The organism is Halopseudomonas aestusnigri, assembly GCF_002197985.1.
Taxonomy (GTDB): domain Bacteria; phylum Pseudomonadota; class Gammaproteobacteria; order Pseudomonadales; family Pseudomonadaceae; genus Halopseudomonas; species Halopseudomonas aestusnigri.
On the sequence record NZ_NBYK01000010.1, the window covers coordinates 1 to 114,599 of the forward strand.

105 protein-coding genes (1 of these 105 running past the window's edge) are annotated in these 114,599 nt (G+C 61.2%); 41 read left to right on the plus strand and 64 right to left on the minus strand.

Translation table 11 applies throughout. From position 1 onward, the window contains the following. Positions 1–33: 33 nt before the first annotated feature. The 8 genes from murB to B7O88_RS13185 all read right to left on the minus strand — a co-directional run bounded on the left by murB (position 34) and on the right by B7O88_RS13185 (position 6,931). Positions 34–1,056, minus strand: a complete 1,023-nt coding sequence (gene murB, locus B7O88_RS13150; protein WP_088276457.1) for a UDP-N-acetylmuramate dehydrogenase — start codon at positions 1,054–1,056, stop codon at positions 34–36. Then, positions 1,050–1,517, minus strand: coding sequence for a low molecular weight protein-tyrosine-phosphatase (locus B7O88_RS13155; RefSeq protein ID WP_088276458.1), 468 nt, complete (start codon positions 1,515–1,517; stop codon positions 1,050–1,052). The genes murB and B7O88_RS13155 overlap by 7 nt, the downstream gene beginning before the upstream one ends. Further along, complete coding sequence (gene kdsB / locus B7O88_RS13160) at positions 1,514–2,272, minus strand: 3-deoxy-manno-octulosonate cytidylyltransferase (protein WP_088276459.1); 759 nt, start codon at positions 2,270–2,272, stop codon at positions 1,514–1,516. The genes B7O88_RS13155 and kdsB overlap by 4 nt, the downstream gene beginning before the upstream one ends. A gap of 2 nt (positions 2,273–2,274) precedes the next feature. Then, positions 2,275–2,460: a Trm112 family protein gene (locus B7O88_RS13165; RefSeq protein WP_088276460.1), complete on the minus strand. Its 186-nt coding sequence runs from the start codon at positions 2,458–2,460 to the stop codon at positions 2,275–2,277. Between the two features lie 3 nt (positions 2,461–2,463). Continuing rightward, entirely contained in the window at positions 2,464–3,486 is a 1,023-nt protein-coding gene (gene lpxK, locus B7O88_RS13170; RefSeq protein WP_235005798.1) for a tetraacyldisaccharide 4'-kinase, read from the minus strand. Next, positions 3,483–3,917, minus strand: a complete 435-nt coding sequence (locus B7O88_RS13175; RefSeq protein ID WP_088276463.1) for an ExbD/TolR family protein — start codon at positions 3,915–3,917, stop codon at positions 3,483–3,485. The genes lpxK and B7O88_RS13175 overlap by 4 nt, the downstream gene beginning before the upstream one ends. 2 nt (positions 3,918–3,919) lie before the next feature. Further along, a complete protein-coding gene (locus B7O88_RS13180) occupies positions 3,920–4,603 on the minus strand; it encodes a MotA/TolQ/ExbB proton channel family protein (RefSeq protein ID WP_088276464.1) in 684 nt (227 codons plus the stop codon). 84 nt (positions 4,604–4,687) lie between these two features. Next, positions 4,688–6,931, minus strand: coding sequence for a DNA internalization-related competence protein ComEC/Rec2 (locus tag B7O88_RS13185; RefSeq protein ID WP_235005801.1), 2,244 nt, complete (start codon positions 6,929–6,931; stop codon positions 4,688–4,690). 102 nt (positions 6,932–7,033) lie between these two features. Between B7O88_RS13185 and B7O88_RS13190 the strand changes: the two genes are divergently transcribed. Further along, positions 7,034–7,564 carry a DUF2062 domain-containing protein gene (locus B7O88_RS13190; RefSeq protein WP_088276617.1) on the plus strand — a complete coding sequence of 177 codons (531 nt, stop codon included), beginning with the start codon at positions 7,034–7,036 and terminating at the stop codon, positions 7,562–7,564. Positions 7,565–7,568: 4 nt separating this feature from the next. Here B7O88_RS13190 and lolD read toward each other — a convergent pair whose 3' ends face one another. Further along, on the minus strand, positions 7,569–8,249 hold the full coding sequence (gene lolD, locus B7O88_RS13195; RefSeq protein ID WP_088276466.1) for a lipoprotein-releasing ABC transporter ATP-binding protein LolD: 681 nt from the start codon (positions 8,247–8,249) through the stop codon (positions 7,569–7,571). After that, on the minus strand, positions 8,242–9,486 hold the full coding sequence (locus tag B7O88_RS13200) for a lipoprotein-releasing ABC transporter permease subunit (protein WP_088276468.1): 1,245 nt from the start codon (positions 9,484–9,486) through the stop codon (positions 8,242–8,244). The genes lolD and B7O88_RS13200 overlap by 8 nt, the downstream gene beginning before the upstream one ends. Positions 9,487–9,598: 112 nt before the next feature. Between B7O88_RS13200 and B7O88_RS13205 the strand changes: the two genes are divergently transcribed. From B7O88_RS13205 to B7O88_RS13215, 3 genes are read left to right on the plus strand one after another with little or no spacing between them, the layout of a single operon-like run. After that, positions 9,599–10,159, plus strand: a complete 561-nt coding sequence (locus B7O88_RS13205) for a PilZ domain-containing protein (RefSeq protein WP_088276470.1) — start codon at positions 9,599–9,601, stop codon at positions 10,157–10,159. Positions 10,160–10,172: 13 nt separating this feature from the next. Continuing rightward, positions 10,173–10,466: a phosphodiesterase gene (locus tag B7O88_RS13210; RefSeq protein ID WP_088276472.1), complete on the plus strand. Its 294-nt coding sequence runs from the start codon at positions 10,173–10,175 to the stop codon at positions 10,464–10,466. 6 nt (positions 10,467–10,472) lie between these two features. Next, a complete protein-coding gene (locus B7O88_RS13215) occupies positions 10,473–11,204 on the plus strand; it encodes a glycerophosphodiester phosphodiesterase (RefSeq protein WP_088276474.1) in 732 nt (243 codons plus the stop codon). Positions 11,205–11,216: 12 nt separating this feature from the next. Here the strand turns inward: B7O88_RS13215 and sthA are convergent, their stop codons facing one another. Genes sthA through B7O88_RS13260 form a run of 9 tightly spaced genes read right to left on the minus strand, consistent with a single transcriptional unit; the run spans position 11,217 to position 19,790 of the window. Then, a complete protein-coding gene (gene sthA / locus B7O88_RS13220) occupies positions 11,217–12,614 on the minus strand; it encodes a Si-specific NAD(P)(+) transhydrogenase (RefSeq protein WP_088276476.1) in 1,398 nt (465 codons plus the stop codon). 55 nt (positions 12,615–12,669) lie between these two features. Further along, positions 12,670–12,912: a (Na+)-NQR maturation NqrM gene (gene nqrM, locus B7O88_RS13225; RefSeq protein ID WP_088276478.1), complete on the minus strand. Its 243-nt coding sequence runs from the start codon at positions 12,910–12,912 to the stop codon at positions 12,670–12,672. A gap of 3 nt (positions 12,913–12,915) precedes the next feature. Next, a complete protein-coding gene (locus B7O88_RS13230; protein WP_088276480.1) occupies positions 12,916–13,938 on the minus strand; it encodes an FAD:protein FMN transferase in 1,023 nt (340 codons plus the stop codon). Position 13,939: 1 nt separating this feature from the next. Beyond that, positions 13,940–15,163, minus strand: a complete 1,224-nt coding sequence (gene nqrF / locus B7O88_RS13235; RefSeq protein ID WP_088276482.1) for an NADH:ubiquinone reductase (Na(+)-transporting) subunit F — start codon at positions 15,161–15,163, stop codon at positions 13,940–13,942. A gap of 15 nt (positions 15,164–15,178) precedes the next feature. Continuing rightward, positions 15,179–15,787, minus strand: a complete 609-nt coding sequence (nqrE, locus tag B7O88_RS13240; RefSeq protein WP_083726043.1) for an NADH:ubiquinone reductase (Na(+)-transporting) subunit E — start codon at positions 15,785–15,787, stop codon at positions 15,179–15,181. A 6-nt stretch (positions 15,788–15,793) separates the two neighbouring features. Beyond that, positions 15,794–16,465: an NADH:ubiquinone reductase (Na(+)-transporting) subunit D gene (locus tag B7O88_RS13245; protein ID WP_088276484.1), complete on the minus strand. Its 672-nt coding sequence runs from the start codon at positions 16,463–16,465 to the stop codon at positions 15,794–15,796. A 2-nt stretch (positions 16,466–16,467) separates the two neighbouring features. Further along, positions 16,468–17,247, minus strand: coding sequence for a Na(+)-translocating NADH-quinone reductase subunit C (locus B7O88_RS13250; RefSeq protein WP_088276486.1), 780 nt, complete (start codon positions 17,245–17,247; stop codon positions 16,468–16,470). Next, complete coding sequence (locus tag B7O88_RS13255; RefSeq protein WP_088276488.1) at positions 17,237–18,451, minus strand: NADH:ubiquinone reductase (Na(+)-transporting) subunit B; 1,215 nt, start codon at positions 18,449–18,451, stop codon at positions 17,237–17,239. The genes B7O88_RS13250 and B7O88_RS13255 overlap by 11 nt, the downstream gene beginning before the upstream one ends. 1 nt (position 18,452) lies before the next feature. Beyond that, the gene (locus tag B7O88_RS13260) at positions 18,453–19,790 is read right to left on the minus strand and encodes a Na(+)-translocating NADH-quinone reductase subunit A (RefSeq protein ID WP_088276490.1); all 1,338 of its coding nucleotides are present in this window, start codon (positions 19,788–19,790) and stop codon (positions 18,453–18,455) included. Between the two features lie 352 nt (positions 19,791–20,142). On the opposite strand from B7O88_RS13260, the gene B7O88_RS13265 reads away from it, so the two are divergent. Then, positions 20,143–20,658: a chalcone isomerase family protein gene (locus tag B7O88_RS13265; RefSeq protein ID WP_088276492.1), complete on the plus strand. Its 516-nt coding sequence runs from the start codon at positions 20,143–20,145 to the stop codon at positions 20,656–20,658. Between the two features lie 75 nt (positions 20,659–20,733). Here the strand turns inward: B7O88_RS13265 and B7O88_RS13270 are convergent, their stop codons facing one another. Further along, complete coding sequence (locus B7O88_RS13270; RefSeq protein WP_088276494.1) at positions 20,734–22,173, minus strand: glyceraldehyde-3-phosphate dehydrogenase; 1,440 nt, start codon at positions 22,171–22,173, stop codon at positions 20,734–20,736. A gap of 184 nt (positions 22,174–22,357) precedes the next feature. On the opposite strand from B7O88_RS13270, the gene mfd reads away from it, so the two are divergent. Then, a complete protein-coding gene (gene mfd / locus B7O88_RS13275; RefSeq protein ID WP_088276496.1) occupies positions 22,358–25,843 on the plus strand; it encodes a transcription-repair coupling factor in 3,486 nt (1,161 codons plus the stop codon). After that, complete coding sequence (locus tag B7O88_RS13280) at positions 25,840–26,406, plus strand: CsiV family protein (protein WP_088276498.1); 567 nt, start codon at positions 25,840–25,842, stop codon at positions 26,404–26,406. Before mfd ends, B7O88_RS13280 begins: the two co-directional genes overlap by 4 nt. Before the next feature lie 21 nt (positions 26,407–26,427). Here B7O88_RS13280 and B7O88_RS13285 read toward each other — a convergent pair whose 3' ends face one another. The 5 genes from B7O88_RS13285 to B7O88_RS13305 are packed head-to-tail and all read right to left on the minus strand — an operon-like array spanning position 26,428 to position 30,586. After that, the gene (locus B7O88_RS13285) at positions 26,428–27,180 is read right to left on the minus strand and encodes an S-methyl-5'-thioinosine phosphorylase (RefSeq protein ID WP_235005796.1); all 753 of its coding nucleotides are present in this window, start codon (positions 27,178–27,180) and stop codon (positions 26,428–26,430) included. Beyond that, positions 27,177–28,340: a mechanosensitive ion channel family protein gene (locus tag B7O88_RS13290; RefSeq protein ID WP_172409671.1), complete on the minus strand. Its 1,164-nt coding sequence runs from the start codon at positions 28,338–28,340 to the stop codon at positions 27,177–27,179. Before B7O88_RS13290 ends, B7O88_RS13285 begins: the two co-directional genes overlap by 4 nt. Continuing rightward, the gene (gene nagZ, locus B7O88_RS13295; RefSeq protein ID WP_235005800.1) at positions 28,337–29,323 is read right to left on the minus strand and encodes a beta-N-acetylhexosaminidase; all 987 of its coding nucleotides are present in this window, start codon (positions 29,321–29,323) and stop codon (positions 28,337–28,339) included. The genes B7O88_RS13290 and nagZ overlap by 4 nt, the downstream gene beginning before the upstream one ends. A gap of 49 nt (positions 29,324–29,372) precedes the next feature. Continuing rightward, on the minus strand, positions 29,373–29,861 hold the full coding sequence (locus tag B7O88_RS13300) for a L,D-transpeptidase (RefSeq protein WP_088276502.1): 489 nt from the start codon (positions 29,859–29,861) through the stop codon (positions 29,373–29,375). Positions 29,862–29,917: 56 nt separating this feature from the next. Further along, entirely contained in the window at positions 29,918–30,586 is a 669-nt protein-coding gene (locus B7O88_RS13305; RefSeq protein WP_088276504.1) for a TetR/AcrR family transcriptional regulator, read from the minus strand. A 203-nt stretch (positions 30,587–30,789) separates the two neighbouring features. Here B7O88_RS13305 and lexA point away from each other — a divergent pair, with 203 nt between their 5' ends. Both lexA and sulA read left to right on the plus strand, forming a co-directional pair. Continuing rightward, complete coding sequence (lexA, locus tag B7O88_RS13310; protein ID WP_088276506.1) at positions 30,790–31,398, plus strand: transcriptional repressor LexA; 609 nt, start codon at positions 30,790–30,792, stop codon at positions 31,396–31,398. A gap of 10 nt (positions 31,399–31,408) precedes the next feature. Then, positions 31,409–31,897: an SOS-induced cell division inhibitor SulA gene (gene sulA, locus B7O88_RS13315; protein ID WP_088276507.1), complete on the plus strand. Its 489-nt coding sequence runs from the start codon at positions 31,409–31,411 to the stop codon at positions 31,895–31,897. A gap of 56 nt (positions 31,898–31,953) precedes the next feature. Here the strand turns inward: sulA and B7O88_RS13320 are convergent, their stop codons facing one another. The 6 genes from B7O88_RS13320 to fadB form a co-directional block, all read right to left on the minus strand. Continuing rightward, positions 31,954–32,196 carry a hypothetical protein gene (locus B7O88_RS13320; RefSeq protein WP_088276508.1) on the minus strand — a complete coding sequence of 81 codons (243 nt, stop codon included), beginning with the start codon at positions 32,194–32,196 and terminating at the stop codon, positions 31,954–31,956. Positions 32,197–32,268: 72 nt separating this feature from the next. Beyond that, positions 32,269–32,769, minus strand: a complete 501-nt coding sequence (locus tag B7O88_RS13325) for a DUF6586 family protein (protein WP_088276509.1) — start codon at positions 32,767–32,769, stop codon at positions 32,269–32,271. A gap of 11 nt (positions 32,770–32,780) precedes the next feature. Then, complete coding sequence (gene topA / locus B7O88_RS13330; protein ID WP_088276510.1) at positions 32,781–35,402, minus strand: type I DNA topoisomerase; 2,622 nt, start codon at positions 35,400–35,402, stop codon at positions 32,781–32,783. Positions 35,403–35,495: 93 nt separating this feature from the next. Next, positions 35,496–35,708: a DUF1653 domain-containing protein gene (locus B7O88_RS13335; protein WP_088276511.1), complete on the minus strand. Its 213-nt coding sequence runs from the start codon at positions 35,706–35,708 to the stop codon at positions 35,496–35,498. An 83-nt stretch (positions 35,709–35,791) separates the two neighbouring features. Then, entirely contained in the window at positions 35,792–36,967 is a 1,176-nt protein-coding gene (gene fadA / locus B7O88_RS13340; RefSeq protein ID WP_088276513.1) for an acetyl-CoA C-acyltransferase FadA, read from the minus strand. A 30-nt stretch (positions 36,968–36,997) separates the two neighbouring features. Continuing rightward, on the minus strand, positions 36,998–39,145 hold the full coding sequence (gene fadB, locus B7O88_RS13345) for a fatty acid oxidation complex subunit alpha FadB (RefSeq protein ID WP_088276514.1): 2,148 nt from the start codon (positions 39,143–39,145) through the stop codon (positions 36,998–37,000). A gap of 527 nt (positions 39,146–39,672) precedes the next feature. On the opposite strand from fadB, the gene B7O88_RS13350 reads away from it, so the two are divergent. Further along, positions 39,673–40,110: a universal stress protein gene (locus B7O88_RS13350; RefSeq protein ID WP_088276515.1), complete on the plus strand. Its 438-nt coding sequence runs from the start codon at positions 39,673–39,675 to the stop codon at positions 40,108–40,110. Between the two features lie 125 nt (positions 40,111–40,235). Here the strand turns inward: B7O88_RS13350 and B7O88_RS13355 are convergent, their stop codons facing one another. After that, the gene (locus tag B7O88_RS13355; RefSeq protein WP_088276516.1) at positions 40,236–42,158 is read right to left on the minus strand and encodes an ATP-binding cassette domain-containing protein; all 1,923 of its coding nucleotides are present in this window, start codon (positions 42,156–42,158) and stop codon (positions 40,236–40,238) included. A 255-nt stretch (positions 42,159–42,413) separates the two neighbouring features. Here B7O88_RS13355 and B7O88_RS13360 point away from each other — a divergent pair, with 255 nt between their 5' ends. Then, entirely contained in the window at positions 42,414–44,351 is a 1,938-nt protein-coding gene (locus B7O88_RS13360) for a transglycosylase SLT domain-containing protein (protein ID WP_160003187.1), read from the plus strand. 137 nt (positions 44,352–44,488) lie between these two features. Here the strand turns inward: B7O88_RS13360 and B7O88_RS13365 are convergent, their stop codons facing one another. After that, a complete protein-coding gene (locus B7O88_RS13365; RefSeq protein WP_088276518.1) occupies positions 44,489–45,421 on the minus strand; it encodes a chemotaxis protein CheV in 933 nt (310 codons plus the stop codon). Between the two features lie 96 nt (positions 45,422–45,517). After that, positions 45,518–46,102, minus strand: a complete 585-nt coding sequence (gene nfuA, locus B7O88_RS13370; RefSeq protein WP_088276519.1) for a Fe-S biogenesis protein NfuA — start codon at positions 46,100–46,102, stop codon at positions 45,518–45,520. Positions 46,103–46,230: 128 nt separating this feature from the next. On the opposite strand from nfuA, the gene metH reads away from it, so the two are divergent. The 5 genes from metH (at position 46,231) to B7O88_RS13395 (ending at position 54,062) form a co-directional block, all read left to right on the plus strand. Continuing rightward, entirely contained in the window at positions 46,231–49,962 is a 3,732-nt protein-coding gene (gene metH / locus B7O88_RS13375) for a methionine synthase (protein WP_235005795.1), read from the plus strand. Between the two features lie 4 nt (positions 49,963–49,966). Then, positions 49,967–51,301: an MATE family efflux transporter gene (locus tag B7O88_RS13380; protein ID WP_235005794.1), complete on the plus strand. Its 1,335-nt coding sequence runs from the start codon at positions 49,967–49,969 to the stop codon at positions 51,299–51,301. Positions 51,302–51,358: 57 nt separating this feature from the next. Then, on the plus strand, positions 51,359–51,589 hold the full coding sequence (locus B7O88_RS13385) for a DUF2970 domain-containing protein (RefSeq protein WP_088276522.1): 231 nt from the start codon (positions 51,359–51,361) through the stop codon (positions 51,587–51,589). Positions 51,590–51,922: 333 nt separating this feature from the next. Next, positions 51,923–53,581 carry a nitrite/sulfite reductase gene (locus tag B7O88_RS13390; protein ID WP_088276523.1) on the plus strand — a complete coding sequence of 553 codons (1,659 nt, stop codon included), beginning with the start codon at positions 51,923–51,925 and terminating at the stop codon, positions 53,579–53,581. After that, the gene (locus B7O88_RS13395) at positions 53,565–54,062 is read left to right on the plus strand and encodes a DUF934 domain-containing protein (protein ID WP_088276524.1); all 498 of its coding nucleotides are present in this window, start codon (positions 53,565–53,567) and stop codon (positions 54,060–54,062) included. Before B7O88_RS13390 ends, B7O88_RS13395 begins: the two co-directional genes overlap by 17 nt. Positions 54,063–54,122: 60 nt before the next feature. Here B7O88_RS13395 and B7O88_RS13400 read toward each other — a convergent pair whose 3' ends face one another. Together B7O88_RS13400 and sohB are read right to left on the minus strand one after the other, a co-directional pair. Next, positions 54,123–55,109: a YhdH/YhfP family quinone oxidoreductase gene (locus B7O88_RS13400; protein WP_088276525.1), complete on the minus strand. Its 987-nt coding sequence runs from the start codon at positions 55,107–55,109 to the stop codon at positions 54,123–54,125. A gap of 8 nt (positions 55,110–55,117) precedes the next feature. Then, positions 55,118–56,143, minus strand: a complete 1,026-nt coding sequence (sohB, locus tag B7O88_RS13405; RefSeq protein WP_088276526.1) for a protease SohB — start codon at positions 56,141–56,143, stop codon at positions 55,118–55,120. 170 nt (positions 56,144–56,313) lie between these two features. Here sohB and B7O88_RS13410 point away from each other — a divergent pair, with 170 nt between their 5' ends. From B7O88_RS13410 to B7O88_RS13430, 5 genes are all read left to right on the plus strand, one after another. Next, on the plus strand, positions 56,314–57,018 hold the full coding sequence (locus B7O88_RS13410; RefSeq protein WP_088276527.1) for a histidine phosphatase family protein: 705 nt from the start codon (positions 56,314–56,316) through the stop codon (positions 57,016–57,018). Positions 57,019–57,067: 49 nt separating this feature from the next. Then, positions 57,068–57,382 carry an SCP2 sterol-binding domain-containing protein gene (locus tag B7O88_RS13415; protein ID WP_088276529.1) on the plus strand — a complete coding sequence of 105 codons (315 nt, stop codon included), beginning with the start codon at positions 57,068–57,070 and terminating at the stop codon, positions 57,380–57,382. 223 nt (positions 57,383–57,605) lie between these two features. Further along, positions 57,606–59,408 carry an allophanate hydrolase gene (gene atzF, locus B7O88_RS13420; protein ID WP_088276530.1) on the plus strand — a complete coding sequence of 601 codons (1,803 nt, stop codon included), beginning with the start codon at positions 57,606–57,608 and terminating at the stop codon, positions 59,406–59,408. Between the two features lie 12 nt (positions 59,409–59,420). Then, positions 59,421–60,188, plus strand: a complete 768-nt coding sequence (locus tag B7O88_RS13425; RefSeq protein ID WP_088276531.1) for a GntR family transcriptional regulator — start codon at positions 59,421–59,423, stop codon at positions 60,186–60,188. Between the two features lie 177 nt (positions 60,189–60,365). Continuing rightward, on the plus strand, positions 60,366–61,133 hold the full coding sequence (locus tag B7O88_RS13430) for an SDR family oxidoreductase (protein ID WP_088276532.1): 768 nt from the start codon (positions 60,366–60,368) through the stop codon (positions 61,131–61,133). Between the two features lie 60 nt (positions 61,134–61,193). Here the strand turns inward: B7O88_RS13430 and B7O88_RS13435 are convergent, their stop codons facing one another. Genes B7O88_RS13435 through B7O88_RS13450 form a run of 4 tightly spaced genes read right to left on the minus strand, consistent with a single transcriptional unit; the run spans position 61,194 to position 65,224 of the window. Beyond that, the gene (locus B7O88_RS13435) at positions 61,194–61,844 is read right to left on the minus strand and encodes a hypothetical protein (RefSeq protein WP_088276533.1); all 651 of its coding nucleotides are present in this window, start codon (positions 61,842–61,844) and stop codon (positions 61,194–61,196) included. A gap of 18 nt (positions 61,845–61,862) precedes the next feature. Beyond that, the gene (nudC, locus tag B7O88_RS13440) at positions 61,863–62,702 is read right to left on the minus strand and encodes an NAD(+) diphosphatase (protein ID WP_088276534.1); all 840 of its coding nucleotides are present in this window, start codon (positions 62,700–62,702) and stop codon (positions 61,863–61,865) included. Then, complete coding sequence (locus B7O88_RS13445) at positions 62,699–64,369, minus strand: ferrous iron transporter B (protein ID WP_088276536.1); 1,671 nt, start codon at positions 64,367–64,369, stop codon at positions 62,699–62,701. Before B7O88_RS13445 ends, nudC begins: the two co-directional genes overlap by 4 nt. A gap of 42 nt (positions 64,370–64,411) precedes the next feature. Next, entirely contained in the window at positions 64,412–65,224 is an 813-nt protein-coding gene (locus B7O88_RS13450) for a crotonase/enoyl-CoA hydratase family protein (protein WP_088276537.1), read from the minus strand. 349 nt (positions 65,225–65,573) lie between these two features. Between B7O88_RS13450 and nhaB the strand changes: the two genes are divergently transcribed. Then, the gene (nhaB, locus tag B7O88_RS13455) at positions 65,574–67,067 is read left to right on the plus strand and encodes a sodium/proton antiporter NhaB (protein WP_088276538.1); all 1,494 of its coding nucleotides are present in this window, start codon (positions 65,574–65,576) and stop codon (positions 67,065–67,067) included. A gap of 59 nt (positions 67,068–67,126) precedes the next feature. Here nhaB and dnaQ read toward each other — a convergent pair whose 3' ends face one another. Genes dnaQ through B7O88_RS13470 form a run of 3 tightly spaced genes read right to left on the minus strand, consistent with a single transcriptional unit; the run spans position 67,127 to position 69,077 of the window. Next, entirely contained in the window at positions 67,127–67,852 is a 726-nt protein-coding gene (gene dnaQ / locus B7O88_RS13460) for a DNA polymerase III subunit epsilon (RefSeq protein ID WP_088276539.1), read from the minus strand. 2 nt (positions 67,853–67,854) lie between these two features. Then, positions 67,855–68,307, minus strand: a complete 453-nt coding sequence (gene rnhA / locus B7O88_RS13465) for a ribonuclease HI (RefSeq protein ID WP_088276540.1) — start codon at positions 68,305–68,307, stop codon at positions 67,855–67,857. Further along, positions 68,304–69,077 (minus strand): class I SAM-dependent methyltransferase, encoded by a 774-nt coding sequence (locus B7O88_RS13470; RefSeq protein WP_088276541.1) that lies wholly within the window; start codon positions 69,075–69,077, stop codon positions 68,304–68,306. The genes rnhA and B7O88_RS13470 overlap by 4 nt, the downstream gene beginning before the upstream one ends. A gap of 71 nt (positions 69,078–69,148) precedes the next feature. Here B7O88_RS13470 and gloB point away from each other — a divergent pair, with 71 nt between their 5' ends. From gloB to fabI, 8 genes are all read left to right on the plus strand, one after another. Beyond that, positions 69,149–69,928 (plus strand): hydroxyacylglutathione hydrolase, encoded by a 780-nt coding sequence (gene gloB / locus B7O88_RS13475; RefSeq protein WP_088276542.1) that lies wholly within the window; start codon positions 69,149–69,151, stop codon positions 69,926–69,928. A 63-nt stretch (positions 69,929–69,991) separates the two neighbouring features. Next, positions 69,992–71,554, plus strand: coding sequence for a lytic transglycosylase (locus tag B7O88_RS13480; RefSeq protein WP_088276544.1), 1,563 nt, complete (start codon positions 69,992–69,994; stop codon positions 71,552–71,554). A 117-nt stretch (positions 71,555–71,671) separates the two neighbouring features. After that, positions 71,672–73,504: an extracellular solute-binding protein gene (locus tag B7O88_RS13485; RefSeq protein ID WP_088276545.1), complete on the plus strand. Its 1,833-nt coding sequence runs from the start codon at positions 71,672–71,674 to the stop codon at positions 73,502–73,504. Positions 73,505–73,521: 17 nt separating this feature from the next. Continuing rightward, on the plus strand, positions 73,522–75,393 hold the full coding sequence (locus B7O88_RS13490; protein WP_088276546.1) for an extracellular solute-binding protein: 1,872 nt from the start codon (positions 73,522–73,524) through the stop codon (positions 75,391–75,393). A 2-nt stretch (positions 75,394–75,395) separates the two neighbouring features. Then, a complete protein-coding gene (locus tag B7O88_RS13495) occupies positions 75,396–76,469 on the plus strand; it encodes a microcin C ABC transporter permease YejB (protein ID WP_088276547.1) in 1,074 nt (357 codons plus the stop codon). A gap of 1 nt (position 76,470) precedes the next feature. After that, the gene (locus tag B7O88_RS13500) at positions 76,471–77,502 is read left to right on the plus strand and encodes an ABC transporter permease (protein ID WP_088276548.1); all 1,032 of its coding nucleotides are present in this window, start codon (positions 76,471–76,473) and stop codon (positions 77,500–77,502) included. Between the two features lies 1 nt (position 77,503). Continuing rightward, complete coding sequence (locus B7O88_RS13505; protein WP_088276549.1) at positions 77,504–79,138, plus strand: ABC transporter ATP-binding protein; 1,635 nt, start codon at positions 77,504–77,506, stop codon at positions 79,136–79,138. A gap of 13 nt (positions 79,139–79,151) precedes the next feature. Beyond that, the gene (gene fabI / locus B7O88_RS13510; RefSeq protein ID WP_088276550.1) at positions 79,152–79,946 is read left to right on the plus strand and encodes an enoyl-ACP reductase FabI; all 795 of its coding nucleotides are present in this window, start codon (positions 79,152–79,154) and stop codon (positions 79,944–79,946) included. Between the two features lie 185 nt (positions 79,947–80,131). On the opposite strand, the gene B7O88_RS13515 is transcribed toward fabI, so the two are convergent. Continuing rightward, positions 80,132–81,340 (minus strand): ammonium transporter, encoded by a 1,209-nt coding sequence (locus tag B7O88_RS13515; protein ID WP_088276552.1) that lies wholly within the window; start codon positions 81,338–81,340, stop codon positions 80,132–80,134. A gap of 396 nt (positions 81,341–81,736) precedes the next feature. Between B7O88_RS13515 and B7O88_RS13520 the strand changes: the two genes are divergently transcribed. Continuing rightward, a complete protein-coding gene (locus B7O88_RS13520; RefSeq protein WP_088276553.1) occupies positions 81,737–82,900 on the plus strand; it encodes an EAL domain-containing protein in 1,164 nt (387 codons plus the stop codon). Here B7O88_RS13520 and B7O88_RS13525 read toward each other — a convergent pair whose 3' ends face one another. Genes B7O88_RS13525 through B7O88_RS13540 form a run of 4 tightly spaced genes read right to left on the minus strand, consistent with a single transcriptional unit; the run spans position 82,901 to position 85,503 of the window. Then, positions 82,901–84,214: a sensor histidine kinase gene (locus B7O88_RS13525; RefSeq protein ID WP_088276554.1), complete on the minus strand. Its 1,314-nt coding sequence runs from the start codon at positions 84,212–84,214 to the stop codon at positions 82,901–82,903. Beyond that, positions 84,211–84,882, minus strand: coding sequence for a response regulator transcription factor (locus tag B7O88_RS13530; RefSeq protein ID WP_088276555.1), 672 nt, complete (start codon positions 84,880–84,882; stop codon positions 84,211–84,213). The genes B7O88_RS13525 and B7O88_RS13530 overlap by 4 nt, the downstream gene beginning before the upstream one ends. Further along, positions 84,882–85,226 (minus strand): PepSY domain-containing protein, encoded by a 345-nt coding sequence (locus B7O88_RS13535; RefSeq protein WP_412779076.1) that lies wholly within the window; start codon positions 85,224–85,226, stop codon positions 84,882–84,884. Before B7O88_RS13535 ends, B7O88_RS13530 begins: the two co-directional genes overlap by 1 nt. After that, positions 85,192–85,503: a PepSY domain-containing protein gene (locus B7O88_RS13540; protein ID WP_088276557.1), complete on the minus strand. Its 312-nt coding sequence runs from the start codon at positions 85,501–85,503 to the stop codon at positions 85,192–85,194. The genes B7O88_RS13535 and B7O88_RS13540 overlap by 35 nt, the downstream gene beginning before the upstream one ends. A gap of 98 nt (positions 85,504–85,601) precedes the next feature. On the opposite strand from B7O88_RS13540, the gene B7O88_RS13545 reads away from it, so the two are divergent. Continuing rightward, positions 85,602–86,681 carry a patatin-like phospholipase family protein gene (locus tag B7O88_RS13545; RefSeq protein WP_088276559.1) on the plus strand — a complete coding sequence of 360 codons (1,080 nt, stop codon included), beginning with the start codon at positions 85,602–85,604 and terminating at the stop codon, positions 86,679–86,681. Next, positions 86,678–87,343 carry a class I SAM-dependent methyltransferase gene (locus tag B7O88_RS13550; RefSeq protein ID WP_200818464.1) on the plus strand — a complete coding sequence of 222 codons (666 nt, stop codon included), beginning with the start codon at positions 86,678–86,680 and terminating at the stop codon, positions 87,341–87,343. Before B7O88_RS13545 ends, B7O88_RS13550 begins: the two co-directional genes overlap by 4 nt. Here the strand turns inward: B7O88_RS13550 and B7O88_RS18325 are convergent. From B7O88_RS18325 to B7O88_RS13580, 6 genes are all read right to left on the minus strand, one after another. Beyond that, positions 87,330–87,677, minus strand: coding sequence for a cysteine-rich CWC family protein (locus tag B7O88_RS18325; protein WP_350227375.1), 348 nt, complete (start codon positions 87,675–87,677; stop codon positions 87,330–87,332). The two genes, B7O88_RS13550 and B7O88_RS18325, sit on opposite strands and share 14 nt — an antisense overlap. Then, entirely contained in the window at positions 87,562–88,071 is a 510-nt protein-coding gene (locus B7O88_RS13560) for a C40 family peptidase (protein ID WP_088276561.1), read from the minus strand. Before B7O88_RS13560 ends, B7O88_RS18325 begins: the two co-directional genes overlap by 116 nt. Positions 88,072–88,194: 123 nt before the next feature. Next, complete coding sequence (locus tag B7O88_RS13565) at positions 88,195–88,866, minus strand: DNA-3-methyladenine glycosylase I (RefSeq protein ID WP_088276562.1); 672 nt, start codon at positions 88,864–88,866, stop codon at positions 88,195–88,197. A gap of 15 nt (positions 88,867–88,881) precedes the next feature. Beyond that, entirely contained in the window at positions 88,882–89,706 is an 825-nt protein-coding gene (ttcA, locus tag B7O88_RS13570) for a tRNA 2-thiocytidine(32) synthetase TtcA (protein WP_088276563.1), read from the minus strand. A 142-nt stretch (positions 89,707–89,848) separates the two neighbouring features. Then, a complete protein-coding gene (locus B7O88_RS13575) occupies positions 89,849–90,448 on the minus strand; it encodes a Yip1 family protein (protein WP_088276564.1) in 600 nt (199 codons plus the stop codon). A gap of 141 nt (positions 90,449–90,589) precedes the next feature. After that, positions 90,590–91,201 (minus strand): DNA-J related domain-containing protein, encoded by a 612-nt coding sequence (locus tag B7O88_RS13580; protein ID WP_235005793.1) that lies wholly within the window; start codon positions 91,199–91,201, stop codon positions 90,590–90,592. Positions 91,202–91,337: 136 nt separating this feature from the next. Here B7O88_RS13580 and B7O88_RS13585 point away from each other — a divergent pair, with 136 nt between their 5' ends. Next, positions 91,338–93,191 (plus strand): choice-of-anchor I family protein, encoded by a 1,854-nt coding sequence (locus B7O88_RS13585; RefSeq protein ID WP_088276565.1) that lies wholly within the window; start codon positions 91,338–91,340, stop codon positions 93,189–93,191. 51 nt (positions 93,192–93,242) lie between these two features. Here B7O88_RS13585 and ggpS read toward each other — a convergent pair whose 3' ends face one another. Together ggpS and B7O88_RS13595 are read right to left on the minus strand one after the other, a co-directional pair. Continuing rightward, positions 93,243–95,519, minus strand: coding sequence for a glucosylglycerol-phosphate synthase (ggpS, locus tag B7O88_RS13590; RefSeq protein WP_088276566.1), 2,277 nt, complete (start codon positions 95,517–95,519; stop codon positions 93,243–93,245). Further along, the gene (locus tag B7O88_RS13595) at positions 95,497–96,828 is read right to left on the minus strand and encodes an MFS transporter (protein ID WP_088276568.1); all 1,332 of its coding nucleotides are present in this window, start codon (positions 96,826–96,828) and stop codon (positions 95,497–95,499) included. Before B7O88_RS13595 ends, ggpS begins: the two co-directional genes overlap by 23 nt. Positions 96,829–97,052: 224 nt before the next feature. Between B7O88_RS13595 and B7O88_RS13600 the strand changes: the two genes are divergently transcribed. From B7O88_RS13600 to B7O88_RS13610, 3 genes are read left to right on the plus strand one after another with little or no spacing between them, the layout of a single operon-like run. Then, on the plus strand, positions 97,053–97,346 hold the full coding sequence (locus tag B7O88_RS13600) for a hypothetical protein (RefSeq protein ID WP_088276569.1): 294 nt from the start codon (positions 97,053–97,055) through the stop codon (positions 97,344–97,346). Between the two features lie 5 nt (positions 97,347–97,351). After that, positions 97,352–97,819, plus strand: a complete 468-nt coding sequence (locus tag B7O88_RS13605; RefSeq protein WP_088276570.1) for a flavodoxin family protein — start codon at positions 97,352–97,354, stop codon at positions 97,817–97,819. Between the two features lie 4 nt (positions 97,820–97,823). After that, positions 97,824–98,312 carry a SprT family zinc-dependent metalloprotease gene (locus B7O88_RS13610; RefSeq protein ID WP_088276571.1) on the plus strand — a complete coding sequence of 163 codons (489 nt, stop codon included), beginning with the start codon at positions 97,824–97,826 and terminating at the stop codon, positions 98,310–98,312. Here the strand turns inward: B7O88_RS13610 and B7O88_RS13615 are convergent. Beyond that, on the minus strand, positions 98,287–99,123 hold the full coding sequence (locus B7O88_RS13615) for a spermine/spermidine synthase domain-containing protein (RefSeq protein WP_088276572.1): 837 nt from the start codon (positions 99,121–99,123) through the stop codon (positions 98,287–98,289). The genes B7O88_RS13610 and B7O88_RS13615 overlap by 26 nt on opposite strands. A 438-nt stretch (positions 99,124–99,561) precedes the next feature. Between B7O88_RS13615 and B7O88_RS13620 the strand changes: the two genes are divergently transcribed. The 3 genes from B7O88_RS13620 (at position 99,562) to B7O88_RS13630 (ending at position 104,111) form a co-directional block, all read left to right on the plus strand. Then, positions 99,562–101,427 carry a monovalent cation:proton antiporter-2 (CPA2) family protein gene (locus tag B7O88_RS13620; protein ID WP_088276573.1) on the plus strand — a complete coding sequence of 622 codons (1,866 nt, stop codon included), beginning with the start codon at positions 99,562–99,564 and terminating at the stop codon, positions 101,425–101,427. A gap of 67 nt (positions 101,428–101,494) precedes the next feature. After that, positions 101,495–102,334, plus strand: a complete 840-nt coding sequence (locus tag B7O88_RS13625; protein ID WP_088276575.1) for a CvfB family protein — start codon at positions 101,495–101,497, stop codon at positions 102,332–102,334. A 328-nt stretch (positions 102,335–102,662) separates the two neighbouring features. After that, complete coding sequence (locus B7O88_RS13630) at positions 102,663–104,111, plus strand: esterase-like activity of phytase family protein (protein ID WP_088276576.1); 1,449 nt, start codon at positions 102,663–102,665, stop codon at positions 104,109–104,111. A 64-nt stretch (positions 104,112–104,175) separates the two neighbouring features. Here B7O88_RS13630 and B7O88_RS13635 read toward each other — a convergent pair whose 3' ends face one another. From B7O88_RS13635 to B7O88_RS13650, 4 genes are all read right to left on the minus strand, one after another. Then, entirely contained in the window at positions 104,176–104,979 is an 804-nt protein-coding gene (locus B7O88_RS13635; RefSeq protein WP_088276577.1) for a helix-turn-helix domain-containing protein, read from the minus strand. Between the two features lie 16 nt (positions 104,980–104,995). Continuing rightward, positions 104,996–105,583 carry a LysE family translocator gene (locus B7O88_RS13640; protein WP_088276578.1) on the minus strand — a complete coding sequence of 196 codons (588 nt, stop codon included), beginning with the start codon at positions 105,581–105,583 and terminating at the stop codon, positions 104,996–104,998. Between the two features lie 136 nt (positions 105,584–105,719). After that, the gene (locus tag B7O88_RS13645; RefSeq protein ID WP_088276579.1) at positions 105,720–108,086 is read right to left on the minus strand and encodes a DUF6351 family protein; all 2,367 of its coding nucleotides are present in this window, start codon (positions 108,084–108,086) and stop codon (positions 105,720–105,722) included. A gap of 121 nt (positions 108,087–108,207) precedes the next feature. Beyond that, complete coding sequence (locus B7O88_RS13650; protein WP_088276581.1) at positions 108,208–109,629, minus strand: aminotransferase-like domain-containing protein; 1,422 nt, start codon at positions 109,627–109,629, stop codon at positions 108,208–108,210. Between the two features lie 359 nt (positions 109,630–109,988). On the opposite strand from B7O88_RS13650, the gene B7O88_RS13655 reads away from it, so the two are divergent. Next, complete coding sequence (locus B7O88_RS13655; RefSeq protein WP_160003186.1) at positions 109,989–110,654, plus strand: SGNH/GDSL hydrolase family protein; 666 nt, start codon at positions 109,989–109,991, stop codon at positions 110,652–110,654. A 355-nt stretch (positions 110,655–111,009) separates the two neighbouring features. Here the strand turns inward: B7O88_RS13655 and pgi are convergent, their stop codons facing one another. The 3 genes in view from pgi to galU are tightly spaced (at most 24 nt apart) and all read right to left on the minus strand, a layout consistent with a single transcriptional unit that may run on beyond the window. Continuing rightward, on the minus strand, positions 111,010–112,659 hold the full coding sequence (pgi, locus tag B7O88_RS13660) for a glucose-6-phosphate isomerase (RefSeq protein ID WP_088276583.1): 1,650 nt from the start codon (positions 112,657–112,659) through the stop codon (positions 111,010–111,012). 1 nt (position 112,660) lies between these two features. Further along, the gene (locus B7O88_RS13665) at positions 112,661–113,953 is read right to left on the minus strand and encodes a UDP-glucose dehydrogenase family protein (protein ID WP_088276584.1); all 1,293 of its coding nucleotides are present in this window, start codon (positions 113,951–113,953) and stop codon (positions 112,661–112,663) included. A gap of 24 nt (positions 113,954–113,977) precedes the next feature. Then, a protein-coding gene (gene galU, locus B7O88_RS13670) for a UTP--glucose-1-phosphate uridylyltransferase GalU (RefSeq protein ID WP_088276586.1) crosses the window boundary here: on the minus strand, positions 113,978–114,599 show its 3' portion. 260 nt of this gene lie beyond the right edge of the window; the window shows 622 of its 882 coding nt (coding positions 261–882); the start codon falls outside the window, past its right edge; it ends in the stop codon at positions 113,978–113,980.

Here is a 114,599-nt window from a genome sequence, read left to right on the forward strand (position 1 = left end):
TTTTTTATGCGCCCAATATCTTCACCACCAAGTTTAGAGACCGACCACCGGCGGCTCCTGCTCAAGCATTACACCGTAACGCTGAAACACGTCGTGCCTGATTTTCTCGGCCAGCCCGAGCACCTCGGCACCACTACCTCCGCCGGGATTGACCAGTACCAGCGCCTGCTCACTGTGCACGCCGACCGACCCCTCTCGATAGCCCTTCCAGCCCGCCTGATCAATCAACCAGCCCGCCGCCAGCTTTACCTGTCCGTCAGCCAGCGGAAATTGCGGCATCGCCGGGAACCGGGTGGCGAGCTGATCTGCCGCCAAGCCAGGGACCAGTGGATTCTTGAAAAAACTTCCCGCATTGGGCACGACTGCCGGATCCGGCAGCTTGCTTCGCCGAATCGACATGACCAGCTCGGCGACAACCCTTGCATCCGGCCGACTCAGGCCCGTCGACGCCCAGGCCGCAGCGAGCGGCGCGTAATCCACTCGCAACTGAGCACGTGTGTGCAAACGCAGGCGAACACGGAGAATGACAAAACGTCCGGCGGCACGCTTGAACACGCTGTCACGATAGGCAAAATCGCACGCATCACGGGTAAAGCAGCGAATTTCGCCGGTCTCGCGATCAAGGGCATCCAGGCTATCAAACAGATCACGCACTTCGACACCGTAGGCGCCAATGTTCTGCACTGGCGCAGCGCCCACCGTACCCGGAATCAGCGCCAGGTTCTCCAGCCCGCTCAAGCCAAGATCCAGCGACCAGCCCACGAGACGATGCCAGTTCTCCCCTGCCTCGGCCTCGATCAGCACGTCACTGCCCCGACGCTGCAAAATCCGCCGCCCCCGACTGCACATCACTACGACGAGCCCCGAAACAGGACCGGCCACCACGATGTTGCTGCCACCTCCCAACAGGGTAACCGGCCAGCCATGCGCGTCAGCCTGCGCGAGCGCTTCGCGCAGCTCGACGTCAGATTCCACCCGCACCAGATACTCAGCGCGTTCGCGAATAGCCATCGTGTTGAACGGCTGCAGGTCAGCGTTGGTCTCCAGCGTCAGCATCCGTTGTGCGCCTCATCCAATAGCCCGGCGGAGGCCGCCTCCAGCATGTCCAGCACCTGCTCAAAGCCTTCATCACCACCGAAATACGGATCGGGTACCTCTGCGGGCAAGGACGGCGCATAACTCATGAACAGCCGAATTCGGGCCGCACAGTTGGCTGGCGCGACCCGCAACAGGTTCTCCAGGTTGCTGCGATCCATCGCCAGTATCAGGTCGAACTGCTCAAAGTCGTCTGCGCACACGGCGCGGGCACGCTGGGCACTGAGATCGTAACCGCGGCGGCGGGCTGCCAGCTGGGCCCTGCGATCAGGCGCCTCGCCGGCGTGATAGCCGCCGGTACCGGCCGAGTCCACGGTGTAGTGCGCCTGCAGCCCGCGCTCGGCGAGCATGGCTTCGAACACACCCTGCGCAGTAGGCGAGCGACAGATATTGCCCAGACAAACAAACAGAACTCGAGTCATGCCGACCCCAGCAGTGCCCGCACCCGCTCAAGATCCTCGGCGGTATCGACACCAGCCGGCAATGTCTGGCAGGCATCGGCGACGTGAATACGGGTACCGAACCAGAGCGCCCGCAATTGCTCAAGTGACTCGGCCGTTTCCAGCGGACTGGCAGGCCAGCCAACGTAGGCATGAAGGAAGCTGACCTTGTAGGCATAGATACCCACGTGGCGACGGAACGGAATGGCCTCCGGCAGCGCCGCCGGGCCGTTTGCAAACTGATCACGACACCAGGGCATGGGCGCTCGACTGAAGTACAGCGCGTAGCCCTGATGATCACAAACCACCTTGACTGCATTGGGATTGAACAGGGTCTCGCTGTCGTGAATCGGCTCAGCAAGGGTAGCGATACCTGCGTCCTGCGCCGCGATCAGGTTGGCCGCCACCTGATCAATGACCGCCGGCGGAATCATCGGCTCATCACCTTGCACATTGACCACACAGGCGTCGTCCGGCAGACCCAGCTGACTCACTACTTCCTGCAGGCGATCAGTCCCGGTCGGATGGTCCGCCCGGGTCATGATTGCCCTGGCGCCAAAAGCAGCACAGGCATCCATGATGCGCTGATCATCGGTGGCCACAATCACCGAGGCTGCACCGCTCTTGCACGCCTGCTGCCAGACATGCTGGACCATCGGCTTGCCGTCAATCAGCTGCAATGGCTTGCCGGGTAACCGGGTGGAGGCATAACGTGCCGGGATGATGACGTGGAACATGTTCAGTCACCCAACTTTTCATCGGCATCCAGAGCCCGCGCTTCGGTTTCCAGCATCACCGGAATACCATCGCGCACGGGGAACGCCAGGCCGTCGGCGCGGCACCACAATTCCTGCTTGTCGTTACTCAGCACCAGCGGCCCCTTGCACAGGGGACAAGCCAGCACATCCAGCAATTTAGGGTCCATCAGTTACTCCTGCTTGATTTCATCGGAAGGAGAAGGCACCAGGCGGTACAGCGCCGCCGCGAAAGCCTCACTCAATTGAGCCTCAACACTCAGATACCACCAGTTTTCTTGCGCCTGCGGCGCGCACTTCACCGCATCCTTCTCGGTCATCACCACCGGGCGGTCCGTCGGAAGAACCGACAGTATGGACGCGTCGTAATGCGCGTGGTCGGGAAAGATACGGGTATCAAAATCAAAGGCCAGGTCATCGAGGGTGCGAAAAAAGCGCTGCGGATTGCCGATGCCGGCCATGGCGGTCACCTGACGTGGCCCGGACCAGCGCGCCGCGGCAACCCGCTCCCCGGTTACCAGATTGACCAGTGCCCGAGGCAACAGTTGCATGCCAAAGCCATCGACCGCATCGCCGGCGGCGCCATTTCTGACCACCAGATCAACCGACTCCAGTCGCTCGGCCGGCTCACGCAGTGGCCCCTCAGGCAGACAGCGCCCGTTACCAAGCCCACGCTGCTGATCCAGCATGACCAGCTCGACAGTGCGCCCCAGCGCGTAATGCTGCAAACCATCGTCGCTGATAATCAGGTTTACATCCGTGGTGGCGAGCAGATGACGCGCAGCGGCGGGCCGATCGGGGTCAATCACCACCGGCACGCCACAGCGGCGGACCAGCAAGGCTGGCTCGTCACCACAGACCGCAGGATCATCGGTGGCAGACACGCTCCACGGATAACTCGGCGGCCTGGCGCCGTAGCCACGGCTGACCACCCCAACCCGATAGCCACGCGCACGCAGATGCTCGACCAGCCACACCACCATCGGCGTCTTGCCAGTGCCGCCTACCGTGATGTTGCCAACCACGATCAGCGGCACTGGCGGCTGCCAGTGCGCGCGCGCACCGGTCAGATAAGCCTGTCTGCGACGCACCGCCAGACAGCGATACAGGGCAGAAAGAGGCCGCAGCAGAGCCAGCCAGGCAGCCTTGTCATACCAGGCACGCAGCAACCGCTGCTCCAGCGAGGGCACGCTCACTGCTGCGCGTCCGCCTCGGCTTCACTGGTGGTCAGGCGCAGGCGATTGAAACCGAGCTGACCGGCGGCGTCCATGGCGGTAATGACATATTGGTGCGGGGTCTGGGCGTCTGCACTGATCACCAGAGGGATCTGGCTGTCACCTGCGGACTCTTTTTGCAGCGCCGCCATCAGGGTCTTCAGGTCGGAGCTGATCAGGGTGCGTTCATTCAACGCCATCTCACCTGCCGCGTTGATGGTGAGTTCCAGCTGTTTGACGGTACGGTCTTCCACCCGCTCACCCGATACGGCCTCCGGCAGATCAAGCTTCAGCTGGGTTTCGCGGGTAAAGGTGGTGGACACCATGAAGAAGATCAGCAGCAGAAACACCACGTCGATCAGCGGTGTCAGGTTGACGCTGACCTCTTCTATCTTCTGCCGGCGAAAGTTCACGCTCAGGCCCCCTTTGCGCCGGTCGCAACCTTGCGGCCGTTGCCGTTGCCGTTGCCGTTGCCGTTGCCGTTAAAGTCGACCTCGCGGTTACCCTGCATGACTTCAACCAGCTTTGTCGCTTCCTGCTCCATGGTGACGACCAGCTCGTCCACGCGGCGCACGAAGAAGCGATGGAAGAACACGGCAGGAATGGCGACCGTCAGGCCGGCTGCCGTTGTAATCAGCGCCTTGGAGATGCCGCCAGCCAGCACGCCGGTGTTGCCCGTACCCTGGATCATGATCGCGCTGAACACGTCAATCATGCCGATCACGGTACCCAGCAAGCCGAGTAGCGGCGTAATGGCTGCAATGGTCCCCAGGGTATTGAGGTAGCGTTCCAGTTCGTGCACCACCTTGCCGGCGGCTTCCTGGATACACTCTTTCATGATCTCGCGACCATGACGCGAGTTGGCCAGCCCCGCAGCCAGAATCTCACCCAGCGGAGAGTCGGCGCGCAGCGTCTTGAGTTTTGTCGAGTCCAGTTGACCATCCTTGACCCATCGCCAGACCTGTCCAAGCAGGTTGACCGGCGCCACTCTGCCGCTGCGCAGCGTCCATAGACGCTCGATAACAATGGCCACCGCGATGACTGACGACAGGATGATGGGCAACATCAACCATCCGCCAGAACTGATCAATTCCCACACAAGCGATCCCTCCCCCAAAAACGTTGCCTACTCTAGCACAGCGAGCCGGCTCAAAGGCCCGCGCAAGCAGCGCACTACTGTTTGTTATTCATGCCAGAAACGCCGCGCCCTGTCGCGCCAGCGCCACTCCGGAACAAGCGGCCGATCCGGGCTCAGGATAAAGCTGACCGCACCGGCGCTGCCAGTATAAATTGCTTCACTGCCCAATTCGCGGTACCGATCCACAACCTGCTGATGGGGGTGTCCGAAGGGGTTATGATAGGCCGCGCTGAAGACAACCCAGTGCGGCTCAAGACGCCTGATGAAGGCATAGCTGGAAGAGCTGCGGCTGCCATGATGGGGCGCCAGCAACACATCAGCGGGCGCCAGCTGCGCCAGCAATTGCAGCTCGTCCGCCTTGCCGATATCACCTGGCAAGAGCACAGAGCGCTGGCCTGCCCATATCTGCAGAACGCAGGAGCGCGCATTGCCGTCCTCCCCTTCGTTCTGCGCCTGCAACAGGCGAAAGCGCACGCCGTCCCAGACCCACTCCTGCCCGTTAGAACAGGGCACAGCCGCCAGCACCGCAGGCAGCTGCTCGGCCTCACCGCTGATCACCCGGTGCGGTTGCAGCCGCTGCATGACGGCAACCGCGCCGCCGGCATGATCCGTATCAGCATGACTCAACAGCAGCAGATCCAGCTGACGGACACCCAGACCAAGCAAGCCCGGGGCGACAACCGCCTCACCCAGGTCGAATCCGCTGGCATGCCGTGCGGCAGCGTCGTACAACAGATCGTGGCGGGCGGTCTGTACCAGAACCGCCAGCCCCTGCCCCACGTCCAGCACGACCACACGCGCCTCGCCCACCAGCGGACGCTCGTGCTGGGGCAGCAACAAGGGGAGAACACATAACACCCCGAGCGGACGCAACAGCCCAACCGGCAACAGCCAGATCAGCACACCCAGCAGGCCAATCATCCAGGCCAGCCAGCCGGGGAACGGCAGATGCAGCACAGCGCCCCACTGCGCCACCCAGTCCAACGCAAGCATCAGCAGATTGAGCAGGCGGGCCGCCAGCAGAAGCAGCAGATCCACCCCGAAAAGCAGGTCAAGCACAGCGCCAAGCAAAGCTGCAGGCACAATCAGCAGACTGACCCAGGGGATTGCCAGCAGATTGACGCCCATGGCGACGGTACTGGCCGGCATCCCCCACAGCAGCAACCAGGGCCAAAGGCCTGCGAAGGCAATCCATTGCGAGCGTCCCCAGCGCCACCATGGGGCACGGACGTGCAGCCGACCTCCCATCCCCAGTAACAGCAGCCCCACCGCCATAAAGGACAGCCAATAACCCGCCCGCAGCGGTGCAGCAGGATTGACCAGGGTGACCATGACCATCGCCGCCAGCCACAGCTCAATGGCCGGCAACTGACGCCGCCAAAGCTTCAGCAGCAACACCAGCGAGCACATCAGCAGTGCACGCTGAACCGGTACCTCCATACCGGCAAGTCCGGCATATCCGGCCGCTGCCAGCAAGGCGACAGGTGCGCTCAACCACAGCTGAGGGCGTGACCAGCGTAGCGGAAGGTAACGCAGGACAAGGGCAGTCAGGGCAAACACCGCTGCCGCCAGCATGCCGACATGCAGGCCGGAGATAACCAGCAGATGGGTTGTACCGGTTGTCTGCAGTCGATCCCAATCCGCCTGGTCAAGCGCCTGACGGTCCCCCGTCAGCAAGGCCAGCAGCCGCCGCCCGCCCTCAACAGCCTCAAGCGAGCCGGCCAGGCGGGCCTGCAGTCGATCGCGCCACTGCCCCCAGCCCGGAGCAGGCTCAATGCGCTGGCCAGCTGTCACACTGCCGACTGCACCAATGCCCTGGGCATACAACCAGGCTTCGTAATCGAACGTGCCGGGATTACGCATACCGCGAGGCCGCCGCAGACGTACCTCAAACCGCCAGTGTTCCCCCGCCGCCAGCGGCTCTCCACCCCACCAGTGCAGGCGCATGTTCGGCAAAGCCTGCCCACTCGCATCGCGTACATCGCGCAGCAGAAAGCGCCAGCCTGTTTCCGTCTGTGTGGGTAATGAGTCGATGCGACCACTGAGCTGAATACGCTGATTATCCAGTGCCTCGGGCAAGCGCCGATCAAGCAGCAGCTGATGACTGAACAGGGCCCAGCAAAAAGCCAGCAGGAATGCCATAACAGGCCGGACTGCCGCTGCTGGCCGAAGACAGCAGAACACCAGCAAAAGCACGAAGCCGAATGCAAACGGCTGCCAGGGCGGCAGAGCCGAGAACAGCAGCGGACAGAGCAGCCCTGCCAGCAGGCTGAACAGCAGCAGGCGCATCTCATTCACGCAAACATCCTGTTTTGCTTTAGCCGTCAGGCAGTAGTGCCCGCCCGACATTCCATGCATAATTGGCCCACGCCAGCCAGACCGAACCCTGCGATGCCGCGCCGTTTCCTCAAACGCATGATGCCCCACCCCGACCGTATCAAGGGCAGCAAATCCCTGCAGTTCATGGGTAATTTGCTGCATGATCCGAATCTGTGGCATCTGAACCGACACAGCGTCTCACGCGCCATGGCGGTTGGCCTGTTCGTAGCCTTGATGCCAATACCGATGCAAATGGCCGTTGCCGCTGCCATCGCCATTATCGCGCGCTCCAACCTGCCAATTTCGGTCAGTCTGGTCTGGCTGACCAACCCGGTCACCATGCCGCCGATTTTCTTCGCCCAGTATCAGGTCGGCGTATTGCTGCTTGGCGCATCCGAGCGCAGCATGCCGATGGAGCTGTCAGTGAACTGGCTGATGGCTGAACTGCATCACATTTGGCAACCCCTGCTGCTGGGGTCGCTGGTGGTCGGTACCGTCGTCGCAGCACTGGGTTACGTGTTGACGCTGTTGTATTGGCGCATGTGGGTGTCACGCAACTGGCAACGACGCAAATTGCGACGTCGTCGCCAATCGCAGGAGTGAAGCCTCAGGCCGACAGCAACTGGCCTTGACGCAGGGTGAGGGTACGATCCATCTGCGCAGCCAGCGCAAGATCGTGGGTTACTACCAGAAATGCCGTCTGCAGCGTCTGACTCAGTTCCAGCATCAGTTGCTGGACACTCTCGGCAGTATCCTGATCCAGATTACCGGTCGGCTCGTCGAGCAGCACACAGGCAGGCTTATTGATCAAGGCACGGGCAATGGCAACCCGCTGCCGCTCGCCACCTGACAGCTCCGCCGGCTTGTGCCCGATGCGCTTGCCCAACCCAACACGCTCCAGCATGGCTGTTGCACGCTCACGCGCCTCGGCAATCGGCGTGCGACCGATCAGCAGCGGCATGCAGACATTCTCCAGCGCACTGAACTCCGGCAGCAGATGATGAAACTGATAGACGAACCCGAGCTCCTCATTGCGCAGCCGGCCCCTCTCCACCTCTTTCAGGGCGGACAGCTGTCGCCCGGCCAGTCGCACCTCGCCTGATGTCGGTGTATCCAGGCCGCCAAGCATATTGAGCAGCGTCGTCTTGCCGGACCCGGAGCTGCCGACAATGGCCACACGCTCGCCACGCTGAAGGTGCAGCTGAACATTATTCAGTACCCGCAAATTCTGCGGCCCGACGGCGTAGTCCTTGCACAGATCCCGACATTCGAGAACCAGATCAGTCATAGCGCAGCGCCTCCGCAGGCTCGGTTCGTGAGGCCCGCCAGGCGGGATAGAGGGTAGCAAGGAAGCTGAGACTCAGTGCCGTCACACAGATGACGACCACATCACTCCAGATCAGCTGGGATGGCAGGTAGCTGATGAAATACACATCCGAGCTGAGGAACTGAATACCCAGCACGCGCTCAAGCCAGGCGACTATCTCGGAGACATTCAGCGCGGCAAGCACGCCCAGAATACCGCCACTGAGGGTGCCCACCACACCGATCAGCGAGCCCTGCACCATAAATATCCCCATGATCGCCCCTGGCGTGGCGCCCAGGGTCCGCAAGATCGCGATATCCGCCTTCTTGTCGGTCACCACCATAACCAGGGTGGAAATGATATTGAACGCAGCGACTGCGACGATCAGCATCAGCAGAAGACCAATCATGGTCTTTTCCATCTTGATCGCGGCAAACAGGTTACCGTGCGTACGGGTCCAGTCCTGGGCGTAGTAGTCACCCGGCAGTTCACGCACCAGGTCCCAGGCCACCTGCGGAGCCTCAAACAGGTTCTTCAATTTCAGCCGAACGCCCTGGACCTGGCCCGGTTCCCAGCGACTGAGCCGGGCAGCGTCATCAACGTGAATCATGGCCAGCGAGCTGTCCAGCTCGGCACCCACCTTGAAAACGCCTGTCACGGTGAAGCGCTTGAGTCGCGGAAAGACCCCCGCCGGGGTAACCGAGGCCTCAGGCAGCACGAATGTCAGCTTGTCACCAACCGCCACGTTGAAGCGCTTGGCTATCAGCTCGCCGATCACGATGCCGAACTCTCCTGCCGCCAGATTATCCAGCGAGCCCGATTGCATGTGGTTTTCCAGAATCGAGACGCGCTTCTCTGCCTGCGGCTCGACACCGTTGACCAGCACCGGCGCAACGCTGCCGTTGTGCGTCAACATGCCCTGAAGCTGAATAAAGGGTGCAGTGCCAACCACCTTCGGATTCTGCTCGAAGCGCTCGGCCAGCGATTGCCAGTCACTGATCGGCTGGTAACCATTGATTGTGGCGTGTGGCACCATACCGAGAATCCGTGTGCGCAACTCCCGATCAAAGCCGTTCATCACCGACAGCACCAGGATCATGACCATGACGCCCAGCGTCAGCCCGAGCATGGAAATGAGCGAGATGAAGGAAATGAAATGATTTCGCCGCTTGGCGCGGGTATAGCGCAGGCCGATAAAAAAGGGTAAAGGTCTGAACATGAAAAGCGGTTTACCTTATGCTCCAGCCGCAGCCGGTGGATTTTGAGCGACATGTTACACTGAACATCACAGTCTGGTCAGCGCCTGCCGACGGCGCGAATAGAGAATCGCCATGCACACAGACCACGAAGACAGCCGCGAGTTCTTTCGTATTCAGGATCACATTCACCTGGACTGCAAGCCCATTGCCGGGCCGGAAGATGACCTGGGGGCCAGGCAAAGCGCCCTGTTCAATCTGCTTGCCGATCTGCACATGCTCGACTACGAGTCGCAGCATCTGCTGCGGCAGATCAGTGAGCGTGACAGGGCTCTGGCCCAATACCTCAAGATCATCAACAAACGCATCGATCTGCTTGGCAAGACGCTGGCCCTTGAGCTGGGCGATGACCTGGGCGAGCCGCAAGGCGTTACCCTGAGCGAAGGCGGTGTCGATTTCGAAAGCAGTGTGGCCTACCCGGCCGACAGCTGGGTAGCTGCGCGCCTGGTCCTGCTGCCTGCACCACTGGGCCTGGCCATTCCGGCCCGGGTCGTGCGCTGCGAACCAACTGGCTCACCCGGCCGCTGGCATGTCGCACTGAACTTTGACCTGATCAATGACGCCCAGCGTCAGCTGCTGGCGCGGCATATTCTGCAGAAGCAGGCACAGGACATACGCGCCGCCAAATCCACCTGAAAGGACCTCCGAGATGAAAGCTACCCCTTCATTGCTGTTATGCGCCTGCCTGGCTCTGGCCGGCGCCGCCCAGGCAGATACCCTGCGCATTCCCGTCGGCGAGCAGGCCGGCAGCCAGCACACGCCCCTGCCGCAGCGTGGCGCCAGTTTTGACAGCGTCACTGCGCGCTGGGGGGAACCGAGCAAGCGCCACGCTGCGGTCGGCCAACCGCCAATTACCCGCTGGGACTATCCGGGCTTCAGTGTCTACTTCGAGTATGACAAGGTCATCGACAGCGTGCGTCAGCATACGCCAAAGGCCCCCTGATCCGACATGACACTGATTTACGGCCACCGCGGTGCACGGGCAGAAGCACCGGAAAACACCCTGCCCAGCTTTCGCAAGGCGCTCGAGGCAGGCGTTACCCGGGTCGAACTGGACCTTCATCTTTCCGCCGATCAGCAACTGGTCGTCATTCACGACCCGACCCTGAAACGGACAACCGGCCTGCGCGGCAAGGTTGCCCAGCATACGGCAGCGGAGCTGTCGCGCATCGACGCGCGTTTCGGTCTGCCCGGCTGGCAGACGCCCTGTGCGATACCCACCCTTGCCCAACTCCTGCAGCAATGCCCGGAAATCGAGCATTACCAGCTTGAGGTAAAGAGCGGTTCAGAGCGTCAGTCACGAATCGTGCTGGACGCCATCGCCACGCTGACCGAACGATACAACCTGCACAACAAGGCCGTCGTCACCTCTTCCAGCCGAACATTACTGCGCTATGCCAGGCGCAGCAACTTCATGCTGCCAACCGGGCTGGTCGAAGAATACGGACTGCTGGATCCGGTAAAAAGCGCTCGACGCTACGGTTGCGACTATCTGATTCTGAACTGGAAACTATGCAGCCAACAGCGCCTGCGTGCAGCGCAGGCGGCCGGACTTCACGTGTCGGTATGGACAGTCAACGACGCTGCGCTCATGCAGCGACTTGCCGAAATGGGGGTCGACAGCCTGATTACCGACCTGCCGTCACTGGCGGTGAAGGTAATCAATCAGGGGCGCGCATAGCGCCCCGAACACTCAGAACAGCCTGTTCAGGCCATCCAGCGCAGCCACCCGGTAGGCTTCGGCCATGGTCGGATAGTTGAACGTAGTATTGACGAAGTAGTTGATGGTGTTGGCGCCATCTTTCTGGTTCATGATCGCCTGACCGATGTGCACGATCTCGGCGGCCTGGTCGCCAAAGCAATGGATACCCAGTACCTCGAGCGTCTCGCGGTGGAACAGGATCTTCAGCAGGCCGACCGGCTCACCACTGATCTGCGCACGCGCAATACTCTTGAAAAAGGCCTGGCCAATCTCATACGGCACACATGCATCGGTCAGCTCCCGTTCGGTTTTACCCAGCGAGCTGATTTCAGGAATCGTGTAAATGCCCGTCGGCACGTCATCGACAAAGCGCCAGCCGTCATTGCTGACAATATTGCCCGCCGCTGAACGCCCCTGGTCAAAGGCTGCACTGGCCAGGCTTGGCCAGCCGATCACATCACCGACCGCATAGATATTCGGCACGCTGGTGCGGTAGTTTTCATCCACTTCCAGCTGACCACGGCCATTGGGATGCAGAGCCACGTTCTCAAGGCCCAGTCCATCGGTGTTGCCGGTACGCCCGTTACACCACAGCAATGCATCGGCCTTCAGCCGCTTGCCGGACTTGAGCTGCAGGACAACGCCTCGGTTGTCCAGCCCTTCGATCTTTTCATACTCCTCGTTATGGCGAATCAGCACACTGCTGTTGCGCAGGTGATAACTCAGCGCATCGGAGATCTCATCGTCGAGGAAGCTGAGCAGCCGATCACGGGTATCGATCAGGTCAACCTTGACCCCAAGACCACAGAAAATCGAAGCGTACTCGCAACCAATGACACCGGCACCATAGATGATCAGCGTGCGAGGTGTATGGTTGAGCTTGAGAATGGTGTCACTGTCATAGATACGCGGATGACTGAAATTAACGTCAGCCGGACGATATGGACGCGAGCCGGTGGCAATGATCACCTCTTTGGCGATCAGCTTTTCCACCGCGCCGGAGCCGTCTACCACCTCGATGGTATGTTCGTCGGCAAAGCTGCCCTTGCCAAAGAACACGTCAACCCGGTTGCGTGCGTAGTAGCTGGTGCGCGAAGCCACCTGCTTGTTCATCACCTTCTCGGCACTGCGCAGAACGTCCGGAAACGAGAACCAGCGCGGTTCACCAATCTGCCGGAACATCGGATTGGTGTTGAACTGAATGATCTGCTTGACCGAATAACGCAACGCCTTCGACGGGATGGTGCCAAGATGGGTGCAATTACCGCCCACTTCACGACGTTCTTCAACCACAGCCACCTTGCGACCATGCTTGGCGGCATTCATCGCCGCGCCCTCACCCGCCGGGCCGGAGCCCAGCACCACTACGTCGTAGTTGTATACGGCCATTCAGTCTGTTCCTTGTATCTCGCAAAAAGAGGGTGCCACGCGTCACCAACAGCGACTAGTCGACCTTGGTCGCGTCGCGGGCAAGATCAGCATTAAGCGGACGCTGCGGCGCACCGGCGTTGGCACTGGCCTCCTCACACTTGGTGACATCACCACCACAAATGCCGCAGGCCTTGTCGACACCTACCGCACCGATCCCACCGCAGGAGCCGGCAATCGGCTTGCGGCCCATCATGACACCCACAGCCATGCCGGCCACACACAGCAGCATCACCATAAAGGCCATTAACCAAACCATGTTTTACTCCTTGCCCGGGGTCAGGGCATCAAAGCGGGGCGTCACCCTGGACTCGAACGTGTCACCCTCGCGAACAACAAAAAACGCGGCGATATCATGCGCCAGCGCATATTTCCATCCTGCCTCTTCGCCCATGATCATGAGCACGGTAGATAGCCCGTCAGCCTTCGCGGCAGACGGATCAAGCACGGTTACCGACGCCAGGCGATGCATCACCGGACGCCCGTTACGAGCATCGAAGGTATGCGAAAACCGCTGTCCGTCGAGCTCGAAATAATTGCGGTAATCTCCAGAGGTCGAAACCCCCTCGCCGTCAAGCGAGACAATGATCTGGGCGACACGGTTGTCGTCGCGCGGCTCTTCAATGGCAATACGCCAAGGCCGATCACCGGGCTTGCGGCCAACGGCCTTGAGCTCACCGGTCAACTCCACCATATAGCTTTTGATGCCGAACTGCTCAAGTCGTTCAGCTACCCGGTCAACCATGTAGCCAGCTCCCACGCTGCTCAGGTCGACGGTTAACGCACGATCCTTGCAGAGCTGGGTGCCCTGCAGGTGCAGATGCTGCTGGCCAACCGATTGCATTGTCTCGGCAAGTGCCTGCGGGTCTGGCACGCTCTGTAACTGAGGGTCGCCGTGGAAGCCCCAAAGCTGGAGCAATGGCGCCACGGTAATATCAAATGCTCCGCCACTCTCCTTATGCAGCCGGTCTGTCAGAGCAACCAGTGTCAGAACCGACTCCGGCATATCCATACAGGTCCCGGCCGGTGCCGCATTGAAACGCGCCAGGTCGGAATCGGAGCGCCAGGTCGATACTTCATCGTCAAAACGCGCCAGCATGGCGTCAATATCGGCCTGCAGGGTCTCGACATCCGGCGAATCATCGACCGGCACCCACTTGATCGAATAGGTACTGCCCATGGTTGCACCGTATATTTCTGCAACCGGGTCCACAGAATTGAAACAGCCCGTTAGGGCTGTTGCCAGGGCAACAGCAATAACGGGCCGGATAACGCTCAGCCGCATACTAGCCGCCGAAGTCGTCGAGCAGGATATTCTCGGGTTCGACACCCAGGTCCTGCAGCATCTTGATCACGGATGCGTTCATCATCGGCGGTCCACACATGTAGAACTCGCAGTCCTCGGGCGCCGGATGGTCCTTCAGATAGTTCTCGAACAGGACATTGTGGATAAAGCCGGTCGGGCCTTCCCAGTTGTCTTCAGGCAGCGGATCGGACAAAGCCAGATGCCACTGGAAGTTGTCGTTCTCGGCCGCCAGTTGATCGTACTCTTCGACATAGAACGCCTCGCGCAGCGAGCGCGCGCCGTACCAGAAGCTCATCTTGCGCGTGGAATGCAGGCGCTTGAGCTGGTCGAAGATGTGCGAACGCATCGGAGCCATGCCGGCGCCGCCACCGATAAACACCATCTCGGCGTCGGTATCACGCGCAAAGAACTCACCAAAGGGACCGTACACGGTAACCTTGTCACCCGGTTTCAGCGAGAACACCCAGGAGGACATCTTACCGGGCGGCAGGTCATCACGACCGGGCGGCGGCGAAGCCACACGGATGTTGAACTTCACCAGACCCTTCTCTTCCGGATAGTTCGCCATGGAATAGGCACGAATAGTCGTCTCATCGACCTTCGATACGTACTTCCACAGGTTGAACTTGTCCCAGTCACCGCGAAATTCCGGCTGAATGTCGAAATCCTTGTAGTGGACGGTGTGCGGCGGGCATTCCAGCTGCACATAACCACCGGCTCGGAAGTCAACGTTCTCACCTTCGGGCAGTTTCAGGGTCAGTTCCTTGATGAAGGTTGCGACGTTCGGGTTGGAAGCGACAGTGCACTCCCACTTCTTCACGCCGAAGACTTCTTCAGGCACTTCAATTTCCATATCCTGCTTGACCGGAGTCTGGCAGGACAGACGCCAGCCTTCCTTCGCTTCACGCTTGGTAAAGTGCGACTCCTCGGTCGGCAGCATTTCGCCGCCACCGCTTTTCACGATGCACTTGCACTGAGCGCAGGTACCGCCGCCGCCACAGGCAGACGACAGAAACACGCCATTGCTGGCGAGGGTATTAAGCAGCTTGGACCCGGCAGCCACAGTGACCTTGCGCTCACCGTTGATGTCGATAGTGACATCGCCGCTGCTGACCAGCTTGGAACGGGCGATCAGAATGATGGCCACCAGCGACAGCACGATCGCGGTAAACATCCCGACGCCCAGATAGATTTCCATGTTCATCAGTTACAGCTCCTCTTACAGTTGAACGCCGGAGAAGGACATGAAGCCCAGCGACATCAGACCAACAGTAATGAAGGTGATGCCCAGGCCACGAAGCCCGTCCGGTACATCGCTGTACTTGAGCTTTTCACGGATGCCCGCCAGGGCAACGATGGCCAGCGCCCAGCCGATACCGGCACCGGCGCCATACACCACGCTTTCACCGAAGGCGTAGTCACGTTCAACCATGAACAGGGAAGCACCCATGATCGCGCAGTTAACCGTGATCAGCGGCAGGAACACACCCAGCGCGTTGTAGAGCGCGGGCACGAACTTGTCGAGCAGCATCTCGAGGATCTGTACGATCGCCGCGATGACACCGATATAGCTGAGCAGACCCAGGAAGCTCAGATCAACGTTCGGCATGCCGGCCCAGGCCAGCGCGCCATCCTTGAGCAAGTAGGTGTAGATCAGGTTGTTGGCCGGCACCGTGATGGTCAGTACCACAACCACCGCAATACCCAGACCCAGCGCGGTCTGAACCTTCTTGGAGATGGCGATAAAGGTACACATCCCCAGGAAGAAGGCCAGCGCCATGTTTTCGACGAAAATCGCCCGCACCAGCAGGCTGATGTAATGTTCAATCATGGCTTACATGGCCTCCTTCATGGCACGGCTTTGCGGCGCCATCTTGAACTCTGCAGCTTCCACCTGATCCTTCTTCCAGGAACGCAGCGCCCAGATGATCAGACCAATGATGAAGAACGCAGACGGGGGCAGCAGCAGCAGACCGTTGGGCTGATACCAGCCACCGGCACTGACCAGCGGCAGGATCTCGATGCCGAACAACTTGCCGGCACCAAACAGCTCACGGATGACCGCAACGCAGATCAGAATAAAGCTGTAGCCCAGACCGTTACCCACACCATCAAGGAAGCTCATGTGCGGCGGATTCTGCATGGCAAAGGCTTCGGCGCGACCCATCACGATACAGTTGGTGATGATCAGACCGACGAAGACCGACAGCTGCTTGCTGATGCTGTAGGCATAGGCCTTGAGCACCTGGTCTACCACGATTACCAGCGATGCGATGATCACCATCTGCACGATCATACGAATCGAGCTGGGGATCTGGTTACGCACGATCGAGATAAAGAAGTTCGACAGTGCCGTTACCGAGGTCAGCGCGATACACATGACCAGAGTCACGCTCAGGCTGGTGGTAACCGCCAGTGCCGAGCAGATCCCGAGGATCTGCAGGGCAATCGGGTTGTTGCTGAAAATAGGCTCGAACAGAACCTGTTTTGCAGTGGCCTTAGCCATGATTATGCCTCCCCTGCACGAAGATGTTCGAGGAACGGACCGAAGCCGTCTTCACCCAGCCAGAAACGCACCAGATTCTCTACACCACGACTGGTCAGCGTGGCGCCGGCCAGCGCGTCCACCTGGTGTTCGGCGTTCGGGTTGCTTGGATCAACGCCGCCCTTGACGACGCTGATAGCCGGTTCGCCGGACTCGTCAAAGACAACCTTGCCAGTCCACTGAGCCTTCCAGTTCGGGTTATCCACCTCGCCACCCAGACCGGGAGTCTCGGCGTGCTGGTAGAAGCCAAGGCCGACGACGGTCTTCAGATCGCTTTCCAGCGCCATAAAGCCGTACAAGGTCGACCACAGGCCATAGCCGTGGATCGGCAGGATCAGGGTCTTGATGCTGCCATCGGGATTTTCCACCACATAAACGGTGGAATAGTCAGCGCGGCGACGGATGCTGGCAATATCCTGCTCGCCATCCAGCTGCTGGGACATGGCCGGATCTTTCGACGCTTTCTGCTGATCGAATGTCAGCGCATCCAGAGCATCACTGAACTCACCAGTACGCAGATCAACCAGACGCGGCGTGATCTGCTGGAACTGCTCCTGCACACTGACACCCGGCTCGAACAAACCGGCAATCTGCAGAATGTTGCGCTGCTTGTCCTGCAGTTTGTTGGTCGTCTGCACCGGCTTGAGCGCAACCGCGGCGGCGGACACCACGACGGAGCAGACCAGACAGACGAGCAGCGCGACCGTCAGCGTGCGGGCAACGGATTCTTTCTTAGCGGACATTACGTGCAAGCCTCCGTTTGATGTTGGCCTGAACCACGAAGTGGTCGATGAGCGGAGCAAACAGGTTGGCGAACAGAATCGCCAGCATCATGCCCTCGGGGAACGCCGGGTTGACGACACGGATCAGGATAACCATCAGACCGATCAGTGCACCAAAGAACCACTTGCCGGTGTTGGTCATCGACGCCGATACCGGATCGGTCGCCATGAAGATCATGCCGAAAGCGAACCCGCCCACTACCATGTGCCAATACCAGGGCATGGCGAACATCGGGTTGGTGTCAGAGCCAATCATGTTGAACAGCAGGCTGGTTGCAACCATGCCGAGCATCACGCCGGCGACGATGCGCCAGTTGGCGATCTTGGTCAGCAGCAGAACCGCACCACCGATGAAGATGGCCAGGGTAGACACTTCGCCCATGGAACCCTGCATGTTGCCGTAGAAGGCGTCCAGCCAGGTCAGGCCGCTGGCAACGATCTGCTCGACACCGCCGGAAGCAGCCATGCTCAGGGCAGTCGCGCCGGCATAACCGTCCACTGCAGTCCAGACCGCGTCACCGGACATCTGCGCCGGATAGGCGAAGAACAGGAACGCACGACCGGTCAGTGCCGGGTTGAGGAAGTTTTTACCGGTACCGCCGAACACTTCCTTACCGATCACAACACCAAAACTGATACCCAGAGCGACCTGCCACAGCGGAATGCTCGGCGGCACGATCAGGGCAAACAGGATGGAGGTCACGAAGAAACCTTCGTTGACTTCATGCTTGCGGATGGACGCGAATACCACTTCCCAGAAACCGCCGACCAGGAAGGTCACAGCGTAGACCGGGAGGAAGTAGGCTGCACCGTGGATCAGATTGTCCCACAGGCTGGCCGGATCAAATCCGGCGAACATGGCGATCAGCGCCAGACGCCAGTTGTCCTGGGCAGCCAGCAGATCCGGGTTGCCGGCATAGATGCTGTTGGCCTGGAAACCGATGTTGTACATCCCGTAGAAAATGACCGGGAAGGTGCACAGCCATACGGTAATCATCATGCGCTTGAGGTCGAGACCGTCGCGCACGTGCGCAGTCGTCTTGGTGACGCTGCCCGGGCGGTAGAAGAAGGTATCAACGGCTTCGTAGAGGGCGTACCACTTTTCGTGCTTGCCGCCCTTCTCGAAGTTATGCTCGATCTTGTCGAGGAATGAACGCAGGCTCATGTCAGCCCTCCTTCTCGATGCGAGTCAGGTTATCCCGAAGAATCGGGCCGTACTCGTACTTGCCGGCGCAGACGTAGCTGCACAGTGCCAGATCTTCTTCATCCAGCTCCAGTGCACCCAGCTTCTGGGCCATATCGGTGTCACCGACCACCAGATAACGCAGCAACTGGGTCGGCAGAATATCCAGCGGCATCACCAGTTCGTAGTTGCCTACCGGGACCATGGCACGGGGGCTGCCGTTGGTGCTGGTATCAAAATTGAACAGGCGCGACGGCGCCAGCTTGGAAACGAAGATATTCAGAACAGAGTGCTTGTTCACGCCAGCACGCAGATAGTGCAGCATCTGGCGCTCGTTGCCTTCCTTGAGAACCGACACCTGGGAGTGAAAACGCCCGAGGTAAGCGATCGGACCACGAACGGCGCGACCACCGAACACCGAGCCGGAAATCACCCGGTTATTGCCGGCTTTCAGCTCGCCAGCGGTCAGCTCGTCCAGATTGGCACCCAGGCGAGTTTTCAGCAGACGGGCCTTCTCTACCTGCGGGCCAGCGAGGGCGACATAGCGATCAGTCCAGATACGACCCTGGGTGAACAGCACACCGAAGGCGATCACGTCCTGGTAGTTGATCTGCCAGACGCTCTTGCTCTCGTTAACCGGATCGAGGAAATGGATATGGGTACCGGGCAGGCCTGCAGGGTGCGGACCGGCAAAGCTCTCGGTACTGACACCACTGACCCCTTCGCCCGGCAGGCTGACACCATCAGCCTTGCACAGCCATACCTTGGCCAGCCGTGCCAGAACCTTCAGACCGTTTTCGAAGTCTGCAGCGTGCTCCTTGATGATGACAGCCGGATCGGCCGCCAGCGGATTGGAGTCCATTGCGGTGACAAAAATCGAACTGGGCTCAGCATCGACAGCCGGGGTCTTGCTGTAGGGGCGGGTGCGCAGCGCAGTCCACAGACCCGAGCTGATCAGCTGCTCGCGAATCTGCTGGGGCGCCAGGCCATCCAGCGCTTTGGCGTCATGGGCAGGAAAGGTCTCGGCGTCATCGCCGTCGATCTCGATAACGACCGACTGCAAAACACGCTTGTCACCACGATTGATTGCGCTGACGACACCAGCGGCAGGCGCGGTAAAGACCACACCAGGAGTTTTCTTGTCGCTGAACAGAACCTGTCCAAGTTTGACCCGATCTCCCTCACGCACTTCCATGGTCGGCTTCATGCCGTGGTAGTCGAAGCCGACGACGGCAACACTACGCACCGCACGAGCGTCTTCAATGCGCTGTTCGGGAGAACCGGTGATTGGCAGATCCAAGCCCCGTTTGATTTTTATCATACGAATAGCCTAATCACTGTTTGAAATCTTCACGGGCGGGGCTGCCAAAGCGAACGCAAATGCGTTGTCCCATCCGTGCTGACAGCCAACGCAGGCACGAATCGGAGCAGCCTCAAACCCCCATAAAAAATCCCGCCAAGTATAAAGAGCATGACTACTCAATGCTACCGAGCCCCGGGATTTTTCGGTTTTTAAATTGCCCCCATTGATGAAATCGATAACACCGGCTGCCCTTTCGGGGCGATCCTGAAATACTCAGAAACACTGATCTTCAGACCCAGTGATCAGTTTGTCCGAAAAGCGGTCCAAACAGCATAAACTGATCACAAATCATCCAACCGGGGAGATTCACATGTCACTGCCGAGCATCTTCCTCAGCGCTTTGCTGCTGCTCGCTTCAACCAGCGCCGCAGCAACCACCGAGACGACGCTGACTACCCGCAATCAGCACCTGTTTCGCTACCTGTTCGTGGATGTCTACACCGCCACACTGTACGCCCCGAGCAACAGCAACCTGACCGGTATTCTCGACAGCGGTCAACCGGTTCGACTAACCCTGCAGTATCACCGCTCGATAGACCGGGATGACATGATCAAGGCCGCCCAGGTCACACTGGAGCGCCAGCACCCGGCATCCCGACTTGCCCAACTGCAAGCCGACATCGACCAGTTGCACACCCATTTCGTCGACGTCAGCGAGGGAGACACCTATAGCCTGGCTCGCACTGCCGACGGAGAACTCCAGCTGTACCATAACAATCAGCTCAGCTTCAGCAGCAAGACCCCGGGCCTGGCCGATGCGTACCTTGGCATCTGGCTCGGCCAAAACGGGCTGTCTGACGACCTGCGCAGCGCCCTGCTGCGCTAGCAACGCAGCAAAAGCAGAAACCGAGCAACAAAAAAGGCGCCGAAGCGCCTTTTTTGTTGCTGCCATATCCGACAATCAGACCGGGAACGCCGGCGGATTGACGTGGGCCATATCTTCCAGAATGCGCACAACCTGGCAGCTGTAGCCGAACTCGTTGTCGTACCACACGTACAGAATCACACGATTGTCGTTGCAGATGGTTGCTTCGGCATCGACCACACCAGCGTGACGCGAACCCACGAAGTCAGTGGAAACCACTTCCTGCGAGTTGGTGAAGTCAATCTGCTTGTGCAGCTCGGAGTGCAGCGCCATGTGACGCAGGTAGTCGTTGACCTCATCGCGATTGGTCGACTTTTCCAGGTTCAGGTTCAGAATCGCCATTGAGACGTTCGGAGTCGGAACACGGATGGCGTTGCCGCTCAGCTTGCCAGCCAGCTCCGGCAGTGCCTTGGCGACCGCCTTGGCTGCACCGGTCTCGGTGATAACCATGTTCAGCGCAGCGCTGCGACCACGACGATTGCCCTTGTGGAAGTTGTCGATCAGATTCTGGTCGTTGGTGTACGAGTGAACCGTCTCAACGTGGCCATTGGCGATGCCGAACTTGTCGTTGATCGCTTTCAGTACCGGCACGATGGCATTGGTGGTGCAGGACGCCGCAGAAATGATCTTGTCTTCGGGTGTAATGGCAGCGTGGTTGATGCCATGAACGATATTCTTCAGGTCGCCCTTGCCGGGCGCAGTCAGCACTACCTGGGACGCGCCCTTGCACTGCAGGTGCTGGGACAGGCCGGCTTCGTCACGCCACACACCGGTGTTGTCGACAACAATGGCATCTTCGATACCGTAGGCTGTGTAATCGATACTGGTCGGATCGCTGGCGTAGATAACCTGAATCAGGTTGCCGTTGGCAGTGATGGTGTTGTTTTCTTCATCAATGGTGATGGTGCCCTGGAAGGAGCCGTGAACCGAATCACGACGCAGCAGGCTGGCACGTTTGGACAGGTCGTTGGTTGCGCCCTTGCGGACAACGATGGCGCGCAGGCGCAGGCCATCACCGGCACCAGCCTTCTCGATCATGATGCGCGCCAGCAGGCGACCGATGCGACCGAAGCCGTACAACACCACGTCACGACCCTGACGGCGCTCGCCGGTCTTGCCGATAACACTGGCCAGCTCGACCCGCAGGAAGGCATTCAGGTCGTCGCTGCCGGAGGCACGGAACTTGTTGACCAGACGGGCAAGATCGATGGAGGCCGGGCCCAGGTTCAGGTCCAGCAGTTCCTTCAGAACCGGGAAGGTGTCATGAACCGACAGCTCATTGTCATCGATCTGACGAGCGAAACGGTGGGATTTCAGCAGGCTGATGACCGAGCGATTGACCAGGCCACGACCGTAAACGGAGGTGACAACGTTATGCTCACGGTACAGACGGCCAATCAGAGGAATCATCGCCTCAGCGGTGGCTTCACGGTCCGTCCAGTTTTCCAGACACTGCTCAAATTGGGCTTGAGTCACGGCTTTACCTTCCAAGTCTTGATAACCAAAGGGCGCATATTATGCTTTCAGCGCGCACCTTAGGCAATGATCAGGACAAAATCCAGCCGGTGCGGGCACAAACGCAACGAGCACGGTAAACTGCCTGCCGTTGCCAGCCGCGCATCGGCCAGCACGCCACCGAACCGACCTCAAGAGTTATCGCATGCCCGCATCAAAGCTGCTGCTATCTCCTCCATTGACGGCCGCCACCGGCAACCGCCTGTACTGGTCCGGCCTGCAGGGCGCCGCTCGCGCCCTGGCCATCGCCGAAGGTGCCCAGCAGCACGACGGCCTGAGCCTGGTGATCACACCCGACACCGCTGCTGCCGACAGTCTGGAGCAGGAGCTGCGCTTTTTCGCACCACAGCTCCCCGTTATCAGCTTCCCCGACTGGGAAACCCTGCCGTACGACCGTTTCTCTCCGCACCAGGACATCATCTCCCAGCGCCTTAAAACGCTGTTCCAGCTGCCTCGCATCGGTCAGGGCATCCTTGTTGTACCCATGACTACGGTGCTGCACCGGCTGCCGCCGCGTGATTTTCTGGGCGGCTCGGTCCTGCTGCTGGAGATTGGCCAGCAACTGGACATCGACCGGATGCGCATCAACCTCGACGCGGCCGGCTACCGCTGCGTCGACACGGTCTACGAACACGGTGACTACGCGGTACGGGGAGCGCTGCTGGATCTCTATCCAATGGGCAGTGCCCTGCCCTACCGCATCGACCTGCTGGACGACGAGATCGAGACGCTGCGCACCTTTGATCCGGAAACCCAGCGCTCGATAGACAAGGTTGACCGCATACACCTGCTGCCGGCCAAGGAATTCCCGCTCGACAAGTCGGCGCTGACCGGCTTTCGCGCGCGCTTTCGCGAACGCTTTGAAGTGGATCATCGGCGTTGCCCGCTGTACATGGACCTCAGCGAAGGCCTTGTTCCGCCAGGCATTGAGTACTATCTGCCGCTGTTCTTCGACGAACTGGCCAGCCTGTTCGACTACCTGCCGGACAATACCCGGCTGTTCACCCTGCCCGGCATCGAGCAGAACGCCGAGCACTTCTGGCAGGACGTACGCACCCGCCACAGCGAACAGGGCGTAGACCCAACTCGCCCGCTGCTGCCGCCAGGCGAACTGTTTCTGCCGGTTGAGGAAGCCTTTGCGCTGCTCAAACAGCATCCGCGCATTGTCTGCCATCAGGATCGTCCTGACGAATCGCAGGCCAGCGTATTTGATTGCCCGTTGCCGCCCGACCTGGCGATCGACAATAAACTGGAAAATCCGCTGGCAGCGCTTCAACGCTTCCTGCAGCAGCACCCGGGCCGCACCCTGTTTGTCGCCGAGACCGCCGGACGCCGCGAAGCCCTGACCGAGCTGCTCGCCCGCATCCAGATCAAACCGGATGACGTCGACAGCTGGCCGGCCTTCAGCACCGGCAGCAGCCCCGTCGCCATCACCATCGCGCCGCTCGACCAAGGCATGCTGATCAACAGTGCCGCCGTTGCCCTGATTGCCGAAAGCCAGCTGTTCGGCCAGCGTGTCATGCAGCGCCGCCGCCGTGGCAAGGCGACCGATCTCGGCGACGCGGTAATCCGTAACCTGACCGAGCTGCGCGAAGGCGCGCCGGTGGTTCATATCGACCACGGCGTCGGCCGCTATCGGGGCCTCACCAACCTGACCGTTGAAGATCAGCAGGCCGAGTTTTTGGTGCTGGAGTACGCCGACGAGGCGACGCTGTACGTGCCGGTCGCCAACCTGCACCTGATTGCCCGCTATTCCGGCAGCGATGACGACAGCGCGCCGCTGCACCGCCTGGGCTCTGATCAATGGCAGAAGGCGCGGCGCAAGGCCGCCGAGAAGGTTCGCGACGTCGCCGCCGAACTGCTCGACGTATATGCCCGCCGGGCCGCGCGCCAGGGCTTCAGCTTCGCCGACCCTGAACAGGACTACCAGAGCTTTGCCGACGACTTCCCGTTTGAGGAAACCGCCGACCAGCTGGCCGCCATTGAAGCGGTATTCAAGGACATGACCAGCCCGCAGCCGATGGACCGCCTGGTCTGCGGCGATGTCGGCTTCGGCAAGACCGAGGTCGCCATGCGCGCGGCCTTCCTCGCGGTGCACAGCGGCAAGCAGGTCGCGGTCCTGGTGCCGACCACCCTGCTCGCCCAGCAACACTACAACAGCTTCAAGGACCGCTTCGCCAACTGGCCGGTGCGCGTGGAAGTCATGTCGCGCTTCAAATCCGCCAAGGAAGTCAAAGCCGCGGCCGCCGAGCTGGCCGAGGGCAAGGTCGACATCATGATCGGCACCCACAAGCTGCTGCAGGGCGACGTCCAGTTCCAGGATCTCGGCCTGGTGATCATCGACGAAGAGCACCGCTTTGGTGTGCGCCAGAAAGAAGCACTAAAAGCACTGCGCAGCGAAGTCGATGTGCTGACCCTGACCGCTACCCCGATCCCGCGCACCCTGAACATGTCGTTTTCCGGCATGCGCGACCTGTCGATCATCGCTACACCGCCCGCACGCCGGCTGTCGGTCAAGACCTTCATCATGGTGCAACAGAAACCGGTGGTGAAAGAAGCGATCCTGCGCGAGCTGCTGCGCGGCGGCCAGGTCTACTATCTGCACAACGACGTCGAGACCATTGAAAAATGCGCCGCCGATCTGGCCGAACTGGTGCCGGAAGCGCGCATTGGCATCAGCCACGGCCAGATGCCCGAGCGCGCACTGGAACAGGTGATGCGCGATTTCTACCATCGCCGCTTCAATATTCTGGTCACCAGCACCATCATCGAAACCGGCATCGACGTACCCAGCGCCAACACCATCATCATTGAGCGCGCCGACAAGTTCGGCCTGGCCCAATTGCATCAGCTGCGCGGGCGCGTTGGCCGCAGCCACCACCAGGCCTATGCCTACCTGCTCACTCCGGAAGGCCGAAAGATCACCAGCGACGCAGAGAAACGACTGGAAGCCATCGCCGCAGCCCAGGACCTGGGCGCGGGTTTCACTCTGGCCACCCACGACCTCGAAATTCGCGGCGCCGGCGAGCTGCTGGGAGAAGGCCAGAGCGGCCAGATTCAGGCAGTCGGCTTTACCCTGTATATGGAAATGCTCGAACGCGCCGTCAAGGCGATCAAGCAAGGCAAGCAGCCTGAGCTGGAACAACCACTGGGCGGCGGAACCGATATCAATCTGCGCCTGCCGGCGCTGATTCCCGAAGACTATCTGCCCGACGTGCACGCTCGCCTGATCCTCTACAAGCGCATCGCCAACGCCGCAGACGAGGATGCGCTGAAGGATCTTCAGGTTGAAATGATCGACCGCTTCGGCCTGCTGCCGGAACCGGTAAAAACCCTGTTCCGGATCACCTCGCTGAAACTGCGTTGCGAGCCGCTGGGCATTACCAAGATTGACGTGGGTGCCGAGCATGGCCGTATCGAGTTTGCTGCCGATACCCGCATCGATCCGATGGTGCTGGTGCGCATGATTCAGGACAACCCGCAGCGCTATCGACTTGAAGGTGCTACGGTATTTCGCTTCAATTCGCCCATGGGCAATGCCGAGCTACGCCTGAACACGGTCGAAGCCCTGTTTGAGCGCCTCGCCAACATCCCGAAAGACACCCCTCAAGGCAAAGGAAAACGCCCATGAAACTGCTGAGCAAACTGCTCTCGATTGCCCTGCTGTCCACCTTGGCCGGCTTCTCGCTGGTGGCCAGCGCCGAAGAGTATCTGGTCGAAGTCGTCTTTTTCGGTCAGCCGTCGGCACCGCTGGTACAGGGCAGCAATCCGGAGCTTGATTGGGAAGTAGACGCGGTAGATCTGGAAAACACTGCGCGAACCGATGTTCGCGCCATCGACCAGACCCGCTACCGCCTCAGTGACCAGGCCCGCAAGCTGGAGCAGAACGGCTATCAGATCTACCTGCATCAGGCATGGTCACAACCACTGGATAACGACCTGGTCGTCGCCCTGCACCGCGGCAATCCAGAAAACGGGGTTTATCCGATTCAGGGGCTGGTTAACCTGCGCCAGGCAACCCTGACCGAACTGAAGGTGGCGTTCTGGCGCAACCGCTCAGCGGCGGAACTGCAACTGCAGTCCGAGACGCCACTGATTTCCGAGTTCCTGCATCAAACCCGCGCTTTGCGCCCGGGTGAAGTTCATTACCTGGACCATCAGAGCCTTGGCATGCTGGTCACCATCAGCCGCTGATCACCTCAGCCCGCCGCACACTCAGGCGTGTGGCGGGCCCTGCAGTAGCCGCTGCAGCACAGCCTTGACCTGCTGCATGCCTGCCAAGACAACCGCCTCGATAGCTTCCATGGTAATCACCTCGGTCGCCTTGCCGGCCGCCGGATTAACCACCAGCGCCAGACAGGCGTAAGCGAGCCCCAGCTCTCGGGCCAGCGCCGCCTCGGGCATACCGGTCATGCCGACCAGATCCGCGCCATCGCGCTCCAGCCTTCGAATCTCGGCCGCAGTTTCCAGCCGCGGCCCCTGGGTTGCCGCATAGACGCCATACGGTAGACAACCGATATTCTGCGCCTTGAGCGCGGCCAGCAGCCGCTCGCGCACTGACTCGTCGTAGGGCGAGGTGAAATCAATGTGAGTGACGCTTTGCAGGTCATCCTCGAAGTAAGTCGAGGCGCGCCCCCACGTGTAGTCGATCAGCTGATCCGGCACGCAGAACGTGCCGGTCTGCAACTGCGGGTGAATACCGCCGACCGCATTGACCGCAACGATGCGATCAACTCCGGCTTCCCGCAGCGCCCAGAGGTTTGCCCGGTAGTTGACCCGATGCGGCGGTATCCGATGCGGATGGCCATGCCGCGCCAGAAAACAGACCGTCTGCCCGCCAATGCGGCCACGGACAACCGGCGCAGAAGGCGCACCCCAAGGCGTCTGAATCAGCTCTTCACTCTCGATTTCCAGACCGTCCAGGGCGCTGAGGCCGGTACCACCGATAAGACCCCAAATCCCGCTCACGCGTCATTCTCCTGCAGCTCACGCACAGAATCGCGCGGCCGCCCGTCGGCAAGCTGAGCGCCGCGCAACTCAAGCGCATCCGGCAAATGAATGGTCGACGTCGGAAATGCGACCTGGGCCTCATGCTTCTCGACGATCGCCAGAATCTTCAACAGCACATCCTCCTTCACCCGGTGGAACTCGGCCCATACCGGCGTCGTGAAGCAGTAGATAAAGAAATCCACCGACGACGGCGAGCAACGATCAAAGAACACCATCAGAGTCTGTTCCTGATCGATATCCTCATGCGCCTGCAGCATCTTGCGCACGTCCGCCACAATCGGCTCCATGCGCTTGATATCGTCATAGCGAATACCGATATGCTCGTAAATTCGCCGATGGGTCATGCGCGAGGGGTTTTCCACCACAATATTGGCGAACACCGCATTGGGGATGTACAACGGGCGCTTGTCGAAGGTGCGAATCCGGGTCAAACGCCAGCCGATATCCTCGACGGTACCTTCAATGTTGCGATCCGGCGAGCGTATCCAGTTGCCCACCACAAACGGGCGATCCAGATAGATCATCAGCCCGCCGAAGAAGTTGGCAAGCAGATCCTTGGCAGCAAAGCCGACGGCAATACCACCAATACCACCAAATGCCAGCACCCCGGAAATGCTGTACCCGAGCGACTGCAACACAACCAGCGCCGCAGTAATGACCACCGAGGCCCTGAGCAGCTTGCCAATCGCACCAACCGTCGTTTTGTCCGCTGGCGTCTCCCTGTAGGCCGGATCAACAAGCCGCTGCTCAACCTGCCGCATCATGCGCAGGACAAACCAGGTCAGCAGCCCAATCAGCAGCAGCCGCTGCAGCTGATCCAGCACCGCAGCCAGATCGTCATCCATCTGCAGCGCAGTGATCCGTGCGGCCCACAGCAGCCCCATACTCCAGATCAGCACCCAGGCCGGGCGCCGCGCCGCATCGACCAGCGCATCGTCCCAGATATTGCGGGTTTTCTCGGCGCGTGCCTGTACGTGGTCCAGCACGCGTTTGGCAATGTAGGCGCAGACCAGCGACGCCAGCACCACCGCAAACACATGGTAGATCCAGGCCTCGCCAATCAGCGGAAGCTGGTCGAGCTGCAACTGCTCCGGTAACTGTTCGATGAAATCATTCAAACCAGATCAAACTCCCTCAACAAGGAAACAGCCTGACGCCATTCAGGCGTCGCATGGTAATCGGCACCGGCCGGCTTGAGCGTCAGCATGCGAGCGATGCGCGCCGGGCATTGCAAGCCTTGCTTCTGCGCGTGCACCAGCCCTTCTTCCGCCGCCGCACGATCATTGCAGATCAGCAGCATGTCGCACCCCGCCGCCTGCGCCGCGTCAATCCGCTCCGCCATACCGCCGACCGCATGCGCACCGGCCATGGTCAGGTCATCACTGAAAATGACGCCATCAAAACCCAGCTCTGCGCGCAGGATGTCCTGCAGCCAGCGGATGGAAAACCCGGCAGGCAAAGGGTCGACCCGAGAATACACAACGTGCGCCGGCATGATGCCGTCCAGCTTGCCGGCAAGCGCCGCAAAGGGCACCAGATCGCTCTGGCGAATATCCTCCAGTGACCGGTCATCTACCGGCAGCGCAAAGTGCGAATCCGCCTCGGCCCAGCCGTGGCCAGGGAAATGCTTGCCGGTGGCCGCCATACCCGCCGCGTGCAGACCATCAATGTAGGCACTGGCGAGACGCGCCACGCGATCAGGATCGCCGCCCAGCGAGCGGTTACCGATCACCTGGCTACGACCGTAATCAAGATCAAGAACCGGCGCAAAGCTGATATCGATACCACAGGCCAGCATCTCGGTCGCCATTACCCAGGCAGCAGCCCGGGCCACCGCGTCAACGTGGGCGTCATCCACCGCAGCGACGTCAGCCAGCGCGGGCAGCCTGAGTACGTCACGGCGCAGGCGCTGAACGCGCCCGCCTTCCTGGTCTATCGCAATCAGCATGTCCGGGCGCTCCTTGCGGATGGCCCTCACCAGCTCGGCGACCTGGCGCGGCGATTCTGTATTGCGCGCAAACAAGATCAAGCCGGCGACTTCCGGCTGACGCAACAACTGCCTGTCCTCTGCTTCCAGCCACAGGCCAGGCAGATCCAGCATCAAGGCACCCTGTTTCAATATTGCTTCTCCTGAAAACGACAGCGCATCATCACTGCGCGTCAATCTGAACGCTACAACCGACCGGCGTACGTTCGAACAGTTCCAGCATGTCGGCATTACGCAGACGAATGCAGCCATGGGACAGCGGCGCACCCATCGGCTGATCGTCGCCGGTACCATGCAGATAGATATAGCGGCGCTGAGAATCAACCCGGCCACCGCGGTTGAATCCGACCTGCTCACCGCAGAGCCAGAGAATTCGGGTCAGAATCCAGTCACGCTCGGGAAATTGCTCCGCCAGCGCCCGGGTCCACACCTCCCCGGTGGGACGCCGGCCGATGAACACGGCCCCCAGCGGCTGACCATCGCCGATTCGTGCGCGCACCCGATGGGCGCCGCGCGGCGTGCAACCGGAGCCTTCCTGCTCGCCAGGGCCATTAAGCGCTGTGGATACGGCATAACGACAGACAACCTCGCCAGCGCAGAAGCCAACCAGGGTCTGATCGTTCAGGGAAATATGAATATGATCGAGCTGCATGTCACCTCCAGCGCTGCGCACACCTTAGCGGACAGCGCAGCGGAGGTAAATGCAGGTTACAGCGCCATCGCCTCGGGCCGGCTCAACGTCGCGCTCTCGGCGCGCATTCCGGCCGCCAGGAACGGAACCATCAGCCGCAACACATCGTCGACCGGACGCGGCTCGCCCAGCTCCGCCTCCGCAATCGCACGCAGCGCCTTCATACTGGACATGGTGAAGGCCGCGCTGCCGAGCATAAAGTGAACGCGCCAGAACAGCTCCTGCGGAGGGATGCCCGGCACAGCACTGACCAGAAGCTGCATATAACGCTGAAATACCTTGCCATACACCTCGCTGAGGTATTTGCGCAGATGGCCCTGGCTCTGGTTGAATGCGAGCCCTAGCAACCGCATGAAGGTTGAGAGGTCATGGCCGTTGCGCGGCTTCACTGCCAGCGCCTGCTGAACCAGCATTTCGAGCAGAACCTCAAGACTGGGTGGCGCGCCCTTGTCACGCGACTCGCGCAGATCCAGTTCCTTCTCAAGGCTGCTGACGAAGGGGTCCAGGAACCGGACGAATACGGCCTGAATCAATGCCTTCTTTGAGCCAAAATGGTAGTTGACCGCGGCCAGATTGACGCCTGCCTTGCTGGTAATCAGGCGTAGAGAGGTTTCCGCGAAACCCTTTTCGGCAAAAAGCTGTTCTGCGGCGTCAAGTATTCGCTTGACCGTGTCGGACTGCGCCATGCGCTCCCCCAAGTGAGGCAAACATTCGTTTCAAACATACGTTTAAAACGATTTTAGTGTCAACCCCAGACTACCTCCCTGCCCACGTAAATCCCATCCTCCCTTTGGCAAACCGGTGAACAGCGACACGAAAATTAGGGGTTGCCGGAGCAAAACAACTGTATATAATCTCAGTTACTGGATAAAAACACAGGCAACCCGCCATGCAGAAACTTACCGCGCGACAACAGCAGGTTCTGGCGTTCATCAAGGAATACATGGACAGCAACGGCTACCCGCCGACGCGCGTCGATATTGCCAAGACTCTGGGCTTCAAGTCGCCCAACGCAGCCGAAGACCATCTGCGCGCCCTGGCCCGCAAGGGTGCTATCGAGATGATCCCGGGCGCCTCGCGCGGTATTCGCCTGCCGGAGTCGGATAGCGAAGCCAGTGATGACCAGCTTCCGGTGATCGGTCGAGTGGCAGCCGGTGCGCCGATTCTGGCGCTTGAAAATATCGAAGACCATTGCCGTATCTCCCCAGACTTTTTCACCCCCCGCGCCGACTACCTGCTGCGGGTACATGGGGAAAGCATGAAAGATATCGGCATCATGGACGGCGACCTGCTGGCAGTACACCGCACCAGCGAAGCCCGTAATGGGCAGGTCGTAGTGGCCCGCATAGGAGAGGAAGTCACGGTAAAACGCTTTCAGCGCCAGGGCCGCAAGGTTTCGCTGATGGCAGAAAACCCGGACTTCAGGCCGATTGAGATCGACCTTGCAGAACAGGAACTTACCATTGAAGGTTTAAGCGTCGGAGTTATCCGCCGCTGAGGAGCTGATCATGCAGTACGCCCGCACCGAGCAACAGACCCTGACACAGACCGACCTGTTTCACAACGCCCTGATGGCAACACGCCTGAAGCACCGTGCCTTTACGCAGCCAGCACAGGCACTGCCGCAGGATGATGAACAGGATGGCAGTTACAGCGAGATGACCCTGCAAGGCAGCGCCCGCCAGTGCCTGCAATGGCTGGCGCCGGTACTGCGCGAACTGAGTCAGAAAGACAGCCGGCGCTGGCTTACCCTGATCGACCCGCCCGCTGCACTCAGCCAGCAATGGCTTCGCGGCGCCAACCTTGATCCTCAACGCATCATGATCGTGCGCTCCAAGGCCGGCATGGACAGCCTCAAACTCTGCTGCGACCTGCTCAGGATGGGCGGCAGCCATACCGTTGTCAGCTGGCTTGATCACGACAGCTGCATTGCCCCGCGCCTGGAACGAGCGGCCCAGGCCGGCCGCTGCCACAGCCTGAACGTCCATCTGGGCTGAAAACAGATACAAAAAAGGCCAGCTCAATGCTGGCCTTTGAACTATCGCGGTTCCGATTAATGCAGGACACGGCTTTCAGGGATGGCGTCACCGTCGTCATCCTCATCCATCATCTGGCCAGCGGCCTGCATGCCGGCACTGATCATTGCCTTGGCTACTTCAATATAGCTTTCCTGCAAATATTCGCGCGCATCGCGGGAAAACTCGATCACCACCAACGGCTCACCCTCTTCGTCGGAACGGCGCAGAGCAACCTTGCCATTGGCGAGCTCGACGATTTCAAGGAAGGGTGAAGGCATTGCGGATATCTCCTGTCTGAACTGCGCGCAGTGTAACACAGCGCCGTACTCACAGCATCCGCGATACCGCCTTCACCATTCCTGCATGCCGTCGCGATAGGCACGCACGCGACGGGAAACCTCCTGCAGGGCCTCCTCGGCTTGCACGCTGGTCCACTCAGTGACGGGCGTGGCACTGGTGGCAATCAGCGAGTTGGTCGAGTTGTCGATCGGCTGCGGCGGTGCCTGCAATCGCTGCCAGGCGGCAATAACACCGGCCAGCCAGGTGCCAGCGCTGTCGGCCAGCTCGGTGAGTTCCGCCAGCTCAGGACCGGGAAAACGACTTACCACCGCGGGCACCAGCACCGACTCGACCTGACGCGCATCAACCAGCGGCCAGCGGTACCGGTCTGCCACCTCATGAATCAGCGCCAATACGCCCCGGTAGAGGTGAAATACCGCATGCTCACGATGATACTGCGCCTGCGTCAGCGCATCGATCGCGTCGCTCTGCTCTGCCTGCTGCCAGGACTCGATCGCACGGCGGGCAAAATACAGCGCCTGATTGGTGCGGGTATAGACTTCATTAGCCATGGTTGCCTGCCTTACCGCTTGGCCTTCTTGCTGCGGCCGTCATCCACCGACCACTGCTTGCCATCATGGAAAGCCCGCCACCCTGTGGGCTTGCCCTCAACTTCGGTCTGCACGTACTGCTCCTTGGTCTTGCGGCTATAGCGCACGACAGTCGGATTGCCGTCAGGATCAGCCACCGGCGCATCCAGCAGGAAGTGGTATTTCGGATCGATCTCCGCCTTGTGCGGAATCAGCTCCTTGACCAGAGGCGCCCGGGTTTCCCGGTTTTTCGGGAACTGGCTTGCAGCCAGGAACAGGCCGGAAGCACCGTCGCGCAGTACGTATACATCATCAACCTTTTCACACTTGAGTTCCGGCATCGGCACCGGATCCGCTTTCGGCGGCGCGGCCTCACCGTTACGCAGCAGCTTGCGGGTGTTCTTGCACTCGCTGTTGGTACAGCCGAAATACTTGCCGAAACGACCGGTCTTGAGCTGCATTTCGCTGCCGCACTTGTCGCACTCAAGGGTTGGACCATCATAGCCCTTGATCTTGAACTGACCTGTCTCGATCTCGAAACCCGAGCAATCCGGGTTGTTACCACAGACATGCAACTTGCGCCGCTCGTCGATCAGGTAACTGTCCATCGCCGTGCCGCAGATAGCGCAACGATGCTTGCCACGCAGTACGCGAGACTCGCCTTCTTCGTCATCTGCCGCCACTTCATTGCCCGGCACCAGATTGATAGTCGCCTTGCAACGCTCTTTCGGTGGCAGGGCATAACCGGAACAGCCGAGGAACACACCCGTCGAGGCCGTACGAATCATCATCGGTCGCCCACAATCCTGACACGGGATATCGGTCATCGTCGGCTGATTCGCGCGCATCCCCTTATCTTCACCAGACGCAGAGGCGGCACTCAACTTGGCGCTGAAATCGGCATAAAAATTATTCAGCACCTGCTTCCACAGCACTTCACCGTGAGCGACGTCATCCAGTGACTCCTCCATCTTCGCGGTAAAGCCATAGTCCATCAGATTCGGGAAGCTCTCGTTCAGGCGCTCGGTAACGATATCGCCCATCTTCTCCGCGTAGAACCGGCGGTTATTCAGGGTGACGTAGCCACGATCCTGAATCGTGGAAATAATCGACGCATAGGTCGAGGGGCGGCCAATCCCGCGCTTTTCCAGCTCCTTGACCAGGCTTGCTTCGGCGTAGCGCGCCGGCGGCTTGGTGAAGTGCTGCTTGGGGTCCAGACCCTGCAGTGCCAGCACATCATCAACCTTGATCTCCGGCAACACCTCGTCTTCGCCGCCCTTGCCCTGCTGCGGCATCACCCGGGTATAGCCGTCAAACTTGAGAATGCGGCCCTTGGCACGCAATTCAAACTCGCCAGCGGCTACCTGGATACTGGTCGACAGGTACTTGGCCGGCGTCATCTGACACGCCACAAATTGACGCCAGATCAACTCATACAGACGCTCAGCATCGCGCTCCATACCCTTAAGGTCGGCCTGCTTGAGCTTGACATCAGACGGACGGATGGCTTCGTGTGCTTCCTGCGCGCCTTCCTTGCTGCTGTACAGGTTCGGCTTTTCCGGCAGATAGGCGTCGCCAAAGTTGCTTTCGATATAGCTGCGCGCCATCGCAATGGCATCCGCCGACAGATTGGTCGAGTCGGTACGCATATAGGTGATGTAACCCGCCTCGTAGAGACGCTGGGCCATCATCATGGTTTTCTTCACACTGAAACCCAGGCGCGTACTGGCAGCCTGCTGCAGTGTGGAGGTAATAAAGGGCGCATTCGGACGCGAGCTGGTCGGCTTGTCCTCACGCTTGACCGCCTTGTAGACCGCCTTTTCAAGCACCGCCAGCGCGGCATCGGTCTGCGCCTTGTTGGTCGGGCGGAAGGTCTCACCGTTCTGCTTGACCACCTCGAAGCGGACACTTTCTGCCTTGGGCGTGTTCAGGCGCGCATGCACCTCCCAGAACTCCTCAGGCACAAAGGCACGGATTTCGCGCTCACGATCAACGATCAGCTTGACCGCCACCGACTGCACGCGGCCAGCAGAAAGCCCGCGAGCAATCTTCTGCCACAACAGCGGCGAAACCATATAACCCACCACGCGATCAAGGAAACGACGCGCCTGCTGGGCATTGACCCGGTTCATATCCAGCTCGCCAGGCTGCGAGAACGCCTCCTGGATAGCCTTTTTGGTGATTTCGTTGAACACCACGCGCTTGTAGCGTGAATCGTCGCCACCGATGCTCTCGCGCAGGTGCCAGGCAATGGCTTCTCCTTCGCGGTCCAAGTCCGTTGCGAGATAGACGGTGTCGGCGTCCTTGGCCAAACGACGCAGTTCGTCGACGACCTTTTCCTTGCCGGGCAGAATTTCGTAGTGGGCTTTCCAATCGTTCTCCGGATCGACCCCCATGCGCTTGACCAGTTGCGCCCTGGCTTTCTGCTGCTTTTCCTGCTCGCTGGCAGCGGTCTTGCGCCCACCCTTGGGTTTGCTTTCGGTCTTGCCACTGCCGCTGGTGGGCAGGTCGCGAATATGGCCGATACTCGACTTCACCACATACTCGTTACCGAGATACTTGTTGATTGTCTTGGCCTTGGCTGGCGACTCCACAATGACCAGTGCTTTTCCCATGGATACTTTTTTTCCTGACCCGAACTGAACTCGAAACTGGCGACTCAGCCACATCACACGGCAAACTGCCGGATGGGCTGGAGGGGCCAGAGCCTACACGTCTTCGCTGATAAAGGTAAAGCGCGGATGTGACTCGCCGTCAACCTCGACCACTTCGTTGAACATGGCCAGCGGTCTTACCCAGAGGTCGAAATCGCCGTACAGGGTTCGATACACGACGAGCGGCTCCTCGGTCTCCGAGTGCCGCGCCAGACCAATGACCTGATAGTCCTTTCCTTTATAGTGCCGATAACGTCCCGGACGCATTACTGCTCTCCTCTGTATCCAGTGTCAGCATCAATAAAAAAGCCGAGGCACAAGGCCTCGGCTTTCGCTACCACCTGCAGACTTCAGACACGCTCGAAGACTGTGGTGATACCCTGACCCAGACCAACGCACATGGTAGAGATACCAATAGTGCCGCTGTTCTGTTTCATGACGTTCAGCAGAGTGCCGGAGATACGTGCACCGGAGCAGCCAAACGGGTGACCCAGGGCGATCGCACCGCCGTGCAGGTTCACTTTCTCGTCCATCTTGTCCAGCAGCTTCAGGTCTTTCAGGACCGGCAGTGCCTGGGCAGCGAAGGCTTCGTTCAGTTCAACGAAGTCGACGTCATCCATGGTCAGACCGGCGCGCTGCAGCGCCTTCTTGGTCGACGGAACCGGGCCGTAACCCATGATCGCCGGATCAACACCGGCAACCGCCATGGAGCGAATGACCGCCAGCGGCTCAAGGCCCAGGGCCTGGGCGCGCTCGGCAGACATCACGATCATGCAGGAAGCGCCGTCGGTGATCTGCGAGGAGGTACCCGCAGTGACGGTACCGCCTTTCGGGTTGAACGCCGGACGCAGGGCAGCCAGGCTCTCGATGGTGGTTTCCGGGCGAATGGTTTCGTCCTCGGTGAACACCCGCAGGAAGCCGTTCTCGTCGTGGCCTTCCATCGGGATGATTTCATCCTTGAAGTTGCCTTCGACGGTGGCCTTGTGCGCCAGACGGTGAGAACGCTCACCGAAGGCGTCCTGCTGCTCGCGGGTGATGCCATGCATCTTGCCCAGCATTTCAGCAGTCAGACCCATCATGCCGGACGCCTTGGCAGCGTACAGCGACAGCGCCGGGTTCGGATCAACACCGTGCATCATGCCAACGTGGCCCATGTGCTCGACGCCACCGACGACGAACACATCACCGTTACCGGTCATGATCGCCTGAGCGGCAGTGTGCAGCGCACTCATGGAAGAACCACACAGACGGCTGACGGTTTGCGCGGCACTGGTGTGCGGAATCGGGGTCATCAGCGACGCCATGCGCGCGATGTTCCAACCCTGCTCCAGGGTCTGGTTTACACAGCCCCAGATCACATCCTCGACTTCTGCCGGATCGATTTTCGGGTTACGTGCCAGTACGCCGGTAATCAGGTTGGCGGACAGGGTTTCAGCACGCACGTTGCGATACATGCCGCCCTTGGAACGGCCCATCGGGGTGCGGCCGAAATCGACAATTACGACGTCTCTCGGATTCAGGCTCATAGATTTACTCTCGCTCTGTACGTTCCGCGGTTAACCGAAGAATTTCTGACCGTTCTTCGCCATTTCACGCAGCTTTTCAGTCGGTGCGTACATGGCGCCGAACTCGGCGTATTTATCAGCAATGGCAACAAACTCAGCCACGCCGATGGTGTCGATGTAACGCAGGGCGCCACCACGGAAGGGCGGGAAGCCGATACCGTAGACCAGACCCATATCTGCGTCAGCCGCGGACTCGACGATGCCATCTTCCAGGCAGCGTACGGTTTCCAGGCACAGCGGAACCATCATGATTTCGATGATTTCCTCGTCGGTGAACTCGCGCTGCTCCAGAACTACTTCTTTCAGCAGCTCATAAGCCTTGGCGTCGACAACCTTCTTCGGCTTGCCCTTCTTGTCCATCTCGTAGGCATAGAAGCCGCTGCCGGTCTTCTGACCCAGACGGCCGGCGTCATACATGACGTCAACAGCGGTGCGGGTCTTGTCGGCCATACGGTCCGGGTAGCCTTCAGCCATGACGTCACGGCCGTGGTGACCGGTGTCCATGCCGACAACGTCCATCAGGTAAGCCGGGCCCATCGGCCAGCCAAACTTTTCCATGACCTTGTCAACGCGCTGGAAGTCGGCACCCATCCCGATCAGGCGAGCAAAGCCACCGAAATACGGGAACAGGATACGATTGACCAGGAAGCCGGGGCAGTCGTTGACCACAACCGGGGTCTTGCCCATCTTCTTGGCGTAGGCAACGGTGGTGGCGACCGCTTTGTCGCTGGACTTCGCGCCACGGATAACCTCAACCAGCGGCATCATGTGTACCGGGTTGAAGAAGTGCATGCCGCAGAAGTTTTCCGGACGCTTGAGCGCCTCGGCCAGATAGGTGATGGAGATAGTCGAGGTATTGGAAGTGATGATGGTGTCTTCCGTTACCTGACCTTCCACTTCTGCCAGCACCGCGTGTTTGACCTTCGGATTCTCGACAACCGCTTCAACCACCAGGTCAACTTCCTTGAAGTCGCCGTAGGACATGGTCGGACGGATGGCGTTCAGCGCCTTGGCCATTTGCTCAGGCTTCATGCGGCCTTTGGCAACACGCTTGCCCAGCAGCTTGGAGGCTTCGTCCAGACCCAGCTGGATGCCTTCCTCGCGGATATCCTTCATCAGGATCGGAGTGCCCTTGACGGCAGACTGGTAGGCGATACCGCCACCCATGATGCCTGCGCCCAGTACGGCAGCCAGCTTCACATCACCAGCCTGCTTATCGTACTTCTTGGCTTTGTGCTTGAGTACCTGATCGTTCAGGAACAGACCAACGAGGCTGGCAGCAACAGAGGTCTTGGCCAGCTTGGCAAAACCGGCAGCTTCAATTTCCAGCGCCTTTTCACGGCCGTGGTTGGCTGCTTTCTGGATGGTCTTGATCGCTTCAACCGGCGCCGGATAGTTCGGGCCTGCCTGACCGGCGACGAAACCCTTGGAGGTTTCAAACGCCATCATCTGCTCGATGGTGTTCAGCTTGACCTTTTCCAGTTTGGGCTGACGCTTGGCCTTGTAGTCCAGCTCGCCGGCGATGGCGCGCTTGATCACGTCAATGGCAGCCGCCTTGAGCTGATCATCGGCAACAACCGCATCAACTGCACCGACTTTCAGAGCCTTGTCAGCGCGCTGCTCGGTACCGCCGCAGATCCACTCGATGGCGTTGTCCACGCCGATCAGGCGCGGCAGGCGAACGGTGCCGCCGAAGCCCGGGTAGATACCCAGCTTGACTTCCGGCAAACCGATCTTGGCGCTGGCGGCCATGACACGGAAATCGGCCGCCAGACACATTTCCAGACCACCACCCAGCGCGATGCCATTGATGGCAGCAACGGTGGGAACGTTCAGGTCTTCAAATGCGTTGAAGATCTTGTTGGCTTCCAGGTTCCCGGCAACCAGATCTTCTTCCGGCAGCTTGAACGTACCAACGAATTCGGTGATGTCGGCGCCGACGATGAAAACGTCCTTGCCGCTGGTGACAACAACGCCGGTGACATCGGCATTGTTCTGGATGGCCTCTACCGCCGCCTGCAGCTCGGACAGAGTGGCGCTGTTGAACTTGTTGACCGACTCGCCCTGCAGATCAAATCTGAGCTCGACGATGCCGTCTTCAAGGCCTTGAACCGTGATGGCTTTACCTTCGTAAATCATCAACTGATCTCCACGCTATGAAAAGCACATGAGAAACACCGGCCAGCCACGTCTCTTTGCCGACACGTCGCCCGCCAGTGTCATGAACGATCCCGATAATCGGGGGACACGCTGAATCAAAAAATTCATACGACCGTTTGATTCGGGTGCGCACACCTTCTTTGAATTCAGCCCTGTTGTCAATTGGGGGACGGCATCAGCGCCGCCAAAACAGCTGTCTTCCCCCAACAAAAACAACAAATAAATTCTTTAAAAACAATTAGATAAAAAGAACACCCAATTCCAAACCAGGCCATCAACTTTCTCTTCAAGCAATGCAGCCTGCAGCAAAAAACCCGTCGCCACCGCAGTCTCGGCTGCCGCCAGGCCATGAAAAACGGCCGGAAACAGTCTGCATCAACGCCCTGATCGGCGCTATGCTGAGAATAGACGAGGTTCGCCAGGCGGCCGCTTAAGCCCTCGAAGAAACGGGCTGCACCTTGCTCGACAAGACTGCTAGTATCGCTGCAAAAAAGGAGAAAGAGCCGATGCTGTACAAACATGTGCTGGTCGCGGTTGACCTGATCGAAGAGTGCCGCGCAGTCGCTGACCACGCCCTGCAGCTGGCCAAAGCCCTGGATGCAAAGCTGTCATTGCTGCACGTGGTAGAACCGCTGGCAATGGCATACGGCGGAGATGTACCAATGGACCTGTCGATGCTGCAGCAACAGCAGTTCGAGCAGGCAAAGGAGCGCATGCAGCTATTTGCTGCGGATTACGGCCTGCCTGAAGAGCAGCTGCAGATTGCCTTCGGCCATCCGCGCCAGGAAATCCACCGGGTCGCCACCGAGCAGGATTGCGACCTTATCGTCGTAGGCAGCCACGGCCGCCACGGCCTGGCGCTGCTGCTGGGCTCGACCGCCAACGACGTACTGCACGGCGCGCCCTGCGACGTGATCGCAGTGCGGCTGGGGAAGAAGGGCTAGCGCCCCTGCGGGGGCGCAAGCCACAAGCCTCAAGCTGCAGGAGAAACCCGGAAGACAGCCTTCCCTCGCTTGTAGCTTGTAGCTTGTAGCTTGTAGCTTGTAGCTTGTAGCTAAAGCGAGATGGCTTAGCCGCCCGCCATATCCTCCAGCTCCGCCCAGCGCTCCATGGCGGCGTCCAGTTCGGCCTGTTTGGCTTCCACTGCCGCCAGCACCGGGGCGGTCGCTTCATGGGACTGCAGGTAGAAATCGGGATCACCGACCTGCACCTGCAAGGCTTCCAGCTCCGCTTCCAGCTTTTCCAGCACCGCAGGCAAGCCATCCAGTTCGCGCTGCAACTTGTAGCTGAGTTTGGGCTTGGCGGCCGCTGCCGGTGCTGCCGGAACCGGCTCAGGGGTCGGCTCGGCAACAGGCGCACTCTGCGGCTGCGCCTTTTCACCCCACTCCGCCAGCTGGTCGACGCTACCGCCCTGACGCAGCCAGTCGGCATAGCCGCCGACATACTCACGCACCCTGCCCTGACCTTCAAACACCAGGCTGCTGGTGACCACGTTATCCAGAAACGCCCGGTCGTGGCTGACGATCAGCACGGTGCCGTCGAAACCGGCGAGCACTTCCTCAAGCAATTCAAGGGTTTCCACGTCGAGATCGTTGGTCGGCTCGTCAAGCACCAGCAGGTTGGCGGGCTTGCTGAACAACCGCGCCAGCAGCAGCCTTGCGCGCTCACCACCGGACAATGCCTTGACCGGCGTACGGGCGCGCTCGGCAGAGAACAGAAAGTCCCCGAGATAGCTGATGATGTGGCGGCGATCGCCATTAATCTCGATGAAGTCGCGCCCTTCGGAAATATTGTCGATCACGGTCTTTTCCGGATCGAGCTGGTCACGCAACTGATCGAAGTAGGCGACCTCCAGCCGCGTGCCGCTATGAATGCGGCCACTGGTCGGCTGCAACTGCCCCAGCAGCAGCTTGAGCAGGGTACTTTTGCCGGAACCGTTGTTGCCGATCAGACCGATCCGATCCCCGCGAATCACATTAAGCGACAGGTCACGCACCAGCGGCGCGCGGCCAGGCCAGGCAAAGCTGACATTCTCGACCTCAATAACCCGCTTGCCGGACGCCTCGGCAGTTTCCAACTGAAAGCTCGCCTTGCCCTGACGCTCAATACGCTGGGCACGCTCGTCCCGCATCGCCTTGAGTGCGCGCACACGGCCTTCGTTACGGGTACGACGGGCCTTGATGCCTTGACGAATCCAGACCTCTTCCTGCGCCAGCTTCTTGTCGAACAGCGCATTGGCTGTCGCCTCGGCTGCCAGTTGCTGCTCCTTGTGCTCCAGGAAGCTGCGATAGTCACCCTGCCAATCAATCAGCTGACCGCGATCCAGTTCAAGAATGCGGGTCGCCAAGGCCTGCAGGAATGCCCGGTCGTGGGTGATAAACAGCACCGCACCACGGAACTCCAGCAGCACGCTTTCCAGCCAGGCAATGGTATGAATATCCAGGTGGTTGGTCGGCTCGTCCAGCAGCAGCACGTCCGGCTCTGCCACCAGCGCCTGCGCCAGCAGCACCCGGCGGCGCCAGCCACCGGAGAGCTCCGACATCTGCTTGTCGGCCGGCAATCCGAGCCGGGTCAGGGTGGTATCGACCAGTTGATCAAGACGCCAACCGTCCTTCGCCTCCAACTGCCCCTGCACCTTTTCCAGCCGTGCCAGCTCGGCATCACCCATATCGCCTGAGATCAGATGATGATACTCGGCAAGCAGCTCACCGACACCAGCCAGACCGGACGCCACCACGTCATAGACGGTCTTGTCATCGGCCGCCGGCAGCTCCTGCGGCAACTGCCCCACCTTCAATCCCGGGGCAAACCAGATCTCGCCTTCGTCGGCTGTCTGCTCACCGGTCACCAGGCGAAACAGGCTGGATTTACCCGCACCGTTGCGACCAATCAGGCAGACCCGCTCGCCACGATCGAGCTGAAAGCCCACTTTATCCAGCAGCGGATTGAGCCCGTAGGCCAGAGATACATCGGAAAACGAAAGCAGCGGCATAACTCACCTGTTGGCTATCAAGCCGGACATTCTACCCTGTGCGGCGGCAACACATAACCGCCACCCGGCGATTGATTAAGGAAGCACTGATTAATTCCACGTGCCCTCTGCGAGCGGAACCGAGAAGTGCCTGCTCCCCCCCCTATGCCGATATCAGGCAAACCGCTAAGCTGTAGCAACAGCCTTGTCGTCCGTCGCACTCGCGACGAGCAGCTGACGTTCAATCGCGCTACACCGCCCTGCGGCAGGATCATCATGCGTTACCAAACCCGCTTCGCTCTTCGTCACACCCTTATCGTCATCAGCGCTCTGCTGCTGCCCGCGCTGTCGCACGCTGACGGCCGCATCGAAAGTCAGCGACTGGCCTATGACCGGGCCCTGGTCAGCATAGAAAAGCAGCAGTGGGCCGTGTTCCAGCAGCTCGAACCCGGTCTGCGCAGCTACATTCTTTACCCCTATGTGCGCCAGGCCTATCTGAATCAGACCTTTGCCAGCGCATCAGACGAAGATCTGGCCCGATTCGTTACCGGGCACAGCGACCTGCCGTTTGTCGCACGACTCAAGGACCGCTGGCTGACCCGGCTGGCCAGTGAGGGCAAGTGGGCGCTGTTCGATCAGCACTACCTGCCCGGCGACAGAAACGCCAGCCAGGACTGTCGACGCGCCATGCACCAATGGGACCTGGGCGACCGCGCCGGCGCCATGCAGCAGACCCGCACGCTTTGGACGGTTGGCCGCTCTCAGCCCAATGCCTGCGACCCCCTGTTTGAGCGCTGGCGCGCCGCTGGCGGCCTGACGGACGAGATCGTCTGGCAGCGTATTCGACTCGCCCTGCTCTACCGACAGGACGCGCTGGCGCGCTATCTGACCAAACTGATGCAACAGAATCAGGCACTGGCGACCCTGTTTGTCGACACTGCTACCCAGCCGGCCAAACTGGCCGATGCCGACCGCTACCGGGGCCTGCCGGCCAGCAAGATGGCAGATATCGCCACAGTCTCGCTGCGCCGCATGGGCCGCGACGACGCCAGTGGGGCGCTCGCTCTATGGCCTCATTACCGCGACCTGCCGTACAGCGACGAAGACCGTCTGGCCATCACCCGCGACATTGGCGTGCGTCTGGCCAAGAAGATCGACCCGGCGGCGCTGCCGTTCATGGCCGCCAACGATCCACACATGCAGGACAACGATGTCAGTGAATGGCGTGTGCGACTGGCCTTGCGCACCCGCCAATGGGATACCGCCCGACAGCTGACTGAACAGCTGCCGGCATCACTTGCCGAACAGAGCCGCTGGCGCTACTGGCGCCTGCGCAGCACCCAGCTGTCCTCCAGCTCCGCCGGTGAGCTGGTCAGCGAATACAAGTCACTGGCCCAGGAACGGGACTTTTACGGATTCCTGGCCGCCGAGCGTGCCCGCCAGCCCTACGCCCTCAATCACCAGCGCGCCAATGTCGCCGACGAGGTAATGCGCAGTGTGCAACAGGATCCGGGCATCCTGCGTGCCCGCGAGTTTCTTGATCGCAACGACGTTATCAGCGCCCGGCGGGAGTGGTATCACGCCGGCGAGCGCTTCAATCGCGAGCAACTGATTGCCCAGGCGGTGCTGGCAAACGACATGGCCTGGTACTTTCCGGCCATCCGTGGAGTCAGCCAGGCGCAGTACTGGGACGATCTGGATATCCGCTTCCCAATGGCCTACCAGCAACCGATTCAGGATCAGGCCCGTGCGCGCCAGATCAACTCCACCTGGGTCTACGCGATCACCCGCCAGGAAAGCGCCTTCATGGCCGACGCTCGCTCGCATGCCGGCGCCATGGGCTTGATGCAACTGATGCCTGCCACCGCACGGGAAACTGCACGTCGCTACGCCATTCCCTATTCAGGCAACCACGACGCACTGATCCCGGAGCGCAATATCGCACTGGGCGCCGCCTATCTGTCCGGTCTCAGCCAGCAGTTCCGTGGCAATCGCGTCCTCGCGTCTGCCGCCTACAATGCCGGCCCGGGGCGCGTGCGCCAGTGGACACGGGACATGGGCAGCCTGCCCGCCGATGTCTGGATCGAATCCATCCCATTTGATGAAACCCGCAAGTATGTGCAGAGCGTGCTGAGCTACGCGGTGATCTACGGCCAGAAACTCGGCATTCAGCAACCGGTGATGGAGCAGCACGAGCGCTATCTGGAACCGTAAGGATGCCAACGGGTTGGGGACGCTACGCCCCCATGATGCGTAGGGTGGCCTAAGCCGAAGGCGTGTCCACCAGAAACGCTACCAGACAGCATCGTGTGCAGGGTGGACTAAGCCAAAGGCGTGTCCACCGGAAAGGCTCAGGCATCGAGAAGCTGCAGGCGCGTGCGCACGGTTTCTACCAGTTGATCAGGTTGGAACTTGGACAGAAATCCGTCACAGCCCACCTTCTCGACCATCGCCTTGTTGAAATTGCCAGACAGGGAGGTGTGCAGCACCACGTACAGGTTCTTCAGGCGCGGATCCTGGCGAATCTCGGTGGTCAGGCGGTAGCCGTCCATCTCCGGCATTTCCGCGTCGGTAATCACCATCAGCAGCCGCTCGTTGATGTCTTCACCCGCATCAACCCAGGCTTTGAGCATCTTCAGGGCTTTCAGACCATCCGTTGCCACATGCAGTTTCAGGTCCAGCTGGGCCAGCGTGTCGCGCACCTGATTTACCCCGGTCGGCGAATCATCCACTACCAGCACCTCACGTCCGCGAGCACGCTCCAGCAGCGGATCCTCCAGCAGCGCATCACTGACACGGGTATTGAACGGCACGATCTCGGCCAGCACTTTTTCCACGTCGATGATTTCAACCAGCCGCATATTCTCCAGACGGGTAATGGCGGTCAGATAATGCGCGCGACCTGCACCCCGCGGCGGGGGCTGCACGGCGTCCCAGTTGAGATTGAGAATACGGTCCACCGTGCGCACCAGGAAAGCCTGAACCGACAGGTTGTACTCGGTCACGATGATGGTGCTGTCGGGTTCGGCCTTCTGCGGCTGAAGGCCTATGGCTCCGGAGAGATCAATGACCGGAATGGTCTGTCCACGCAGGTGAATCACACCAACGACGTGCGGATGGCGCTGCGGCATCTGAGTCAGAGCCGGCAGCGTGAGCACTTCGCGAATCTTGAACACGTTGAGGGCAAACAGCTGGGGGCCGGCCAGCTGAAACAGCAATATTTCCAGCCGGTTCTCGCCTACCAGGCGAGTCCGCTGATCGACCGTATCCAGTACCCCTGCCATAACTCGCCTCGCCAAACCGTAAACTCAGGGACTGGCAGGATGCCAGCCCGGTTCAGGCAGTATAGCGCCAGTCAGGCGAGGAAAGACAAGTCGTGCTCAGTAGTAGGCGTTTTCGGTTACCGAGTGGTCGGTAGCGTCACGCACCCCGTTAATCTCCGGAATCCGCGCGATCATGGTTTTCTCAATGCCTTCCTTGAGGGTCACGTCCACCATGCCGCAACCCTGACAACCGCCGCCAAACTGCAGAATGGCAATACCGCCCTCGACAACATCGATCAGCTTGACCTCACCACCGTGGCTGGCCAGCCCCGGATTGATTTCAGTCTGCAGCAGATAGTTGATTCGGTCGTTCAACGGGCTGTCATCGTTGACCATCGGAACCTTGGCGTTTGGTGCCTTGATGGTCAGTTGACCGCCCATGCGGTCGGTGGCGAAGTCAACGAGCGCCTCCTCCAGAAAAGGCTCACTCACCGCATCGATCCAGACACGGAAGGACTCCAGCGCCAGCAGGCGGTCCTCGGGCTTCTCTTCACCAGGCTTGCAGTAGGCGATACAGGTCTCCGCGTAGGGCGTGCCCGGCTGCGTGATAAACACCCGGATGCCGACACCCTCGGTGTCCTGCTTTGACAGCAGATCAGCCAAATACTCTTCTGCTGCCTTGGTAAAGATAATGCCTGCCATGAAATGCCTCTTGCTCAATGACCAGAGGGTGCAAGTGTAAGGGATGCGGCTGCACGAATAAAGCCCTACCTTTTTGCTTGGTTATTACCGTCAGCGCACAGAGATTCAGCCTGCCCGCGCTCCGTGGTATGCTTTGCGGCTTTTCAGCGCGCCATTTCGGAGTACCCATGTCTGACCGTAGCACCCGCCTGACCGCCCTGCGTACAGCACTGCAGCAGCGCATTCTGATCCTTGATGGCGGCATGGGGACAATGATCCAGAGCTACAAGCTGGAGGAACAGGACTACCGGGGCGCGCGTTTTGCGGACTGGCCAAGCGACGTCAAGGGCAACAATGATCTGCTGCTGCTGAGCAAACCAGAGGTCATCGCCGAGATCGAAAAGGCGTATCTGGACGCAGGCGCCGACATCATCGAAACCAATACCTTCAACGCCACGCGCATCTCCCAGGCTGATTACGGCATGCAGGAACTGGCGTACGAACTGAACGTCGCCGGCGCACGGGTTGCCCGCCAGGTTTGCGATGCCAAGACAGCAGAAACGCCGGATCGCCCGCGCTTTGTCGCCGGCGTACTCGGCCCGACCAGCCGCACCTGCTCCATTTCACCGGACGTCAACGACCCCGGTTATCGCAACGTCACCTTTGACGAGCTGGTCGAGAACTACACCGAGGCCACCCGCGGCCTGATCGAGGGCGGCGCCGACCTGATCCTGATCGAGACGATCTTCGACACCCTGAACGCCAAGGCTGCGATCTTTGCGGTTCAGCAGGTGTTCGAAGAAGACAGTGTCGAACTGCCGATCATGATTTCCGGCACCATCACCGACGCCTCCGGTCGCACCCTGTCCGGCCAGACCACCGAAGCCTTCTGGAACTCGGTGCGCCACGCCAACCCGATCTCCGTTGGTCTGAACTGCGCCCTTGGCGCCAAAGAACTGCGCCCCTATCTGGAAGAGCTGTCGAACAAGGCCGGCACCCACGTATCCGCGCACCCCAATGCCGGCCTGCCGAACGAGTTTGGTGAATACGACGAAACTCCGGCGCAGATGGCCGTCGTGGTCGAGGAATTTGCCGCTGCAGGCTTCCTGAACATTATCGGCGGCTGCTGCGGCACTACTCCGGGCCATATCCAGGCGATTGCCGAAGCGGTTGCGAAGTATTCACCGCGCGTCATTCCCGACATCCCTCGTGCCTGCCGCCTGTCCGGCCTTGAGCCGTTCACCATCGATCGCAACTCACTGTTCGTTAACGTCGGCGAACGTACCAACATTACCGGCAGCGCCAAGTTCGCCCGCCTGATCCGCGAAGAGAACTACGCCGAAGCGCTGGAAGTGGCCCAGCAGCAGGTCGAAGCCGGCGCCCAGATCATCGACATCAACATGGACGAGGGCATGCTCGACTCCAAGGCGGCGATGGTCCGGTTCCTGAATCTGATCGCCTCCGAGCCGGACATCTCCCGTGTGCCGATCATGATCGACTCCTCAAAATGGGAAGTCATCGAAGCGGGCCTCAAGTGCATCCAGGGCAAGGGCATCGTCAACTCCATTTCCATGAAGGAAGGGGTAGAACAATTCAAGCAGCACGCTCGCCTGTGCAAGCGCTACGGCGCTGCGGTCGTGGTGATGGCCTTCGACGAAAAGGGTCAGGCTGACACAGAAGCACGCAAAACCGAAATATGTCAGCGCAGCTACGACATTCTGGTCAACGAAGTCGGCTTCCCGCCGGAAGACATCATCTTCGACCCGAACATCTTCGCCGTGGCCACCGGCATCGAAGAGCACAACAACTATGCCGTCGATTTCATCAACGCCTGTGCCTATATCCGTGACAACCTGCCCTACGCATTGAGTTCAGGGGGCGTATCCAACGTCTCATTCTCGTTCCGTGGCAACAACCCGGTACGCGAAGCCATTCACTCTGTGTTCCTCTATTACGCCATCCGCAACGGCCTGAGCATGGGTATCGTCAACGCCGGCCAGCTGGAAATCTACGACGAGATTCCGCCGCTGCTGCGTGACCGGGTGGAAGACGTGGTGCTCAACCGGACTGCGGAAGCAACCGAAGCGCTGCTGGCGATTGCCGATCAGTTCAAGGGCGACGGCAGCGTCAAGGAAGCCGAAAATGAGGAGTGGCGCAGCTGGCCGGTTGAAAAACGCCTTGAGCACTCGCTGGTCAAAGGCATCACGACCTGGATCGTCGAGGATACCGAGCTGGCCAGGCAGGCCTGCGCGCGCCCGATCGAGGTTATTGAAGGCCCCTTGATGGCCGGCATGAACGTAGTCGGCGACCTGTTCGGTTCCGGCAAGATGTTCCTGCCGCAGGTGGTCAAATCGGCCCGCGTCATGAAACAGGCCGTTGCGCATCTGATTCCGTTCATCGAGGAAGAAAAAGGCGACACCCCCGAGGCCAAGGGCAAGATCCTCATGGCTACGGTCAAGGGCGACGTACATGACATCGGCAAGAATATCGTTGGCGTGGTGCTCGGCTGCAACGGCTATGACGTGGTTGATCTGGGCGTGATGGTCCCGGCGGAAAAGATCCTGCAGACCGCCATCGACGAAAAGTGCGACATCATCGGCCTGTCCGGACTGATCACGCCGTCGCTGGACGAGATGGTCCACGTTGCCCGCGAAATGCAGCGTCGCGACTTCCACCTGCCGCTGATGATCGGTGGCGCCACCACCTCAAAGGCCCATACCGCAGTCAAGATCGAGCCGCACTACCAGAACGACGCCGTGGTCTACGTGACCGACGCCTCGCGCGCGGTCGGTGTCGCAACATCACTGCTGTCCAAAGAGCTGAAGGGCGGCTATGTCCAGCAGGTTCGCGAAGACTACGCGGTGGTGCGTGAGCGCACCGCCAACCGCTCGGCCCGCACCGAATACCTGAGTTACCAGCAGGCGCTCGACAACCGCTTGCAGCTCGACTGGAACGACTACACCCCGCCAGCCCCCCGCGTACAAGGTGTCCAGCTGCTGGACAACATCGACCTGCGCACGCTGGCTGAGTACATCGACTGGACACCGTTCTTCATCGCCTGGGACCTGGCCGGAAAATACCCGCGCATCCTGCAGGACGACGTGGTTGGCGAAGCCGCCACCTCGCTGTTCAACGATGCTCAGGCGCTGCTGGAAAAAATCATCCGAGAGAAGCGCCTGACGGCCCGCGCCCTGTTCGGCTTCTGGCCAGCCAACCAGGTCGATGGCGACGACATCCAGCTGCGCAATGAGAACGGTGAGCCACTGGCCCGTCTGCATCACCTGCGCCAGCAGAACATCAAGCCGGACGGCAAGCCCAGCCTGTCGCTGGCCGACTTTGTTGCCCCTGAAAACAGCGGCAAGACCGACTATGTAGGCGGTTTTATTACCACTGCCGGCATCGGCGCCGAGGAAATGGCCAGGGAATACGAAGCCAAAGGCGACGACTACAACGCGATCATGGTCAAGGCACTGGCAGACCGCCTGGCGGAAGCCTGCGCCGAATGGCTGCACGAACAGGTGCGCAAGACCTACTGGGGCTACGCCGACGACGAGAAGTTGGCAAACGATGACCTGATCCGCGAAAAATACCGCGGCATTCGTCCGGCACCGGGCTACCCTGCCTGCCCGGACCACACCGAAAAGGCCACCCTGTTCAGCCTGCTTGACCCCCAACAGCAATGCGGCGTCAGCCTGACCGAGCACTTTGCCATGTATCCGGCGGCATCGGTCAGCGGCTGGTACTTCTCGCACCCGCAGAGCCAGTACTTTGCGGTTGGCAAAATCGGTCGCGATCAGGTCGAGCGCTACAGTCAGCGCAAACAGCAGGAGCTGGACGGTGTCGAGCGCTGGCTCGCCCCGAACCTGAACTACGACCGCTGAACCGATGGCCCTGCTGCCGGCGCGCGAGCGGCTGACACGCATCACCACCCTTGGTCTGCCGATCATGGGTGGCATGCTCAGCCAGAGCCTGCTCAACCTGATTGATGCCGCCATGGTCGGCAGCCTGGGCAGCGAGGCACTGGCCGGCGTCGGCCTGGGGAGCTACGCCAACTTCATGGCTGTTGCACTGGTCATGGGCCTGGGTGCCGGGGTACAGGCCATGGTCGCCCGCCGCAAGGGCGCCGGCGCAACCGGCGAGATCGCCGGACCATTGAATGAAGGCCTGCTGATCGCCCTGCTGCTGGCCATTCCCCTGACGCTGATTGGCTGGACCCAGGCTGACGCCATCATCCGTTTTCTGGCCGACGACCCGGCGGTCGTAGAGGTCGGCACCCATTATTTTCAGTGGCGCGTGCTGGCGATTGCAGCCGTTGGCGCCAACTTTGCGTTCCGCGGCTACTGGAACGGTATCCACAACGCCGGCCGCTATCTGCAGATCCTGGTGATCATGCATCTGGCCAACATTGGCATAAGCTACGGCCTGATCTTCGGCCACTTCGGTCTGCCGCAGATGGGCGCCGAAGGCTCCGGCGCCGGTACGGCGATCGCTATGCTGATCGGCTGCGCGCTCTACTTTGCCACCACTCTCTACAGCGGCCGCAAACACGGCTTTCTGCGCGCCCGCCCCCGCTGGCGGGACATCCGCGCCATGCTCCGGCTGGCGGTGCCGAACTCACTGCAGCAATTCTTTTTCGCCACCGGTATCACTACGCTGTTCTGGATCATTGCCCAGATAGGCACTGACGAACTGGCGATCGCCCACGTGCTGATCAACCTGGCATTGTTCCTCATCCTTCCCGGCGTCGGCCTGGGCATGGCCGCAACCACGCTGGTAAGCCATAGTCTCGGCCAGAATGATGCAGAGGAAGCCTATCGCTGGGGCTGGGACGTGGTGCGGGTAGCAGCATGCACCCTGTTTCTGCTTGGCATGCCATTCTGGCTGGCGCCACATCTGATTCTCGGCCTGTTCACCCCGGATGCAGACCTGATCGCCCTCGGCGAATGGCCGCTGCGCATCACGGGCCTGGGCATGAGTCTGGATGCAACCGCCCTGGTACTGACCCAGGCGTTGCTCGGAGCCGGCGCAAGCCGCACCGTGATGGGCGTCAACATGGGCAGTCAGTGGCTGCTGTTTCTGCCCTGCGCCTATCTGATTGGCCCGGTGCTGGGGGGCGGGCTGCTGGCGGTCTGGCTGCTGCAATCAGTCTATCGCTGCATCAACTCGCTGATATTTGCCTTCATGTGGCGCAGACGGCACTGGGCCGCAATCGATATCTGACCTGCGCCAAGGCGCAGGAGCGACTAAGCTGCTGAGAACGGATAACGTGGAGGCAGCATGAGCGACTCACGGGACAAGCCACAAAACGAAGAACCGATGCGCCTGCGTGACACATTGCAGAGCGTGCTTGCCGCGGCCCTGGGCGTGCAGAGCAATCGCGCCAGGGAGCGCGACTTCTCCAAGGGCAAACCCAGCCATTTCATCGCCCTTGGCGTGGCCTTTACCCTGCTGTTTGTGATGGTAGTTCTGGGCGTGGTAAAGCTCGTGCTCTACCTCGCCGGTGTCTGAATCCGGCGCACCTACTGGCCGCTTAGCCAGAATACCGCCGCCACTACCACGATAACGATCAGCGCAACCGATGCCACCGCATCGAGTGAAGACTGGTTGTTCTGTGACTGCTGGTCAGCCATGGCCTGGCCCCCTGATTATTGTTATGGTCAACACCCAGTAAAGACCATGGTACCGGGCCGTACAAGGCGGTTTTCTATGTGCATTTTCAATCTAAAGATATAGATAAACATTCCTTTTGTGCATATTCAAAAACTGCTATTGTCTGCCCGCCCAAGCCTGATGGGCCATGACTAGCGAAGGGCCGTCAGTGCCCGATGAACAGGTTTCTGTATGTATATCTACGACGAATATGATCAGCAGATCGTCGAGGACCGCGTAAAGCAGTTCCGCGATCAGACCCGCCGCTTTCTCGCAGGCGAGCTGAGCGAAAGTGAGTTCCTGCCGCTGCGACTGCAGAACGGCCTGTACGTCCAGCGCTACGCCCCAATGCTGCGCGTTGCGATTCCCTACGGGCTGATTTCCGCCCGGCAGGTACGCAAGCTGGCCTTCATCGCCCGTACCTACGACAAGGGCTATGTTCACTTCAGCACCCGCCAGAACGTCCAGTTCAACTGGCCGGCCCTGGAGGATGTGCCGGACATTCTGGCGCACCTGGCTGAAGTGCAGATGCATGCCATTCAAACCAGCGGCAACTGCATCCGCAACACCACCACCGATCAGTTCGCCGGTGTTGCCGCTGATGAACTGGTCGATCCGCGTCCGTGGTGCGAGATCATTCGTCAGTGGTCCACTTTCCATCCCGAATTTGCCTTCCTGCCGCGCAAGTTCAAGATCGCAGTCAACGGCGCCGAGGCGGATCGTGCCGCCATCGGCGTACACGACATTGGTCTGAACGTCGTGCGCAACGCCGCTGGCGAAATCGGCTTCCGTGTACTGGTTGGCGGCGGCCTCGGCCGTACCCCGATGGTGGGCTCACAGATTTGCGAGTTCCTGCCATGGCAGCACCTGCTGACCTATCTCGACGCCATTCTGCGTGTGTACAACCGCTATGGCCGTCGTGACAACAAGTACAAGGCGCGCATCAAGATTCTGGTCAAGGCGCTGACTCCCGAGGTCTTCGCCGAGAAGGTCAACGCCGAATGGGCGCACACCAAGGACGGCCCGGCCACCCTGACCCAGCAGGAGCTGGATCGTGTTGCCGGCCACTTCTCTGCGCCTGCCTATGAGCAGTTCAGCGGCGATGACGCCGGCTACCTGGCCAAGCGTGAAGCTGAAAAAGGCTTCAACAACTGGGCCATGCGCAACGTTCAGGCGCACAAGGTGCCGGGCTACGCCGCCGTCACCCTGTCGCTGAAACCGACCGCAGTTGCCCCGGGCGATGCCGACGACAAACAGCTTGAAGCCATTGCCGACCTGGCCGACCAGTTCAGCTTCGGCGAACTGCGCGTTACCCACCAGCAGAACCTGGTGCTGGCCGACGTACGCCAGAGCGACCTGTATGACCTCTGGCAAGCCTGCCGCAAGCACGGCTTCGCGACCCCGAATATCGGCCTGTTGACCGATATCATCTGCTGCCCCGGCGGCGATTTCTGTGCTCTGGCCAACGCCAAGTCGATTCCGATCGCCGAAGCCATCCAGCGTACCTTTGATGACCTGGATTACCTGCACGACATCGGCGATCTGGACCTGAACATCTCCGGCTGCATGAACGCCTGCGGCCACCACCACGTCGGCCACATCGGCGTACTGGGTGTCGACAAGAAAGGTCAGGAGTTCTATCAGGTCTCCCTCGGCGGCAACAGCGGCCGTGATGCCAGCATCGGTCAGATCCTCGGCCCGTCCTTCTCGGCCGAAGACATGCCCAGCGTCATGACCAAGGTAATCGATGTGTACATCGAGAACCGCACCCCCGAAGAACAGTTCCTCGATACCTTCAAGCGTATCGGCATGGCACCTTTCAAGGAGCGCGTGTATGCAGCGACTAATTAAGAACGGTGCAGTCGTTAACGACAGCTGGCACGTTCTGGACAAGGACGCCACCCTGGACGGCCTGCCCAATAGCGACAGCATCATCGTGCCGCTGGCGCTTTGGCTGGAGCACGCTCACGCCCTGAAAGCCCGCGACGGTGGCCTGGGTGTCTGGCTGGACAGCGACGAAGAAGTGGAAAGCATCGCCGGCGATCTGGATCACTTCCAGGTCATCGCGCTGAACTTCCCGGTCTTCAGCGACGGCCGTAATTACTCCAACGCCCGCCTGCTGCGTGATCGTTACCAGTACCAGGGCGAGGTACGCGCCATCGGCGACGTACTGCGCGACCAGCTGTTCTTCATGCAGCGCTGCGGCTTTGACGCCTTTGCCCTGCGTGCCGACCGTAATGCCGAGGAAGCACTGGAAAGCCTGAAAGACTTTTCCAACTGCTACCAGGCTGCGACGGACCAGCCCTTACCGCTGTTCCGCCGCCGCGCCTGAGGCGCACAAAAAAACCGGGGCACTGCCCCGGTTTTTTTGTGCCTGCTGCAGGGCTGCCGATCAACCCAGATTAACGACTACCCGACCGATCATCTTGCCGGCCAGAATGCGCTCGATCTCGGCGGGCAACTGCTCCAGCGTCACCTCGCGCTCAAGATTGTGCAAATCGGTCTTCCATTGCAGTGACAGCCGATCCCACATCGACGCCTTGACCACCAGCGGCAGCTCTACCGAGTCGACGCCCAGCAGGTTCACATTGCGCAAAATGAACGGGAACACACTGGCTGCAAATCCGCCGCCAGCAGTCATTCCGCAGGTCGCAACACTGGCACCATAGCGCAGCGACTTGACCACATTGAACAGAATGTCGCCACCGACGGTATCCACCGCGCCAGCCCACTGTTCCTTGAGCAACATTTTCTCGACACCCGCCGCCAGCGCAGCGCGATCAACGATCTGGCTGGCACCCAGGCCCTTGAGCATATCCACCTGATCGGCCTTGCCGGTCGAGGCTGCCACCTCGTAACCCAGAGATGCCAGCATGGCCACCGCAATACTGCCTACACCACCGGTGGCGCCGGTTACCAGCACCGGGCCCTGCCCCGGCGTAAGGCCCGCCTGCTCCAGCTTGTCGATACACAGCGCCGCCGTCAGGCCGGCAGTACCCAGCACCATGCTGTCACGCAGCGACAGCCCTTCCGGACGCTTGATCACCCAGCCGGCCGGCACGCGGATGTATTGACCAAAGCCGCCAGAGGTATTCATGCCGAGGTCGTAGCCGGTGACGATCACCTCATCACCGACTGCCAATTCAGGCACCGAGCTGGCCTCCACCACACCGGCCGCATCAATACCCGGGGTATGGGGGAAGTTCCGCGTCACACCCTTGTTACCGGTGGCCGAGAGTGCGTCCTTGTAGTTCAGGGAGGAGTAGCGCACACGAATGAGCACATCCCCTGCAGGCAGCTCATCCACATGCTGTTGCTTGATCTCGGTGACATACCGGCCGTCCTGCTCCGACACCACCAGCGCCTTGAATTCAGACATATCCACTCCTACCAGAAACGTTGATTGTTGAAGCGCGACACCCAGGTCAGCAACAGTCGGTCCGCCGCCTGGGCCAGCCCGCCGGACAACCGGTCCTGCAGGCGCTTGCGCTGCTCAAACTGCACCTCAAATACATCAGCCTGCCTGACCCGCTCACACAGGTACTGGTCACTGGTCTTGATCTCGTCGGCCAGCCCGCGCAGCAAGGCCTCGCTGCCGAACCAGACCTCACCTGTGGCGACCGTCTCAATGTCCAGGCTTGGGCGATAGCGCGCAACAAACTGCTTGAACAGGCGGTGAATGTTTTCCAGGTCATCCTGAAACTTTTCCCGCGCCTTGTCACTGTTCTCGCCAAATACCGTCAGTGTGCGCTTGTACTCCCCCGCAGTCAGCATTTCAAAATCAATATCGTGCTTTTTCAGCAATCGATTGAAGTTGGGCAACTGCGCGACAACGCCGATCGAGCCCAGCATGGCGAAGGGTGCCGCCAGAATCCGATCAGCGATACAGGCCATCATATAGCCGCCACTGGCTGCCACCTTGTCGACGGAGATGGTCAGCGGGATACCCGCCTCGCGCACACGCACCAGCTGCGATGACGCAAGCCCGTACGCATGCACCATGCCGCCACCACTTTCCAGGCGAACAACGACCTCATCCTGCGGACGCGCCAGCTCCAGCACCGCCGTCACTTCATGGCGCAGATTTTCCAGCGCACTGGCCTTGATGTCGCCATGAAAGTTGAGCACATAAACGCGCCCGCGCTCATCCTGGGCTGCATCCTTGTCGCGGGCCTTCGCCTCCTGCTTAAGCTGCTTCTGCCGGGCCTTGCGAGCGCCCTTGCTGAGCACCATCAGCCCAAGCTGCTCGTGCATGCGCTGCAGACGGTCGTTCAGGCGAGTCACACTCAGTGTGCCCTCGACGCGCTTGCTGCGCGCCTTGCCGGCAGCAATCATCGCCAGAATCAGCGCCACCACCACCAGCACCGTCAGGGCCTTGGCAAGAAAATAGACATATTGATCAAACCATTCCACAGTGTTCTCCCGTCTCTGCACAACCCGCTAAGCACAGCAAGCATACAGGATCATCAGGGCATGGGCGCAGGCCGTCCGGGGAAAATTCAAACGCCCGTATGATTTTTGGTTGACAGCTTCGCGAGCTTGCCCCTAACCTCCGTCTACATAACATTACAAGGCGGCAGATTGTGGGCAGTATCTATCTGATCAGGCACGGACAGGCATCACTTGGCGCAGCCAACTACGACGTCCTGTCCCCCCTCGGCATCCGCCAGGCACAGCTGTGCGGCGAACATTTCGGCGCGCTTGGCCTGCAGTTCGATGCCTGCTACGCCGGCACCCTGCAACGCCAGATCGATACCGCCCGCCACGCGCTCGACGCGATGAATCAGTCCTCCCTCGCGGTCCAGAGCGACGCCAGCTTTAACGAATACCACTCTGACCAGGTGCTTGAAAGCTACCTGCCGCAGGTGCTTGAAGCCATCCCCGACGCCGAGCATTACCTGAAGAACGCAGGACAGTTCCGCAAGGAATTTCAGCGCGTTTTCAGTCACGCCGTGACACTCTGGATAACCGACACCTGCGAGCGCCCCGGCTGTCCGTCCTGGCAGAGCTATGTCGACCAGGTTGCCAGCGGCCTGCGCCGGGTTATCGATGACAACCGCGGCAGCGGCCAGAACATTGCCGTATTCGCATCGGGCGGCACCATTACCGCCGCCCTGCAACTGATCACGCAAATGCCGGCCACCAGCGCCTTTGAGCTGAACTGGCAAATCGTGAATACCTCTGTAAGCCGCCTGCAGTACCGTGCAGACAAGCTGAGTCTGGCCTACTTCAATAGCCAGGCACATCTTGAGATTCACCGCCAACCCGAGTGGATCAGCTTCAGATGAGTCGCAGTGCGCATCCCGCGCCCTGCATTACCTAGCAAAGGAACCACCAATGACTACCGTTGCAGAAATCACCAGCCAAATGGAATCCAAGTTCAACTCAGCCGCTGCAGCCGGTCTGGATCTGGTATTCCAGTTCAACATCACCGACGACGAGAACTTCAACGTGACCGTCAAGGACGGCAGCTGCGCTGTAGCTCAGGGCGAAGCCGCCGATCCGAACGTGACCCTGATCATGGACAAGGAAACCCTGGTCGGCGTGATGACCGGTGAAACCGACGGCATGCAGGCCTTCATGGGCGGCAAACTGCGCGCCGAAGGCGACATGATGCTGGCACTCAAGCTGGGCGAACTGTTCCCGGCCTGATCCCAGGCAGACCGGCAGGCCGCCGCTCATTGGCACCTGCCGGTCCCTGCACCACAATTGCACTTCGTACTGCAGACCTGCACCAGCAATCCCCACTTCCTCGCCTGCCGCCTGACCAACAACTCAATAAAACAACATAAGCCTCTGTTTTTATTGATAAATAACAAACAGGCACGACGATTGCTCTGTAAATACCAACTTGTATCCAAGATGGTATTCAGACATGACACAACAGACCCTCGGCTTTACCCTCTCCGACTGGCAACAGGCATATCAACAGGAAGGTCGCTCGCCTGCAGCAGTGCTCGGCGCCCTGCGCAACGAGCTGAACACTGACGATAACGCCTGGATCAGCCTTGCCAGCGAGGCCCAGCTCAACGAGCAGTTAGCCGCTCTGGATGAACGCCTGCAACAGGCAGACGGCAAGGTCGCATCGCTGCCACTGTACGGCGTCCCCTTCGCGGTAAAGGACAACATCGACGCAGCTGGCTGGGACACCACTGCCGCCTGCCCGGCCTTCGCTCATCAGGCTAGTGCCGATGCCACCGTCGTTGCCCGCCTGCGCGCGGCAGGTGCCATTCTGATTGGCAAGACCAATCTGGACCAATTCGCCACCGGTCTGGTCGGCACCCGTTCGCCATATGGCGCCGTCAGCAACAGTTTCAACGCCGATTACGTCAGCGGCGGCTCCAGCTCCGGCTCCGCCAGTGTGGTCGCCCGTGGCCTGGTACCCTTTGCGCTCGGCACCGACACCGCCGGGTCCGGCCGCGTGCCGGCCGGCTTCAACAATATTGTCGGCCTCAAACCGACCCGCGGCTGGCTCTCCAATACCGGACTGGTACCGGCCTGCCGAACCCTCGATTGCATCTCGGTATTCGCCCTGACTGTTGCCGACGCCCAGGCAGTCGCCACCATCGCCGGCGGCTTCGATCCCAACGACGCTTACAGCCGCGCCAACCCCTGTAGCGCGCCGGTCGGCTTGCCGGTCAGGCCGAAACTGGCCATACCGGCCAATCCCGAGTTCTTCGACGACACGCAAATGCAGGCAGCCTATGAGACAGCGCTCGAGAAGTGGCGCGCGTTCGGCGCAGAGCTGGTCGAGATTGACTTCAGCCCCTTTGCAGACCTGGCGGCTCAGCTGTATCAGGGCTCGTGGGTGGCTGAACGCACCGTCGCCGTTGGCGGCATGGAACCGGACAAAATGGATCCGGTCGTGCGCAGCATCGTCGAAGGCGGCCACAAATACAGCGCCTGCGAGGCCTATCAGGCCGAGTACATCCGTGCCGAGTTGTCACGCCAGATCAGCCTGATCCTGGCCGACTTTGATGCCCTGCTGGTGCCAACCTCGCCGACCATTCGCCGTATCAGCGAGATGGCGGAGGAACCGGTGCTCTACAATAGCCAATTCGGCACCTATACCAACTTCACCAACCTGGCCGACTTGTGCGCACTGGCCTTGCCCGCAGGCATGCGCGAAGACGGCCTGCCCGCCGGCGTCACCCTGATTGCACCGGCCTGGCACGATCACGCCCTGGCCGAGCTGGGCAAACGCTGGCAGCAAGCCCAGGCACTGCCACTGGGCGCAACCGGCAAGCCCTGTCCGGGTGCGCAACAGACTATTCAAGTGCCGGGTAGCGTGCGCGTAGCGGTGGTCGGCGCGCACCTGACCGGCATGCCGCTGAACTTCCAGCTGACCAGTCGCGACGCCGTGCTGGTCGAACAAACCCTGACCTGTCCGGATTACCGGCTGTATGCCCTGCCCGGCACCGTTCCGCCCAAGCCTGGTCTGGCGCGGGTTGCGCAGGATGGCGCACAGATTATTGTCGAGCTGTGGGATATCCCGCTGGCCCGCTTCGGGGAATTCGTCGCCGAGATTCCGCCGCCGCTGGGCATTGGCAACCTGCAGCTGGCAGATGGTCGCTGGGTGAAGGGCTTTATTTGTGAACCGGCCGCACTCGCCGACGCCCGCGACATTACCGCCTTCGGCGGCTGGCGTGCATTCATTGCCAGCCTCAGTGCAGCCTGAGCAGGTCACACCGTGCAACTGAGCCAGCCATCCAACACAGCAGCTCGGCGGGAGAACCTCGCCGAGCGCATCCACGCGCGGCTCAAGGAGGACATCCTGTCCTTCCGGCTGCTGCCCGGTGACCGCTTTTCCGAGGGTGAAATCGCCGCACGCATGAACGCCAGCCGCACACCGGTGCGCCAGGCACTCTACCAGCTTGAGCGCGAAGGCTATCTGGAGGTGCGTTTTCGCAGTGGCTGGCAGGTCAGAAGCTTCGACTTTACCCGCTTCGAGGAGCTCTATGACCTGCGCATCGTGCTGGAGATGGAAGCGCTCAGGCGTCTTTGCACCGGCCAGCCCGGCACCGCAGCAGAGCACATACTGAAAACCCTGCATGACACCTGGTGCGTAGCGCCCGCGCTGCGCACTGGTGACGGCCAGCAGGTGTTCGTCATGGATGAGCACTTTCACTGCCAACTGGTGGAAGCCGCCGGCAACGGCGAGATGACGCGTCTGCACGCCGAGATCTGCGAGCGCATACGCGTTGTCCGAAAACTGGATTTCGAGCGTGCCGAACGGCTCGACAAGACCTGGGAAGAACATGGGCAAATCCTGCGGCACATTCGCGCCGGCGAACTGCAACAGGCCCAGCACCTGCTGACCGCGCACATAGAGGCAAGCAAGGCAGAGGTACGCAAAGTCACCCTGCACAAGCTGCAACAGGCTCGCCAGCGCGCCCTGCAGGCAGCAGACAGCGTGCCTTCTACGCCGAATGCTGTCTGCCCTTCAGACACTCATTGATCAAGACAATGGCCGGCCAACACCGGACCTGATGCATTCCCGGTTTTCTTGTTCGCACCCTGCCACTGCTTTAAATTAGGCGACCAAGCCGTGTCGCAGACAGCCTTGCTATCAGCAACTGCCCGACACCCACTGACAGCCTCGTGAGCCGGGGCAGCACGACAACAAGGATTCATCATGGAAAAGACCCAACTGTTCGACCTCGACGGCAAAGTTGCCCTGGTAACCGGCGCCAGCCGCGGTATCGGCGAGGCGATTGCCAAGCTACTGGCCCAGCAGGGTGCGCACGTGATCATCTCCAGCCGCAAGATCGATGACTGCCAGGCCGTTGCTGACGCCATCGTCGCCGCCGGCGGCAAAGCCTCCGCACTCGCCTGCCACATCGGCGACATGGATCAGATCGTTGCCACCGTTGCCGCCATTCGCGAGCAGTTCGGCAAGCTGGATATCCTGGTTAACAACGCCGCCGCCAACCCTTACTTCGGCAACGTACTGGACACCGATCTGGGCGCCTTCCAGAAGACCGTAGACGTCAACATCCGCGGCTACTTCTTCATGTCGGTTGAAGCGGGCAAACTGATGCGCGAAAACGGCGGCGGCAACATCCTCAACGTAGCCTCCGTCAATGGTGTGGTTCCCGGTCAGCTGCAGGGTATCTACTCGATCACCAAGGCAGCAGTCATCAACATGACCAAGGTATTCGCCAAGGAGTGCGCTCAGTTCGGCATTCGCTGCAACGCCCTGCTGCCGGGCCTGACCGACACCAAGTTCGCCTCCGCCCTGACTACCAACGACGCTATCCTCAAGCCGGCACTGCAGCGCATCCCGCTGGCCCGTGCAGCGGATCCGACCGAAATGGCAGGCACCGTCCTGTATCTGGTCAGCGACGCCTCAAGCTACACCACTGGCGCTGCGATCAACGTCGACGGCGGCATGCTCGCATAAACCTGCGGCATAAAGCAGAAAGGCTGCCCTGGGGCAGCCTTTTTTGTTTCCGCAACGGTATTACTGAAAGCGCTTGAGCGCGGCTTTGGCCTGTGTATTGAGCGGCTCGGGGGTCAAACCGGTCGGCCCGATTTCCAGCGAAAAGCGGGCGCCATCTACCAACGGAACAAAACGCACCTCGAAGGCGTCCGCATGCACCAGCGACGCGCCGCCCGCACGGTCCAGCCACAGCCAAAGGTCACGCCAGGCCGGCGTCGAGTTCAGATTCGCCGCCAGCGCAGAACTGGCCCCGCGCTGCTGCTCAAGGGCAAGATAACGACCCAGCAGGCGGTGCAGTCGATATCCATCTTCCAGACCAATCAGCGAAGCCAGCCCCTGCCAACGCAAAACCTGAACTTCCAGCTCCCACAGATCACCGGCCAGACGCACGCGCTGCTCGCCCGCCGAGGTCGTAATCACTGCATCGTATTGCTGGGGCGCAACCTGGGTAAAACTCAAGGTCCCTGCGGTGCCCTTGCCGTCAATGACACGGAAAGACTGGAGGTCCCAGGCCGCCAGCCCGAGAACCGCGGCCAGTGCCAGCGCTGCCAGCAGCAAATTGCCGCGCAGCCAACCCGCCAGCCAGCGCAGGCGCCAACCCTGACTCAACGTCAGCAGCACCAGAACGGCGGCAATGATTGCCGCAATCAGGGCCAATCCCGGAAATTGCATCGTGGCTCCTCGCCCGAATCAGCTTGGCACTGGCGGGGCTTCAACACCCGCCTGCCGCGCAAGATAGCAATCAATAAGCCAGCGCGAGATGGTGCCGCGCGGCGGTATCTTCGGCAACTCATCTATTGACCACCAGTAGGCCGCTTCAATCTCGCCCTCCTGAGGGATGATGTCGCCACCGGCATATTCGGCGTGGAAACCCAGCATCAGCGAATTGGGGAACGGCCAGCTCTGGCTGCCCAGGTACTCAAGGTTGCTGACCTCAAGATTGACCTCTTCCTTCACCTCGCGGTGCAGGCATTGCTCTACCGACTCGCCCGGCTCGATAAAACCGGCCAGCGTACTGAAAAATCCGGGAGGAAAATGCGGAGAACGGGCCAGCAGAATCTCACTGCCACGGGTGATCAGCACAATGATGCAAGGTGCCAGCTTGGGATACTCGCGCCGTTCACAGCGCACGCACTCCATCGCCCGCTCCTCTTCACGCGGCTGCATGGGCTCGCCGCAGCAGCCGCAGAAACGGTGACTCTGATACCAGGCATTCAGTTGCTGGGCGACGCCCAACAGACGAAACAGCTGATCGTCGACCTGCCCGACCAGCGTGCGCAGTCCGTGCCAACTCAGGCCCGGCATGTCCAGGCTGTCGCTCAGGTGAATCAGCTCGCAGGCCCGACCGTCGACCAGACCAAGAGGCAAACGGTGGCTCACATCGCCAAAGTACAACGCCTGATCCGGGTCATGCAGCAAGCTGCCGTCGTACATGGCAAATTGATTCTGATAAAACACCACGACCACGCCCTGCTGCTGCGCAGCAGCATCCAGGCGCGAGGCGGGTTGAAACACACGAAAGGATCTCATTCGGACGTATTCCCCGATACAGCGTATCCCAGTTCAGCCATGCTGTCCTCGGCCAGCGCCAGCACATCGCCTGAGGCTACCGTTGCACGCTCAGCTGACTCCAGATAGAACTCGATACTGGTCAAGGCATCGGCCAGCACCTCCAATTGGGCATCCGTCGGTACCTGCTTGCGCTCAAGCATGGTTTCACGGATGAAGTTCGCTGCCATGCTGATAATTCTGGCGGCACGCCCCATGCCCAGGAACAGCAGACCGCCGCGAACCGTCTCCAGCGAGGGCGGCACGTTGAGCAAATGCATGGCGTCGTTACCGGATTCCATGTACGCCGTGATGGACCGTTTCGCCAGTGCCAGGCCGGCTTGTGATTCCTCGATCAGAACGATGCGGGCCTCTTTCAGCTCCAGCGGTTCGGCAAACTCACCCTCGGCACCGGCAGCCGTATCGCCTGCAAAAGCCGAAGAGTCGAGTCGATTGACTGCTGTTTCAGCGCGCAACACCGCATCGGCGACCTGTTCCAGCACAGCAACGTCACCAGGCTGCCAACCGGCAAGACGACCGGAAATGGCGTGAATCGCCTCGGACTCGGCCTTGAGGTCAAGCATCGACAGCGTTTTCCACAGTCGCTCCAGTCCAGACGACAGGCTTTCCAGTGACTGTTCGGCATCCCCGGCATTGCGCGCCAACAGATCCAGCAGATCCTTCAGGGCGTTAACCTCTTCCCGCAACGCTTCGGCCACAGAGCGCATGACATCAATGCCGGGACCATGCAGCTTGGCAAAGGCGTCGTTCAACTCGTATTCGGTAAAGCCGGGATCCGGCAACTGATAGGCCGTGCTCACTTCGGCGCAACGATCACAACCGGCATCGGCCAGTGCAACGAGAAACAACAGCTCGCGCAACAGCCCTTCATTGAGTCGGTGCTCGGCGGCATTGAGCAGGGCTCCCCGAATTTCGCGATCCAGCAGCGCGAACAGGCGCTTGCGCGCGGGGGTCAGATTCAGCGGCGTTTGCTCAATGGCTTCCAGGGCCGCCCCGGCAACCCAGCACAGGGTCGCCATGCGTGAGGCAAGGCTGCCCTCAAAGCGTGCCAGCGCGCGCTGCATCAGCGGTACAGACGCCGCCAGCCCGTCATCGCGCAGCAACCCCAGCAGACCCAGTTGATACATCTGGCGCAGTCGGCCGGCGACCTTGGGTTCAACGGGCCCGGTTGCACCCTTGCGGAACCCGGCTGGCAAGCCGGCCACCGGCAGCGGATAAAAATGACTGTCAGGCAACGCGGGGACACCCGGCCGGTGCTGACGCATCTGATTGATCATCGGCAGCAGCAACTCGGGGCGTTCACGCCCCTGCTGGCGTGCCTGATCCAGATAGCGCTCCAGCAAAAACAGTGCATCGCACAACGACGACAGCGGCTCATTGCGCTCTTCCCCGTCGTGAACGGGAATATCCATCGCCAGACTGATCATCTCGTCCAGCAGCAATGCAGCGCCCTTGAGCTCTATCAAGGCCAGGGTACCGCGCAACTGCTGAAGCCCTTCGATGGACTGCTGCAGCAGGCTGCCGTCCTGACGATCCTCGAGGAACTGCTGCAACAGGTTTTCCACTTCACCCATGCTGGCGAAGAGTTCGTCCCTGACAAGATCCAGTGAAGTGGTACCGGTCAACATGGCATTCAGTCTCCCACCATCCCTGCGTAGCGCGGTTGTCGATCAGTCTGCAAACTCGGGCGTCTGCTTGCTCATATGCGCCATGACCGCAACCTTGAGGTCATCGGACTGCAGCATTGCGGCGTTCCAGGTCGCGATGTAGTTCAGGCCGTCTTCCACACTGTGGTCACGGGCAAAGCGGATCATTTCCTTGGTGCCACGAATAGCGAGCGGCGACTTGGAAGCAATTTCCTGGGCCAGCTCCATGACACCCGCCATCAGCTGGACGTGATCGCTCCAGGTACGATTGACCAGGCCGATACGCGCCGCCTCATGCCCATCGACGAAGCGACCGGTATAGGCCAGCTCCCGCATCATGCCATCGCTGATAAGACGCGGCAAACGCTGAAGGGTGCCGACGTCTGCGGCCATCCCCATATCGATTTCCTTGATCGAGAAACTGGCGTCCTCGGTGCTGTAACGCATATCGCAGGCGGAGATCAGGTCAATCGCCCCACCGATGCAGTAGCCGTGAATAGCGGCGATGACCGGCTTGCGGCAGCTATCGATCACGTTGAAGGACTCTTGCAACTGCAGCACGTTGCGACGAATGGCCTCTGCCTTGCGACCGATGTCCTTGTCCATGCCACTTGAGGCTTCGGCAAGCATCTGCAGGTCGATCCCCGCAGAGAAGTGTTTGCCCGCTCCGGATATCACAGCACAACGAACCTCGGGGGTTTCATCAACCCACTTGAAAACGTCGATGATCTCCAGCCAGAACGCGCGGTTCATGGCATTGATCTTCTCCGGGCGGTTGATCTGGATGTGGGCGACCTTGCCAACTTGCTCAACCAGCAGCGTCTCGTATTGCGACATATACGGCCTTTTTCTTGTAGGTAACAACCGGCACCTGACACGAATCCGATTCGAATCAAATACCACCTTGGACTATTTGCATTGGCATGACTATATCAAGCTGACACTCAAACTCCATAACCAATTACTCAGCAAGCTCGCCTAAGATACTGAAAATGCGACGCGCTTGGACTACCAGGCAGCTTCCAAAGTAGGGCAAACAAAGACCTGCGTCGGGGCAGCCATGAAGGAAGCAGTAGTTTATGCTTGCCTCGGGTCAGCGAGAGCATGTCGAACAGCCCCCTTGCCGGAACGGCAGGCAAGGGGGCTGTTCGACACACTTTCCCCCAATAGAAACAGGACCTTCACCATGTCTGAAGCCATGTTGCCGGCGCTGGCGCACAACTTTCTGGGCCAGGCGCCCGGCTGGTACAAGCGCACCATCATTGCCTTCCTGCTGCTCAACCCCCTCGCAATGTGGCTGCTGGGCCCTTACATAACCGGCTGGCTGCTGATCATCGAGTTCATCTTCACCCTGGCCATGGCGCTTAAATGCTACCCGCTGCTGCCCGGCGGCCTGCTCGCACTGGAAGCCCTGGCCATCGGCATGACCTCACCGGAAGCCCTCTACAAGGAGGTGCTCGGAAATTTCCCGGTGATTCTGCTGCTGATGTTCATGGTCGCCGGCATCTACTTCATGAAGGACCTGCTGCTGCTGACCTTCACCAAGCTGATCCTTGGGGTGCGCTCCAAATCGACCCTTGCGCTGCTGTTCAGTCTGGTCGCCGCAGTGCTTTCGGCCTTCCTTGACGCACTCACGGTAACCGCAGTGATCATCACCGTCGCTGTCGGCTTTTACGGTGTGTATCACAAGGTGGCCTCAGCCGGCCCGAGCGAAGGCGCCAGCGTTGACCCCGACGAAAACCCGCTGCACCGCGAGCACCTGGAAGAGTTCCGTGCCTTTCTGCGCAGTCTGCTGATGCACGGCGCGGTCGGCACTGCCCTGGGCGGTGTGTGCACGCTGGTCGGCGAGCCTCAGAACCTGCTGATCGCAGGTGTTGCCGGCTGGGACTTTATTCAGTTCTTCACCCTGATGGCCCCGGTCAGCATGCCGGTGCTGGCCGCCGGCCTGCTGACCTGCCTGCTGCTGGAGAAAACCAGCTGGTTCGGTTACGGCGCACGCCTGCCGCGCCCGGTTCGCAGGGTGCTTGAGGACTTTGCCGCCGCCGAGCAGGCCAAGCGCCGGGCGCCGCAAAAAGCCGCCCTGCTGATTCAGGCCATCGCTGCCGTGCTGCTGGTCATTGGCCTGGCACTGCACCTGGCTGAAGTCGGCTTTATCGGTCTGATGGTGATCATCCTGATTGCCTCGTTCAACGGCATCATTGACGAACACCAGATCGGCAAATCCTTCCAGGAAGCCCTGCCGTTCACCTCGCTGCTGGTCGTGTTCTTTGCCATCGTGGCGGTGATCCACGAGCAGCACCTGTTCAGCCCGATCATCCACGCGGTACTGGCATTGCCACCCGAGCAACAGCCCAGCATGTTCTTTATCGCCAACGGTGTACTGTCGATGATCAGCGATAACGTGTTTGTGGCCACCGTCTACATCAGCGAGGTCAAACAGAGTCTGGATGCGGGTGAAATCACCCGCGCACAATTCGAGCAACTGGCAATCGCCATCAACACCGGCACCAATTTGCCGAGTGTTGCCACCCCGAACGGCCAGGCCGCCTTCCTGTTCCTGCTGACCTCGGCGATCGCGCCGCTGGTGCGTCTGTCCTATGGCCGCATGGTATTCATGGCCCTGCCCTACACCCTGGTGCTGGGCGGAGTCGGCCTGATTGCCGTCACCTGGTGGCTGTAGAAACAAGAATGCCCCGCTGACATCAGCGGGGCATTCTTTTACGTCAGCACTTACTCAGCTCACTGCTCGGGCGCACCGCGCCACAGGGCAAACCCCGCCGACTTCTCGACCGCCGCCAGGCGCTGATCATGGGCCTCCAGCTCTTCGGCGCTGGCACGCAGAACCCGCAGCTGTTCGCGCAGAGCAGGGTCTATCCGCCGAATCGCGCTCACCGAGCTGCCATCCCCACCCTCACCCTGACCGTGCGCTGCCAGCGACAGCGCCGTCTGGCCACCGGTCATGGTCAGGTAGACGTCGGCAAGAATCTCGGCGTCGAGCAAGGCGCCGTGCAGCTCGCGCTGCGAGTTGTCTACCCCGTAGCGCTTGCACAGCGCATCCAGGCTGTTGCGCTGACCGGGGTGTTTCTCCCGCGCCATGGCCAGGGTGTCGAGTACGCTGCAGTGATCGGCAATCAGGCCATGCCCGCGATTGAGGCGGGTCAGCTCGCTGTCCAGAAAGCCGACGTCAAACGCGGCGTTATGGATGACCAGCCGCGCGCCGCTGATAAAGTTCATGAAATCATCGGCGATATCGGCAAACACCGGCTTGTCGGCGAGAAACTCCAGCGAAATCCCGTGAACGGCCTGCGCGCCTTCGTCAATCTCACGCTGCGGATTGATATAAACGTGGTAGTGACGGCCGGTCAGGCGTCGATCAATGACCTCGACACAGCCGATCTCGATGATCCGGTGACCTTCCTTGTGCTCGATACCCGTCGTTTCGGTATCCAGAACCACTTCACGCATGCTCAGCCCTTCCGTTCTTTCAACACGTGTTCAACACCGAGGTTGGCCAACTGGTCGGCCAGCTCGTTTTCCGGGTGGCCGGTATGACCGCGCACCCAACGCCACTCAATCTCATGCTGACTGACCAGCGCATCGAGCTGCTGCCAGAGATCCACATTCTTGACCGGCTGCTTGCTGGCGGTCTGCCAGTTGCGCTTCTTCCAGTTGGGCATCCACTCGCGGACCCCTTTCATGACGTACTGCGAGTCGGTGGTCAACACCACCGAAGCCGGACGCTTGAGCGCCTCCAGTCCGCGAATGGCAGCCGTCAGCTCCATGCGGTTATTGGTGGTCTCCGGCTCACCGCCGTACAGGCGCTTCTCGTGCGGCCCCAGCCGCAGCAGCACGCCCCAGCCGCCGGGGCCGGGATTACCCTTGCATGCCCCGTCGGTATAGATCTCGATTGCTTGACTCATCTACCTTCCCGTTTGTGCGCCCGCCGGCTGCCCGCTGCCAGAGGGGGCATCGTCAACGCCGGAAACACCCGCCCGCGCTCACGCTGCGGCGTTATTCCAAGCATCTGGCGCCGCGCCAGCAGACAATAGAAACCGCCCCCCGGCAGACAGCGACGCTGCCCCAGCGACTCCATGAAATCGAGACGTTGTAACCAGGTGGAGGATGCGAGCGGCGGACGATAGCACCCATCGATGCGTTTCTCCACCGCAAAGCCGAGCAGCTCCAGCCAATCGACCAGCCGGGCCGGACTGACGAACCCCGCCTCGCCAAACCAACTGCGGCCAAAATAGTGCTGCCAGCCCCAGGTACTCATCGGATTGAAGCCAAAGATCAGCAGATGACCGCCGGCACGCACCGCCTGACTTGCCTCGCGCAGCAACGCCCGGGGCGACAGACTGAAATCCAACCCGTGATGCAGCACCACCACATCCAGGGCCTGCGGCGCAAACGGCCAGCAGGCCTCATCCACCGCGATACTCTCGCCCTGGCTGAGCATATCCAGATGCCAGCAGTGACGCAGCACCTTGACCTCCGGTGCCAACAGGCCCGGGGCCAGGCCGTACTGAACCAGATGCTGCCCAAAGCAATTGGGCAGCAACTCGCGCTGCGCGCTGCACTCGGCCTGCAACAGCATGCGTCCGGCCGGCTGCTCCAGCCATTGCCGTGCCTCCTGCAGCAGACGCAACATGTCCGCCTGACTGATCGAGCGCCTGGCTTCGCTGATCTCCATTACCTCTCCACGGTACTTGCCATCGACACAATTCGCTAAGATAGCTCTACACGTTAAGGAAAAGCTGCCTCATGTCCACCTTTATCGCGCTACCCGCTTTCAATGACAACTACATCTGGCTGCTGGTCGACGAACAACGCCAACAGGTTGCCGCCGTCGATCCCGGTGACGCCAAGCCGGTCATCGCCTGGCTGGGCCGCCACCCGGAATACAGCCTGAGCCATGTACTGGTCACCCATCACCATCCTGACCACGTCGGCGGCATCAACGCACTCAAGGCCGGCACCGAATGCAAGGTCTGGGGCCCCGCCGCCGAAACCATCCCCGGCCGTGATCGCGCCCTGAACGACGGCGACCGCGTTACCCTGTTCGGCCACACACTCGAGGTGATCGGCGTACCCGGCCATACCCTCGGCCACATTGCCTTCTTCTGCGACAATACAGGTGACCCCTGGCTGCTCAGTGGTGACACCCTGTTCGCGGGGGGCTGCGGCAGGCTGTTCGAGGGCACCGCCGAGCAAATGCACCAGTCGCTGTCGCGTCTCGCTGCACTGCCCGACAACACCCGCATTTACTGCGCCCATGAATACACCCAGTCCAATCTGCGCTTTGCCCGCGCGGTCGAGCCCGACAACACCGATATCAAGATTCGACTGGAGGTCGTGGATGACCTGCGCGCGGCCGGTCGCATGACACTGCCAACCGACCTGGCACTGGAAAAACGCACCAACCCCTTCCTGCGCTCTGCCTGCGACGCTGTGACGCAAGCGGCCAGCCAGCAGACCGGCGCAGCCGTGGCACCCGGGGTTGAGACGTTCGCCGCAATTCGGGCCTGGAAAGACCGCTTCTGACCGAAGGCGCCTTGACCCTCCCCCGACTGGTCCATAGAATCGACCTCATTTTGGGGGTCGTTCATGCGTCGTGTGGTATCTGCCATCTTGCCCAGAGTGCTGTCAGCAGCGTCCCTCGGTGGTCTGCTGCTGATTGCCGGCTGTCAGACCACCGACCACAGCGGACTGAGCCAGAGCGAAGCCGATTACCGCTCACCGGTCACAGAACGCACAGCATCCCCATTCCGCACGCCCAGCGCACAAGCCGCCGCATCGCAAGCCGTACAGACCAAACCGCATACCCTGTGGGGGCGTATTCGAGCCGGTTTCAGCCTTGACCCGGCGACCATCGACAACCCCCGAATCGACCAGCAGCGCATCGCCTTCGCCAACCAGTCACGCTACTTCGAGCTGACCTCCGCGCGAGCGCAGCGTTACCTCTATTACGTTGTCGAGCAGCTGGAAAGCCGCGACATGCCGCAGGAGCTGGCACTGCTGCCATTCATCGAAAGTGCCTATAATCCGCAGGCCATCTCCAGCGCCCAGGCCGCCGGCCTGTGGCAGTTCATTCCGTCCACCGGACGCAACTTCTCGCTGCGTCAGGACTGGTGGTACGACGGTCGCCGCGACGTAACCGCCTCCACCCAGGCAGCGCTTGATTACCTCAGCCTGCTGCACGACTACTTCGATGGCGACTGGCTGCTCGCACTGGCCGCCTACAACTGCGGCGAAGGCTGCGTGGGCCGTGCGATCAAGCGCAACGAAGCGCTCGGCCTGCCAACCGACTACTGGAATCTGCAGCTGCCGCGCGAAACCATGAACTACGTGCCCAAGCTGCTGGCTCTGGCGCAGATCGTCGACAGCCCGACCGCCTACGGCACCGTGCTGCCAAGCCTGGCCAACGAACCCTATTTCGCCGAGGTTACCCTCGATCAGCAGATCGACCTGCGCAAGGTCGCGGAGCTGGCCGACGTCTCCACCGACGAGCTGCTGAGCCTGAACCCCGCGTTCAACCAGCGGGTCACCGCGCCCAACGCCGAATACCAGTTGCTGATTCCGGTCGACCGGGTCGACCAGTTCACCGAAGCGCTTGCCGAGCTGCCGGACGATGAGCGCATCAATTACCGGCACTATCGCGTTCGCAGTGGCGACACCCTCTCGCAGATTGCCCGTCGTCACCAGCTGACCGTCAGCGCTATCCGCGACGTCAACGACATCAACGGCAGCCTGCTGCGCGTCGGCCAGACCCTGATGCTGCCCCAGTTCAATGATGCCCCCGTCAGCGAACCGGTCAGCAGCCAGCGTATCGCCGGCGTCGAGCAGCTGCGCTACCGGGTAAAGCCAGGCGACAACCTGTGGAGCATCGCCCGCAGCCATGGCACTACCGTCAACCGCATCAAGCGCGACAACAATCTGCAGAACAACGCCCTGACCGTCGGTCACACCTTGATGCTGGCGTCGGCAGCACAGACGCAGGCCCAACCCGCCACAGCCAATGGACGGCGCATTGCCTATACCGTCAAGTCGGGCGACTCGCTGTACACCATCGCCCAGCGCTTCAATGTCAACGTCGAGCGGATTCGCGACTGGAACCAGCTTGGCCGCTACCTGCAGCCGGGCCAGCAGTTGACCCTGTTCGTCCCTTGAGCCGTCGGGCTTCCGCCCGGCTGCATCAGCATGGTAGCGTTGGCACATTGCTGACGGCTGCCGCTGATTCAAATGCGCCAGCCGTTATCCCACGGCCCTACCACCGCGCGGAAATCCATGTCGCTGCTGTCCCGCTCACTTGTCCTGACACTGCTCCTTGCAACCGCTCTACCCAGCTGGGCCACGCTGTATCGCCAGCACGGCTACTCCCTCTACGGTCAGCCCCGCTACCCTGAAAACTTCGAGCACCTCGACTATGTCAACCCGGACGCACCGAAGGGGGGCACCCTGCGGGTCATGGGCAGCGGCACCTTCGATACCCTGAACCCCTATACCCTCAAGGGCACCAGCCCGATCAACACCGGCGACTTTGCCCAGCTCGGCATCAGTGAGCTGAACGAGCCACTGATGGTCGGCAGCGGCCTGTATGACCCGTCCGGCGACGAGCCCTACTCCGCCTACGGTCTGATCGCCGAAAGCCTGGAGTTTGCCGACAATCGCAGCTGGGTAGTCTTCAACCTGCGCCCCGAGGCACGCTTTCACGACGGCCGGCAGATCACCGCCGAGGACGTAGCATTCTCCTATCGTCTGCTCAAGGAACAGGGCCACCCCAACTATCGCTCCGTACTGCAGGATGTCAGCCGCATCGACATTCTCGGCGAACGACGTATTCGCTTTGTCTTCAAGCGCCCCGGCAATTCGCTGCTGATCCTGCGCCTGGGCGAGCTGCCGGTGCTGCCGGCGCATTACTGGCAAGGCCGCGATTTTGCCAGCACAACCTTTGAGGCCGGCCTGAACAGCGGCCCGTATCGGGTGGTCAGTGTCGATCCCGGCCGCCGCGTGGTGTTCGAGCGGGTCAAGAGTTACTGGGGGCGAGACCTGCCGATCAACCGCGGCAAGTACAACTTCGATCGCATGGAGGTCGAGTTTTACCGCGACAACAACGTCGCCTTCGAGGCTTTCAAGGCCGGCGAGTTCGACCTCTACAACGACCACAAGGCCAGCAACTGGGCCAATGCCTACCAGTTTCCGGCAGTCGCGCGCGGCGACATCATCAAGCGCGAAATAACCCACCAGATTCCCAGCCCGACCCAGGCGATGTTCTTCAACACCCGGCGAACGCCCTTTGACAACCTGCCCCTGCGCAAGGCGCTCGGCATGCTGTTCGACTTCGAATGGTCCAACCGGGTGCTGTTCTACGATGCCTACCAGCGCTCGCAGAGCTACTACCCGAACAGTCCGTTCAGTGCCACCGGCATCCCGGCCGGACAGGAGTTTCTCTACCTGTCGCCGCACCGCAATCAGCTGCCACCGGAACTCTTTCTTGAGCCATTCAGTCTACCTGTCACCGACGGCCGGGGAATCCCGCGCGAGACACTGCGCGAAGCGGTGGAGCTGTTTGCCGAGGCCGGCTGGAAACTGCGCAGAGGGCGCCTTGAAAATGCCGATGGTGATCCGTTGCGCTTCGAGGTACTGCTGGTCAACTCGAGTCTGGAACGGATCCTGCAGCCTTATCGAGCCAATCTTGCACGGCTGGGTATCGACATGCAGATCCGCACCGTCGACCGGGCGCAATACAAGGCCCGGCTGGATCAGTTTGATTACGACATGATTCTGACTACCCTGCCGCAGGGGCTGTCGCCCGGACTGGAGCAGATCAGCTACTTCCACTCCAGCCAGCGCAATGTCAAAGGCAGTCGCAACTATGCCGGCATCAACAATCCGGTGGTCGACGAACTGGTCGAACGCCTGGGCGCCGCCAGCAGCCGCAGTGAGCAGATCGCGGCCGCGCGCGCCCTCGACAGGGTACTGCTGTGGAATCACTATACAATTCCGAACTGGTATATAAACTACCACCGCATTGCCTATCGGAACTGGCTGCGCACCCCGGACATACCGCCGTATACGCTGGCCATCCGCAGCTGGTGGAAAGACCCGGCAAGCAACTAGAAAAACAAGGGATCTGAATGCAACACTCGCTGAAATCCTGCTGTCTGGCACTGCTGACCTGTTGGGCAGGTGCCCTTAACGCCGCACCACAGCACGCCTTGACGCTCTACGATGAAGCACCCAGGTACCCCGCCGACTTCAGCCACTTCGAGTACGTCAATCCCGATGCCCCCAAGGGCGGTACCCTGCGGCTGTCCGGCTTCGGCGGCTTTGACTCGCTCAATCCCTACATCAGCCGCGGCACCTCGGCCGACCAACTCGGTCTGATCTACGACACCCTGACCTTCCATGCCCTGGACGAGCCCTTTACCGAATACGGCCTGGTTGCCGAAAGCATGGAAAAGGCCGATGACGGCAGCTGGGTGCGCTTCACCCTGCGCCCGGAAGCGCGCTTCCACGATGGCGTCGCCATCACCGCCGACGACGTGGTATTCACCTTCAATACCCTGATCGAACACGGTGCCCCGTTTTATCGCGCCTACTATGGCGATGTGGATCGCGTGGTCGCCGACAACCCGCAGAGCGTCACCTTCCACTTCAAGCACACCGGCAACCGCGAGCTGCCACTGGTACTCGGTCAGCTCCCGGTGCTGCCCAAACACTATTGGCAAGGCCGCGACTTCAGCAAGGGCTCGCTGGAACCGCCACTGGGCAGCGGTCCCTACCGCATCGGTCAGGTGCGCCCCGGTCGCAGCATCAGTTTTGAGCGCGTCGAAGACTACTGGGCCAAAGACCTGCCGGTGATGCGCGGCTTCTACAATTTCGACACCGTGGTGGTCGACTACTACCGCGACGGCAACGTCACCCTGGAGGCCTTCAAGGCCGGCCAGTTCGACTTCAACCAGGAAATGGCCGCCAAGAACTGGGCGACCGGCTATGCCAGCCCGGCGCTGGACGCCGGCCAGATCGTCAAGGAAGAGATCCCCAACAACAATACCCAGGGCATGCAGGGCTTTGTATTCAACCTGCGCAAACCCTACTTCCAGGACGCCCGGGTGCGCCAGGCGATCACGCTGCTGTTCGACTTTGAATGGTCCAACGCCACGTTGTTTCACAACGCCTACACCCGCACCTCCAGCTACTTTGACAACTCCGAGCTGGCTGCCCGTGGCGAGCCCGACGCCAGTGAGCTGGCACTGCTGGAACCACTGCGCGACCAGTTGCCGGCTGCCGTATTCGGCCCGGCATGGGTGCCGCCGAAAACCGATGGCAGCGGTGCTATCCGCGAGCAGCGCCGCACTGCCTACGCTCTGCTCAAGGACGCCGGCTGGCAGATCGTTGACGACCAGTTGGTCAACGCCGACGGTGAGCCCCTGCAGTTCGAGTTTCTGCTGGTGCAGCCCGAGTTTGAGCGGGTTCTGCTGCCTTTCAAACGCAATCTGGCCTCGCTCGGCATTACCATGGAGTTGCGCCGGGTCGATGTCTCCCAGTACATCAATCGGCTGCGCTCACGTGAGTTCGACATGGTGGTCACCGGCTTTGGCCAGTCCAACTCGCCCGGGAACGAGCAACGCGAATACTGGCACTCCTCCAGCGCAGATAATCCCGGCAGTCGCAATCTCATGGGTCTGAAAGACCCGGCCGTTGATGCTCTGGTCGAGGGGCTGGTGCAGGCCGACTCCCGCGAATCGCTGATCACCCATACCCATGCGCTGGACCGGGCCCTGCGTTCGCTGCATCTGCTGGTGCCCAACTGGTATACCAGCGTCTATCGGGTCGCCTACTGGAACAAGTTTGGCCATCCGGCGACGCCGCCAAAGTATGATCTGGGGCTGTTCACCTGGTGGGTCGACCCGGACAAGGAAGCGCGCCTGCGCGGCGCATTGGGCACCCAGCAAGACGACGGCGCCGGGCAGCAGCAAGGCGACCAGCCGGCAGGGGCTGAATAAGCATGCTGGCCTATATCGTTCGTCGTCTGCTGCTGATCATCCCCACCCTGTTCGGCATCTTGCTGATCAATTTTCTGATCATTCAGGCCGCCCCCGGCGGGCCGGTCGAACAGATGATCGCCAACCTTGAAGGCTTTGAAGGCGGCGCCACCAGCCGAGTCTCCGGCGGCGGCAGCGAGGTTGCCAGCGGCGGCAGTTACCGCGGCGCACAGGGTCTCGACCCGGACATCATCGCCGAAATCGAACGCATGTACGGCTTCGACAAGCCGGCCCACGAGCGCTTCTGGCTGATGATCAAGGGTTACCTGCAATTCGACTTCGGTGACAGTTTCTTCCGCGACGCCAAGGTCACCGACCTGATCATCGAGAAGATGCCGGTCTCGATCTCGCTAGGGCTGTGGACCACCCTGCTGACCTACCTGATCTCCATTCCGCTGGGCATCCGCAAGGCGATCAAGCACGGCTCGGCCTTCGACGTCTGGACCAGTTCACTGATCATCGTCGGCTACGCCATCCCCGGCTTTCTGCTGGCCATCCTGCTGATTGTGCTGTTTGCCGGCGGCAGCTATCTGGACTGGTTCCCGCTGCGCGGGCTGACCTCCAACAACTTCGATCAGATGAGCACCGGCGAGCAGATCCTCGACTACTTCTGGCATCTGGTGCTGCCGATCTTTGCCATGGTGGTGGGCAGCTTCGCCACCCTGACCATGCTGACCAAGAACTGCTTTCTCGATGAAATCGGCAAGCAGTACGTGGTCACTGCCCGCGCCAAAGGGCTTTCAGAGCGCCGCGTACTGTATGGTCACGTGTTCCGCAACGCCATGCTGCTGATCATTGCCGGCTTCCCGTCCGCGCTGATCAGCATCTTCTTTACCGGCGCGCTGCTGATCGAGGTGATCTTCTCCCTCGACGGCCTCGGCCTGCTCGGCTTTGAAGCGGCCATCAATCGCGACTACCCGGTGATGTTCGGCACCCTGTACATCTTCACGCTGGTCGGTCTGGTGGTGAAGCTGATCGGTGACATTACCTACACCCTGGTCGATCCGCGCATTGACTTCGACAGCAGGGAGGGTTGAGATGAAATTGTTCAACCTCTCTCCGCTCAACCAGCGCCGCTTCGCCCGTTTCCGTGCCAACCGCCGTGGCTGGTGGTCACTGCACCTGTTTCTGGTGCTGTTCGTGCTCAGCCTTGGCGCCGAACTGATCGCCAACGATAAACCGCTCGCTGTCGGCTATCAGGGCGAGCTGTATTTCCCGGTCTTCAAGCGTTATCCGGAAACCGCCTTTGGCGGCGAATTCCCGATTGAAGCGGACTACCGCAGCCCCTATGTTCAGCAACTGATCACCGAGGACGGCGACGGCTGGATGCTCTGGCCGCCAATCCCGTACCACTACGACACCATCAACTACGATCTGCGCGTTCCGGCGCCGGCGCCGCCCTCGGCGGACAACTGGCTGGGTACCGACGATCAGGCCCGCGATGTGATGTCACGGGTGATTTACGGGTTCCGTATTTCGGTACTGTTCGCCCTGACCCTGACCATTCTCAGCTCCATCATCGGCGTCATCGCCGGTGCCGTGCAGGGCTTCTACGGCGGACGTATCGACCTGATCGGCCAGCGCTTTATCGAGGTCTGGTCAGGCCTGCCGGTGCTGTACCTGCTGATCATTCTGGCCAGTTTCGTTCAGCCGAACTTCTGGTGGCTGCTCGGCATCATGCTGCTGTTCTCGTGGATGGCACTGGTGGACGTGGTACGCGCCGAGTTTCTGCGCGGCCGCAACCTGGAATACGTGCGCGCCGCACGCGCCCTGGGCGCCAGTAACCAGACCATCATGTTCAGGCATATCCTGCCCAACGCCATGGTCGCCACCCTGACCTTCTTCCCGTTCATTCTGACCGGTGGCGTCATCACCCTGACCTCTCTCGACTTCCTCGGCTTCGGCCTGCCGCCGGGTGCGCCGTCGCTGGGCGAGCTGATCGCCCAGGGCAAAGCCAACCTGCAGGCACCCTGGCTCGGCATTACCGCCTTTGTCGTGCTGTCACTGATGCTCAGCTTGCTGGTGTTTATCGGCGAGGCCCTGCGCGATGCCTTCGACCCAAGGAAATGAGATGAGCGAACAACCGTTGATCAGCATCCGCAATCTCAGCGTCGCCTTCCGTCAGGGCAACGATCAGACCATGGCGGTCAAGGACGTCAGCTTTAACATCCGCCCCGGCCAGACCCTGGCACTGGTCGGCGAAAGCGGCTCGGGCAAGTCAGTGACCGCGCACTCCATCCTGCGCCTGCTGCCCTACCCGACCGCATCGCACCCGAGCGGCAGCATCGAGTTCGGCGGGCAGGACCTGCTCAAGGCCAACGAGAACACCCTGCGCAAGGTACGGGGCAACCGTATCTCCATGATCTTTCAGGAGCCAATGAGCTCGCTGAACCCATTGCACACGGTCGAACGGCAGATTGGCGAGGTACTTGCCCTGCACAAGGGACTGAACAAGCTCCAGGCGCGCGAGCGCACCCTTGAGCTACTGGAACTGGTGGGTATCCCCGAACCACGCAAACGCCTCGGTGCCTACCCGCACGAGCTGTCCGGTGGCCAGCGCCAGCGGGTAATGATCGCCATGGCGCTGGCTAACGAACCGGAACTGCTGATTGCCGACGAACCCACTACCGCGCTTGACGTCACCGTGCAGCTGAAAATCCTCGAACTGCTGCGCGAATTGCAGCAGAAACTGGGCATGGCACTGCTGCTGATCAGTCACGATCTGAATCTGGTGCGTAAAATTGCCCACCGGGTATGTGTCATGTACCGCGGTAACGTCGTCGAAGAAAACGATTGCGCCACCTTGTTCAGCTCACCGCAGCATGAATATACCCGTCAGCTGCTTGCGGCCGACCCGCGCGGCGAACCGGTCCCCGTTGATCCGGACGCCCCGGAGATTCTGCGGACAGAGCAATTGCGGGTCTGGTTTCCGATCAGGAAAGGGGTGCTGCGGCGCACCGTGGATCACGTCAAGGCAGTGACCGACATCAGCTTCAGCCTGCCCCGCGGGCAGACTCTGGGCATTGTCGGTGAAAGCGGCTCGGGCAAGACCACGCTGGGCATGGCCCTGCTCAGACTGATCGACAGCCAGGGGCTGATCGAATGCGACGGCACCCGGCTTGATGGCCTGAGCCAGCAGCAGGTTCGCCCGCTGCGCCGTGAGTTTCAGGTGGTCTTTCAGGACCCGTATGGCAGTCTGAGCCCGCGCATGTCGGTAGGCCAGATCATCAGCGAGGGGCTGGAGATTCACCGTATCGGCACTGAGGCCGAGCGCGAACAGATGGTGATTCAGGCGCTGGAAGAAGTCGGCCTGGATCCGGAGACCCGCCACCGCTACCCGCACGAGTTCTCCGGCGGCCAGCGGCAGCGGATCTCGATTGCCCGGGCACTGGTGCTCAAGCCCAAGCTGATCCTGCTCGACGAACCAACGTCGGCACTGGATCGCACCGTGCAGGGCCAGGTGGTAGAACTGCTGCGCAGTCTGCAACAGAAGTACAATTTGACGTATTTGTTTATCAGTCACGACCTGGCAGTGGTCAAGGTTCTCAGCCATCAATTGATGGTGATCCGCCAGGGCGAAGTAGTCGAACAGGGACCGGCAGGTGAAATCTTCGCTTCACCGCAGCATGACTATACTCGTCAGCTGCTGGAAGCGGCCTTTGCCCTGCCGCAAACCGATAACAGGGCCGATACGGCCATGCACTAAACAGGAAAGTACTATGGGATTTCTCAGCGGAAAGCGCGTACTCATCGTTGGCGTTGCCAGCAAACTGTCCATTGCCTCCGGCATCGCCGCGGCCATGCACCGCGAGGGCGCCGAACTGGCCTTCACCTATCAGAACGAAAAGCTGAAAGGCCGGGTTGAAGAATTCGCTGCCGGCTGGGGCTCCGGTCCTGAGCTGTGCTTCCCCTGCGATGTCGCCGATGACGCCGAGATCGAGCAGGTATTCGTCGAGCTGGCCAAGAAGTGGGACGGCCTGGACTGCATCGTTCACTCCGTTGGCTTCGCTCCGGGCGACCAGCTGGATGGCAACTTTGCCGAAGTCACCACCCGCGAAGGCTTCCGCATCGCCCACGACATCAGTGCCTACAGCTTCGTCGCCCTGGCCAAGGCCGGCCGCGAACTGATGAAAGGCCGCAACGGCAGCCTGCTGACCCTGTCGTACCTCGGTGCCGAGCGCACCATGCCGAACTACAACGTGATGGGTATGGCCAAGGCCAGTCTGGAAGCTGGCGTTCGCTACCTGGCTACCAGCCTGGGCCCGGAAGGCACCCGCGTCAACGCGATCTCTGCCGGCCCGATCCGTACTCTGGCCGCTTCCGGCATCAAGAGCTTCCGCAAGATGCTGGCCCACAACGCTGCGCAAACGCCGCTGCGTCGCAACGTTACCATCGAGGAAGTCGGCAACGTCGGCGCCTTCCTCTGCTCCGACCTGGCCTCCGGCATATCCGGTGAAATCACCTACGTTGACGGCGGTTTCAACATCACCGCCATGGGTGGTCTGGAAGAGTAAGCCGCCGCTTTTTGCGGACAATAAAAAACCGGGCCCAACCAGCCCGGTTTTTTTGTGCCCTCAAGGCCCGTACCGCGTGGCCCCGATGGCGGACACGCTTCGCTTAGCCCGCCCTACCATACCGCACCGCACCGCACCGTAGGGCGGACTAAGCCAAAGGCGTGTCCGCCAGCCCCCGGCGCAGCTCAGTCGACCGAGGTCGCGCCGATCTTGTGGATCGACAGGTCGGCGCCCTGATATTCCTCTTCATCTGTCAGGCGCAACCCGGCTACCGCCTTGATCACGCCGTACACCAGCAGACCACCGGCAAAGGCGATGACCACACCGGCCAGCGAGCCAATCAGCTGCGACATGAAGCTCACGCCGCCCAGACCGCCCAGCGCCTCGGTGCCAAAGATACCGGCCGCCAGACCGCCCCACACTCCGCACAGGCCGTGCAGCGGCCAGACACCCAGCACGTCATCGATCTTGAAGCGGTTCTGGGTCAGGATAAAGGTCCAGACAAACAGGCCACCAGCGACCGCACCGGTCGCCAGCGCGCCCAGCGGATGCATCAGGTCGGAGCCGGCACACACCGCCACCAGACCCGCCAACGGGCCGTTATGAATAAAGCCCGGGTCGGCACGCCCCACCAGCAGCGCCACCAGGGTGCCACCGACCATCGCCATCAATGAGTTGACTGCCACCAGACCGCTGATGCCCTCCAGCGTCTGCGCAGACATCACGTTAAAGCCGAACCAGCCAATGGTCAGAATCCATGCGCCCAGTGCCAGAAACGGGATATTGGATGGCGGCATCGCCACCACATGACCACCGCGATAGCGGCCGTTACGCGCTCCCAGCAGCAATACCGCCCCCAGCGCAATCCAGCCGCCAACAGCGTGCACAACAACCGAGCCGGCAAAGTCGTGGAAGCCGGCACCAAACTGCGCTTCCAGCCAGCCCTGAAAGCCGTAGTTGCCATTCCAGACGATACCTTCAAAGAACGGATACACCACGCCAACGATCAGCAGCGAGGCGCACAGCTGAGGCGCAAACTTGGCCCGTTCGGCAATACCACCGGAGATGATCGCCGGAATGGCTGCGGCAAAGGTCATCAGGAAGAAGAACTTCACCAGCGCGTAACCGTTGTTCTGCGACAGGGTTGCCGCATCGGCAAAGAAGGTAGCCCCATAGGCAATCCAGTAACCGACAAAGAAATAGGCAAGACACGAAATCGCAAAATCACTGATGATTTTCGACAACGCATTGACCTGGTTCTTTTGGCGAACCGTACCTACCTCAAGAAACGCAAAACCGGCGTGCATGGCCAGAACCATGATCGCGCCCATCAGAATAAACAGGGTGTTTGCACCGTGGATCAGGGTTTCCACAGCACTGTTCAGGTTTTCCATTCAAGCAGCCTCTATCAAGTCAGAAAATGCACTCGTTGCGTGCGCATGCGAGATGGATGAACTGTTGTAGTGCAATCAAAAAGATTCCACACAAACCACCCTGATCGGCACGCATTCCGAGAAATCTGAAATAATTTCTATTTTTCAATTACTTGTATGCTAATCCTGACCGCCATTCGGCAAAACAGGCACCAAATTGATGCGGACGGACCAGCTCACCTCACCGTGATAGTGCAATCGCCATACCAAAGAGGCAGAATCATGCACTGAAAGCGTTCGACGGGTGCCCTGACACCCGAGAGCGCATGCCCGGCACACGCAGGCAGTCGCCTGCCGGTTGCTTGGCTACAATCTTGCATAAGTTCAGCGCCCGACGTTCCGACCCCGGAGAAAGATGTGTTTACTGGACAGCCACTGCCTTACTTCCAACCCCTGATCGATACCGCCACCGGCCGCATTGCCGGTTATGAGGCGCTGGCGCGCCTGCGCGACGATGAGGGCAATATCAGCAGTGCCGGCCCACTGTTTACCGACCCTTCAGTCTCGCAGGCCGAGCTGCTGGAACTGGATCGCAACATCCGCAGGCAGGCGCTGGAACGCTTTCGCGATACCCCCGAAGGCTTTATCAGCCTGAATATTTCACCGGCCTGGGTCAGCCAGCTGCAGCCGGGCAAGCCACTGCCCAGCCTGCAGCTGCTTGAGGAGCTGGGGCTGCCAACAGACCAGATCGTTTTCGAAATCACCGAACTGCAGGGCAGTATCGAGCAGCTGCGTGATGTAGTGCAGCGCTACCGTGCCGCTGGCATACGCATTGCCATCGATGATTTTGGCGCGGGATATTCGATGCTCGACCGGGTGCTGGCACTGGAACCCGACATTCTCAAGCTGGATATCCAGCTGTTCCGCCAGGCGGCAGCGGGCAACAGCAACAGCGGCGACTTTGTACGCGCGCTGGCACTGATGGCGGAAAAGAGTGGCTGCTGGATCATCGCCGAGGGCGTGGAAACCGAACAGGAGCTGCACTTTGCACTGGAGTGCGGCGCGCGGTACGTTCAGGGCTATCTGTTCGGCCGCCCGGAGGAGAACTTCCTGCCCAGCGACGCCGTGCAGAAGCAGTTCTCAATCATGCGCGATCATTACGTACGAGCCAAACTGGCCGAGCGGGAGAAGCTGGCGGCCCTGCGCAGCTCGCTGGCAGAGCTGTTCGCCGAACTGCGCCAGTGGCTGGCCCGCGGCGCACAGCCGACGCATCTGCCGGACCCGCGCAACTACCCATGGCTGCTGCGCTGTTTCCTGTGCGACGCCGAGGGCACCCAGATTTCGCCGAACTTCGAATGGCGTGGTGACGCCTGGCACACCGACCCGCGCTATCTGGACCATAACTGGTCCTGGCGGCCGTACTTCTATCAGATTCTCGCCGAGGCCGGCGAGGACAGCAGGGTCATCCTGTCGAACCGCTACCGCGATGCCACGACCAATCAGTACTGCATGACCTCAGGGCTGTTCATCGACGACAGCCGGCACCTGTTGTTGGTCGACATCGACGCATCATTCCTCTGATCAGCGCCGCTCCCGCGGCAAACTGATACTGACCAGCAGGCCGCCCTCTGGCGCCTGTTCAAGTGACAGTGTGCCGCCGTAGGCGACAACCAGATCCCGCACAATGGCCAGCCCCAAGCCGTGACCCGGGGTCTGCTGATCAAGCCGCAGGCCGCGACTCAAAACCTGATCACGCGCATCACGATCAATACCGGGGCCGTCGTCTGCCACCTCAACGCAGAGGTGCTGAGCGTCCAGGCGCCAACTTAGCCTGACCCGGGCCCGCGCCCATTTGCAGGCGTTATCCAGCAGATTGCCGAGCAACTCGAGCATGTCTTCCCGGTCAAACGGCCAGCGCGTGTCCGACGCGCCGTCCAGCTTGATCTCGGGCAGCGCCGGATACAGGCTGGCCAGCGTCTGCACCAGCGCCGGCAGATCGGTCGCCGGATCAAAACGCTTGGCACGCGACTGATCGGTTGCCAGTCTGGCACGCTGCAGCGTGCGCTCCAGCTGGTTACGCATGGCCTGCAGCTGCGCCTGCAGCTCGGTCAGTTGCTCCCCAGGCAAACTCGGTGCGAGGGCATCAAGCCGGCTCTCGATCACCGCCAGCGGTGTTTTCAGAGCGTGCCCCAGGTCGCCGGCACTGTTGCGCGCACGCAGCAGCAGCGCCTCGATCTGCGCCCCAAGATGATTGATTTCTGTCACCAGCGGCTGCAACTCCTGCGGCACCTGCTCGCTCAGATGCAGACGTTCACCGCTGCGCCATTCGGCCAGTTCCTGCTGTACCCGCCGCAGCGGCAACAACGAGCGCCGCAGCAGCCACTGCTGTATCAATACCGCCAGCAGCGTCACCAGCACAGCCAGAGCACTGATCCAGATGCTGGCCCGCCGAAACTCGGTCATCAACGGCTGATAATCGAGCGCCACGCTGATGGTCACCGGCTCCCCCGCCTTGCGGTATTCACCAGACCACACCAGCAGCTCCTGCCCCTGCGGGCCGGGCAGCAAACCGCTCTGCAAGCCATCCCCCGGCAGCGGCAGACGATGATCCCAGAGCGAACGCGAACGCCATTTCTCGCGCCCCTGAACAACGAAATAGCGCCCGGAATACGGCCTGCGGTAATCCGGATCAATCTTGTCCAGATCAAGAAACAGGCCGTCGGGGCCAACCGTCAGCGCCGCCAGCAGACTGTCGGTTTCGCGCTGCAGCAGCAGGGTCAGGTAATTGCGCTGTGCGCGGTCATAGAGCCATACGCTGCCCTGCACGATCAGCAGCACGCTGCACAACAGCAGCGGCACCAGCGTGGCCGCCAGCCGGCGACTGATCGATGTCATTCTGCGTGCCCGACCAGCACGTAGCCCTGGCCACGGCGCGTTTCGATCGCCTCGCGACCCAGCTTGCGGCGCAGGTGATTGATCAGCACCTCAATGACGTTGGAGTCACGCTCATCCTCGTAGTCGTACAGGTGCTCAGCCAGTTGCGTCTTCGACAGCACCTTGCCCGGATTGAGCATGAAGTAGCGCAACAGCTTGAACTCGCTGGCAGACAGGCTGAGCGGTTCGGCATCTCCGACCCGCACCTGCTGCTGCGCCTCGTCCAGCTGCAACCCGGCGACGCTGAGCAGCGCCTGGGGCACCCGACCGTGGGCGCGGCGCAGCAACGCCTGTACCCGCAGCAGCAGTTCCTCGTTGTGAAAGGGTTTGGTCAGATAATCGTCGGCCCCGGCCTGCAGCCCCTCGACCCGCTCAGTCCAGCGGCTGCGCGCGGTCAGAATCAGTACCGGCAGGCTACTGCCGGCTGCCCGCCAGCGCTGCAGCACGGCCAGCCCGTCCATACCGGGCAGGCCAAGATCGAGAATGGCAAGATCGTAGGGCTCCTGCTCCCCCAGCACCGCGGCATCGCGGCCATCGGTACGCCAGTCCACCGCATACCCGGCGCGTTTCAGCACGCTGCACAGGCTATCGGCCAGCGCCACATTGTCTTCCACCAGCAGCAGGCGCATCAGTCGTCCTCTTCCGCATCCAGCAGCTCGCCGCTGACAGCATCGTATTCCAGCTCCATAACCCGGCGATCACGGGTCACCAGCTCCAGTTCATAGATATAACGCCCGTCGTCCAGCTCCAGCTCGGCTTCCAGAAAGCGGCCGGGGAACCGCGTCAGCGCGTCTTCGATAAACACCGGCAGGGGCAAGATGCGCCCCTGCTCGGTTAGTGCCAGTGCTTCGTCCTGACTGAGGTCGTGTGCTGCCGCCACCCCTGGCAGCAGCACCAGTACACCCAGCAACAGGGCCGGCAGAGGACTGCGCGACCGATCAGTCGTCGCGGCGGTGTTCGAGCACATCACCATTGGACGCATCCAGGTCAATATCCCACTCCTGCCCCTGGGCGTCGCGGATTTCGACTTCATAGATAAAACGGCCATAGTGCTTGTCCAGGTCGGTATCAGTGATGGTGCCGGGTTGCACCGCCAATGCCTTTTCGTTCAGGCTTTCCAGGGATTGAATGGTACCCTGTTCCACCAGCCCGTTGACTTCATCCATGCGCACATCGTCGTCGGCCAGCAGTGCAGAACTGCCCAGCGCCAGGATTGCAGAACAGGAAAGAGCGAGAATGTGTTTGTACATGTTGGATTCCTCCGTTGCGTTTAGACAGTCTCAGACTATAGCGCCGAGCTGAAACCAACCTTAAAATTGGCCGCGCACTCCAAGGGACCCCTTACCGCATGACAGCCATCCAGGTTCGCGCTCCGGCATTGACGCTGCGAGCAGGGCATCGCGCCATTGAGCATATCCGCAACAACGGGTTACAGCCAGCCGACGTCCATATGATCCCCGGTGCGGCTGGCGGCCCCAAGGCGCTGGGCATTCAGGGGCTCGACCTGGCCCTGTTCGGCGAGTGGCTGCCACGCGCGCCCCAGCCGCGCAGCCTGATCGGCGCCTCGATCGGCAGTTGGCGCTTCGCTAGTGCCTGCATGCCTGACCCGGTGCACACCCTGCGCCAGCTGGGCGAACTCTATACCGCCATGCGCTTCCCCAAGGGTGTCACCATCCAGACCATCAGCGCCGCCTGCGGCCAGATGATCGACGAACTGCTGCAGGGGCAGTTTGAGGCCATCCTCAGCAATCCCAACTACCGACTCAATATCGTCGTGGTGAAAAGCCGAGGGCTGCTGCGGCATGATTCGCGCGCGCGCCTGGCGCTGGGCCTCGGTGGCGTGATCGGTGCCAACCTGCTGGGCCGTCGACACCTGGGGCGCTTCTTCGAGCGCGTCATTCTGCACGATCCGCGGCAATTGCCGGAGCTGGAAGAACTGCGCGACTTCACCAGCGCACACGTTGAGCTGACGCCGCAGAATCTGCGCTCGGCCCTGCTGGCGTCGGGCTCGATTCCCATGGTCATGGAAGCCGTTCGCGACATACCCGGCGCCGCGCCCGGTGTTTACCGTGACGGCGGTCTGCTGGATTACCACCTCGACCTGCCCTACACCGCCCCCGGCGTGATCCTCTACCCGCACTTTATTGATCGGGTAGTGCCCGGCTGGTTCGATAAGACGATACCCTGGCGCAAGCACAACGCAGAGCAGCTTCGCGACGTGCTGCTGCTGGCCCCCTCACCCGAGTACCTTGAGCGCCTGCCGCATCGCAAGCTGCCCGACCGCAAGGACTTCAACCGCTACGTCTATGACAACGACGGCCGTGAAGCCTACTGGCGCAAGGCGATGAGCGAGAGCCAGCGCCTCGGCGATGAATTTCTCGAACTGGCCGACTCCGGCCGTCTGATCGACCGCATCAAACCGCTGTGAGCGAGCAACACGAGGCACTGCCCTGCCCGCTCTGCGGCGCCGCAAGCCACTGGCTGCTGGATGATCGCAAGCGCAGCTACTGGCAGTGCGAGCAATGCCTGATGGTGCATGTACCGGCCCGCTGGCAGCTGACCGCCGAGCAGGAAAAGGCCGAGTACGACCGCCACGAAAACCATCCGGATGATCCGGGCTATCGACGCTTTCTCTCACGCCTGGCAGAGCCCCTGCTGGCGCGCCTGCCTGCCGCCGGCAGCGGCCTGGATTTCGGCTGTGGCCCGGGGCCGGCGCTGGCCATCATGCTGCGCGAACACGGCCATCAGGTTGCCCTGCACGATCTCTACTACCACCCCAACCCCGAAGCCCTGCGCCAGCAATGGGATTTCATCACCGCAACCGAGGTGGTCGAACATCTGGCCGCCCCGCGTGAGGTGCTTGAGCAGCTGTGGCAGTGCCTGAAACCGGGTGGCTGGCTCGGCCTGATGACCAAGCGGGTTACCAGTCCGGAGGCCTTCAGCCGCTGGCACTACAAGAGCGATCCGACCCACATCAGCTTTTTCAGCGAACAGAGCTTCCGCTGGCTGGCGGCAAAATGGCAGGCAGAGCTGGAACTGATCGGTGCCGATGTCGCGCTGCTGCGCAAGCCAGAGCTCAGCGCCGACTGAAACGCGCGGCAAAACCCGGCGGATCAGCCACAAACGACTGGATGCAACGCTGACAGATGCAGGCCCGGTTGCGCTGCGCCTCAGGCACCAGTGCCAGCAGCCCTTGCGGCACCGTCAGCGCAAAGCACCAGCAGCTGCCGCTGTCAGCGGCACAGGCATTGCTGCCGGCACAGAATGGACACCGCGCGGGGTCTGGCGGAGGGTTCGCCATGCGTGACTCAGAGACTGCCCAATACCCGGCGCGCGCCCTTGAAGCTGCGCTGCCAGAAGGAGGATTCGAGTTCGTCCACACGCACCACGCCACCGCTGCTGGGCGCATGCAGAAAACGCCCATCGCCGATGTAGATGCCCGCATGGTTCACCCGCCCGCCGTTCATCGCAAACAGCACCAGATCACCCGGCGCGAGCGAGTTTTCCGGGGGTCTGGATACCTTCATGTTGTAGAGGTCCGAGGTGGTGCGCGGCAGACTTACACCCGCAGCTTCGCGGTAGACGTACTGAATCAGGCCGCTGCAGTCGAATCCGGTTGCCGGCGAACTGCCGCCCCAGCGATACGGAATGCCGACCAGACTGAACGCCTGGAACACCACATCGTGACGCTTGAGTTCATAGTCGGGGATGGACTCAACCGGGCTCGGCACGCTCACGGTGACCGGCGCCGGCGGGGCACTGGAGCAGCCTGCCAGCAGGGCAGCAATCAACAATGTCAGCAGTCCAGCGAGCCGCATCCGGCCACCTCCAGCACAGGGGTTCTGATCAAAAAATGCACCGGGATCGGCGCGAGGTCAAGAATTTACTTTAACTTCATGTGCCAAGCGAGCAGCTTTTATGGAGAATTCAGAAAACACGGATCAATGGTTGACGGTATACGCCAGCATCATGGACAGCTGGCACAGCGGCCGTCCACTTTCCGCCCGCCACTGATTGAAGGCGGCCTGCACGGTGGCCTGATCGCGCTGACTGGTCGGCGCCTTGTCGATGATGCCCTGCGCCTTCAGCGCAGCCACCACATCGTCGGTAGCCACCCAGGTATCCTTGCCGACCATGCGCAGCAGTCGCGGTGCCGACAACCCGCCCAGTTGGGCGCCGCGCTTGGCCAGCAACCGCCAGAGCCCGATAATATCGTCCACCGGCCAATCGGCGATCAGATTGCCAACCGAGCCGTATTCGGCTCGCAGATCCAGCACCAGTTGCGCATTGCGCGGCACACTGCGCAGCTTGCCCAAGTGACGAATGATCCGGGTGTCGGCCATCAGTCGCTCCAGATGCTCGGCGCTCATCAGCACCACCTTCTCCGGATCAAAGCCAAAGAACACCTCTTCAAAGGCCGCCCACTTGGCATCCACCACACTGTGCTTGAGGCCTGCGCGGAACACCCGCAGGGCGATCATCGATAGATAGCGGTCGTCGCTGATCGCGCGTAACTGCTCGGCACTCCTGACCTGAGGCAGGCGCGCTTCCAGAGCAGCAGCCGATCCGAAGCGGTTGAGACAGTACTCGTGCAGCCAGCGGTAATCCTGCATCGGCTAATCCTGGGCTCAGAGGTTCATTACGCTCAGCACGCGCGAGGCAGCCTGCTCGTCGATACGCAGGCTGGCAAAATCGAACAACGCGGTATCGGCCAGCTGCGAGGGCTGAACGTTCTTCAGCGCCCGGAAGATATTCTCCACCCGCCCCGGGTTGGCCTTCTCCCAGCCCTGCAGCATCTCCTTGACGACCTTGCGCTGCAGGTTCTCCTGCGAGCCACACAGGTTGCACGGGATGATCGGGAAGTTTTGCAACGTGGCATAGGCCTCGATATCCACTTCGTTGCAATACGACAACGGGCGTATCACCACGTTGCGGCCATCGTCCGAGCGCAGTTTGGGCGGCATGGCCTTGAGGTTGCCGCCAAAGAACATGTTGAGGAAGAAGGTCTCAACGATGTCGTCACGGTGGTGACCGAGCGCCATCTTGGTCGCGCCGATTTCATCGGCGAAGGTGTACAGGTTGCCCCGGCGCAGGCGCGAACACAGTGAACAGGTGGTCTTGCCCTCCGGAATCTTCTCCTTGACGATCGAATAGGTGTCGCGCTCAAGGATGTGATACGGCACGCCAATACTCTCGAGGTAGGCCGGCAGCACCTCTTCAGGGAAGCCCGGTTGCTTCTGGTCCATATTGACCGCCACCAGCTCGAACTTGATCGGCGCCACCTTCTGCAGGTACAGCAGCATGTCGAGCATGGTGTAGCTGTCCTTGCCGCCGGACAGGCAGACCATCACCTTATCGCCGTCTTCGATCATGTTGTAATCGGTCACTGCCTCGGCAGTCAGACGACGCAGACGTTTCTGCAGCTTGTTCTGGTTAACGCTCAGGTGGCTCATGGACGGGGTACCGGCTCGGCAAAAACGGGCATTCTACTGAAATCTGCTGTACATAAAAACAACAACCCCCGTCAGCAGTGCTGACGGGGGTTGTTGCTGGCTCAGGCAGGCCGGGAATGACGCCGAGGGGTCCCCAAACCACTCAGCGAAGATAAACGGGACCGACGCCGAATCCCCAGAAGATGACCGAGGTCGCAATCATCGCAACCAGCACCACCAGACCCACGGCAAGCACGGAGCTGGAAAACAGGAAGCCCTCGTCACTGGGTATGTCCATAAAGATCGGAATACCCTGATACAGCAGGTACACCGTGTAGGAGATCGCTGCCGTGCCCACCAGCATGCCCAGCCAGAGGCTCGGATACAGCGCAGCAAGGCCGGCAATGAACAGCGGCGTGGCGGTGTAGGCGGCGAAGATCACACAATCGTTGAAGGTTGGATTGGCATCATAGGTGCGCGCCATCCAGTGAATGAAGGCGCCCATCACGGCAACGCCGGCCAGCATGGCGATATAGGACAGCACCGTCATCTGCAGGGCACTGGCCTGCGTCAGCTTGACCGGGTCCTCCGTGCCTATCGTCCAGCCCACCTGGGTGGTGCCGATATAGGCCGAAATGACCGGAATGGCGGCAAGCACAAGCACATGGGTGAGATACATGTGGCCAATGCTTTCGTCTTCGCCCTTGATTTCCTTCCATTCCTCATCGGGATGAGTGAATAGCCCCAGTACGTGATGGATCATGGTCTGACCTCCTGGTTATTATTCGGCTCCGCACGACAACAGCCGGCAGAGCAAGCGGACTGCGGGGTTACCCGCGCCCTGCATTGACTATAGCCAAAAAGAAAATGAAGTAAGGTGGTTTGCTTAGAGAGATTGGCGACTTCAGCTTTTGCCGTAATAGCGTTGCAGAATTAGCATGGCCTGGTTGATTTCCTGCGCGCGGGCGGTGCTGCCACCCCGGTCAGGGTGATGAACGCTGAGCATGCGTCGGTACTGCCGCCGGCACGCCACGGCGTCGGCGCCCGGCTCCAGCCCCAGCACGGCCAGCGCGGCATCCACCTCTGGCGCGGAAACCGGCGCGCGGCGACGCCAGAAGCTGTCGATCAGCTGCTCCACGTCATCCCGGTTGGTCGTACGCCACTGCGCCCAGTCGAGGTAATAACGCCGCAGTGGGTCATCGACCTGCAGCGCCTCAGTGCCGGAGGCGCGTGGCTGAACCTGAATATTCAGGGCATGGATCTGCAGCGTCAGGCCGTCGTCACCCAGCTGGTCGGCCAACTGATAAAGCTGGTGAAACAGCAGAAAGTGCACCCGAAACAACTGCAACGGGTCGCGCAGCACTCCCGGTTCGGCAAACAGTGAATCAGGAAAGCGCTCGGCCAGTGCCTGCAACAGGGCATATTCGCTCAGCCCTGCCGGATGGCCGTGCAGCAGTTGCAGCAGGCCCTCATCAAAGGCGTCGGGGAGCAGCATGTCGGGTTGCACATCAATCATGTGCCCTAGTGTAACAGAGCCGCCACATACCCTCCCCTCCACGCCTGTCATCACTCTGCCATCAGACTGACAACCCCATGTCATCGCCTGTGTGTATCACTGTCATCCTTCGTGAACCCAGTACAGGCAACAGACAATGAAAAAATGGATGATGGCTGCGACCAGCGCGGCCCTGCTGGCCACCCTGGCCGGCTGCAAGAGCAGCAGCAGCGACGATAACGATGCCCCCGAGGTGCTCACACCCGACAGCATCACGCTGAATTATCTCGGCCGCTACAGTGCCAACATCTTCGGCGCCAGCGCCGCTGAAATTCCGGCCTTCGATCCGGTCAACCAGCGCATCTTCATCGTCAATGCGCAAAAGGGTGCCGTCGATGTGCTCAACGCTGCCGACCCGGCCAACCCGGTGCTGCTGCAGGAGTTGACAGTCGAATCCATCACCGAAGGCGCCGTGGTCAACAGCATCGCCTACAAGGGTGGCTATCTGGCCGTGGCCGTCGAAGCACCCACCAAAACCGACAACGGCTGGGTCGCCCTGTTCGACGCTACCAGCCTGGAAATGCTTGGCTATGAGCAGGTCGGGGCCCAGCCGGACATGGTCACCTTTACCCCGGATGGCGAGTATGTGCTGACCGCCAACGAAGGCGAGCCGAGCACCGACTATCAGATCGACCCGGTAGGCTCGATCAGCATTCTGGGCGTCTCGGAAGGTCAGCTCGTTGACGTGCGCACCGCCGGATTCAGTGCCTTCAACACCCAGGCCGATACCCTGCGCAGCGCCGGCGTGCGGATCTACGGCCCGAATGCCAGCGTCGAGCAGGATCTGGAGCCGGAATACATTGCCATCTCCAGCGACAGCGGCACTGCCTGGGTATCGCTGCAGGAGAACAATGCGCTGGCCAAGGTCGACATCGCCACGGCCACTGTCACCGATATCCTGCCGCTGGGCTACAAGGATCACGGCACCGCAGGCAATGGTCTGGACGTCAGTGATTCCGACGACGCCATCAACATCGATACCTGGACGGGCGTACTCGGCATGTACCAGCCAGACAGCATCGCCGCCTACGAGGTCGACGGCGAAACCCTGCTGGTCACCGCCAACGAGGGCGACTCCCGCGCCTGGGGTGAAGACGACCAGGCTTACTGGGATGGCGATGCCAGCAAGGGCTTTGTTGAAGAGTTCCGCGTCAAGCATCTGGTTCACGTCAGCGGCTTCGACCGCCGTGCCGGCGACGACCTGCCGCCGCAGCTGCGCGAGCTGGCCGCCGGCGCCCTGCTCAACCCGACCACCTTCGCCTACTGCGGCGCGACCGCTGCCGATCCGGGTGACTGCCGCGCCGATGAGAACCTGGGCCGCCTGACCGTGGCCTGGACCGACGGCTACCGCAAGGACGCCAACGGCGATCCGGTGCTGTTCGACGCGTCCGGCAACCAGAACCTCGCCGGTGACCGGCTGATGTACGACAACCTCTACGCCTACGGCGCTCGCTCGTTCTCGATCCGTGACAGCGAGGGCCAACTGGTGTGGGATTCCGGCGACCAGCTCGAGCAGTATTTCGCCAGTGATGCGTGCATGCTCGGCGCCAACCGCACCATTCCGTGCACCGACTATTTCAACGCCACCCATGATGAAGGCGATACCTTCGACAACCGCAGCGACAACAAAGGGCCGGAACCGGAAGGCGTGACCGTCGGCCAGCTTGGCAACAAGACCTTTGCCTTCATCGGTCTGGAGCGCATTGGCGGTGTCATGGCCTGGGACATCACCGACCCGACCGCTCCGGTGCTGGTGGATTACCTCAACACCCGCGAAGACTGGACCACCGCAGACCCGTCCACCGTGCTGGCGACAGCCGGTGACCTGGGTCCCGAAGGTCTGGTATTCATTGCTCCGGAAGATTCGCCCAACGGCGAGGCGCTGCTGGTCATCGGCAACGAGGTCAGCGGCACCACTGCGGTGTATCAGATCAATCAGATCGTGAACTGATCAGCACCTGACCACACTTGCCGACCGGGTTCCCGGTCGGCAAGCCCCGCCTCAGGCAACCTCCCCCACCTCGTCAGCCTCCAGCGCGCTCGCAGCCTCACGGCGCTGGCGCACCGCCTGCAGAAACTCATCGCCCCAACGGCGAATGTCGTTGTACTGCACCACGCCAAACAATTCGCGCAAGCGTGCCAGCCGCTCGGCCTTGCCCAGCGTCAGGCCGATGTAGAGGGTGTCGCGCAGGTCATGGGGATCATGCGGATTGGTCAGCAGCGCCCCGTGCAGCTCGGCCGCCGCGCCGGCAAACTCCGACAGCACCAGCACCCCACTGCCCTGGCACAGCCCCTGGGTTGCGACATATTCCTTGGCGACCAGATTCAGACCGTCGCGCAGCGGGGTAATCCACATCACATCGGCCATCAGGTAATAGGCCACCAGATCCTCGAACGGCACCGCGCGATAGAAGAACTGCACCGGCGTCCAGCCGACCCTCGAGAAGCGCCCGTTGATACGCCCGACCGCCTGCTCGATCTGGCTGATCAGCTCGTCATAGACCGTCATCTCCCGGGCGGCCGGCACGCAGATGGTAATCAGCGTGACCTTGCCGATCAGCTCCGGGTGGGCATCCAGCAGCGCTTCAAAGGCCAGCAGCTTGGCATAGGTGCCCTTGGTGTAATCCAGCCGCTCGACCGACAGCACCACCCGCACCCCCTGCAGTTGCTCACGCAGCTCGCCGATCAGCTGCTGGCAGTGATCGCTGTCGATCACATTCTGCACGCGGCCGATATCCAGTCCGACCGGATGCGCGCCCAGACCGATCTCGCGGCCGTGCACACTGATGCAGCTGGTCATGCGGTCCAGCCCGACGGCGCAGCCGTAGGTCAGATAGCGCGGCGCGCAGCCCTTTTCCTCCAGCACCTCCAGCGGCGCGACGCCGCGGGCCACGTCGACAAAGTTCTCGGCCTGACGCGGTATGTGAAAGCCGATGTAATCGCACTGCAGCAGGCTGCCGATGATCTCGCGCCGCCACGGCAGCACGTTGAATACGTCAGCCGACGGGAAGTAGGTATGGTGAAAGAAGGCGATATTCAGGTCCGGCCGCAGCGAGCGCAGAAACGCCGGCACCATCCACAGGTTGTAGTCGTGCAGCCAGACTACCGCGCCCTCAGCCGCCTCTGCCGCAGTGCGCTCGGCAAACAGCCGGTTCACCTTGAGGAACACCGCCCAGTCCTCCTCGCGAAACACCGCGCGCTCCCAGAAGGTGTGTAGGGTGGGCCAGAACGCCTCCTTGGAAAAGCGCTTGTAAAACACGTCGACATCATCCTTGGTCAGGGCAACCCGCGCCGCCACCAGATTGGGGTAACGCTCGGCATCTACCTTGGTGTGCACCTCGAAGGCCTCGCGCTGGCGCGGGTCGTGAATCGACCAGGCCACCCAGGAGCCGGGCTGGTCGCCACCGAAGAAACTCAGCAGGGTTGGCAGGATGCCGTTGGGCGAGGTGGGCGGACGGCGCACCAGCTTGCCGTCCTCGATCACTTCCTCGTAAGGCAAGCGGTGATACACCATCACCAGGTCCGCCTTGCCCTTGATCTGCAGATCACGCAGCTCGGAATCCACACCGAGCGGGCCCAGAAAGCCGAAGTGCGACACCGCCTCCAGAATCCCGCCGCAGCCGCTCAGGCGCGCATGCAGCACCTTGGCCCGATCAGCGGTGGCGTCCAGCAGCCCCTGCTCCGATTCGCCCACGCACACGCCCATGAAGCCCTGCTCGTACATGGACAGGTCATTCAGGGTGTCGCCGGCCACCAGCACCCGGTCCATCGACTCACCCAGATGCTCAACCAGCCGGCGCAGCGTCGAGCCCTTGTTTACCCCCTTGGGCAGGCAGTCCAGATACATGCCGGCGGAAAACAGCAGATCACAGCCCAGCTCATCCGCCGCCTTGTGTACCCGCTCGGTCACCGCACCGGGTTCGCAGAACCAGGAACAGCGGCGCTGCTGGGGTACTTCCTGCCGTTCCAGTCCGGGGAAGCCGGCCATCCGCTGGGCGACCACCTGCTCGCCCGGCCAGCGCTGCTCTATTTCGCTCTGCACCGGGTAGACCGGCTGCAGGGTTTCGCCATCAACCAGGGTCGCACCCACATCACAGATGATGTAGTCCGGTCGCGGAATGGCCGGATCGGAAAGCAATGGCACCACTACCTCCAACCCCCGTCCCGTCACGAACACCAGAGTGATACCGGGGTGTGCGTTGATCAGTTGATACAGGCGCTGCCGGTTGTCCGGATCGCCTGCCAGAAAGGTTCCATCAAGGTCGGTTGCCAACATCATGGGCGTGATCTCCATCTTGCTGCTCGAATTCATCGCGGGCGGTCTCCCGACCGTCCGCCGCGTGATTGCTGCCTGCCAACTCGTCACCACTTGCCTCTTCCAGCATCATTTCCAGTACCGCGGTCGAGGTGCGCACCATCGGGACCTGATGCGCCGCGCCATCGACAATCCGGTCATCGCCCTGGCGCAGATGACGCAGGGCATAGGCGGCAATCAGCGAGAACATCAGGGCAAAAAACAGCGGCAACGCCGATGCAGCCGTGATTCCCATCAGGGCACCGGCCAGCGCCGGGCCAACCGCAGCCCCAAGGCCATGCAGCATCAACAGAGAGGCGTTGCCCGAGAGAATATCTTCCTGGTGTAAGTGATCGATCAGATGCGCCACCACGGCCGGATACACCGAGAAGGCGCCCGCGCCGAAAATCGCCGCAGCCACCAGCAACCAGAGACCGAACGGGCCGAGCAACGCCATCAGCACACCGCCAACCGCCGCCAGGCCGGCGATGATCACCAGCGCCCGGCGCCGGTCGATACTGTCGGACAGGCGCCCCATCGGCCACTGGGCCAATGCGCCAGCAAGGATCACCAACGACACAAAGCCGGCGATCTGCGCGGTATCCATTTCCATGCGCGCGGCATAGACCGCGCCCAGCCCCCAGAATCCGCCCATGCCAAGGCCCGACAGCACCGCGCCGGCGCACGCCACCGGGGCCGCCTGCCAGAGCCTGCCGAGCTTCAGTGGCGGGGTATCGTCAATTACCGGTTGCGGCAGCCGGGTGGCCGACACCGGCATCACCGCGAGTACGATGAAGGTCGCGGCCACGGCAAACAGGGTAAAGGTCAGCGGGCTGTCCCAGTTCAGCATCTGCTGGGCCAGCGCCAGCGCGCCGAGGTTGACTGCCATATAGCAGGCAAACACCTGGCCGCGGCGCTCGGGCGGCGCCTGGGTGTTAAGCCAGCTTTCGATCACGGTATAGATGCCCACCAGCGCCACGCCGGTGATCACCCGCAGCAGCAGCCAAAGGCCCGGTTGAATCCACAGCAGATGGATCAGCACACAGCCCGCTTCGGCAGCGGCGAGAAAGGTAAAGGCGCGCACATGCCCCATGCGCCGGATCAGCCGCGGGCACAGCCAGGTGCCGAGAATAAAACCGGCAAAGTAGGCCGAGCCGAGCAAACCCAGGGTTTGATCACTGAACTGCTCGGCGCTGCCCCGCAAGGCCAGCAGGGTATTGAGCAGTCCGGTGCCCAGCAGCAGCAACGCAATGCCGCAGAGCAGTGCCGCGATGGGCAACAAAAGCCTGATCATGGAGCCGCGTCTCCCAAACGGTGGATCGGTTCCAGGCAGGTAGGTAGAGGGGTGCAAATAGGGGTCTTGGTGACCCACGGATATTTATATTCAGCTGTAAACACCCTACCCCATCAGGGCCTCGATGACCAGCGCATGAGCGGAAGCGGCCCTAGCCGGTTTGCGCGGCGGGGCCGTCGGGTTACACTCGCCGAAAGGTTCCTCGCAGAGACACAGACTTCCGCATGGCCACACTCAAAGATCACGCCCGCACACTGTGCGCTCCCCTGCTCGCCCCGCTGGAACGCGGCGACGAGCCATTCCACTACGCGCCCAAAAGTCGCCTGATTCTGGTCATCATGTGCGCCCTGTTTCTGACCATCGCCATCGGCCTGGCGGTCTTGCTGCCCTCCGGCAGCGATCCGTTCTTCCTGCTGCCGGTCGCCGTGTTCGGCCTGATCGGCCTGGCAGGTTTGCTGATTGCCTGGTTGGGCAGCGACCGCGCCGTGTCGCGGCTGTGGAACAGCCGGCAGGGGTGAGCGCCATGCCTCGCAAACAGTTACTGATCGTCGCCCACGCGCCGTCGCCGAATACCCGGCGACTGGCCGAAGCGGCGCTGCGCGGCGCCAGCCATGCCGATATCGAGCAGGTAGACGCGCGCTGGGTGCCGCCGCTGGAGGCGCAACCTGACGACGTACTGGCGGCCGATGCGATTCTGCTCGGTACGACCGAGAATCTCGGCTACATGAGCGGCGCGCTGAAGGACTTTTTCGACCGCTGTTATTACCCGGTGCTGGAACAACAGCAGGGGCTGCCCTGTGCGCTGTATATCCGCGCCGGCATGGATGGCACCGGCACTCGCCGCGCCGTCGAGTCGATCGTCACCGGGCTGCGCTGGAATTGGGTGCAGGAACCACTGACCCTGCGCGGCGACTGGCAGGACGGGTTTGAGCAGCAGGTAGAAGAATTGGGGCTGTATCTGGCTGCCGGCCTCGACAACGGGGTGTTCTGAGTCGATGGACCGCGTAATCGCCCGCACTGAGGAATGCTACCGGCTGGCAGAGCAGCACTTTCGCCGCCGTTTTCCGCGCCCCGATATTGAACTGGATCTGCGTGGCCAGCGCGCAGGGGTTGCCTATCTGGATCGCAACCTGCTGCGTTTCAACGGCCGCATGTACCGCGAGAACCAGGAGCACTTCCTGCAGCACACCGTGGCGCACGAGGTCGCGCACCTGATTGCCCATCAACTGTACGGGCATCGCATTCGCCCGCACGGTCGCGAGTGGCAGGGCCTGATGACCGGGTTGTATGGTCTGCCCGCCAACCGCTGCCACAGCTACGCGGTGCCGACCCGGCGGGTCACCCGTTACCTGTACCGCTGCGCCTGCCCGGACCCGATGCCCTTTACCGCGCAACGCCACGCCCGGGTTGCCCGTGGCTCGCGTTATCTGTGTCGCCGTTGCGGTAGCCAGCTGCAGTTCACTGGCAGTCGGCAGCAGGGATAGCGTCTTCGGCTCTGCGCAGCACTTCCACATAGGGGCGCAGGCTGTACCCGAGCTGCGGCTCCAGGCTGTCTGCCCAGCGGCGCATCGTATCCTGATCCAGCGGCAACTCGCCCGCCTGCGGAATGAACAGCACGATATTGCCCTCCTCGACTTCCACCTGCAGATAGCGGTCACCAAACAGCTTCTGCAACCGCTCTGCCGCGTAGGGCTGCCCGGTATGGCCCAACTGCCACTGGTTCACCACCATCAGCCCGCCCGGGCGCAGCGCCGCATGGCACTGTTCGAGAAAGTCCATACGCAATTGCAGGGCGGTGATCCCGCCCTCCATGTACAGGTCGAGCAGCACCAGGTCGGCACTGGCCTGCTCACGCTCAATGACCTTCTCGGCGCTGTCGATCAGCACGGTCAGTCGCGGATCATCCGGCAGGCCGAACCAGCGCCGGGCTACCTCCACCACACCGGGGCGCAGCTCCACGGCGGTGATCTGCTGCGGTTGCAAATGGGTCAGCACCGCGCTGACCAGCGAGCCGCCACCGAGGCCCAGCGCCAGCACCCGCTGCGTATCCTCCAGCCAGTAGCCGGCCAGCAGCATGGCGCGGGTGTAGTCGTACTCCAGCCAGGCCGGATCGCCGATCAGCCCGCAGCTTTGCTCGGTCTGCTCGCCAAAGAACAGATAGCGCAGCTCGCCAAGCTCGGTCACCCGGATCAGCCCGAAATCATCGCGCAGGCGCTCGACCTCCCGCTCCTGCTCGCCACGCGGGCGCAACCCGAGCCATTCACCGAGCTGTCTGATGCGCTGCAAAATTGCCATGTTGTGCTGGTTGACCTCTGTTCTGTCTGAAATGTGGGGGCGCGGCGGACACGCTACGCTTAGTCCGCCCTACGTATTATCACCGCCGTGACCCAGCATCGTCATCGACTGCTTCGTCAAGCCCTGCGACAGGCCACCGGGGTTGAACGGCGGACACGCTGCGCTTAGTCCGCCCCACGCATTATCCCCGCTGTGGCACGGCATCGTCGTCGAGCCCTGCGACAATTCGCCTGTAGGGTGGTCAACGCACCGCGTTGGCCACCGGAGCTGAACGGCGGACACGCTGCGCCTGGTCCGCCCTGCGCAAGTGGACCTGCAGCGTGGCTGTTAAAAAAGCGTCTGCGGCACATTGAGCAGCAGGCCTGCGAGGGCCTAGAATTGGCCGTCTGGCAAGCTCTTGCCACCTCCCCCAGCCAATCTCCCTTCGGGTATCTCTTCATGCATGAACCGGGCAGCATTCTGCAGGTTGTTGTCGTCCTTCTGCTCGCCACCGTCATCGCGGTGCCCTTGGCCAAACGCCTGCGTCTGGGCGCTGTGATTGGTTACCTGGCGGCGGGTGTGATCATCGGCCCCGGTGCACTGGCACTGATCGCGCACCCGGAAAGCATGAGCCATGTATCCGAGCTGGGCGTTGTCCTGCTGCTGTTTATCATCGGCCTGGAACTGTCGCCCAAACGCCTGTGGGTCATGCGCCGCGCGGTGTTCGGCACCGGACTGGCTCAGGTGCTGCTGTGCGCAAGCGTGATGGCACTGCTCGCCTGGCTGGTGTTTGCCCAACCGCTGCAGACCGCGCTGATTCTCGGCCTGGGTCTGGCCCTGTCGTCCACCGCATTCGGCCTGCAGCTGCTGGCCGAACGGCGAGAGCTCAACAGCCCGCACGGCCGCCAGGCCTTTGCCGTATTGCTGTTTCAGGACATCGCAGCCATCCCGCTGATCGCACTGATTCCGCTGCTGGGCGTACAGCCAGAGGGCAGTGCTGACGGCAACCCGCTAGTGCGAACCGCTGAGGTGCTCGGCAGCATCGCCGTGATCGTAATCGGCGGACGCTATCTGCTGCGCCCGCTGTTCCGCGTGGTCGCCCGCACCGGTCTGCAGGAGGTCTCCACCGCCACCGCCTTGCTGGTGGTGATCGGCACCGCCTGGCTGATGGACATGGTTGGCGTGTCGATGGCACTGGGCGCGTTTCTGGCCGGCCTGCTGCTGGCCGATTCCGAATACCGTCACGAGCTGGAGTCGCAGATCGAGCCATTCAAGGGGCTGCTGCTGGGCCTGTTTTTCATCACCGTGGGCATGCAGGCGGACCTGTCACTGCTGGCCAGCAACGGCAGCGCGGTGGCCCTGCTGACCGCACTGGTAATCGGTCTCAAATTGCCGCTGATCTATCTGGTTGGCCGTAGCGTAGCCGGGCTCGATAGCGCCAACGCGCTGCGTCTCGGCCTGGTGCTGGCCGCCGGTGGCGAGTTCGCCTTCGTGGTCTTCCAGCTGGCTGCCGGGCACCAGCTGCTGAGCCCCTCTCTGCACGGCATGCTGGTGCTGGCGATCACCCTGTCGATGGCCATCACCCCGCTGCTGATTCTCGCCCTGTCACCGCTACTCAGCCGGGCCGCAAACAGCATCAGGCCGGTTCCACCAGAGTACGAACAGATCGAATCCGACAGCCCCCGCGTGGTGATCTCCGGCATGGGCCGGATGGGCCAGGTGATCGCCCGCATGATGCGCGCCCAGCGTGTGCCCTATATTGCGCTGGATACCTCGGTCGACAGTATCGACATGTCGCGCAGCCTCAGCGCCGACATGCCGATTTTCTACGGTGACCCGCTGCGTCCCGAGATCCTGCGCGCGGCCCAGGTCGACAAGGCGCAGTTCTTCATCATCACCAGCAGCGACCCGGACGTGACCCTGCGCACCGCCGAAACCGTGCGCCGCCTGTACCCGGCGATCACTATCATCGCCCGCGCCCGCAACCGTCAGCACGTGCACAAGCTGATCGACCTGAATGTCCTGGCCGTGCGCGAAACCTTCCATTCCAGTCTGGAAATGAGCCGGCAGATTCTGACCGGCATGGGTCTCAGCCCGGAGCAGGCCGACTCGCGTATCGCCCGCTTCCGCCGCCACGATGAAGCGGTGCTGGCGGCCCAGCACAGGGTCTACGATGACGCCGCCGCGGTAATGCAGACAGCCCGTCAGGCCCGTGCGGAGCTGGAAACACTGTTTGATGCCGACCGCATCGAGGTCAACAGCGTGCAGGATGCCGTGGCCGGGGCAACCCAGACAACCGATGCGGATGGCAGGCAACGGCAATAGCGACGACCCGCACTGTTATCGCAGCGCGATAGCCCCTAGAATGCGCGGCTAACTCAGGAGCAATGACATGGCCGACATCGGGCGATTCAACAAACTGCAGATCATCAAGCAGACCGGCTTCGGGCTGTACCTGGACGGCGGTGAAGACGGCGAGATCCTGCTGCCCAACCGCTATGTGCCAAAAGACCAGCCCACCGAGATCGGCGACTGGCTGCGGGTGTTTATCTACTTCGACAGCGAAGACCGGATCATCGCCACCACCACGCGCCCGCGCGCGCAGGTCGGCGAGTTCGCCAACCTCAAGGTGGTTGCGCGCAATCAGGTCGGTCTGTTCCTTGACTGGGGGCTGCCCAAGGACGTGCTGCTGCCATTTGCCGAACTGAAGAAGCCGCTCGAAGAAGGCCAGTACTGCGTTGCCTACCTGTACCTCGACAAGCACACCAGCCGGGTACTGGCGACCACCCGACTCGACCGCTATCTGGACAAGACCCCGGCCCGCTACAAGGTCGGTGATGCGGTCAACCTGCTGCTGGTCGAGCGCACCGACCTGGGCTACAAGGCCATCATCAACAGCGAACACTGGGGCCTGCTGCACCGCAACGAAGCGTTCAGGCCGGTCAAGCTCGGCCGCAAGGAACAGGGCTACATTCGCGAAGTCCGCCCGGACGGCAAGATCAACCTCAGCCTGCAACCGGTTGGCGGCCAGGCAGCAGACCTGCTCCAGCAACAGATTCTCGAACGTCTGCAGGCCAATGGCGGTCAGCTCGCCCTGAGCGACCGCAGCAGCCCCGAGGCCATCAGCGAGGCTTTCAACGTCAGCAAGAGCAACTTCAAAAAGGCGCTCGGCGGCCTGCTGAAAAAAGGCGTTATTCGGATTCATCCGGAGCATATCGAACTCGCCAACTAGGCAACGGCCCTCAAACGGCGGACACGCTACGCTTAGTCCGCCCGACGGAACGCCGCCCGACGTCGGGCGGAGTAAGCCAACGGCGTCTCCGCAATCGCGGCATCAGGCCTGCGCTCGTGCTGACCCTGTGCACCCAACGGTGGACACGCTGCGCTTGGTCCACCCTACGCATTACCGCTCCGCCGCAGGCCATAACGCCTGAGCGACAGACCGGCCTGATCCTCAAACGGTCATCATGCGTTCGCTGTTTTGTCACCTCCCGGGGCTAGTCTGCCGATCTTCGCGCACGGCAGCCGCCAGCGCCTACTCCCGATACAAGGACGAACAGATGACCCACTGGAAAGTGCTTTCGGCCGTGCTGCTCGGCAGCGCACTGCTCACCGCCTGCAAATCCTCCAGCAACGACGACGATGCCACCGTCACCCCGGAGCAGGCGCTCGCCACCAAGCTGGCAGCCTTCCCGATGGAGGGCGTCGAGCTGCCCTTCACCATCCTGCGTGATGACCTGATCGACGGCAAAACCGAAGCTCCCTTTGAAATCCGCAATGGCGGCTACGGCTCAGCCATGACCGCCCACCCGAGCCGGCTGGGCGAGTTCTACGCCATGACCGATCGCGGCCCCAACGCCGATTTTGTCGGCGGCGAATACGGCTCCGGAAAGTCCTTCCCGGTCGCCGATTACACCCCGCGTATCGGCCACTTCCGTATCACTGCAGATGGCGGCGTCGAACAGCTGGCAACCATCCTGCTGAAGCGTCCGGACGGTACCCCGATCACCGGCCTGCCCAACACCTCGGCGCTGGGCGGCACCGGTGAAACACCCTACAACCCGGATGGCACGCCGATCGTGGTCGACCCGACGCAGCCCTTTGATGCGGAAACCAACCCCATCAAGCTGGACGATTACGGTCTGGATGGCGAAGGACTGGTCGCACTGCGCGACGGCACCTTCTGGGCGAGCGACGAATACGGTCCGCACATGGTGCACTTTGATGCCGAAGGCCGCGAAATCGACCGCATCAATCCCTTTACCGCAGACACCCGCACCCGCATCAACCTGCCCGCCGAGTACGCCTATCGCCGTGCCAACCGCGGCATGGAAGGCCTTGCCATCACCCCGGACGAAAGCACCCTGGTCGGCCTGATGCAGTCCACCATGGACCTGCCGAGTAAGGCAGTGCGTTCACTGACCATCACCCGCATCGTCACCGTAAACATCGCGACCGGTGAAATCGGCCAGTATCTGTACCAGCAGGAAAAGCCCGCCAACTCCAACTCGGAAATGGTCGGTCTGAGCAGCACCGACTTCCTGGTACTCGAGCGCGACGGCAGCTTCCTGTATGGCGGCCCGAACGGCGCGGCCGGCGTGTCACCCAACGCACAGAAACAGGTCTACCGCATCGACCTGTCCACCGGCACCAACCTGGAAACCGTCGCCCTGCAACCCGGCATGGTACAGGACCCGGATCTGGGTCTGACCATCAACGGCAAGACGCTGGAAGAAGTAGTGCTGGACGGCGGCTGGGCGGCACTGGCAGCGGTCGGCATCTACCCGGTAGACAAGACCCTGGTGCTGGACATGGTGGTTGAGGCCAACTATCCGCACGACAAGATGGAAGGCCTGTGGCGCATCGACGATGGCCATCTGGGCGTGCTCAACGACGATGACTTCGCCACCTGGTCTACCGGCGGCGTGCTGGAGCAGAAAATGCTCGATGAAGCCACCATCGACGCAGGCCGCCTGTATATCCGCGAAGTGGATCTGTCGGTGGACTGATTCGCTGACCCGGCTGAAACACAGAACAGGCGCCCAATCCGGCGCCTGTTTTGCTTTCCAAGACTCAGGCCGCCTGATGAAAAGCCCGATACTGGCCCGGCGTCAGTGCCGTGCGCAGCTTGAAGTGACGCTGAAAGTGAGCCTGATCGGCAAACCCCAGATCCAACGCCAGATCATTGAGGCTGACCGCGTCAGCTCTCAGTCTCGCCCGCGCCTGCTTGATCCGCTCATCCAGCTGAAACGCATGCGGTGCCTGCCCGTAAAGACGCTTGAAGCCGCGAATCAACTGGTAGCGGTTGAGCTGCGCAGCCTCCGCCAGCTCATCGAGCTGCAGATTGCAGCCAAGCCGATCCATGATCAACTCCCTCGCCCGCAGCAGTCCGCTCTGGTGCAAGGTACTAGCGCTTTCCTGCTGGCAGGCAAACAGGGGTTGCAACAGGTCTATCAGTCGACTTTCCGCCTCCAGCGCCCCGTCGCTGCGCTGCAGGCTGGCAAACAGGCCATCGAACCCGGCACTCGCGCCGGCAGCACAAACGTCAGGGAAACAGCAATAATCGGCGCTGCCGCCAAAAGCCTCACGCTGCAACGTACCCAGCCAGCTGGCATCAACAAACAGCATCCGGTAGGACCACTGACCCGCTGCCGGATTACAGGAATGCACCTCACCCGGGTTTACCGTGACCAGGCTGCCCACACCAATGCGTTCAAGACGCTGACGGTTACGGTACGCCGCATGGCCGCGATCAATGACGCCAAAGGAAAACTCATCGTGGGTGTGGGCCTGATAGCATGCACTGGAACGACTGGCCTGGCGCAGCTCAATCAGGGGCAGCGCCGGACTGCGCTGGAGAAACTGCTCTTGCAACATGCTCACCTCATACCGGTTACGGCAACAAAATCAACACGACGCTCAGCACCAGCAACAGCGCCATCAACAGGTTGAATACGCGCATCGCCCGCGTGCCTGGCAGACGCCCGCCGAGCAGATGCCCCAGCACCGCCCAGCAGCCAACCCCAAACAGGCAGACAACCAGCGACAGGATACAAAAGATCGCCAGCGGCTGCGCCTGGTTGCTGACGAACATGCCGAGCCCCGACAACGAAAACAGCCAGGCCTTGGGGTTAAGCCATTGGGCCAGGGCGCCAGCCCAGAACCCCGGAATCGTGACGCCGGCAGCGCCCGACAGCCCTGGTTCGGCGCTGGCAATACGCCAGGCCAGATACAACAGATACGCCGCGCCAACCCAGGCCAGCACATCCAGCAGCGCCGGGCTCTGCGCCAGACTGCCGAGCAGGCCAAGGCCGAGCAGCAATACCAGCAGCGCATAACCAAACGATGCGCCGAACACGTAGGGCATGGCGCGCAGCAGGCCTGCCCGCGCCGCGCTGCTGACCGTCACCACACACACCGGCCCCGGCGCGACCGAACCCACCAGCGTAAAAGCCAGCATCGCCAACCACAGCGACAGCATCTTGCGCCCTCACAACCATGACAGCGGCATGCTGAAGCAATCGGGCTGGTCTGTATTGAAGGAAATTGCGCACGTAAAAAAGGCGCCTTGCGGCGCCTTCCCAAAGTCCGGGCTCAGGCCCGGTCCCCAGGCTGCTTCAACTTTCCGGCCTCCCCTGATCGGGCTGACTGTAGTCGCACACGCCCTGCGGGAAAATCGCGTTGAGCTGGTCGATCTCGCCGCTGTCCGGCACCCAACCTCCATAAGTACCATCAACCAGCGCAGTGCTGACCGGTTTCAGCGCGCATTTGAAGATGCTGCCTTCAATCGGTCCTCCCGCCTGCATACGCGAGGTTTTATAGGTCGGGAACTGCTGGGTACAGGCGCCTGCCGGCTGCTCGTTGATGATGCCGTCCCACACCCCGTCGCCTTCGGCGATCAGGCTGCCGTCGGTGTTGAAACAGCTGTCCAGTGCGGACGCCGGACGGTTCTCACCAATACTCAGATCGGGGTTTTCGCGGATGTTGGTCAACCACTCATCCAGCACCTCCAGCGCCATCCAGGTCTGATCGAAATTACGCTGCGGCCGCGGACGATCCGGGTCCGAGGTATCAGTTGGTCTGGCATCGGTAAACCAGATCACCTGGTTATCCGCATGGCCCATGCGGTTCAAAATGCGCTGGCGGGCAGAGAAGGACTGATGGCTGTTATGCATATCCAGCACCTCCTCCAGGTAATGCCGCCAGTCGATCACTGGTATGTTGAGCTGGCCATCAAACACAATACCCTGCGCGTAGGCGGCGTTCATCGCCAGCGGATCGCCCTCGGTTCGCGGCGCCGGTGTTGTCCCGTCAACACTCAGATTCATGTTGCGGCTGCTCCACGGATCAAAGTTGCCCGGCGTATGCGGCGGCAGAAACGGGGAGCCCTCCTGAACCATTTCGCTCGGCTGCTTCCAGCCGCCAATCAGCGCATTGAGGCGCAGGAACTCGGCCGGCGTGATCTGGCCCTGGCGCAGCGGCTGAAGGCCATACTGCACCCCGACATTGTCAAACAGCGTGCGTGGCTCGCCCTGCTCGTCAACGCCGTAGACGTTGCGCAGGTCATCGAAGTGGGTCCAGTGCACGTCTGCCATGATCTCCGGCGGGTACATCTGGTCCTGATAGGGCGCCTGGCCGTAATGCGGGTTCATGGTGAGAGGCGTCAATCCGCGCCAGGCAGGAATGCACTCAGTGGAACCGGGCGCACTGGCAAACCCCAGCGCAACTTTGGTGTCATACAGCGGATCAGGGTAATCGTCGGTCGCGTTGAGGCCCACCAGCAGGCTGCGGTTCTCGGTAGTCTGCCAACGCAGGTTGGCGCGGTCGGTTGCGTCCATAAAGTACTCGAGCAGCTCGCAATCCCCAATGTGAATCGTTTGGGTCACCATGTCCGGATAGGAATATTGCGGCACCCCGGCATCAATCAGCCCCGGGTGATTCTGCGAGTAGACGTACTGTTGAATCGCACCACCGGAGCCACCGATGGCCACAGTGTACTCCGGCACCCCGAAGCGTTTGACGAAGTGCTCCTTGGTCATCAGCGCGGTCTCGCCACCGACCTGCAGGTTGTAATGCGTACTGGCACGCGTGCCAGTGGAATAGATCACGGCATAGCCCAGCCCGAGGACCTCGGGGGTCAAGGCGTCACCACTCAGACGCCCCTGGCTGTGGCCAATACCCACTCCGCCCTCGAAATGATAGAGCAGCCGTCCGTTCCAAAGGTCGGTACTGGCGGCGTCATCCGCGTCGTTACGGTCAGCCAGGGTGGCAAAACTGTAAATAAACCGGTTCAGCGTACCGACCTCACGGCGCACCACGAAGTCGACCGTGCGGCCATCGGTTAAGGTCGTGGTAGCCATGTCTGCAGGGCGGCTGCGGTCCTGCGGTAATGGGGCGTAATCGCCTTCGGTGGTCATGTAGAGGAACTCTACCCGGGGCTCAATGGCGCAATCGCGGCTATAACCAACCACGGTTTCGCCTTCATAAACCGGATATCCGGCCTCCTGATTGTCGACCAGTGGCTGAATACCAACCTGTTGCACCACGCTGCAGACGAATGGGTACTGCTGCGGACCGGAGAACACCGGCCCGGTCTCGGGATACGCGGTCAAGGTCATGCTGTAGAGCTCGCCATGGGTGCTGTGGTGCAACTCAAGGCGGTTTTCACCCAGCGTCAGACCTTCGACCAGCACCTCCAGCCGACCATTGCGCTGCACCATGCGGCTGGGTTCGATCTCGGTATCGTTCAACCACAGCTCCAGGTTATCGAGCTCGGCATCAACCAGATCAATATCACCTTCGATGGTAATCAGAACGTCGTCACCGGTGACCTGATCGACCGCGCTGGAAAGCACGCCAAGGGACAGGTCCGGGCGATTTGTATCATTGGAATCGGAGCCGCCGCTGCTGCTCAAGCAACCAGACAGGGCCAACGTCAACAAACTGAGTGAAAAGACGGGTGCGAGACTGCGCAGGTGTGCCATGGATCATCCCTCTCCGGCAATGGGCTTTTTGTTTTTGGTATCACGCGCCCCATCCTAGGGCAGAGCGTTTTGTGGAAAACAGGTACAGATCTGCCAATCCCACTGATACAGATGTTGCCACTCACTGCATCTGGGCAACCAGCGCCCCCAGCCGCCGTAGTTTCTCCCGCACTTCGGGCGTCAGGCCGCTGCCAACGTTGAGTCGCATAAAATCGGAATGCCGCGGCCCGACGGAGAACACACTGCCGGGAAAAATGTGAATGCCGTCGTTCAGCGCCTGCTGGAACAGCTTGCGTGAGTCCCGGTGCTCGGGCAGTTTCACCCAGAGTACACACCCCCCCTCCGGCGGGTGCACCCAAGTCCCCGACGGGAATGACTCGCGCACCAGTTCCAACGCCTCAGTGACCTGTTGCTCAAGCGCCGCCCGAAGCTGCACCAGATGTTGGGCGTAGGCACCGCTTTCGATAAACCGGCTCATGACCAGCTGCGGCGCCGCGGCCGTAGTGATGCTGCTGATCTGTTTCAGCTCCCGCAGCCGATCATGGAAACGACCCGCCGCAACCCAGCCGAGACGCAGGCCGGGCATCAAGGATTTTGAAAACGAATTGCAGTAAATGACCATGCCAGTGTGATCGAGCGCCTTGGCCGGCTGCGCGTTGCCGGCATACACGGTGTCGCCCCATATATCGTTTTCGATCACCGGCACCTGATAGCGCGACGCCATCTCGACCAGCCGCTGCTTGCGCTCATCGGTCATGACATACCCGAGCGGGTTCTGCGCGTTGCACGACAAAATACAGGCCTTGACCTGCCCTTGCCGGAACACCTGCTCCAGCGTGTACAGGCAGATGCCATCGCGGTAATGGGTCGGAATCTCCACCGCACGGCGCTGCAGGACATCCAGCGCCAGCAGAGTCCCATAGTAGGTTGGCGACTCTACAGCCACCACGTCACCGGGCTTGGTCACCGCACGCAAAGCCAACTCCATCGCCTCCATGCAGCCATTGGTGACCAGAATGTCGTCTTCACCAATCCCTGCGTCATAACCAATGCTGCGGATGGAAAGCTGACGTCTCATCGCCGGCAGGCCGTTGGGATGACTGTAGTCCCACATCGTGCGGGCATGGCGACGGCTGGCATCGCGCCAAAGGCGCATGATGCGCTCAACCGGCATCAAGCCGGGGTCGGGTAGCGCAATCCCCAGGTGCAACGCTTGCTCGGAAATATGCGGTTCCATAAAGCGCAGGATCTCTTCGCTCAGAGATATCTCGACCGGCAGCACTGGAAAATGACTGACATTGTCATTGACCGCCGGCCTTGGCAGCGCGTGGCGCACGTACGCCCCTGAGCGGTCACGCACTTCGATATAGCCGTCCATTTCCAGCTTGCGCAACGACTGAACGGTGGTGTTGATGCTGACGCCAAAGGCTTTGCTCAGCGCCCGAACCGAGGGCAGGCGTTCGCCCGGAATAAAGCCGCCGCGCCGGATATGCTCGGCCAGGCGTTCGCTTAGGGTTTCGTAGAGAAACAGCTCCTGAGACATGGCATTCCCTGCCCCGCAGCATGCTGCACCGCGGCCACTTGTATTCTTGTAGGCATGCACGGAGTGTAGCGCCCGTGTTTCGATGCGCCAACCTGGTGCACCTCTCTGGCATCTTCCCCAGTGCCGATCGGCCCGGCAGCACATCCGTTGACTGAACATCCACCGCAGCCAGTCTGCGGCTTCTACCCTTCGACAGCTCGCTCCCCGTCACAGCGCCCCACTCGCCCGTTTGGGTGCTTGTTTACCCCGCCCCGCCGCCTAACATGCGCGATGCATATTGCGAAAATGTCTCCTTTTGTTTCAACACCTGATTCAGCCTTACTGGAGACCCGTCAGCACAACAACAAAAAGGAATGCCCATGCACACTCTGTTCAAACGCGGTCTGGCCGCACTCGCCCTCAGCACCCTGGTCAGCCTGCCGGCCATGGCCAGCAACCCCGGCATCAGCAGCCCGGACACCATGATCCTTGGCGATTCGATCTTTGCCCTGTCCGGTGATATTCACGAGAACCTGGAAGCCGATCTGGACGAGAACATCGACACCTACGCCCGCTCCGGCTGCCAGCTGACCGGCGGTAACGTTCTCTGTTCACGGCTGTATTCGGTAGAAAACCAGTATGCCCGGGCGGACAAGAGCGGCATTCGTACGGTGATCTTCAATGGCGGCGGTAATGACATTCAGCTCAACAGCTGCCGTCCGTCGCTGAGCGCCTGCATGCCGCTGCTCAACGAGCTGGAAGATCGCATCGCCACCCTCGTGCAAAAGATGCGCAATGACGGTATCGAAGAGATCATCTTCCTCGGCTACTACAACGCCGCGGGCAGCGCCGAGAACCTGCAGGACATCAACAACTACAGCATGAACTACAAGGCTGCCGCCTACCCGGGCATGGGTGTGAAGTTTATCGATGTGCGCGCCGACTTCGCCGGCCGCGAGTCGATTTACATCACCAGTGACGGCATTCATCCGACCGCAGCCGGCTCGCGTGTGCTGTCCAACCGCATCCTGCAGGCCTTGGACTGATCCGCACTGCTAACTCCATGGTCGCCGGGGCTAAACGGCGGACACGCTTTGCTTAGTCCGCCCTACGCATTATCCCCGCCGTGGCCTGGCATCGTCATCGGCTGCTTCGCCAAGCCCTGCGACATATCGCCTGTAGGGTGGTCAACGCACCGCGTTGGCCACCGGGGGTGAACGGCGGACACGCTGTGCTTGGTCCGCCCTACGCATTATCTCCGCCTTGGCCTGGCATCGTTATCGGCTGCGTCGCCAAGCCCTGCGACATATCGCCTGTAGGGTGGTCAACGCATCGCGTTGGCCACCGGGGCTGAACGGCGGACACGCTGCGCTTAGTCCGCCCTACGCGTTGCGCCGCTGATCAGGCGCTACCGGCCATGATCCGCGCCAGCAGGCCGGCGGTAGAGGCATCAGCGCCCGGCAGGCGCTTGATGTCGCCGCGGATGCAGGCCAACGCATCTACGGCGATACGTTTACCCATCTCCACGCCCCACTGGTCAAACGGGTTGATTTCCCAGATCACCGACTGCACGAACACCTTGTGTTCATACAGGGCAATCAGCGCACCCAGGCTGTAGGGCGTGAGTTCATCCAGCAGCAGGGTCGAGCTGGGTTGATTACCGCGATAACGACGGTTACGCGGCAAGGTGTCGGCATCCTCTACCGCCGCATCACCGAGTGCCAGCAGCCGCGACTGGGCCAGACAGTTCGCCAATGCCAGCTCATGCTGGGCCCTCAGTTCGGCCACGGCAAGGCTGTGCTGAGCCTCGCGGTAGCGCCGTGCCGGCACGATAAAGTCGCAGGTGACCGGCTCGGTCCCCTGGTGCAGCAACTGATAGAACGCATGCTGCGCGTTGGGGCCGATGGTGCCCCAGACAATCGGGCAGGTGGCGTAATCCACCGTGTCGCCGGCCAGATTGACCGACTTGCCGTTGGATTCCATCTCCAGTTGCTCAAGGTAGTTGGGCAGCTCCTTGAGGCGTCCGTCGTAGGGCAGTACCGCGTGGGCGTTGATACCCAGCATGTTGGTGTTCCAGATACCGATCAGCCCCAGCAGCACCGGCAGGTTATCGGCCCAGGGCGTCTGACGGAAATGCTCGTCCATCGCATGCGCACCGGCCAGCAACTCACGAAAACCCGCCATGCCGATCGACAGCGCAATCGGCAGGCCAATGGCCGACCACAACGAAAACCGCCCGCCAACCCACTCCCACAGCGCCAGTTGATTGGCCGGGGCAATCCCCCACTCCATCATGCGCTCGGCCGCTGCCGACACGCCGATAAAGTGGCAGGCCAGCAGCCCCGGCAGCTCGCCCAGCTCGCGCTCCAGCCAGCCGCGGGCGGTAGCGGCATTACTCAGCGTATCGATGGTGGAAAACGACTTGGATGAAATGATAAACAGCGTCGCATGGGGATTCAGGCCACCCAGCAGCTGCGACACCTGGCTGCCGTCCATGGTCGAGGCAAAGTGCACCCGCAGCGGTGAATCGTTAGCCGGGCGGGAGTCGGTGAGCGCCTCGGTGACCATCAGCGGGCCAAGGTCCGAGCCACCAACGCCGATATTGACCACATCGGTAATCGCCTCACCGGTGGCTCCACGCCACTGGCCGCTGCGCACCTTCTGCACGATGTCGTCCATGCGTTGCAACTGAGCCTGCACCTGGGCGTTGATGTCCTCCCCGGCCAGCACGCAGCCATGCTCGGCCGGCAGGCGCAGGGCCCAGTGCATCGCGGCCCGACCCTCGCTCGGGTTGACCGCAGCACCGGAGAACAGCTCGCTCATGTGCTCGGCCAGCCCCTGCTCGGCTGCCAGATCAAACAGCAGCGGCAGCGTGCGGGCGTCCAGCCGCTGCTTGGAAAAATCAAACAGCAGCGGGCCGAAGGTACGATGCAGGCTGTCAAAACGCCCTGCATCGGCAGCAAACAGCTCGGCCAGATGGCTGCTGCGCAGCTCCGCGGCATGCTGCATCAGCGCCTGCCAGGCGGGCTTATGCGTCAATGAACTGCTCATGTCATCGCCGTCCTATGCCGTAGTAGGTAAAGCCGTTCTGCTTCATGAACGCCGGATCCCATACATTGCGGCCGTCGAGCAGCAGTGGCGCGGCCATCAGCTCGCGCAAGCGCGGCAGATCAGGGCTCCAGTAGGCTTTCCATTCGGTAACCAGCATCAGCGCATCGGCACCGGCGACTGCTGCATACGGGTCCTGATGCAGCACCAGATCATCGCGCTCACCCGCCCAGCGGGCCAGCGTGTCGAGCGCACGCGGATCATGCACATGCACCTCAACGCCCTGGGCCCAGAGCGCCTCAAGCAATTTGAGCGCAGGCGCATTGTTGATGCGCGAGGTTTCCGGCTTGAACGCCACGCCCCACAGCGCCACCTTGCGGCCGCGCAGGTCGGTGCCGTAATGCCGCCACAGCTTGCGAAACAGCACCTCTTTCTGGCGCTCGTTGATATTCAGCACCTCATCAAGCAGCTGAGCCGCCAGGCCACTGCCTTCGAGGGTCGAGGCCAGACTCATCACATCGCGGGAGAAACTCAGACCGCCGAAGCCGCAGCCGGGATACAGGTAGGCATCGCCAATCCGCCGGTCAGCGCCCATGCCCTGGCGCACCTGTTCGATATCCACATCCAGGCTGTCGGCCAGATTGGCCATATCGTTCATGTAGCTCAGACGGGTAGCGAGCATGCCGGTGATCGCCAGTTTGGTGAACTCCGCTTCACGCGGGCGCATCGGCATGATGGCGTCGCGGCGGCGATTGAATGGCCGCAGCAGCTCGGTTACCAGTTGGCGGGCCCAGTCGGCATCAGCGCCCAGCAGCCAGCTGTCGGCACGCATGAAGCTTTGCAGCGCATTACCCTCGATCAGCAGATCCGGCAGGCTGACCACCGCCCCCGGATTCACAGGCGGCGTGTCGCAGTCGAGCAGCGTTTGTTGCAGCAACTCGCTGCTGCCCACCGCAAAGGTTGACTGGTTCACCACCAGCCAGCGCCGCGTGCAGCGCTCCGGCAACGCGGCAATCAGCGAGAGAGCCTCGGGCATGCTGTCCGGGTTCAACGCCAGCCAGATCACCGCGGACGGTTGCGGCGGTGCTGCGAGAGGCGCAAGCATCAGCCTGCCGCCTTGCAACTGCTCAGCCATCAGGTCTGCCAGCCCGGCCTCCCGAAAGGGGCACTCGCCGCGCTGCAACTGCTCGGCATGCGGACCGGCCGGCAGATGCAACTGCACCTGGTTACCGGTCGAAGCCAGCGCCGTTGCGCTGACCAGGGCGCAAAGCGTGTCACCGTAAACATCAACCTGCATGGTGCCTGTCCTCAGCCCGCGCGCTTACTGCGCATAGCGGGCCAGCAATCCCTTGAAATCCTGCCCCAACGCCGGATGCTCCAGCCCGTAGGCCAGTGTCGCTTCCAGATAACCCAGCTTGCTGCCGCAGTCGAACGAGCGGCCACGCATGCGATAGGCCTCTGCCCCGGTCTGCTGCATCAATGCCGCAATCGCATCGGTCAGCTGAATCTCGCCGCCGGCGCCCGGCTTTGTTGCTGCCAGCAGCTCGAAGATCTCACCCGGCAGCACATAGCGGCCCACAATCGCCAGATTGGAGGGTGCCGCCTCGCGGGCGGGCTTTTCCACCACCTGCTGCATCAGCGCCTGCTTGCCCTGATGCAACTGCGCGCCACCCAGATCAACCACACCGTACTGATGCACCTGCTCCCACGGCACCGGCTCAACCATCACCTGCGCCTTGCCAGTGGCGACAAAACGCTCGGTCATCGCCTGCAAGTCAGACGCCACCCCCGCCTGGGCCACCAGCACATCCGGCAGCAACACCGCAAAGGGCTGATCGCCCACCACCGGGCGCGCGCAAGCCACCGCGTGACCCAGACCCAGCGCACGGCCCTGGCGCACCGCCGTAACCTTCAGCTCCGGCGGCGCAATCTCGCGCAGCACC

What these genes read in the sequence shown, in the direction of transcription:
- B7O88_RS13385 (WP_088276522.1), top strand. Translation starts at nt 51,359, where the DNA reads ATGAGCGACTCACGGGACAAGCCACAAAACGAAGAACCGATGCGCCTG.
- B7O88_RS13380 (WP_235005794.1), top strand. Translation starts at nt 49,967, where the DNA reads ATGGCCCTGCTGCCGGCGCGCGAGCGGCTGACACGCATCACCACCCTT.
- B7O88_RS13450 (WP_088276537.1), bottom strand. Translation starts at nt 65,224, where the DNA reads ATGTCGCAATACGAGACGCTGCTGGTTGAGCAAGTTGGCAAGGTCGCC.
- fadA (WP_088276513.1), bottom strand. Translation starts at nt 36,967, where the DNA reads ATGAGCCTGAATCCGAGAGACGTCGTAATTGTCGATTTCGGCCGCACC.
- nudC (WP_088276534.1), bottom strand. Translation starts at nt 62,702, where the DNA reads ATGAGATCCTTTCGTGTGTTTCAACCCGCCTCGCGCCTGGATGCTGCT.
- B7O88_RS13390 (WP_088276523.1), top strand. Translation starts at nt 51,923, where the DNA reads ATGTATATCTACGACGAATATGATCAGCAGATCGTCGAGGACCGCGTA.
- rnhA (WP_088276540.1), bottom strand. Translation starts at nt 68,307, where the DNA reads ATGAGTCAAGCAATCGAGATCTATACCGACGGGGCATGCAAGGGTAAT.
- B7O88_RS13620 (WP_088276573.1), top strand. Translation starts at nt 99,562, where the DNA reads ATGCATGAACCGGGCAGCATTCTGCAGGTTGTTGTCGTCCTTCTGCTC.
- B7O88_RS13210 (WP_088276472.1), top strand. Translation starts at nt 10,173, where the DNA reads ATGAAAGCTACCCCTTCATTGCTGTTATGCGCCTGCCTGGCTCTGGCC.
- B7O88_RS13430 (WP_088276532.1), top strand. Translation starts at nt 60,366, where the DNA reads ATGGAAAAGACCCAACTGTTCGACCTCGACGGCAAAGTTGCCCTGGTA.
- B7O88_RS13480 (WP_088276544.1), top strand. Translation starts at nt 69,992, where the DNA reads ATGCGTCGTGTGGTATCTGCCATCTTGCCCAGAGTGCTGTCAGCAGCG.
- B7O88_RS13280 (WP_088276498.1), top strand. Translation starts at nt 25,840, where the DNA reads ATGAAACTGCTGAGCAAACTGCTCTCGATTGCCCTGCTGTCCACCTTG.
- murB (WP_088276457.1), bottom strand. Translation starts at nt 1,056, where the DNA reads ATGCTGACGCTGGAGACCAACGCTGACCTGCAGCCGTTCAACACGATG.
- B7O88_RS13185 (WP_235005801.1), bottom strand. Translation starts at nt 6,931, where the DNA reads ATGCGCCTGCTGCTGTTCAGCCTGCTGGCAGGGCTGCTCTGTCCGCTG.
- B7O88_RS13165 (WP_088276460.1), bottom strand. Translation starts at nt 2,460, where the DNA reads ATGGACCCTAAATTGCTGGATGTGCTGGCTTGTCCCCTGTGCAAGGGG.
- pgi (WP_088276583.1), bottom strand. Translation starts at nt 112,659, where the DNA reads ATGAGCAGTTCATTGACGCATAAGCCCGCCTGGCAGGCGCTGATGCAG.
- B7O88_RS13610 (WP_088276571.1), top strand. Translation starts at nt 97,824, where the DNA reads ATGGACCGCGTAATCGCCCGCACTGAGGAATGCTACCGGCTGGCAGAG.
- mfd (WP_088276496.1), top strand. Translation starts at nt 22,358, where the DNA reads ATGCCCGCATCAAAGCTGCTGCTATCTCCTCCATTGACGGCCGCCACC.
- B7O88_RS13400 (WP_088276525.1), bottom strand. Translation starts at nt 55,109, where the DNA reads ATGTCTGAATTCAAGGCGCTGGTGGTGTCGGAGCAGGACGGCCGGTAT.
- B7O88_RS13615 (WP_088276572.1), bottom strand. Translation starts at nt 99,123, where the DNA reads ATGGCAATTTTGCAGCGCATCAGACAGCTCGGTGAATGGCTCGGGTTG.
- B7O88_RS13655 (WP_160003186.1), top strand. Translation starts at nt 109,989, where the DNA reads ATGCACACTCTGTTCAAACGCGGTCTGGCCGCACTCGCCCTCAGCACC.
- topA (WP_088276510.1), bottom strand. Translation starts at nt 35,402, where the DNA reads ATGGGAAAAGCACTGGTCATTGTGGAGTCGCCAGCCAAGGCCAAGACA.
- B7O88_RS13545 (WP_088276559.1), top strand. Translation starts at nt 85,602, where the DNA reads ATGACAGCCATCCAGGTTCGCGCTCCGGCATTGACGCTGCGAGCAGGG.
- B7O88_RS13255 (WP_088276488.1), bottom strand. Translation starts at nt 18,451, where the DNA reads ATGAGCCTGCGTTCATTCCTCGACAAGATCGAGCATAACTTCGAGAAG.
- B7O88_RS13415 (WP_088276529.1), top strand. Translation starts at nt 57,068, where the DNA reads ATGACTACCGTTGCAGAAATCACCAGCCAAATGGAATCCAAGTTCAAC.
- B7O88_RS13435 (WP_088276533.1), bottom strand. Translation starts at nt 61,844, where the DNA reads ATGCAATTTCCGGGATTGGCCCTGATTGCGGCAATCATTGCCGCCGTT.
- gloB (WP_088276542.1), top strand. Translation starts at nt 69,149, where the DNA reads ATGTCCACCTTTATCGCGCTACCCGCTTTCAATGACAACTACATCTGG.
- sthA (WP_088276476.1), bottom strand. Translation starts at nt 12,614, where the DNA reads ATGGCCGTATACAACTACGACGTAGTGGTGCTGGGCTCCGGCCCGGCG.
- B7O88_RS13265 (WP_088276492.1), top strand. Translation starts at nt 20,143, where the DNA reads ATGTCACTGCCGAGCATCTTCCTCAGCGCTTTGCTGCTGCTCGCTTCA.
- B7O88_RS13565 (WP_088276562.1), bottom strand. Translation starts at nt 88,866, where the DNA reads ATGCAGGATTACCGCTGGCTGCACGAGTACTGTCTCAACCGCTTCGGA.
- ggpS (WP_088276566.1), bottom strand. Translation starts at nt 95,519, where the DNA reads ATGATGTTGGCAACCGACCTTGATGGAACCTTTCTGGCAGGCGATCCG.
- B7O88_RS13485 (WP_088276545.1), top strand. Translation starts at nt 71,672, where the DNA reads ATGTCGCTGCTGTCCCGCTCACTTGTCCTGACACTGCTCCTTGCAACC.
- B7O88_RS13605 (WP_088276570.1), top strand. Translation starts at nt 97,352, where the DNA reads ATGCCTCGCAAACAGTTACTGATCGTCGCCCACGCGCCGTCGCCGAAT.
- B7O88_RS13500 (WP_088276548.1), top strand. Translation starts at nt 76,471, where the DNA reads ATGAAATTGTTCAACCTCTCTCCGCTCAACCAGCGCCGCTTCGCCCGT.
- B7O88_RS13200 (WP_088276468.1), bottom strand. Translation starts at nt 9,486, where the DNA reads ATGTTCAGACCTTTACCCTTTTTTATCGGCCTGCGCTATACCCGCGCC.
- B7O88_RS18325 (WP_350227375.1), bottom strand. Translation starts at nt 87,677, where the DNA reads ATGGGCGTTTTCTGCATGCGCCCAGCAGCGGTGGCGTGGTGCGTGTGG.
- B7O88_RS13495 (WP_088276547.1), top strand. Translation starts at nt 75,396, where the DNA reads ATGCTGGCCTATATCGTTCGTCGTCTGCTGCTGATCATCCCCACCCTG.
- B7O88_RS13645 (WP_088276579.1), bottom strand. Translation starts at nt 108,086, where the DNA reads ATGGCACACCTGCGCAGTCTCGCACCCGTCTTTTCACTCAGTTTGTTG.
- B7O88_RS13155 (WP_088276458.1), bottom strand. Translation starts at nt 1,517, where the DNA reads ATGACTCGAGTTCTGTTTGTTTGTCTGGGCAATATCTGTCGCTCGCCT.
- atzF (WP_088276530.1), top strand. Translation starts at nt 57,606, where the DNA reads ATGACACAACAGACCCTCGGCTTTACCCTCTCCGACTGGCAACAGGCA.
- B7O88_RS13250 (WP_088276486.1), bottom strand. Translation starts at nt 17,247, where the DNA reads ATGTCCGCTAAGAAAGAATCCGTTGCCCGCACGCTGACGGTCGCGCTG.
- B7O88_RS13575 (WP_088276564.1), bottom strand. Translation starts at nt 90,448, where the DNA reads ATGATCCATCACGTACTGGGGCTATTCACTCATCCCGATGAGGAATGG.
- B7O88_RS13525 (WP_088276554.1), bottom strand. Translation starts at nt 84,214, where the DNA reads ATGACATCGATCAGTCGCCGGCTGGCGGCCACGCTGGTGCCGCTGCTG.
- B7O88_RS13395 (WP_088276524.1), top strand. Translation starts at nt 53,565, where the DNA reads ATGCAGCGACTAATTAAGAACGGTGCAGTCGTTAACGACAGCTGGCAC.
- B7O88_RS13215 (WP_088276474.1), top strand. Translation starts at nt 10,473, where the DNA reads ATGACACTGATTTACGGCCACCGCGGTGCACGGGCAGAAGCACCGGAA.
- B7O88_RS13305 (WP_088276504.1), bottom strand. Translation starts at nt 30,586, where the DNA reads ATGGCGCAGTCCGACACGGTCAAGCGAATACTTGACGCCGCAGAACAG.
- B7O88_RS13365 (WP_088276518.1), bottom strand. Translation starts at nt 45,421, where the DNA reads ATGGCAGGGGTACTGGATACGGTCGATCAGCGGACTCGCCTGGTAGGC.
- B7O88_RS13245 (WP_088276484.1), bottom strand. Translation starts at nt 16,465, where the DNA reads ATGGCTAAGGCCACTGCAAAACAGGTTCTGTTCGAGCCTATTTTCAGC.
- B7O88_RS13535 (WP_412779076.1), bottom strand. Translation starts at nt 85,226, where the DNA reads ATGGTGATGTGCTCGAACACCGCCGCGACGACTGATCGGTCGCGCAGT.
- B7O88_RS13230 (WP_088276480.1), bottom strand. Translation starts at nt 13,938, where the DNA reads ATGCGGCTGAGCGTTATCCGGCCCGTTATTGCTGTTGCCCTGGCAACA.
- B7O88_RS13665 (WP_088276584.1), bottom strand. Translation starts at nt 113,953, where the DNA reads ATGCAGGTTGATGTTTACGGTGACACGCTTTGCGCCCTGGTCAGCGCA.
- sulA (WP_088276507.1), top strand. Translation starts at nt 31,409, where the DNA reads ATGCAGTACGCCCGCACCGAGCAACAGACCCTGACACAGACCGACCTG.
- nqrM (WP_088276478.1), bottom strand. Translation starts at nt 12,912, where the DNA reads ATGGTTTGGTTAATGGCCTTTATGGTGATGCTGCTGTGTGTGGCCGGC.
- B7O88_RS13630 (WP_088276576.1), top strand. Translation starts at nt 102,663, where the DNA reads ATGACCCACTGGAAAGTGCTTTCGGCCGTGCTGCTCGGCAGCGCACTG.
- B7O88_RS13650 (WP_088276581.1), bottom strand. Translation starts at nt 109,629, where the DNA reads ATGTCTCAGGAGCTGTTTCTCTACGAAACCCTAAGCGAACGCCTGGCC.
- B7O88_RS13335 (WP_088276511.1), bottom strand. Translation starts at nt 35,708, where the DNA reads ATGCGTCCGGGACGTTATCGGCACTATAAAGGAAAGGACTATCAGGTC.
- B7O88_RS13205 (WP_088276470.1), top strand. Translation starts at nt 9,599, where the DNA reads ATGCACACAGACCACGAAGACAGCCGCGAGTTCTTTCGTATTCAGGAT.
- nqrF (WP_088276482.1), bottom strand. Translation starts at nt 15,163, where the DNA reads ATGAACATGGAAATCTATCTGGGCGTCGGGATGTTTACCGCGATCGTG.
- lolD (WP_088276466.1), bottom strand. Translation starts at nt 8,249, where the DNA reads ATGACTGATCTGGTTCTCGAATGTCGGGATCTGTGCAAGGACTACGCC.
- nagZ (WP_235005800.1), bottom strand. Translation starts at nt 29,323, where the DNA reads ATGCTGGATCTGCCTGGCCTGTGGCTGGAAGCAGAGGACAGGCAGTTG.
- metH (WP_235005795.1), top strand. Translation starts at nt 46,231, where the DNA reads ATGCTTTGCGGCTTTTCAGCGCGCCATTTCGGAGTACCCATGTCTGAC.
- B7O88_RS13350 (WP_088276515.1), top strand. Translation starts at nt 39,673, where the DNA reads ATGCTGTACAAACATGTGCTGGTCGCGGTTGACCTGATCGAAGAGTGC.
- kdsB (WP_088276459.1), bottom strand. Translation starts at nt 2,272, where the DNA reads ATGTTCCACGTCATCATCCCGGCACGTTATGCCTCCACCCGGTTACCC.
- B7O88_RS13625 (WP_088276575.1), top strand. Translation starts at nt 101,495, where the DNA reads ATGGCCGACATCGGGCGATTCAACAAACTGCAGATCATCAAGCAGACC.
- nhaB (WP_088276538.1), top strand. Translation starts at nt 65,574, where the DNA reads ATGTCTGAAGCCATGTTGCCGGCGCTGGCGCACAACTTTCTGGGCCAG.
- nfuA (WP_088276519.1), bottom strand. Translation starts at nt 46,102, where the DNA reads ATGGCAGGCATTATCTTTACCAAGGCAGCAGAAGAGTATTTGGCTGAT.
- B7O88_RS13585 (WP_088276565.1), top strand. Translation starts at nt 91,338, where the DNA reads ATGAAAAAATGGATGATGGCTGCGACCAGCGCGGCCCTGCTGGCCACC.
- B7O88_RS13530 (WP_088276555.1), bottom strand. Translation starts at nt 84,882, where the DNA reads ATGCGCCTGCTGCTGGTGGAAGACAATGTGGCGCTGGCCGATAGCCTG.
- B7O88_RS13600 (WP_088276569.1), top strand. Translation starts at nt 97,053, where the DNA reads ATGGCCACACTCAAAGATCACGCCCGCACACTGTGCGCTCCCCTGCTC.
- B7O88_RS13515 (WP_088276552.1), bottom strand. Translation starts at nt 81,340, where the DNA reads ATGGAAAACCTGAACAGTGCTGTGGAAACCCTGATCCACGGTGCAAAC.
- dnaQ (WP_088276539.1), bottom strand. Translation starts at nt 67,852, where the DNA reads ATGCGTGAAGTGGTTCTGGATACCGAAACGACGGGTATCGAGCACAAG.
- fadB (WP_088276514.1), bottom strand. Translation starts at nt 39,145, where the DNA reads ATGATTTACGAAGGTAAAGCCATCACGGTTCAAGGCCTTGAAGACGGC.
- B7O88_RS13595 (WP_088276568.1), bottom strand. Translation starts at nt 96,828, where the DNA reads ATGATCAGGCTTTTGTTGCCCATCGCGGCACTGCTCTGCGGCATTGCG.
- ttcA (WP_088276563.1), bottom strand. Translation starts at nt 89,706, where the DNA reads ATGAGCCACCTGAGCGTTAACCAGAACAAGCTGCAGAAACGTCTGCGT.
- B7O88_RS13470 (WP_088276541.1), bottom strand. Translation starts at nt 69,077, where the DNA reads ATGGAGATCAGCGAAGCCAGGCGCTCGATCAGTCAGGCGGACATGTTG.
- B7O88_RS13560 (WP_088276561.1), bottom strand. Translation starts at nt 88,071, where the DNA reads ATGCGGCTCGCTGGACTGCTGACATTGTTGATTGCTGCCCTGCTGGCA.
- B7O88_RS13580 (WP_235005793.1), bottom strand. Translation starts at nt 91,201, where the DNA reads ATGATTGATGTGCAACCCGACATGCTGCTCCCCGACGCCTTTGATGAG.
- fabI (WP_088276550.1), top strand. Translation starts at nt 79,152, where the DNA reads ATGGGATTTCTCAGCGGAAAGCGCGTACTCATCGTTGGCGTTGCCAGC.
- B7O88_RS13640 (WP_088276578.1), bottom strand. Translation starts at nt 105,583, where the DNA reads ATGCTGTCGCTGTGGTTGGCGATGCTGGCTTTTACGCTGGTGGGTTCG.
- B7O88_RS13300 (WP_088276502.1), bottom strand. Translation starts at nt 29,861, where the DNA reads ATGCAGCTCGATCATATTCATATTTCCCTGAACGATCAGACCCTGGTT.
- B7O88_RS13505 (WP_088276549.1), top strand. Translation starts at nt 77,504, where the DNA reads ATGAGCGAACAACCGTTGATCAGCATCCGCAATCTCAGCGTCGCCTTC.
- B7O88_RS13260 (WP_088276490.1), bottom strand. Translation starts at nt 19,790, where the DNA reads ATGATAAAAATCAAACGGGGCTTGGATCTGCCAATCACCGGTTCTCCC.
- B7O88_RS13540 (WP_088276557.1), bottom strand. Translation starts at nt 85,503, where the DNA reads ATGTACAAACACATTCTCGCTCTTTCCTGTTCTGCAATCCTGGCGCTG.
- B7O88_RS13320 (WP_088276508.1), bottom strand. Translation starts at nt 32,196, where the DNA reads ATGCCTTCACCCTTCCTTGAAATCGTCGAGCTCGCCAATGGCAAGGTT.
- lexA (WP_088276506.1), top strand. Translation starts at nt 30,790, where the DNA reads ATGCAGAAACTTACCGCGCGACAACAGCAGGTTCTGGCGTTCATCAAG.
- B7O88_RS13325 (WP_088276509.1), bottom strand. Translation starts at nt 32,769, where the DNA reads ATGGCTAATGAAGTCTATACCCGCACCAATCAGGCGCTGTATTTTGCC.
- B7O88_RS13635 (WP_088276577.1), bottom strand. Translation starts at nt 104,979, where the DNA reads ATGTTGCAAGAGCAGTTTCTCCAGCGCAGTCCGGCGCTGCCCCTGATT.
- B7O88_RS13360 (WP_160003187.1), top strand. Translation starts at nt 42,414, where the DNA reads ATGCGTTACCAAACCCGCTTCGCTCTTCGTCACACCCTTATCGTCATC.
- B7O88_RS13355 (WP_088276516.1), bottom strand. Translation starts at nt 42,158, where the DNA reads ATGCCGCTGCTTTCGTTTTCCGATGTATCTCTGGCCTACGGGCTCAAT.
- B7O88_RS13490 (WP_088276546.1), top strand. Translation starts at nt 73,522, where the DNA reads ATGCAACACTCGCTGAAATCCTGCTGTCTGGCACTGCTGACCTGTTGG.
- B7O88_RS13190 (WP_088276617.1), top strand. Translation starts at nt 7,034, where the DNA reads ATGCCGCGCCGTTTCCTCAAACGCATGATGCCCCACCCCGACCGTATC.
- B7O88_RS13445 (WP_088276536.1), bottom strand. Translation starts at nt 64,369, where the DNA reads ATGTTGACCGGTACCACTTCACTGGATCTTGTCAGGGACGAACTCTTC.